The organism is Schaalia sp. ORNL0103, from assembly GCF_019429565.1.
Taxonomy (GTDB): domain Bacteria; phylum Actinomycetota; class Actinomycetes; order Actinomycetales; family Actinomycetaceae; genus Pauljensenia.
Map to the genome: position 1 here is coordinate 57672 of NZ_JAHXSA010000003.1, position 115343 is coordinate 173014.

The 115343-nt window shown below is 65.7% G+C and carries 100 protein-coding genes and 4 tRNA genes (2 of these 104 cut by a window edge); 63 read left to right on the forward strand and 41 right to left on the reverse strand.

Features of this window, described 5'->3' with window-relative positions; translation table 11 throughout:
- The 6 genes from JJJ16_RS08715 to eccCa all read right to left on the reverse strand — a co-directional run.
- A protein-coding gene (locus JJJ16_RS08715; RefSeq protein WP_219752284.1) for a S8 family peptidase crosses the window boundary here: on the reverse strand, positions 1-257 show its beginning. It extends 970 nt beyond the left edge of the window; the window shows 257 of its 1227 coding nt (coding positions 1-257); it begins with the start codon at positions 255-257; its stop codon lies beyond the left edge, outside the window.
- Positions 258-259: 2 nt separating this feature from the next.
- The gene (locus JJJ16_RS08720) at positions 260-1507 is read right to left on the reverse strand and encodes a S8 family peptidase (RefSeq protein ID WP_219752285.1); all 1248 of its coding nucleotides are present in this window, start codon (positions 1505-1507) and stop codon (positions 260-262) included.
- The gene (locus JJJ16_RS08725; RefSeq protein WP_219752287.1) at positions 1486-3201 is read right to left on the reverse strand and encodes a hypothetical protein; all 1716 of its coding nucleotides are present in this window, start codon (positions 3199-3201) and stop codon (positions 1486-1488) included. Before JJJ16_RS08725 ends, JJJ16_RS08720 begins: the two co-directional genes overlap by 22 nt.
- 25 nt (positions 3202-3226) lie before the next feature.
- Positions 3227-3805 (reverse strand): hypothetical protein, encoded by a 579-nt coding sequence (locus tag JJJ16_RS08730; protein ID WP_219752289.1) that lies wholly within the window; start codon positions 3803-3805, stop codon positions 3227-3229.
- A gap of 56 nt (positions 3806-3861) precedes the next feature.
- Complete coding sequence (locus tag JJJ16_RS08735; protein WP_219752291.1) at positions 3862-4404, reverse strand: hypothetical protein; 543 nt, start codon at positions 4402-4404, stop codon at positions 3862-3864.
- Between the two features lie 64 nt (positions 4405-4468).
- Positions 4469-8515, reverse strand: a complete 4047-nt coding sequence (gene eccCa / locus JJJ16_RS08740) for a type VII secretion protein EccCa (protein ID WP_219752293.1) — start codon at positions 8513-8515, stop codon at positions 4469-4471.
- 138 nt (positions 8516-8653) lie between these two features.
- Between eccCa and JJJ16_RS08745 the strand changes: the two genes are divergently transcribed.
- On the forward strand, positions 8654-10090 hold the full coding sequence (locus JJJ16_RS08745; RefSeq protein ID WP_219752295.1) for a hypothetical protein: 1437 nt from the start codon (positions 8654-8656) through the stop codon (positions 10088-10090).
- On the forward strand, positions 10090-11532 hold the full coding sequence (locus JJJ16_RS08750; RefSeq protein WP_219752297.1) for an FHA domain-containing protein: 1443 nt from the start codon (positions 10090-10092) through the stop codon (positions 11530-11532). Before JJJ16_RS08745 ends, JJJ16_RS08750 begins: the two co-directional genes overlap by 1 nt.
- 235 nt (positions 11533-11767) lie before the next feature.
- Here JJJ16_RS08750 and JJJ16_RS08755 read toward each other — a convergent pair whose 3' ends face one another.
- Positions 11768-12049: a WXG100 family type VII secretion target gene (locus tag JJJ16_RS08755; RefSeq protein WP_219752299.1), complete on the reverse strand. Its 282-nt coding sequence runs from the start codon at positions 12047-12049 to the stop codon at positions 11768-11770.
- A 22-nt stretch (positions 12050-12071) separates the two neighbouring features.
- Positions 12072-12377 carry a WXG100 family type VII secretion target gene (locus tag JJJ16_RS08760; protein ID WP_034465071.1) on the reverse strand — a complete coding sequence of 102 codons (306 nt, stop codon included), beginning with the start codon at positions 12375-12377 and terminating at the stop codon, positions 12072-12074.
- A gap of 195 nt (positions 12378-12572) precedes the next feature.
- On the opposite strand from JJJ16_RS08760, the gene JJJ16_RS08765 reads away from it, so the two are divergent.
- From JJJ16_RS08765 to JJJ16_RS08800, 8 genes are all read left to right on the forward strand, one after another.
- Entirely contained in the window at positions 12573-13934 is a 1362-nt protein-coding gene (locus JJJ16_RS08765; RefSeq protein ID WP_219752301.1) for an EsaB/YukD family protein, read from the forward strand.
- A 3-nt stretch (positions 13935-13937) separates the two neighbouring features.
- Positions 13938-15392 (forward strand): type VII secretion protein EccB, encoded by a 1455-nt coding sequence (locus tag JJJ16_RS08770; protein ID WP_219752302.1) that lies wholly within the window; start codon positions 13938-13940, stop codon positions 15390-15392.
- Positions 15389-16807, forward strand: coding sequence for a S8 family serine peptidase (locus tag JJJ16_RS08775; protein WP_318836545.1), 1419 nt, complete (start codon positions 15389-15391; stop codon positions 16805-16807). The genes JJJ16_RS08770 and JJJ16_RS08775 overlap by 4 nt, the downstream gene beginning before the upstream one ends.
- On the forward strand, positions 16804-17991 hold the full coding sequence (locus JJJ16_RS08780) for a S8/S53 family peptidase (protein ID WP_318836546.1): 1188 nt from the start codon (positions 16804-16806) through the stop codon (positions 17989-17991). Before JJJ16_RS08775 ends, JJJ16_RS08780 begins: the two co-directional genes overlap by 4 nt.
- Before the next feature lie 56 nt (positions 17992-18047).
- Positions 18048-19253, forward strand: a complete 1206-nt coding sequence (locus JJJ16_RS08785) for a S8 family peptidase (protein ID WP_219752304.1) — start codon at positions 18048-18050, stop codon at positions 19251-19253.
- Between the two features lie 134 nt (positions 19254-19387).
- Positions 19388-19783, forward strand: coding sequence for a YbaB/EbfC family nucleoid-associated protein (locus tag JJJ16_RS08790; RefSeq protein WP_219752305.1), 396 nt, complete (start codon positions 19388-19390; stop codon positions 19781-19783).
- On the forward strand, positions 19780-21123 hold the full coding sequence (locus tag JJJ16_RS08795) for a hemophore-related protein (RefSeq protein WP_219752307.1): 1344 nt from the start codon (positions 19780-19782) through the stop codon (positions 21121-21123). Before JJJ16_RS08790 ends, JJJ16_RS08795 begins: the two co-directional genes overlap by 4 nt.
- Positions 21120-22331, forward strand: coding sequence for a hypothetical protein (locus JJJ16_RS08800; protein ID WP_219752309.1), 1212 nt, complete (start codon positions 21120-21122; stop codon positions 22329-22331). The genes JJJ16_RS08795 and JJJ16_RS08800 overlap by 4 nt, the downstream gene beginning before the upstream one ends.
- 175 nt (positions 22332-22506) lie before the next feature.
- Here the strand turns inward: JJJ16_RS08800 and JJJ16_RS08805 are convergent, their stop codons facing one another.
- The 3 genes from JJJ16_RS08805 to JJJ16_RS08815 form a co-directional block, all read right to left on the reverse strand.
- Positions 22507-23184 carry a potassium channel family protein gene (locus JJJ16_RS08805; RefSeq protein WP_003792081.1) on the reverse strand — a complete coding sequence of 226 codons (678 nt, stop codon included), beginning with the start codon at positions 23182-23184 and terminating at the stop codon, positions 22507-22509.
- A gap of 263 nt (positions 23185-23447) precedes the next feature.
- Positions 23448-24506: a DUF559 domain-containing protein gene (locus JJJ16_RS10215; protein WP_225905278.1), complete on the reverse strand. Its 1059-nt coding sequence runs from the start codon at positions 24504-24506 to the stop codon at positions 23448-23450.
- 540 nt (positions 24507-25046) lie between these two features.
- Positions 25047-26609, reverse strand: coding sequence for a TrkH family potassium uptake protein (locus tag JJJ16_RS08815; RefSeq protein WP_219752311.1), 1563 nt, complete (start codon positions 26607-26609; stop codon positions 25047-25049).
- A gap of 142 nt (positions 26610-26751) precedes the next feature.
- Here JJJ16_RS08815 and JJJ16_RS08820 point away from each other — a divergent pair, with 142 nt between their 5' ends.
- From JJJ16_RS08820 to JJJ16_RS08830, 3 genes are all read left to right on the forward strand, one after another.
- Positions 26752-26970, forward strand: a complete 219-nt coding sequence (locus JJJ16_RS08820) for a helix-turn-helix domain-containing protein (protein ID WP_003792089.1) — start codon at positions 26752-26754, stop codon at positions 26968-26970.
- 84 nt (positions 26971-27054) lie between these two features.
- On the forward strand, positions 27055-27153 hold the full coding sequence (locus JJJ16_RS08825; RefSeq protein WP_003792170.1) for a 30S ribosomal protein bS22: 99 nt from the start codon (positions 27055-27057) through the stop codon (positions 27151-27153).
- Between the two features lie 64 nt (positions 27154-27217).
- Positions 27218-27886: a histidine phosphatase family protein gene (locus JJJ16_RS08830; RefSeq protein ID WP_048777163.1), complete on the forward strand. Its 669-nt coding sequence runs from the start codon at positions 27218-27220 to the stop codon at positions 27884-27886.
- Between the two features lie 106 nt (positions 27887-27992).
- On the opposite strand, the gene JJJ16_RS08835 is transcribed toward JJJ16_RS08830, so the two are convergent.
- Together JJJ16_RS08835 and JJJ16_RS08840 are read right to left on the reverse strand one after the other, a co-directional pair.
- Positions 27993-28385, reverse strand: coding sequence for a PLD nuclease N-terminal domain-containing protein (locus JJJ16_RS08835; RefSeq protein ID WP_219752313.1), 393 nt, complete (start codon positions 28383-28385; stop codon positions 27993-27995).
- A 76-nt stretch (positions 28386-28461) separates the two neighbouring features.
- Entirely contained in the window at positions 28462-29367 is a 906-nt protein-coding gene (locus tag JJJ16_RS08840) for a ribokinase (RefSeq protein ID WP_219752314.1), read from the reverse strand.
- Between the two features lie 184 nt (positions 29368-29551).
- Here JJJ16_RS08840 and JJJ16_RS08845 point away from each other — a divergent pair, with 184 nt between their 5' ends.
- Complete coding sequence (locus JJJ16_RS08845) at positions 29552-30985, forward strand: MFS transporter (protein WP_219752316.1); 1434 nt, start codon at positions 29552-29554, stop codon at positions 30983-30985.
- Positions 30986-31072: 87 nt separating this feature from the next.
- Here the strand turns inward: JJJ16_RS08845 and JJJ16_RS08850 are convergent, their stop codons facing one another.
- From JJJ16_RS08850 to JJJ16_RS08875, 6 genes are all read right to left on the reverse strand, one after another.
- Positions 31073-31693, reverse strand: a complete 621-nt coding sequence (locus JJJ16_RS08850; protein ID WP_225905280.1) for a DUF4853 domain-containing protein — start codon at positions 31691-31693, stop codon at positions 31073-31075.
- Complete coding sequence (locus JJJ16_RS08855) at positions 31693-32190, reverse strand: DUF4853 domain-containing protein (RefSeq protein WP_219752318.1); 498 nt, start codon at positions 32188-32190, stop codon at positions 31693-31695. The genes JJJ16_RS08850 and JJJ16_RS08855 overlap by 1 nt, the downstream gene beginning before the upstream one ends.
- A 104-nt stretch (positions 32191-32294) precedes the next feature.
- Positions 32295-32792: a DUF4853 domain-containing protein gene (locus JJJ16_RS08860; RefSeq protein ID WP_219752320.1), complete on the reverse strand. Its 498-nt coding sequence runs from the start codon at positions 32790-32792 to the stop codon at positions 32295-32297.
- A gap of 77 nt (positions 32793-32869) precedes the next feature.
- A complete protein-coding gene (locus tag JJJ16_RS08865; protein WP_219752322.1) occupies positions 32870-34474 on the reverse strand; it encodes an alpha/beta hydrolase in 1605 nt (534 codons plus the stop codon).
- 183 nt (positions 34475-34657) lie between these two features.
- Complete coding sequence (locus JJJ16_RS08870) at positions 34658-35551, reverse strand: 1,4-dihydroxy-2-naphthoate polyprenyltransferase (RefSeq protein ID WP_219752324.1); 894 nt, start codon at positions 35549-35551, stop codon at positions 34658-34660.
- A 43-nt stretch (positions 35552-35594) separates the two neighbouring features.
- Positions 35595-36917, reverse strand: coding sequence for an AMP-binding protein (locus JJJ16_RS08875; protein WP_219752326.1), 1323 nt, complete (start codon positions 36915-36917; stop codon positions 35595-35597).
- Between the two features lie 206 nt (positions 36918-37123).
- Here JJJ16_RS08875 and JJJ16_RS08880 point away from each other — a divergent pair, with 206 nt between their 5' ends.
- From JJJ16_RS08880 to JJJ16_RS08890, 3 genes are all read left to right on the forward strand, one after another.
- Entirely contained in the window at positions 37124-38566 is a 1443-nt protein-coding gene (locus JJJ16_RS08880) for a L,D-transpeptidase family protein (RefSeq protein ID WP_219752328.1), read from the forward strand.
- Between the two features lie 743 nt (positions 38567-39309).
- Positions 39310-40455 carry an IS30 family transposase gene (locus JJJ16_RS08885; protein ID WP_413243690.1) on the forward strand — a complete coding sequence of 382 codons (1146 nt, stop codon included), beginning with the start codon at positions 39310-39312 and terminating at the stop codon, positions 40453-40455.
- A gap of 731 nt (positions 40456-41186) precedes the next feature.
- Complete coding sequence (locus JJJ16_RS08890) at positions 41187-42920, forward strand: alpha-glucosidase (protein WP_219752332.1); 1734 nt, start codon at positions 41187-41189, stop codon at positions 42918-42920.
- A gap of 69 nt (positions 42921-42989) precedes the next feature.
- Here JJJ16_RS08890 and JJJ16_RS08895 read toward each other — a convergent pair whose 3' ends face one another.
- Positions 42990-43970 (reverse strand): 1,4-dihydroxy-2-naphthoyl-CoA synthase, encoded by a 981-nt coding sequence (locus tag JJJ16_RS08895; RefSeq protein WP_219752334.1) that lies wholly within the window; start codon positions 43968-43970, stop codon positions 42990-42992.
- Between the two features lie 374 nt (positions 43971-44344).
- Here JJJ16_RS08895 and JJJ16_RS08900 point away from each other — a divergent pair, with 374 nt between their 5' ends.
- The 3 genes from JJJ16_RS08900 (at position 44345) to JJJ16_RS08910 (ending at position 48669) form a co-directional block, all read left to right on the forward strand.
- Positions 44345-45376: an o-succinylbenzoate synthase gene (locus tag JJJ16_RS08900; protein WP_219752518.1), complete on the forward strand. Its 1032-nt coding sequence runs from the start codon at positions 44345-44347 to the stop codon at positions 45374-45376.
- 9 nt (positions 45377-45385) lie between these two features.
- Entirely contained in the window at positions 45386-47047 is a 1662-nt protein-coding gene (gene menD, locus JJJ16_RS08905) for a 2-succinyl-5-enolpyruvyl-6-hydroxy-3-cyclohexene-1-carboxylic-acid synthase (RefSeq protein WP_219752336.1), read from the forward strand.
- Positions 47048-47169: 122 nt separating this feature from the next.
- On the forward strand, positions 47170-48669 hold the full coding sequence (locus JJJ16_RS08910) for a S1C family serine protease (protein ID WP_219752338.1): 1500 nt from the start codon (positions 47170-47172) through the stop codon (positions 48667-48669).
- A 115-nt stretch (positions 48670-48784) separates the two neighbouring features.
- On the opposite strand, the gene JJJ16_RS08915 is transcribed toward JJJ16_RS08910, so the two are convergent.
- Positions 48785-50068: an isochorismate synthase MenF gene (locus JJJ16_RS08915; RefSeq protein ID WP_219752343.1), complete on the reverse strand. Its 1284-nt coding sequence runs from the start codon at positions 50066-50068 to the stop codon at positions 48785-48787.
- Between JJJ16_RS08915 and JJJ16_RS08920 the strand changes: the two genes are divergently transcribed.
- Complete coding sequence (locus tag JJJ16_RS08920) at positions 50067-50774, forward strand: class I SAM-dependent methyltransferase (protein WP_219752345.1); 708 nt, start codon at positions 50067-50069, stop codon at positions 50772-50774. The genes JJJ16_RS08915 and JJJ16_RS08920 overlap by 2 nt on opposite strands.
- Before the next feature lie 50 nt (positions 50775-50824).
- Here the strand turns inward: JJJ16_RS08920 and JJJ16_RS08925 are convergent, their stop codons facing one another.
- Together JJJ16_RS08925 and JJJ16_RS08930 are read right to left on the reverse strand one after the other, a co-directional pair.
- Positions 50825-52285 (reverse strand): DUF4832 domain-containing protein, encoded by a 1461-nt coding sequence (locus JJJ16_RS08925; protein WP_219752347.1) that lies wholly within the window; start codon positions 52283-52285, stop codon positions 50825-50827.
- A gap of 355 nt (positions 52286-52640) precedes the next feature.
- Complete coding sequence (locus JJJ16_RS08930; protein ID WP_219752349.1) at positions 52641-53381, reverse strand: hypothetical protein; 741 nt, start codon at positions 53379-53381, stop codon at positions 52641-52643.
- Positions 53382-53782: 401 nt separating this feature from the next.
- Here JJJ16_RS08930 and JJJ16_RS08935 point away from each other — a divergent pair, with 401 nt between their 5' ends.
- The 18 genes from JJJ16_RS08935 (at position 53783) to htpX (ending at position 75356) form a co-directional block, all read left to right on the forward strand.
- Positions 53783-55051, forward strand: coding sequence for a geranylgeranyl reductase family protein (locus JJJ16_RS08935; protein WP_219752520.1), 1269 nt, complete (start codon positions 53783-53785; stop codon positions 55049-55051).
- Positions 55052-55079: 28 nt separating this feature from the next.
- Positions 55080-55439 carry an NADH-quinone oxidoreductase subunit A gene (locus JJJ16_RS08940; RefSeq protein WP_003792234.1) on the forward strand — a complete coding sequence of 120 codons (360 nt, stop codon included), beginning with the start codon at positions 55080-55082 and terminating at the stop codon, positions 55437-55439.
- 22 nt (positions 55440-55461) lie between these two features.
- Positions 55462-56016 (forward strand): NADH-quinone oxidoreductase subunit B, encoded by a 555-nt coding sequence (locus tag JJJ16_RS08945; RefSeq protein WP_003792236.1) that lies wholly within the window; start codon positions 55462-55464, stop codon positions 56014-56016.
- Entirely contained in the window at positions 56013-56750 is a 738-nt protein-coding gene (locus JJJ16_RS08950; RefSeq protein ID WP_219752351.1) for an NADH-quinone oxidoreductase subunit C, read from the forward strand. Before JJJ16_RS08945 ends, JJJ16_RS08950 begins: the two co-directional genes overlap by 4 nt.
- Complete coding sequence (locus JJJ16_RS08955; RefSeq protein WP_219752353.1) at positions 56750-58096, forward strand: NADH-quinone oxidoreductase subunit D; 1347 nt, start codon at positions 56750-56752, stop codon at positions 58094-58096. The genes JJJ16_RS08950 and JJJ16_RS08955 overlap by 1 nt, the downstream gene beginning before the upstream one ends.
- A complete protein-coding gene (gene nuoE, locus JJJ16_RS08960) occupies positions 58093-58803 on the forward strand; it encodes an NADH-quinone oxidoreductase subunit NuoE (RefSeq protein ID WP_219752355.1) in 711 nt (236 codons plus the stop codon). The genes JJJ16_RS08955 and nuoE overlap by 4 nt, the downstream gene beginning before the upstream one ends.
- Positions 58800-60104 (forward strand): NADH-quinone oxidoreductase subunit NuoF, encoded by a 1305-nt coding sequence (gene nuoF, locus JJJ16_RS08965; protein ID WP_219752357.1) that lies wholly within the window; start codon positions 58800-58802, stop codon positions 60102-60104. Before nuoE ends, nuoF begins: the two co-directional genes overlap by 4 nt.
- Complete coding sequence (locus tag JJJ16_RS08970) at positions 60101-62662, forward strand: NADH-quinone oxidoreductase subunit G (RefSeq protein WP_219752358.1); 2562 nt, start codon at positions 60101-60103, stop codon at positions 62660-62662. Before nuoF ends, JJJ16_RS08970 begins: the two co-directional genes overlap by 4 nt.
- Positions 62659-63987 carry an NADH-quinone oxidoreductase subunit NuoH gene (gene nuoH, locus JJJ16_RS08975; protein WP_219752359.1) on the forward strand — a complete coding sequence of 443 codons (1329 nt, stop codon included), beginning with the start codon at positions 62659-62661 and terminating at the stop codon, positions 63985-63987. Before JJJ16_RS08970 ends, nuoH begins: the two co-directional genes overlap by 4 nt.
- Positions 63980-64630: an NADH-quinone oxidoreductase subunit NuoI gene (nuoI, locus tag JJJ16_RS08980; protein ID WP_219752360.1), complete on the forward strand. Its 651-nt coding sequence runs from the start codon at positions 63980-63982 to the stop codon at positions 64628-64630. Before nuoH ends, nuoI begins: the two co-directional genes overlap by 8 nt.
- Entirely contained in the window at positions 64630-65607 is a 978-nt protein-coding gene (locus JJJ16_RS08985; protein ID WP_219752361.1) for an NADH-quinone oxidoreductase subunit J, read from the forward strand. The genes nuoI and JJJ16_RS08985 overlap by 1 nt, the downstream gene beginning before the upstream one ends.
- Entirely contained in the window at positions 65604-65903 is a 300-nt protein-coding gene (gene nuoK / locus JJJ16_RS08990) for an NADH-quinone oxidoreductase subunit NuoK (RefSeq protein WP_003792247.1), read from the forward strand. Before JJJ16_RS08985 ends, nuoK begins: the two co-directional genes overlap by 4 nt.
- 15 nt (positions 65904-65918) lie before the next feature.
- On the forward strand, positions 65919-67895 hold the full coding sequence (gene nuoL / locus JJJ16_RS08995; protein ID WP_219752363.1) for an NADH-quinone oxidoreductase subunit L: 1977 nt from the start codon (positions 65919-65921) through the stop codon (positions 67893-67895).
- A gap of 25 nt (positions 67896-67920) precedes the next feature.
- The gene (locus tag JJJ16_RS09000; protein WP_219752365.1) at positions 67921-69468 is read left to right on the forward strand and encodes a complex I subunit 4 family protein; all 1548 of its coding nucleotides are present in this window, start codon (positions 67921-67923) and stop codon (positions 69466-69468) included.
- Between the two features lie 11 nt (positions 69469-69479).
- The gene (nuoN, locus tag JJJ16_RS09005) at positions 69480-71033 is read left to right on the forward strand and encodes an NADH-quinone oxidoreductase subunit NuoN (protein WP_219752522.1); all 1554 of its coding nucleotides are present in this window, start codon (positions 69480-69482) and stop codon (positions 71031-71033) included.
- Positions 71030-72043, forward strand: coding sequence for a polyprenyl synthetase family protein (locus tag JJJ16_RS09010; RefSeq protein WP_219752367.1), 1014 nt, complete (start codon positions 71030-71032; stop codon positions 72041-72043). The genes nuoN and JJJ16_RS09010 overlap by 4 nt, the downstream gene beginning before the upstream one ends.
- A 745-nt stretch (positions 72044-72788) precedes the next feature.
- Positions 72789-74300 (forward strand): FAD-dependent oxidoreductase, encoded by a 1512-nt coding sequence (locus tag JJJ16_RS09015; protein ID WP_219752369.1) that lies wholly within the window; start codon positions 72789-72791, stop codon positions 74298-74300.
- 180 nt (positions 74301-74480) lie between these two features.
- Positions 74481-75356: a zinc metalloprotease HtpX gene (gene htpX, locus JJJ16_RS09020; protein ID WP_219752371.1), complete on the forward strand. Its 876-nt coding sequence runs from the start codon at positions 74481-74483 to the stop codon at positions 75354-75356.
- A gap of 64 nt (positions 75357-75420) precedes the next feature.
- Here the strand turns inward: htpX and JJJ16_RS09025 are convergent, their stop codons facing one another.
- The gene (locus tag JJJ16_RS09025; RefSeq protein WP_003792254.1) at positions 75421-75924 is read right to left on the reverse strand and encodes a YajQ family cyclic di-GMP-binding protein; all 504 of its coding nucleotides are present in this window, start codon (positions 75922-75924) and stop codon (positions 75421-75423) included.
- Between the two features lie 98 nt (positions 75925-76022).
- Between JJJ16_RS09025 and JJJ16_RS09030 the strand changes: the two genes are divergently transcribed.
- The 5 genes from JJJ16_RS09030 to JJJ16_RS09050 all read left to right on the forward strand — a co-directional run bounded on the left by JJJ16_RS09030 (position 76023) and on the right by JJJ16_RS09050 (position 77702).
- A tRNA-Tyr gene (locus JJJ16_RS09030) sits at positions 76023-76107 on the forward strand.
- Positions 76108-76198: 91 nt separating this feature from the next.
- A tRNA-Thr gene (locus JJJ16_RS09035) sits at positions 76199-76271 on the forward strand.
- Between the two features lie 27 nt (positions 76272-76298).
- A tRNA-Met gene (locus tag JJJ16_RS09040) sits at positions 76299-76375 on the forward strand.
- A 54-nt stretch (positions 76376-76429) separates the two neighbouring features.
- Positions 76430-76600 (forward strand): 50S ribosomal protein L33, encoded by a 171-nt coding sequence (rpmG, locus tag JJJ16_RS09045; RefSeq protein ID WP_003792256.1) that lies wholly within the window; start codon positions 76430-76432, stop codon positions 76598-76600.
- 85 nt (positions 76601-76685) lie between these two features.
- Positions 76686-77702 (forward strand): sialidase family protein, encoded by a 1017-nt coding sequence (locus JJJ16_RS09050; RefSeq protein WP_219752373.1) that lies wholly within the window; start codon positions 76686-76688, stop codon positions 77700-77702.
- Between the two features lie 59 nt (positions 77703-77761).
- On the opposite strand, the gene JJJ16_RS09055 is transcribed toward JJJ16_RS09050, so the two are convergent.
- Positions 77762-78421, reverse strand: a complete 660-nt coding sequence (locus tag JJJ16_RS09055) for a FadR/GntR family transcriptional regulator (protein WP_081445499.1) — start codon at positions 78419-78421, stop codon at positions 77762-77764.
- Positions 78422-78593: 172 nt separating this feature from the next.
- Here JJJ16_RS09055 and JJJ16_RS09060 point away from each other — a divergent pair, with 172 nt between their 5' ends.
- The 10 genes from JJJ16_RS09060 (at position 78594) to JJJ16_RS09105 (ending at position 90379) form a co-directional block, all read left to right on the forward strand.
- Positions 78594-80168, forward strand: a complete 1575-nt coding sequence (locus JJJ16_RS09060) for an ABC transporter substrate-binding protein (protein WP_219752375.1) — start codon at positions 78594-78596, stop codon at positions 80166-80168.
- A 118-nt stretch (positions 80169-80286) separates the two neighbouring features.
- On the forward strand, positions 80287-81240 hold the full coding sequence (locus JJJ16_RS09065; RefSeq protein WP_219752377.1) for an ABC transporter permease: 954 nt from the start codon (positions 80287-80289) through the stop codon (positions 81238-81240).
- Between the two features lie 3 nt (positions 81241-81243).
- On the forward strand, positions 81244-83301 hold the full coding sequence (locus JJJ16_RS09070; protein WP_219752379.1) for a dipeptide/oligopeptide/nickel ABC transporter permease/ATP-binding protein: 2058 nt from the start codon (positions 81244-81246) through the stop codon (positions 83299-83301).
- Complete coding sequence (locus JJJ16_RS09075) at positions 83298-84158, forward strand: ABC transporter ATP-binding protein (RefSeq protein WP_219752381.1); 861 nt, start codon at positions 83298-83300, stop codon at positions 84156-84158. The genes JJJ16_RS09070 and JJJ16_RS09075 overlap by 4 nt, the downstream gene beginning before the upstream one ends.
- Positions 84159-84160: 2 nt before the next feature.
- Positions 84161-85078, forward strand: coding sequence for a dihydrodipicolinate synthase family protein (locus JJJ16_RS09080; protein ID WP_219752383.1), 918 nt, complete (start codon positions 84161-84163; stop codon positions 85076-85078).
- A gap of 107 nt (positions 85079-85185) precedes the next feature.
- On the forward strand, positions 85186-86106 hold the full coding sequence (locus tag JJJ16_RS09085) for an ROK family protein (RefSeq protein WP_007587549.1): 921 nt from the start codon (positions 85186-85188) through the stop codon (positions 86104-86106).
- A gap of 9 nt (positions 86107-86115) precedes the next feature.
- On the forward strand, positions 86116-86790 hold the full coding sequence (locus tag JJJ16_RS09090; protein ID WP_007587569.1) for an N-acetylmannosamine-6-phosphate 2-epimerase: 675 nt from the start codon (positions 86116-86118) through the stop codon (positions 86788-86790).
- Between the two features lie 92 nt (positions 86791-86882).
- Positions 86883-88124, forward strand: coding sequence for an MFS transporter (locus tag JJJ16_RS09095; protein WP_219752385.1), 1242 nt, complete (start codon positions 86883-86885; stop codon positions 88122-88124).
- Positions 88125-88244: 120 nt separating this feature from the next.
- A complete protein-coding gene (locus JJJ16_RS09100) occupies positions 88245-89234 on the forward strand; it encodes an NADP-dependent oxidoreductase (protein ID WP_219752387.1) in 990 nt (329 codons plus the stop codon).
- Positions 89231-90379, forward strand: a complete 1149-nt coding sequence (locus JJJ16_RS09105) for a UDP-N-acetylmuramate dehydrogenase (protein WP_264081532.1) — start codon at positions 89231-89233, stop codon at positions 90377-90379. The genes JJJ16_RS09100 and JJJ16_RS09105 overlap by 4 nt, the downstream gene beginning before the upstream one ends.
- 505 nt (positions 90380-90884) lie before the next feature.
- Here JJJ16_RS09105 and JJJ16_RS09110 read toward each other — a convergent pair.
- The 3 genes from JJJ16_RS09110 to JJJ16_RS09120 are packed head-to-tail and all read right to left on the reverse strand — an operon-like array spanning position 90885 to position 93982.
- Positions 90885-91964: an adenosine deaminase gene (locus tag JJJ16_RS09110; RefSeq protein WP_219752391.1), complete on the reverse strand. Its 1080-nt coding sequence runs from the start codon at positions 91962-91964 to the stop codon at positions 90885-90887.
- Between the two features lie 3 nt (positions 91965-91967).
- On the reverse strand, positions 91968-92777 hold the full coding sequence (locus JJJ16_RS09115; RefSeq protein ID WP_219752393.1) for an alpha/beta hydrolase: 810 nt from the start codon (positions 92775-92777) through the stop codon (positions 91968-91970).
- Positions 92777-93982, reverse strand: a complete 1206-nt coding sequence (locus JJJ16_RS09120; protein WP_219752395.1) for a pyridoxal phosphate-dependent aminotransferase — start codon at positions 93980-93982, stop codon at positions 92777-92779. The genes JJJ16_RS09115 and JJJ16_RS09120 overlap by 1 nt, the downstream gene beginning before the upstream one ends.
- 181 nt (positions 93983-94163) lie before the next feature.
- On the opposite strand from JJJ16_RS09120, the gene JJJ16_RS09125 reads away from it, so the two are divergent.
- The 7 genes from JJJ16_RS09125 (at position 94164) to rplL (ending at position 98186) form a co-directional block, all read left to right on the forward strand.
- A tRNA-Trp gene (locus JJJ16_RS09125) sits at positions 94164-94236 on the forward strand.
- A 35-nt stretch (positions 94237-94271) separates the two neighbouring features.
- Positions 94272-94568 carry a preprotein translocase subunit SecE gene (gene secE / locus JJJ16_RS09130; protein ID WP_003792279.1) on the forward strand — a complete coding sequence of 99 codons (297 nt, stop codon included), beginning with the start codon at positions 94272-94274 and terminating at the stop codon, positions 94566-94568.
- A gap of 77 nt (positions 94569-94645) precedes the next feature.
- Complete coding sequence (nusG, locus tag JJJ16_RS09135; protein ID WP_219752397.1) at positions 94646-95428, forward strand: transcription termination/antitermination protein NusG; 783 nt, start codon at positions 94646-94648, stop codon at positions 95426-95428.
- A gap of 161 nt (positions 95429-95589) precedes the next feature.
- Positions 95590-96021, forward strand: a complete 432-nt coding sequence (gene rplK / locus JJJ16_RS09140; protein WP_060566375.1) for a 50S ribosomal protein L11 — start codon at positions 95590-95592, stop codon at positions 96019-96021.
- 69 nt (positions 96022-96090) lie between these two features.
- Positions 96091-96798 carry a 50S ribosomal protein L1 gene (gene rplA, locus JJJ16_RS09145; protein WP_060566376.1) on the forward strand — a complete coding sequence of 236 codons (708 nt, stop codon included), beginning with the start codon at positions 96091-96093 and terminating at the stop codon, positions 96796-96798.
- A gap of 390 nt (positions 96799-97188) precedes the next feature.
- On the forward strand, positions 97189-97713 hold the full coding sequence (rplJ, locus tag JJJ16_RS09150) for a 50S ribosomal protein L10 (RefSeq protein WP_016461558.1): 525 nt from the start codon (positions 97189-97191) through the stop codon (positions 97711-97713).
- Positions 97714-97805: 92 nt separating this feature from the next.
- Complete coding sequence (rplL, locus tag JJJ16_RS09155) at positions 97806-98186, forward strand: 50S ribosomal protein L7/L12 (protein WP_003792291.1); 381 nt, start codon at positions 97806-97808, stop codon at positions 98184-98186.
- A 537-nt stretch (positions 98187-98723) separates the two neighbouring features.
- On the opposite strand, the gene JJJ16_RS09160 is transcribed toward rplL, so the two are convergent.
- From JJJ16_RS09160 to JJJ16_RS09220, 13 genes are all read right to left on the reverse strand, one after another.
- Complete coding sequence (locus JJJ16_RS09160; protein ID WP_219752399.1) at positions 98724-99491, reverse strand: CDP-alcohol phosphatidyltransferase family protein; 768 nt, start codon at positions 99489-99491, stop codon at positions 98724-98726.
- A gap of 1083 nt (positions 99492-100574) precedes the next feature.
- On the reverse strand, positions 100575-102932 hold the full coding sequence (purL, locus tag JJJ16_RS09165) for a phosphoribosylformylglycinamidine synthase subunit PurL (protein WP_219752401.1): 2358 nt from the start codon (positions 102930-102932) through the stop codon (positions 100575-100577).
- A gap of 69 nt (positions 102933-103001) precedes the next feature.
- Positions 103002-103709, reverse strand: coding sequence for a phosphoribosylformylglycinamidine synthase subunit PurQ (gene purQ / locus JJJ16_RS09170; RefSeq protein ID WP_219752403.1), 708 nt, complete (start codon positions 103707-103709; stop codon positions 103002-103004).
- Positions 103706-103987: a phosphoribosylformylglycinamidine synthase subunit PurS gene (locus JJJ16_RS09175; protein WP_009054370.1), complete on the reverse strand. Its 282-nt coding sequence runs from the start codon at positions 103985-103987 to the stop codon at positions 103706-103708. Before JJJ16_RS09175 ends, purQ begins: the two co-directional genes overlap by 4 nt.
- 64 nt (positions 103988-104051) lie before the next feature.
- Positions 104052-105053: a phosphoribosylaminoimidazolesuccinocarboxamide synthase gene (locus JJJ16_RS09180; RefSeq protein ID WP_219752405.1), complete on the reverse strand. Its 1002-nt coding sequence runs from the start codon at positions 105051-105053 to the stop codon at positions 104052-104054.
- Between the two features lie 19 nt (positions 105054-105072).
- Positions 105073-106407: a phosphoribosylamine--glycine ligase gene (gene purD / locus JJJ16_RS09185; RefSeq protein WP_219752407.1), complete on the reverse strand. Its 1335-nt coding sequence runs from the start codon at positions 106405-106407 to the stop codon at positions 105073-105075.
- Between the two features lie 92 nt (positions 106408-106499).
- Positions 106500-107534, reverse strand: a complete 1035-nt coding sequence (locus tag JJJ16_RS09190) for a hypothetical protein (protein WP_219752409.1) — start codon at positions 107532-107534, stop codon at positions 106500-106502.
- Complete coding sequence (locus JJJ16_RS09195) at positions 107524-108558, reverse strand: vWA domain-containing protein (RefSeq protein ID WP_219752411.1); 1035 nt, start codon at positions 108556-108558, stop codon at positions 107524-107526. Before JJJ16_RS09195 ends, JJJ16_RS09190 begins: the two co-directional genes overlap by 11 nt.
- Position 108559: 1 nt before the next feature.
- Positions 108560-109576, reverse strand: a complete 1017-nt coding sequence (locus tag JJJ16_RS09200; RefSeq protein WP_219752412.1) for a vWA domain-containing protein — start codon at positions 109574-109576, stop codon at positions 108560-108562.
- Positions 109573-110061, reverse strand: coding sequence for a hypothetical protein (locus tag JJJ16_RS09205; RefSeq protein ID WP_219752414.1), 489 nt, complete (start codon positions 110059-110061; stop codon positions 109573-109575). The genes JJJ16_RS09200 and JJJ16_RS09205 overlap by 4 nt, the downstream gene beginning before the upstream one ends.
- Positions 110051-110944 carry a DUF58 domain-containing protein gene (locus JJJ16_RS09210; protein WP_060565881.1) on the reverse strand — a complete coding sequence of 298 codons (894 nt, stop codon included), beginning with the start codon at positions 110942-110944 and terminating at the stop codon, positions 110051-110053. The genes JJJ16_RS09205 and JJJ16_RS09210 overlap by 11 nt, the downstream gene beginning before the upstream one ends.
- 39 nt (positions 110945-110983) lie before the next feature.
- Positions 110984-111973 carry an AAA family ATPase gene (locus JJJ16_RS09215; RefSeq protein WP_219752416.1) on the reverse strand — a complete coding sequence of 330 codons (990 nt, stop codon included), beginning with the start codon at positions 111971-111973 and terminating at the stop codon, positions 110984-110986.
- 210 nt (positions 111974-112183) lie between these two features.
- Positions 112184-114022, reverse strand: a complete 1839-nt coding sequence (locus JJJ16_RS09220; RefSeq protein ID WP_219752418.1) for a phosphoenolpyruvate carboxykinase (GTP) — start codon at positions 114020-114022, stop codon at positions 112184-112186.
- Positions 114023-114393: 371 nt separating this feature from the next.
- On the opposite strand from JJJ16_RS09220, the gene JJJ16_RS09225 reads away from it, so the two are divergent.
- Together JJJ16_RS09225 and JJJ16_RS09230 are read left to right on the forward strand one after the other, a co-directional pair.
- Entirely contained in the window at positions 114394-115026 is a 633-nt protein-coding gene (locus JJJ16_RS09225; RefSeq protein ID WP_219752420.1) for a DUF47 domain-containing protein, read from the forward strand.
- A 3-nt stretch (positions 115027-115029) separates the two neighbouring features.
- Positions 115030-115343 carry the 5' end (the start) of an inorganic phosphate transporter gene (locus tag JJJ16_RS09230; protein ID WP_318836547.1) on the forward strand. Its footprint extends 751 nt past the window's final position, so the window shows 314 of its 1065 coding nt (coding positions 1-314); it begins with the start codon at positions 115030-115032; the stop codon falls past the right edge of the window.

Sequence of the window (115343 nt, forward strand, 5' to 3'; positions counted from 1 at the left end):
CCAATAAGAGCAATGGTCACACCCTTGCCGGTGTATCCCTTCGCACGTGCGGAGTCTAGGTGGTAGTACGAGAAGTACTCCTGGGTGGTGATCGGGTCCGCAGCACGCGCGGGGGCCGGAGCCAGTGTGAGGGCCCCGGCTGCCAGTGCGAGAGCGGAGGCGGCGGTGGTCAGGGCGCGCGCGGCGCGCCCCGCCCTCCCCACAAAACCGAAGGGAGAACGGGGCGCGGGCTGCGCGCATGCTTGCGCGTGTGTCATGGTCACTTCCGGTGGTAGCGGGGGCTCGTTCCCAGGTGGATGTTCAAACCGTTGTCGAGGCCGAAACCGATGATCAGGTCTTCGTTGGTGCCGCGATAGACGTAGGACTTGGGCATCGTATTCATGACGGTGTTGGGCGTGATGGTACCGTCCGCGTAGTCCTGAAGTTCCTGCACAGTGGGGGAGGACCCGCCCGGCTTCTGCAGAAGCGGATTCTCGTCCGGGTACTGCGAAGGATCCGTGTTGACCAGTGCGCCACCGTCAATCGCTCCATATCCGGTGTATGGCGTCCACTCGTGGTTGGGGTTCAAGCTGGTGTGAACCAGGAGTTGCAGGATCTGGTTGGGGGTGGCGTCGGGCCACTTCTGGCGAGCCAGCGCTATCATGCCTGCGACCAGAGCCGTCGAATTCGAGGTGCCTTCTGTCTGTGCAGGCTCGCCTGTGTTGGCATCAAGTGAGTTGAAAGGCCCGCCGACAGCGGCGGTGACCACTCCGTTACCCCACGAGGAGTAGGACGCGAACGTGCCGTCGGTGTTGATGGCGGAGGTGCCAACGACACCGGACCACTGGCTCAGGTGCGCACTGTTCTCGTCGGTGCTCTTGTTTCCCGCTGAGGCAACGATGATAACCCCGTGGGAGACGGCGTTGGCGATAGCCCATTTCAATTCGTCAGACTGGTCTGATACGCCCTGAGAGACAGAAATGATCTGGGCGCCGTCCTCGACAGCTTGGTTGATGAGCTTGTCCCACGAATTCTGCTTTTCGCCCCCTAGGTCGCAGTTACCCGACGAGCGAGAGCTCGAGTTGGTCACCTGATAGCTGAGAAGGGTGGCATCGGGTGCGACACCCGTATAGGAAGAAACGAGGATCGTCGCCATGTCAGTGCCGTGACGTACCCCCTCCGGCGAGCCCTCGATAGTGCAGCGGCTCTTGTCGGTGATATCGGCCCCGGCCAGTTCTGGGGCATTGATGTCGACTGGGCTGTCGATGAGGGCGATGGTTACGCCCTTACCCGTGTACCCCTTCGCACGTGCAGCATCGAAGTGATAGTAAGAGAAATACTCCTGGGTGGTGATCGGGTCCGCAGCACGCGCGGGAGCCGGGGCCAGTGTCAAAACACCAACCGCCAGAGCGAGAGCGGAGAATGCGGTGGTCAGGGCGCGCGCGGCGCGCCCCGCCCTCCCCACAAAAGCGAAGGGAGAACGGGGCGCGACGTTGGAACGAATGCTCACCACTGGCGGGGGTCCCATCCGTCGTCCGCACGCTTTGCCGGCGTGATGTCCTTGTCGGTGCCGGAGGTCTGCGACAGGGGATTCACGTAGCCCGGAGGCAGCGCGTCCTCGTCATCGTCGAATTTGAATGCGACGTACTGGCGCTTGCGGCCCTTCTTGTCGTCCTTGCCAGCTCCACTACCAGCACCCGCTCCGGCACCCATGAAGCCACCGCTCGTCGTGCCGCCCTTGCCAGCCGCACCGGCTGCACCCGCAGCGCCGCCGTTTGCGCCCGTGGAGCCCGTGACGCCGGAGGAACCGGCGACACCGTTCGCGCCGCCAGCGCCGGCCGCGCCCGCAGATCCTGCGGGAGGCGTGTAGGAGCCGAAGCCGGAGCCGGAGTAAGAACCGACCTTCAGGCCAGCAGCGCTCGCGCCGCCAAGACCGTTGGTCGAGCCGGTGACGCCGCGCATGCCCGCGGCGCCCATGCGACCGGCACCGGACAGGCCGCCGGCCGAGCCGGACCCGCCGAGGCCGTTCGCACCCGCACCGGATCCGCCGAAGCGGCCAAGGGCACTGGAACCGGCGCCGCCGAAGCGCCCGAACATGCCGGAGCCGCCGAGGGAACCGGAGCCGCCGAAGCTGCCCGAACCCATGCGGGCTGTGCCGCGCAGGCCGAGGGCGCCCGCGCCGAGCACGCCCGCGCCACCGAGGCGGCCGGAGGTGGTCACGTCGGAAGCCCCGCCACCGTTGAGACGCCACAGCGGGTGATGAGCGTCCGCCGGCGGTGCCGGGGTGTGACCACCGACGACGCCGTTGCGGTAAGTGGTACCGTTCACGCTCTTGTGCAGCAGGTCGGTGCCCATGAGCTCCTGGGGATCCGTGATCGGGTTCGTGCGGGAACCGAGCTCACCGTAGGGCAGCTCGCGCGTCGGAACGGCGCCCGAGGCCACGATGCGGTTTTGTGCGGCGGCCGCGTCGGCTTCGCTCCACCACGGCTGGTTGAAGCCGTCGGGGTAGTTCGGCGAAGAAGGGCTGCGGTCGTCATTACGGCCGTAACCATTGCTACTCGTGCCGCCCCAGATCGGTGGTGTTCCACCGGTCCAGTTGTCCGGAGGCCTATACGAGCTGCTTTCATTACCATCCGGATCCGGAGTGGGAACTGGAGTGGGAACTTTCGGTCCGGCACCGATGCGCATGCCGCTGCTCATCCTGGCCGTGCCAGAATTCATCTGCTCGAGGATGCGCGCGGCAGCTGCCTCGCGCTGGGCGTTGGCCTGGGCCTCGACTGCTTCGACGTAGGCTGCGCCGGTCGTGTAGCGCCTGCCCATGAACTCGATACCGCCACCCGGATCCTTGTCGGAGACGGAGACCACCCAGTCGTCGCGCATAGCGGCAGTCTTCGCATCCAGCAGATCGTCGGAGATCGTCTCGGCCTCGGCCAGAGCAAACCGCATGACCTGGCGGCCCATTTCGTAGCTCTGGTACCCGCGCGCGTAGTTTGACTGGTACCACTTAATGCGCTCGATCGATGCGTCGACCCATCGGTCCATCGCATCGCCCGTTGCACCGGTGAAGCCATGGCTCTCGCGGTAGGCGTTAAGCTGTTGGACTGACTCTTCGAATCCCTTGAGGATCTGTTCGTGATCGGTGTCCCATGCATCAAGACCCTGATTAGCTTGAGCCGCCTTCATGAATTCCTTCAAGCGCTCATACATCGGAGATGAAACCATGGTGAAAATCCCTTCTAAAGCTAACTCAGTACGTGCTAGGTTTTGGAGCTGCAGTTTGCGTCGCCGACGATGCCTGCTGGGCATCTGCTGTGGTTGCTCCTCGTACACCACTGAGACCAACTGCTGCGCCCAACGCTGCACCTGCGGCAGTCTTGTTCGTGGCACCACCCAGGAATCCCTGGGCGATGTCCGCAGTCGATACCTTCATTCCCATACGCGCGTAAATTCCCTGCATGGTTGCCAATGCAGAGCTCTTTGCGATGAAGCCACCTACTGTGTCCGACATGATCTTCTTCATCGCAGTTGCGTTTGCATACTCAACACCTGTGAATTCCTTCATGGCCCGGTGCATGTATGCCTCGAACTCCTGAATCAGATCCCTCTCTGCAGTGAGGAGCTCTGAGATCGTGTCGAACATATCCGTAGCGCGGGTTCGCATTTGGACGGGGCCGGTCTCCTGTCCCCAGAAGGAAGACTGTTGAGCAGCGCTCAGGGCGTTCGCGCCGTTGCGTGAGCCGTCGACGGCGTCCCAGGTTTCGACCACTTTCGTAGCCGCTGCTGTCTGCCGATCGTTATCGTACTGAACTCCGGAGTGTCCGGTCATTGTTAACTCCTAATTGTCGATGGAAGATGAAAGAGGGCTGCGATGCGCCCAGTTGCTTACTTGGCGACCTTGAAGCGGCGGACCAGCGGCTGGTCGGGCTGGTCAGAGCCCTCAATCTTCAGGGTCCACACGTAGGTCAGATCAGAGCCCGAACCCTCCACGTCCACGGTCCAAGACGAGTAGTACTCACAGTTCTGCTCCACGCACAGGTCATAGGTGTCATTGCCCAGCCGCCAAAAATCAGTCGCCGACATCATCTGGTAGATCGTCTCATTCTTATTGACGACCGTCTGGCCCTTGGGATCCAGCTTGAACCTCTGCTGAGAGATCGTCACGGGGGCCTCGGCCACCAGCTGCGCGCCGACCATGTTGTTCAAGGCGACGGCCTTCGCGGCGATCTGCTTCTTCTGATCGCCCGACGCGGACTGCATCTGCTGCACCAGCTGCTGCTTCTGCCCCTGAGGAATGTTGGGCAGCTTGCTGATATCGGTGGCCTTAGAGCCACCCCCACCGAAGAGGGAGCAGCCCGACAGCGCGACGGCAGCGAGCAGCAGGGACGAGGTGGCCGCACATGCGCGACGGGACACGAGAGAGGACATATTTTCTCCTACTTTCAGACTGGTCAATCATATGCGACGAACGGGTCGCTGTGTCAACAAACGGTCAGATTGATGCGGGTGGGGTGTTCGCCAGCTGGGCAGCGACCACGCCGAGCTCACGGTGGACAACCTGCGCGCGGCCCGGAACGGCGCGCTTGGGCTTGACACCGTTGATGATCGCGCCCTCGCTGGGATTGCCCGACAGGAGAATGCCGGTGACCGCCAGGTCGTTCATCATCTGCAGGACCTTCTCGTAGGCCGCACGCGACGCGCCACCCATACGGCGGGTGATGATCACGTGCAGGCCGATGTCGGCGGCCTGCGGCAGCAGGTCGATGAGCTCCATGAGCGGGTTGCCCGACGTCGTCGCGACCAGGTCGTAGTCGTCGACCAGGATCCACACCTCGGGGCCCGACCACCAGCTGCGGTCGCGAATCTGCTCGGGAGTCACGTCCGAACCCGGCAGGCGCGTGCGCAGGAATGCTGCGAGCTCGCGCATCTGCTTCATGGCCTCGGAGTGGTTCGTCAGGTACCCCAGCTGGTAGTCCTTCGGAATCGCTCCCATGAGCGTGCGGCGCATGTCGATCGACATGATCTTTGCCTCACCCGGCGTGTACAGGCGCGTGACCTCGGAAATGATCGAGCGCAGGAACGTCGTCTTGCCCGTCTTGCCGTCGCCGAACAGGTACAGGTGCGACTCTGCGCGGGTGTTGAACAGAAGGGGACCGAGGCGGGACTCCTCCACGCCCAGGATCATGTCGCCACCGCCACGCGGCAGGACCAGCGGCTCGGGGATCTGCGCGAGGATCTCGGGAACCGTGACGTTTTCGGGCAGCAGGCGTAGCTTCGGGCCCTCGCCGTGGACCAGCGACTCGCGGATCTTCGCCACCGTGCGGGCAACGCCCTGTGACACGGTCGACGGATCCGGATCGTCGTCGGCGCGCGGCAGGCCGATCATCATCTCGTGGCCCACCATGTCGATGCCTCGACCCGGGCGTCCCTTCGGAATACGGGCGGCGCCCTCGCGGTTGACGATCGACTCCTTCGGGTTCGCCGTGTGCAGCTCCAGGCGCGAACCGAAGATGTCCTGCGCCTCCGAACGGATGTCCATCCAACGGGCGGCCGACACGATGAGGTGGACGCCCAGCGACAGGCCTCGGCTCATCATCGTCGTCACCGTGCGGTCCAGGCCGTCGAACTCGCTGCGCAGCGCGCCCCAGCCGTCGATGACCAGGAACACGTCGCCGTAGCCGTCGTCGTAGGTGCCTTCTAGGCGCCCGCGACGGTAGGTGTCCATCGAGTCGATGCCGTGCGCGCGGAAGTAACGCTCGCGGTCGTCCATGATCGCCGCGATCTCGGCGATCATACGAGTGCGCACTTCCTCGGTGTCGCGCGTCGCGATGCCCGCCACGTGCGGGGCGCCCGCAAAGCCGGCGAACGTACCGCCGCCGAAGTCCATGACGTAGAACTGGACTTCCTGCGGCGTGTAGGTCAGCGACAGGGCCTGCACGATCGTACGCAGCGCCGTCGACTTACCCGTCTGCGGGCCGCCGACCAGCGCGAAGTTACCGCCCGCGCCCGACAGGTCCAGGACGAGGGTCTCGCGACGCTGCTCGAGCGGCAGGTCGACCGTGCCCAGGGGCACGCGCAGGGGGCCGGACTCACGCCACGCGCGCGACACGAAGCCGAGCTCCGGGTCCGGGCGCAGGTCGGGCATGAGGGTCGCGAAGGTATCCGGGATCTCCAGCGGCGGCAGCCACACCTGGTGCGCCGGGTAGCCCTTGCCCTTCATCTTCTCCACGGCGATGTCCATCTCGGACATGTCCGCCCACACCTCGTCGCCGGCCAGAACGACTTCCTGGTTCTGGTCGATCTCTTCCTCCTCGCCCAGGTCCTCGCGCGTGATGACGGGAGCGACCGTGAACGGCAGGATCTCGATCGGCGCGGTCGGAGCGCCGGCCGTCGAGGCCTCGGAAATCGACGCGAGCGTACGCGCCGGCGGGGGAGCGGCCACGTAGGACGCGCGGAAACGAACGAGGCCGTCGCCGCCCGCCTTCAGGAAGCCCGAACCGGGCAGCGGGGGCAGCTTTGCGGCGTCGGGGATACCCAGGACCTCGCGGGAGTCGTTCTCCGTGAAGGTCTTCAGTGCAATGCGGTACGACAGGTGCGACTCCAGGCCGCGCGCCTTACCCAGGTCCATCTTCTGTGAGGCGAGCAGCAGGTGCACCGACAGGGATCGGCCCAGACGACCGATCATGATGAAGACCTCGCCGAACTCCGGCTTGGCCATGAGCATTTCCGTGAACTCGTCCAGGACGATGAACAGGGCAGGCAGGGGCGGGAACTCGTGCTTGCCCGCGAGACGATCCGCCTCGTAGTCGGACACGTTCGCGTAGTTGCCCGCCTGGCGCAGCATCTCCTGGCGGCGCACCATTTCACCCTGCAGGGCGTCCTGCATACGGTCGACGAGGGAGAGCTCCGACTCCAGGTTTGAGATCATGGCCGACACGTGCGGCAGGTCCGACATGCCGGCGAAGGTCGCGCCACCCTTGAAGTCGACGAGAACCAGGTTCAGCTGCTCCGGAGAGTGGGTGAGCGCCAGGGCGAGCACGAGGGTACGCAACACCTCGGACTTACCCGAACCGGTCGCGCCGATGAGCAGGCCGTGCGGACCCATACCCTGCTGGGCGGATTCCTTAATGTCCAGGACCACGGGGCGGCCCTCGGGCGTGACGGCGAAGGGGGCGGCGAGGCGTTCGCGGCCCTCGCGGCGCCGCCACTGCTTCTCCGGGTCGAAGTCGCGGATATCGCCGATGCCGACGAGCTCCATGAGGTCCATCTGGCGGGACTCGTCCGAACGGCCCACCGGCGTCTCCGCCTCTTCCAGGTTCTGCTGGGTGGCGAAGGGCGTCATGCGGCGGGCCACGGCCTCGGCCTGCACCGCGGTGAGGCGGTCGGCGAACGCCTGCTCGGGCAGGGAGTCCATGGTGACCACGTCGACGACGTCCGCGCCCTTGTGATCCGGGTTGGGGTGGATGACGAGGCGCAGCGCCGTGTGCGACTTCATGGGCGTCCACTCGCGGGCGCGGGACATGATCGTCACGCCGCGCACGCCCACCGCCGAACCGAAGGGGGAGTTGGGCGGGAACTCGGCCCCGTCCAACACGAGGAGGAGGTGGGGCCACTCGGGCATGTCGTCGCCCGGGCGGTACGCGCCGCGCATCGCGATGTCGGGGCCGATCATCTCGGCGAGTTCGCGCGGGTCCGTCGAGATCATGCGGCCCGGGCCCACCGCGTCGCGCACGATGGACGAGCGAGCCTGCGGCATCCACTTGACCCACTCCCAGTCGCCCAGTCGATCGGCCGAACACAGGACCGCGATCTTGAGCTTGGAGGGGTCGATGAAGCACGCCAGGTGCATCATGATGGCGCGCATTTCGTCGTAGGCGCTCTCGCCGTCGCCGACGACCTCGATGTGGCTAAAGTCACCCAGGTAGAGGAACTTGCCGACGTTGTCCGTGTGGTCGTGGACGCCGATGAAGCGGTCCATGGCGGACAGACACACGACATCCATCTCCGTCATCGGATCGATCGGGGGACGCTCGAAAATGAGGCCGAGGGGCTGGGTGCCCGAGCCGTAACGGAACGTCAGCAGGTCGTACGTGTTGCCCTCGCGCGACCACAGGCGCGAACCGTTGGCGGCCAGCGTCACGAGGGCGTCAGGGGAGGGGTAGACCCAGTTGTAGTAGGCGCGCTGCTTCTTCGCGACCTTGCGCACGGACTCGCGCGTCTCCGCCAGGTAGGAGAGGTATTCGCGGCGCTGCGTCTTGACCCGCGTGCGGTACTGGGAGAACTGACGGTAGATGTTGAAGCCGACCATGCCCAGCATGGCGACCAGCATGCCGCCGCCCATCATCAAGGAGCGCGTGTTGCCGTCGTTCTGCAAAGCCATGAAGACCATGACGCCCGTCGAACCGAGCATTGGGACGACCATCATCAGGACGTTACCGATCGATGCGGGCTCGGCCTTCTCCGGCGGCATCTGGATTGCCAGGGTGCCGGAGGGTTGCTCCGGAACCGCGACAGTCCGCCGTTTCTTGCGTGTAACCATCAGGTCTCCTCGCGCTGCGCGCGTACGTGTTCGATGCGACTGCACCCAGTGTAGCTGAGTGGACTTCCAAGTTTTAACCGACGGTTAGCCTCAGTGCATTACACTGGGCACTGTTGTTTCCCGAAGATCGGAGGTTTCATGAGCGCCACCATGGTGTCCGTGACCGTTATCGACTCCGATGGCGCCTCTGATTTCGCCGCTCCTGAAGGGACCACGGTCGCCGGATTGTGCGCGATGCTGGAGATCGACCTGTCCCTTCCCTCCGTGCGCGTCTCCTACGCCGACGGGCGTCCCCTCGATGGCGCCGCTGTCCTCGGTCGTGACCTGCCCGCAGGTTCGACGATCGCTCTGTCCAGCCGAGTCCTGTCCGCTCAGCAGGTCAACGAGGCCTCGGAACGTCAGGAGAACCAGTGGCTGTCCCCGGTCCTGGCCCTCCTCGGCTACTGCTTCATCGTGATCGGTGCGGTCAGCTCCCTGTGCCTCTTGCCGATGCTCGCAGATGCGGCACTCATCGGTTTCGCTCACCCCGAGGACGGCCCGAAGTGGGCCGTTGAAGTCACGAAGATCCCGATGTGGGCGCGAGGCGCGTGTGCCGCCGTGTGCTGCGCTGCTTCCATCCTCCCGCTTTTCGCTTCGCGCGCGGTCCGTTCGAGGCCTGCCCTGCTGCTCCTGATGCCCGCGCTGGCCGGATATAGCGCGATCGGCTTCGTGGCGATGTCCGGCATTCATGCGCTGTCGGTCGCCCCTGTGATCGGTGTGTGGGTTGCCCTCGCGGTTTCGCTGGCCGTCGTGTCGCTGACGACGACCCCCACCGCGTTCAGCGCGTTCTTCGCGTGGATCGGTGCCACGGCGCTCGTCACGATCGGCGCGTACCCGTTGTTGAGCCTCATCGACATCGCTCCGCTGGCTCTCCTCCTCGGGGTGTTCCTGTTCCTGATGGCGCCTCGTTTTGCGTTGCGCGTGCCCGACAGTCAGCTCATTGACTCCGCGTCAGTGCAGACGATTGCGTCGCGTATTCGTCAGCCTCCCGCGCAAAAGCCCAGCACGGTGACCGGCGGCCGGATGGCGGATGCCCTCGGGCACACGGACGCTCGGTACACGCTGCTGTTGGCCGCCTCAACGCTGTTTGTGCTGGTGGGCGGCATACCCCTGGCGTACACGGTGACTCCCGTGATCACGTTGGGACGCGGTCTCGCCGGCTTCATCTTCGTCATCATGTCCATCCTGATCCTGTTGACGGCCCCGCGAGGGGTACGCACGCGCGCCGGGCAGGTCCTGCCTCGCATCGCTGCGGCGGGCGTCGGGTGCGCCTTCCTGTTTGGTACCTGGTCACAGTCCTTGGTGGTGGGGAAAGGAAAAGACACGCAATCGTTGTTCCCCCTGCTCCCGCTGGCGATTCTGCTCATCATCGCGATCGCGATGGTCCTGTGGATGACGCTGCATGTTCCCAAGGGCCACGCCGCCCTCGCGGGCACGATCCTCGACTTCGTGCAGACCTTCTGTATCTTTACACTTCTCCCCGCGGCGGTCATCTCCTCGGGTCTCTTCGAGTTTGCTTGGAGGGCAGTCCTGTAATGGCTGATACTACGAAGACTCCTTTCGCCCATGCATCCGCTTCGCGGCTCGTCGGCGCGTATCTCATCGACCTGCTGATCCTCGGGGTCCTGCTTGGCGTGACGTGGTACGTGCACTTCACGGCGTGGACGATCGGAATGATCACCGCCGAGGCCGTGGTTGCCTCCGCGCTCATGCTCGGCGCGTCGGGCCGGACGCCGGGCATGGCCCTCATGCGCGTGTGCATGATCCGCGACGAGGAAGACGCACAGACTCCGTCGCTCGGCGCGGCGCTGGGCTACACGGCCCTCGCTGTGCTCCTCCAGGTCACCGTCGTGGGCCTGCTCGCCTCGTATGCGATGGTCCACGATGGGCGTACGTGGCTGAGCGGCCCCACCCGTACCCGCTTTGTCGACTTGCGCAAGCATGCAGCGCTCGCGGCGGGTCCCGGTGAGGTTGAGCGCTCCGAGCGTCCGCACATGGCCCCCAGTGGTTTTGAGAGCGTGCATGAGGGGGTTGACCAGTGGAGCGCTCCCGCTGCGCCGTTGACGCCCGTGCCCTCCTCGGCGCCTGACTATTCCGCGCCCGGTCAGCGTGCGAACGACCCCTTTGGGACGGGCTACAGTGCTCCTGCCACCCCGGCGGTCTCCCCGCTGCCTGCCGCCCCCGCCATGCCGGCGGCACCCAGTGCGCCAGCCGTGCCCAGCACGCCTGCTGCGCCTTCGACTCCCGCTGCGCCCGCCGCGCGCGAGCCCAACGAGTTCGAGGCGCTCCTCGCACCGCCCCAGGGAGCTCCGGACACTCACCGCCCTGCGCCCCAGCGCCCCGCGACACCCTCCGTGCCCGCGGTACCTCCGGTGCCCAGCGTGCCCGCCCCGTCGACGCCCGCCGCGCCCGCGCAGGTTCCCGCCCAGGCCAGCTGGGGAGCTCCCGCTCAGCAGGTGCCCCCTCAGCCCGCCCAGGCCTCGTACAACGCAGGAGGGCAGTACACGGCCCCCGCATCGGGTGTGCCCGGCCCCCCGCCGAGCCGCCGCGACGTGCTGGCTGTGCAGAGCTCCGGCACCTCCCAGTGGGGTGGGGCCGGCCAGTCCCAGTGGGGCGCGCCAGCGACGCCGCCGCGCACGCAGCTCCTGTGGCTCATCTTTGACTCCGGGCAGCGTGAGCTCATCGACATGCCCGTGACGCTTGGGCGTGCACCCGCAGCCGTCGAGGGCTCGCGTGCGGTCGTCGTTCCCGACGCAACGATGTCGCTCTCGCGCACGCACATGCGTCTGGGGCCCACGGCCACCGGCGCCTGGATCGAAGACTCCTTCTCCGCGAACGGCACGCAGATTCGCACGCCCGACGGCCGCGTCATGGAACTGACGGGCGGACAGGCGGTCGAGGTGCCCGCCGGTACCGAGGTCATCATGGGAGACCGGAGGGCCACGATCGTCTACGCCGACGCCGACTCGGTGCACTGATCTCCTCGCCTGGCCGATCCTTCGAAGAGTCACCGCCGCCGTCCCGATAGGGGCGGCGGCGGTTTTCTATGTGCTCAATTCCACCCCGATTTAACCGAATGGAAAATTGTTGTGGATGGAGGCGGGGCAAAGTGGCAGTCGGTCGATTGCGAGTGCAGAATCGATCGCTTGCGGGTACGGAAAAGGGCCGCCCCGATGGGACGACCCTTTTCCGTAGCGCTAGGCGCTCATGCTCTCAGAAGCGGGCAGCGTTGGACTGGTCCGTCGTCTGGTAGTTGGAGCGAGCCGAGTCAACGGCGGAGGAGGTGCGGCGCAGCACGTCCTTCAGGCCCTCGAGGCCCTGGTTCCACTGACGCTGAGCAACGTCGTAGGCTTCCTGCGTCTGGCCTTCCCACGACGAGCGCAGCTGGTTCAGCGTCTGCTCGAGATCGTCGAGGCAGTTCTGCAGGTTAGCGGCACCGGTGTTGATGTCAGCAGCAGCGGCGTCAAGAGCGCCGTAATTTACCTGGAAATCCATGTCAGTCTCCTAATCTAATCTCTCACAGGCCGCCGAGCAGCTGAGCGAACGAGTTCTCGGTCTCGGACTCGTTGGCTTCCATCGACGAATCGGTGGCGCGCAGGTTGTCAGCGAGATCCTGAAGAGCCTGGTTAACCTTTGCTGCGTTCTCCTGCCACTGAGCCATCAGCGAAGAGAACTGCACCGACGCAGCGCCCTGCCAGGAGCTGCCGATGGTCGACAGGTCGCCCTCAAGACGCTTGAGGTGGCTGTCGATGTCGGCCTTGGTGGACTCAACCGCCGCGAAACCCTGCTTAAGGGCGCCTTCTGCGGCCCTCTGGTCTGCCATGTGAACCTCCATTTGTATGAGTGGACTCTCTCGCCGGAATGCGTGAGAGCATGGGGACACATGAATACTAACCATGTTTTCATCATTTTTTTCGATGTTACGGAAAAATCATGACAAAACCTGACCGAGAATCTAGACTTACGGGGTTGTGTCGTGTAGCCAAAAACCCCATCACGCGGCATTCGGGAGGACCCAATGGCATCGAAAACATCACGAGGAGTGGCGCTGATTCCGCTCACGATCACGTACGGCGTTGACCGTAGTGACGTGACGCTTCCGCAGTCGATCCCCCTGGTGGAGCTGCTCCCTGGAATGGTTGAAACGGTGGGCGCTTTCACTGATCAGCCAACGAATGACGGCTTCGCGGTGCGTACGGCCTCGGGCCGTCTGCTCGACCAATCCAAGTCTCTGTCCGCGCAGGGGGTGCGCGCCGGTGCGGCGCTCACCCTCGAGCCTCTGGGTGAGGGCGCTGCCGATATGGTCTATGACGACCTCACCGAAGCGGTCGGTCAAGTCGTCGAAAGAGTGTCCACTCCTTGGACACGTGACGATGCTCGCACTCTTGCTGCGCTCTCCGCGGCGGGCCTCGTCTTCGTCGCAGCCCTCCTCCTGGCCACCACTCCTCCGGACGCCCTCACCGCCCTCGATTCTTATTCCGTCACGAGGTACAACGTTATTGCCGGCGCAATCGGCATCGTCGCGGCGCTGCTCGTGACTGCGACGTCCGCTGTGATGACCCGGAAGTACCCGCAGGCAAGCGGTATCGCGCTGGCACACACCGTCCCCTTCCTGACGGCCGCATCGGCTCTGCGCCTGAGCCAGAGCCACTGGGACACCGCCGGCTGGGGGTGGACCGGCCTCGGCCTCCTGATCGGCTCCCTCGCCGTTCTCGCGCTGCCCAAGCGGTACCGAATCTCTATCGCGGCCCCTCTCGTCGTCGGTACGGTTTTGGCCGCCACCGGCCTCCTGGTTCGGCTCGGTCAGCTCTCTCAGGCGGGCATCTCCGCCATCCTCTTCGCCCTCGTGATTGTGCTTCTCCAGGTCGCGCCCTGGATCGCGCTGGCCCACATCCCCGTGCGCATCCTGGATGCGGACACGACTGAGCAGATTCCCGCGAAGGGCATCACCGACCAGGTCAGCACCTCCTTCGTGTTCGTCGTCGCCCTGCGCGCCGGCGGGGCAATCGCCGCTCTCTTCCTGGCTGTCGCCCTGATGACGGCACCCGAAACGCGGTCGATCTCCCTGCCGCTGACCCTCATCGTGCTCGGTGCGGTCTCCCTCGTTCTCCAGACGCGTTCCATCCGTGCTCGCGTCGAGGTGCTTCTCGGTGCTCTCACCGGCCTCATTGTGATCCTCGTCGCCACCGTACTCGGCGCCTACGCGGACCCGAGGACCATGCCGTGGCTGACGCTGTCGGCGATCGCGACCGCCCTCGTCCTCGTCATCACGAACGTCGTCGGGCCTCGTGCACGCCCGCACCTGACGCGCATCGCCGACACGATCTCCGTGCTGTCGCTGTTTGTCCTGCTTCCCCTGGCCGTCTACCTGTGGAGCTGAACCATGCCGTCGAGTAAAGACATCCTCGAAGCCCAGCGCTTTAATCGAAACCGCCTGATCACGGCCTTCACCTCCGGCACACCCGACGGGCGCGAGGTCGACACGCCCTCGCCCGTGCGCCCCCTTATTTTCGGGCTCGTGGTCGCCGTTATTCTCAGCGTGGTGGGAATCGGCATGCGCGTTTTTGCGCCGAACCCGAAACTCGGGGAGGCGCAGTATCAGCTGATCGACGTCAAGGGGACGGGTGCCCGCTATTTCTGGGCAAACGGCGTCCTCCATCCCATCGCGAACGTGACCACCGCTAGGCTCCTCAGCCCCGAATCGAAGCTGACGACCATCCAGGCATCAGCGTCGTCACTCGAGAACATTCCGCGCGGCGCCCAGATCGGACTGCCCGACGTCCCCGATGACGTGCCAGTACCCGACATGCTGAGTAAGCAGTGGCTTTCCTGCGACATGGAGTCCGGCTACCATACGTGGATCGCCAAGGAACTGCCTGCGGCGAATTTTCCGGTGAAGCAGGCGACATCCGCGCTCGTTCAGGCGACCGGCAGCGGAGACAAGTACTTCGTCGATCGGGAAAAAGGCAAGAAGTACTACATTGACTCCAGCGTGAGCCGCCTGGGTGACTGGGCACTGTCCTTCCAGAACCTCACCAGCTACCCGATCACCGTCGAACCCGAGTGGCTTGACCTCTTCCCCTCGGGCACGCCTCTGCGCCCCTGGAGCTACAACGACATCGAAAACGCTGGGCAGCCGGCCGCGAACTTGCCCGGCGACCTGAAGAACGAGGGCATCACCATCGGAATGGTCCTCGACCAGGTCGACTCCACCGGTCAGGTCAAGAACTCCTACCTGGTGATCGACGACTCGAATCTGGTGGTCTTCAACTCGACTGCGGCGCGCCTGTATCAGGACGCCCCGCCCTCGAAGAAGTTCCCCACCGAGATGTTCAAGTACGTCGAGCCCGTCCGAGCCGTCTTCGTCGGTGACGATTGGCCTGACGTCAAGGACTTTGAATCGCCCGAGTGGTTTGATGAGAGCCGCGACGCGTCCAGCCGGACGGTCCTGTGCGCCGCGATGGACACCACTGATCGCGCTAATCCGACGTTCGACCTGGTCACCATGCCTGAGAAGCGCGCGATCGAAGCGTCCTACGACGCGGAATCTCTGCAGTCCCCGAAGGGGCCGTCCACGACGCGTAACGTCACTGTCGCGGGCGGATCTGGCGCCCTCCTCGCCCTCACGTCGGGCGGTGGCGGCGAGGCAGCGTCCTACGTCTTCATCTCCGATATGGGCTTCCGCCACTCCCTCGGCGATGTCCCCTCCGTCTCCATGAATGCCCTCGGGTGGCAGGCATCCGAGGCTGCGTCGGTCCCGCGCGCGTGGGGCGAGCTCATCCCGCCGGGTTCCGAGATGTCTCCGAAGGCCGCCGCCACCTCAGTGGGGCTCAAGTGAGCGCCCACCGCACGCGTTCCCGGTCCCTGGGCCGAGGCCTCGTCGGGGCCTCGCTGATCGCAGGACTCGTGCTCGCTCCTATCGCTGCGCCCGTCGTCGCGCCTGATGACTCCGGTGCGTTCGGTCCCGGCGTCGCCCACGCGGACCCGGTACCGACGCCGAGCGTGCGTCCGACTCCGACGGCGACTCCCTCGTCGTCGGCGACGACGCCCGCCAGCGATTCCGAGGGCGGCGAATGCTCGCAAAACTCGCCCTCGTACATCAAGCAAACACCCGCCATCTTCGACGCCGTCGGAGTGCGTCGCGCCTGGGAGGTCTCGCGAGGCCGTGGCGTCACGGTCGCGATCGTCGACTCGGGCGTCGCCGCAGGCAATCAGCACTTTCAGGGCCCGGACGGGCCCGTCGTGCTGCCCGGCATCGACCTGAGCGGTGAAAACACCGACGGGCGCGTCGACGTCGGCGAACACGGCACCGCCATCGCCGGTGCGATCGCCGCGCAGGAGCTGCCCAAGGAGATGGGATCTGGCCTCGTCGGCGTCGCCCCCGAGGCGAAGATCCTCCCGGTGCGCGTTGACAGCGGGCTTCAGGACAATCGCCCGCACAAGGAAGGCGAAGAGACCTTCATGTCGAAGGTGGGCCGCGGGATCCAGTGGGCCGCCGACCATGGCGCGCAGATCATCGTCGTCGCACAGTCTGCTCCCGAGGGGGACCCCCAGCTGGAGGCAGCCGTCAACGCCGTGCGAGGCAGGGCCCTCGTCGTGGCCTCGACCGGCAACGTGTACCAGGGGCAGGAAGCGAATCAGGTCGTCTACCCGGCCGCCTACCCGGGCGTGCTCGGCGTGACCGCCTCGAATGCCGACGGATCGGCCTCGGACCAGCAGGTGCACGGCGCGCACGTCAAGCTCGCCGTGCCCGCCGGCGTCATCCTCACGACCTGGTTCGATCAGGCCGACTGCCTCGTCGGCGGATACGAGGGGGACCAGCCTCTGCCGTCCTCGTCCTACGCGACCGCATACGCGGGCGGCTTCGCGGCCCTCGTGGCCTCGGCCTACCCCGATGAGGGGCCCGACATGTGGAAATACCGGCTCGAAGTGACCGCCCTGCGCGGTACCCCCGATCAACGCACCGACGCCCTCGGATGGGGTATCGTCGCTCCCTTCGACGCCCTCACCTTCACCGATATCGGCACCAGGTTCGGGCCCGAACACCCTAACGCCGCGGAGCATCCCGCTCCCGCCCGACCGGCCGTGGCCTCGGCGGACTTGACCTCGCGCGATAACAACCTGACGATCCGCGCCTACATCGTGTCCGCGATCGCCGTCCTCGGGGCGTCGCTGATCGGAGGCCTCGTGATCCTCTCCCACCTGCGCGGTAGGCCCGCCGTAGTCGAAGACTCAGAAGAGGACCTGTCGTGACCACCTGGGTGTCGCGGCGCTGGGCGAAGAGCGTGGGCGTCCTCGCCAGCGCCCTCGCGCTCAGCCTCGGTGTGAGCCTCACCGCCGTTGCGCCGGCTTACGCCGCCGACCCACCGGTGACCGCTGACAAGCAGGACTACTACAAGTACTACAAGCTCAAGTCCATCCACGATCAGGGAATCACGGGCAAAGGCGTCACCATCGCGGTCCTGGATGGCGCGGTCAACCCGAACATTCCCGAACTCAGGGGCGCGAACATTCAGGATCGGATGCCCTGCGTCAAGGACTCAGCCCCCGAGAATATGGCGCATGGCACCACGGTCGCGCAGATCCTGGTCTCGCCCGAGTTTGGTGTGGCGCCGGACGCGACGCTCTACACCTATACACTCCCCCTTCATGGTGATGCGTCGAACTGCACGCTCTCCGGCTGGACGGGTGAAGCAGAGAACGACACGCCTCTCCTCATTGAGCAAGCGATCAACGACGGCGCCGACATCATCACGATCTCCAGTAACTTTGACGATAATTCCATCGACCTTCGATGGGCGATGGCCAGAGCCATGGCCGCGGGCGTCATCGTCGTGGCCGCGATGGGCAACGAGACTACCGAGGACCCCGATGATGCGCTGGCTATCTGGACGGGAATCTGCGGCATCGGAGCGACGCTGCATGACGGCAGCCTGACGGAGTACACGAACTGGGGCAGCGGGTTGCTGACGACCGCCCTGGGAACAGTCCTGACGCGCGACACGTCCACCGGTCGTGTCGAGGAGGCTGACGGAACGTCCTTTGCGACCCCGATTATCGCCGGCTTTTTGGCGCTCGGCTGGCAGCACTTCGACGAGGACGTGAGCGCAGGGCAGATGCTTCAAGCGCTGGCTGCAACGGGGAGAAGCGGAAACGAGTGGAACAAGTTCACCGGCTACGGCCCTGCCGACCCGATCGCGTTCCTCCGGTCAGACCCGTCGCAGTATACGGACGAAAATCCGTGCGTACCGCAGGACAACAGGTCTTTGCCTACGAGGGATGATGTCATCGACTACATGGACGGCGTCGTCAACCCCATTCTGATTCGTAATGATGATGTCTACGTCTACCGCGGCGTGAACGAAGAGGCTGCACTCAGCCGCGAACACGGCTACCCGACCCACATCGGCACCAGCCCCCGGTACCACAGTCAGTGACGGGCCTCGGCTTGCCCGAGTGCCTGATTGCCCGAACGAAAGGAACAGACAAGACGATGCGATCGATCGGTCGGCCCCGAGGCCTGCGTGCCCTCTCCGTTCTGGCCTCGGCCTGCGCCCTGGCCCTGACGGCCGTGCTCTCGCCCGTCACCCCCGCTGCCCCTGCGGAGGCGGTGGATCGCAAGGTCACAGCGGCGGATGAGGCGTACTATTCGCGCTACAACCTTGCGTCCTTGCATGCGCAGGGGAAGAGGGGGGATGGAGTCATCATCGCGCTCATTGATGGTCGCGTCGATACGTCGATTCCGGAGCTGCAAGGGGCTGATATTCAAGACAAGACCCCGTGTCAGGTCACGCCCGATGCGGAGTCGAACGATCATGCGACATTTCTCGCTCAGCTTCTGGTCGCCCCGGACTTCGGAGTCGCTCCCGGTGCGACACTCTACAGCTACGCCCAGGCGGGTTCGACGAGAGAAGCGGGCGGAGACTGCAACCTAGGGGCGCGTTCAACAGCCTATGCAGATCAATCCGTGCTTATTGAACAGGCCTTGAATGACGGCGTGGACATCATCTCGATCTCTTCCAACTATGCGTCCAGGGACAGTGAATCATTGAAATGGGCAGTTGCACGCGCTGCCGTCGACGGCGTGCCAATTGTTGGTTCGATGGGTAATGACGGAGAGCGTAATCGCACGGATCGCGTGGGGGCGTGGGGTTCGGTTGTTGGTGTTGGGGCACTTGAAACTGATGGGCGCTATGCGGACTACTCAAACTACGGTGATGGGGTCTCCATCGCCGCAGTGGGAGAGATGGCTGCGCGTCAGGCCAGCACCAATAAAATCGTGACAACAGCGGGTACTTCGAACTCTGCACCTTTGGTTGCGGGAGTGCTAGCCCTGGCGTGGTCCGACTTTGATGACGGAGTGACGGGGTATCAGATTCTGCAGGCGCTGGTTGCGACCGCGAGCGGGTCGGGTGGCAAATGGAACGATCGGACCGGTTATGGTGAGGTCGATCCAGCGGCCCTGTTGGCGTCTGATCCGTCGCGGTATCCAGACGAGAACCCCTTCGAAGAGAAGCAAGGTGATTCCGTCGTGACTCCGGATGACATCGATGATTACTACGATGGGCTCGTGAACCCGAGCTCCGTTTATAACGACGACACGTATGTGTACCGGGGCCTCGATGAGCAGGTGGTGACTTCGGGCGCGTCCGGTTACCCGGCTCATCTCGGCACGAGCCCCCGGTACCACGCGCAGTGAATGATTCCCATGAGCGAGCAATCACTCGCAAATACTGAACGAATTGGCGACTTCCGGTCGCCACAGAGGCGGTCTTACCGTCTCGGTACATGAAGTGGTGCACGTGCGCCAAGGAACTCAGTTAGGATAACCGTATGGTAGAGACGATGGGGAGCACCCCCGAAGAAGTTAGGCAGACTATCCGGGCTCAGATGGAAGCCGCTGAAAAGCGTGCCGAGAATGCCCGTGAACTCGTTGAGATTCTCAAGACAGCGAAGACGCGTGGCGTCGACGCTCAGGGCGACGTTGAGGTCGAAATCGACTCGGACGGTCGCCTCGTGAAGCTGTCGATCGATGATGACGCGCTCCAGGGAAGTGCGCGTGAACTCGAGGACTCGATCATGGAGGCCTACGCCGACGCTGGTCGCAACATGCGTGACTACATTCGCATGCAGACCACCCAGCGATTTGGCGAGGACGGCGGCTCGCTCGGCGGTTACCTCGAGACCATCTCCTCGAACCTCAACTCTCTCGGTACGGGGCAGCGATGAGCGCGGATCTTGGCGTCAATACAGAAATAATCCGTGATCATGCGACCACGGTCAGTGACTGTGCGTCGACCCTCGACGAGAGCGTGGGCGTCGCCAACTCGACGCAGGGCCAGGTTAACGGCAACGCCTTCGGCCTGATCTGTTCCTTCTTCGTTCCCCCGGTCAACAAGCAGATCACGAACCTGACGAAGATGATCTCGGACTGCTCCGCAGCCGAGAAGCGTCTTGTCAACTGCCTGCTCCAGTGGGCGCAGGAGATGGACGATCTTGAGCAAGACATCGTTGGGGATCTGAACAAAATCCAAGACGGCGTGGGCACATTCACTAAGCCTATTGGCAACGGCGGCAACGGCGGAAATGGCGGTGACGGCGGTAACGGTGGAAATGGCGGTGACGGCGGTAACGGTGGTGCCGGTGGCGCCGGTGGTGCCGGTGGAGCTGGCGGTGCTGGTGGCGCTGGCGGCTACGGCGGCGGCGGAGGTGGCGGCGGCTACGGTGGTGGCGGCGGCTTCGGCGGCGGAGGCGGCACGGGTGGTGGCGGCGGCTTCGGCGGAGGTGGCGGCACCGGTGGTGGCGGCGGCTTCGGCGGAGGTGGCGGCCTGGGCGGCCTCAGCGGACAGTCCACAATGCCCTCCCTCTCAAACAACCCCGGCCTCGGCGATGACTCCGCAAAGGACGGTAAGGACGGGCACGACGGTAAGGACGGGCACGACGGCAAGGATGGTAAGGAAGGCAAGGATGGCCAGTCCGGTAACTCCTTCGACAGCCTCCTCGGCGGCCACGACAAGCTCAACGCCGACGACGACGAACTGCGTCGCTTCCTCGAGAAGCAGCGCGACGACGAAAACACCGATCTTGCCGAGTTCTACGAGCGCCAGAAGGAAGACCAGAACGAGGCGCTCGCGCGCTACGCTGACGCGCACCCCGGTGAGGACATCTCCGAGGTCAAGAGCCTCATCGAGTCCAACCAGCAGGAGCAGCAGGACGCGATGACGGACTTCCTGTCGCGCCAGCGCACCGAAGAAGAAACCCAGATCCGCCAGTACGTGAAGGACAACCCGCAGGCAACGTCCCGCGAGTTCGACGCCTTCATGTCGAAGCAGCGCAACGACCAGCAGGCCAGCTACCGCAGCTTCGTCGAGGAGCAGGAGAAGGCTCAGTCCTCCCGTATCGAAGAGTTCTCGAAGGCTCACCCCGATACGAAGACGGACGACGTGCGTTCGCTCTTCGACCGGCAGGATGACCACGGCGATAAGGACATCGAAACGTTCCTGTATCGTCAGCGCCAGGATGAAGAACGCACGCTGCGTCGCTTCCTGTTTGAAGGAGTTCAGAAGTGAGCGTCGAATCCCCCGAATTCACACCGAGTATCGACTACACCACCCCGACCGAGGGCCTGGGTATCGTCGACGAGCTGTACAACGTCGCCCAGGACCTGCGCGCCGGCGAGGTGAACAACCTCGTCAGCTCGGCCAAGGCAATCTACGAGGAAGCAGCCGGGCTCGCCGTTGACCCTATCGGTGGTCTCGTCGGTATGGGCGTCGAGTGGATCTTGCAGCACATCGATCCCCTCAAGACCTGGGTGAACCAGCTGACCGGCGACTCGGCTCAGGTGTACGGCATGAGCTCCAGCTGGGACTCCATCTCGAGCTCCCTCGCCTCCGTTGCTGAAGAGCTGCAGTCCACCGCACAGGCCGCGATGTCCGGCATGCACGGCGAAGCAGTGCGCGCGTACCTGGAGCGCCAGGCCGTCGTCTCCAGTGCGATCGACGGCGTCTCTGCCGCGTCTGGTGCCTTCGGCGAGGCGCTCACGAAGGTGGCAGACTCCGTCGACAGCATCCACGACGCCGTCGTGGGCGCCATCGGCGATATCGTCGGCAGCTGTGTTTCCGCAGCGGTCGAAGTCGTATGCACCTGGGGCCTTGCGGCTCCCGTCGCCGAAGCGCAGGTTGCCAGTAAGGTCGCCAAGTGGGTCGGACTCATCGGCCCTGTCCTGGATGTCCTCATGGAAGCCGTTCAGGCCATCATGGCGATCTACGCCGTCATGACCTCTGTCGGCGAGAACCTGACCCGCGGCGTCGAGCACATCGGCGAGCAGTGCCAGGCCCCCGGCGGCGGCTGCTGCGGCGAGGGACACAGCAAGGGCGGCGAGGGCTACGAGCTGCGCGACGGAAGAAACGTGTACGTCGACGGCGATAACAACGGCACCATCGTGAACGGTGACGTCAATATCGAGCAAGACAATCACACGGAAATCAACCCCAGTATCGAGTTCAGCCCCGAGATCAATATTGAGCACGAACACGAAGAGCACCACCACCACCACGGTAAGCACGACGGGGGCGACGACTCTTCGCACGACAAATCGCACGGTCGCAAGGCACCGCACGAGCAGCAGCACAACGGCGCTAATGAGCACGGAACTCGCCCGCGCAAGCAGCACGGAGGCAACCACGACAGCGGAAACGATGGGAATCACCATCGTCGCAAGGGTGGCAGCAGCCGCGGTGGCGGCTCTCACCATCACCGTCGCCGTCCTCATCACTGAGTGGATGACCCAGTCCTCTGGTGACCGACGGTGCCCTGCGCGCCGACGGCAACCAGAGACCAGGGACGCGCTCTGCCTCGCCGCATGAGCGTGAACGGCCCCGGCCTCGTCCTCACGTGACAATAGGAGGGCCCCGCACAGATCACCGTGCGGGGCCCTCCTGCGTACAGACCGCCTACGGCCTATTCGCGAAGTACTCCAGCAGATGCGAGTCACCCGACACGATGATCTCGTCGTCAGCGTTAATGCGCGTCGACGAGTCCGCGTACTCGAAGCGCTGCTTGGGACGGCGGATCGCCAGCACGTTCACGCCATAGCGGCCACGCAGGTCGAGCTCCTCAAGGGAGAAGCCGCGCACCTCCTGCGGTGGGCGCAACTTCATGATGGAAAAGCCGTCCTTCTCCATCTCGATGTAGTCGACCATGCGGCCACCCACCAGGTGCGCCGTACGCTTGCCTGCATCCAGGTCGGGGTAAACGACATGGTGGGCACCCACGCGGCGGAGGATGCGGCCATGCTGGGAAGACGTCGCCTTCACCCAGATCGAAGAAATACCCATGTCGACCAGGTTTGCGGTAATGAGCACCGCCGCCTCCAGCGAGGAACCCACGCCGACAACGGCGCTACGGAACTCCCGCGCCCCCAGCTGCTCGAGCGCATCCTTGGACGTCGCATCCGCCTCGACGAGCGGGAAACGACCCGCGAAAGCCTGCACGCGGGCGGGGTTCTTTTCGACGGCCAGGATCTCGTAGCCCAGCTGGTCCTGCGTCACCGCCACGGCGGAGCCGAAACGGCCCAGCCCGATGACGAGCGTTCCCGACTGGAGTTCCTTTGACTCGCGTTCATCTGCCATGCCCCCATTCTTCCCTGCGCACGCCCCCAACGCGAACGCTGCGGCCGTCAGCGTGGTTTAGTGAGCCGACGTGGATGCGTTGGTGAGCATGATGGTGCCTGCGACAGCTCAGGGGCGCATGATCCGTGGCGTGAGGATGTTTCCGTCGTGCGAGGGGATGGCGTTGAGCCGAGTCCAATGGGGCTGGCCAGGTTTGTCGCGGTACAGGTGTCGGTATCTGGTCGGTGCGCGTGAAACACGCGTGAAACATCACGGCTCGGTTGTTAACGTCCTACCTTCGCGCGGATGGCGACCAGAACCTGGGCGACGACCTCGTCGATGACGCGAAGATCCGACCATCGGACACGAATGACTGTCCACCCGTCGCGTTCAAGGTCTCGCTGTCGACGTTGCTCGGCCTCAATGCTGTCGTGTACTTGATCGACGGTGTCCCCGTATTTGATTCGCCCGTCGAACTCGATGGCAATCTTCAGGTCGGGCAGCGCAATATCGATGAAGTACGCATGGCCATCGATGTGGACTTCCTCCTGAGTGGTCATGCCGTTGATACCCGCGCGCAACAGTGCGAGCAAGACGAGGGCCTCGCCCGGAGACTCGCATCCAGCGTCAGCGCGGTCAATGATCCATCGGGCGCGCTCACGTCCGACGGTGTTGAGGGGAGTGTTAGCCAATGCCTCGTGGAACTCTTTGCGCGCCTCCTCCTGGCGGACACGTGACTCAGCCTGACGAAAACGGTCGAAGTGGCACGCGTGGGCCAACCCTGCGCAGGCGATGGAGAACCCGTGCTTGTCGGCCAATAGGCGGGCGCAGTCAACGACAACTCGCGCCGGTGTGGCGATGCGGAAGTCCAAGTAGTTGATTGAGGGAACTGGCGATCGGGGGCGAGAAACGGTCGTTGTCACTGCCGAAAAACGTTCATTCTTCTCAACTGTGATTGCTGGAAAATGAATCTGGCGTGGGCATTCTCGAGATGGCGCATACAGTGTGAGCTTCTCGATCTGGTCGTCGGTGGGGAGGTCGAGAAGGTAAGCGGCGACGCCGCCGCTGATGACGTAATCGGGATATCGCAGACTCAGAGCGCATAACCGGGCAACGAAAACCGCTGTTTTGCGCTGCCGTGAGTGCAGTCCAATCAAGCGCGCTGAAGGGATATAAATGCCGGTGAGAAGACGAATGAATTCTCCTTTCTGCACGCGCCTATGGATGCGTTCACTAGCTGCATGCGAGTCGGCAATGACTAGGGATGCGCGGATGGATGCCACCCGGTCGCGCAGCAAAGCAGCATCTTCGTTGTGCGCATGCGCGCCTCGTTGTTGGTCCATGTGTCCAACTGTGTGACGACTGGAGTGCGCCTTCAAGCTCTCTGTGTGAGCCTGTGGATAACGACAAGTCGAGAGTTAGCCTGTGGATAACAAGCGATGGTCCTGATGCGCTGAAAGTGAATGCCCGTCCACGCGAGCATGCGAAACGCTCGTTGGGAGTTGTCTGAGCGAGACGATATTCGCCCTGCGGTTCGAAGTGGGTTGAAAAGCGTGACATTTTTCGCCCTGCTCGGCAAAAATGGCTGGATTTTGGCGTTTTTGGGCTTGCTGGGCGAGTTTTGGCTCGGTTTGGTCGTGGGTGGGGTGTTGCCGGGCGAGTTTTGTCTCGGTTTGGCCGTGGGTGGGGTGTTGCTGGGCGAGTTTTGGCTCGGTTTGGCCGTGGGTGGGCTGTTGCTGGGCGAACTTTTTCGCGCTCTTGCGCTATCAGGCCGCCCGCTCTCGCGCCGCGACGACGCCACATGGCCTCACGCCGCGACGATGCCAGTCTGTTGCCCACCGAACCGGCCAGGCAGCTACCGAACCGCTCTGCAGCCCCCGCAACTAGCCGATGATTGGCCGTTCTTCCGGCATGCGGATGACACGGGAGCGCTCGCGCAGGGCGAGCGCCGCAGCCACCGTCATGGAGCCGGTACGGCCAGCGAACATGAGGAAAATCAGCACGTACTTGGCGCCGACGGGCAAGATCGGGGTGATGCCGGTGGACAGGCCTACGGTCGCGAACGCGGAGGCGGTCTCGAACAGGATGATGTCGAGAGAATAGTGCGTCATTGACAGCAGCAGGACGACGGACACGGCCACGAGCGCCAGGCCCAGCAGCGACACGGCAACCGCCAGTCGGACGGCGCTCGTGGGAATGCGTCGCCCGAAGGTCTCGATGTCGCGGTCGCCTCGCGCCTCAGCGATGACGGCCAAGACGAGAACGGCAAAAGTTGTGACCTTCACGCCGCCCGCCGTGGATGCGGAGCCGCCGCCAATCATCATGAGGATGTCCTGCACGAAGTGGGTCTGGGTCTGCATGGCGCCGACGTCCAGGGCCGACAGTCCGGACGAGCGGGAGTTCACGCCGGCGAGCATCGCGTTGAGGATCTTGGAGGGAGTGTCGATCGCGCCCAGGGTCGCGGGATTGTTCCACTCGGTGAGAGCCAGGGCGAGTGCCCCCACGAATGCGAGAATCAGGTAGGTCGACAGGGTGAGCTTGGTGTGGAGCCGCCAGCGCCGGGGTGTGCGCAGGTTCTTGGCGACGTCCATGATGACGGGGAAGCCGATGGCGCCCACGGTGGTGCCCAGGATGATGGGGATGAGCATCCACCAGTCGGTGACGTGGGGGGAGAGGCCTTCGGGGAGGATGACGAAGCCTGCGTTGTTGAACACGGAGATCGCCATGAAGACGGCGTCCCACACGGCGCGGACGGGGTCGATGCCCATCGACAGGAAGCGCGGGAGGAATACGGCGGCCAGGAGGGCCTGCATGGTCAGTGATGTCGCGATGACGGCCTTGAGCAGGAGGGAGATCTGGCCCATGGCGCCGGTGCCGGTTTCCTGCGTGGCGAGCATGCGCTGGGTGAGGCCGAGGTGGCGTGAGACAGCGAATCCGAGGATCGACGCGAGGGTCATGACGCCCAGGCCGCCGACGACGATGCCGGCGGCGATGACTGCCTGCCCGAAGGGGGACCAGTAGGTCGCGGTGTCGACGGTGGTCAGGCCGGTGACGCAGACGGCAGACACGGCGGTGAAGAGAACGTCGACGAAGGGGGCAGACGTGTCGGAAGAGGAGGAGATTGGCAACATCAGGAGCGCCGTGATGACGCCGATGATGAGTGCGAATGTGCCCAGAGCGAGGCGTGCGGGTGAATACCGGGCCTGCTTGGACAGCCACGCGCGCACGCGCTGCACGGTTGTGGTGGGTACCTCGCCGTGCGGGTTCTGGGGGCCTTCGGGGACCCGGCGTACGACTGGGGAGGGCTGTGGACTCAGCGGTTCCTCAGAGAGTATGGGGGCCGAGGCCGTGGCGCGTCCGCGCATCAGGGAGCGGGTGGCGCCGGGTTTGGGACGTAAGCGAGGGTGCTTGCCTCGCTGCTGACGACCCTTGTGTGCCGGTGCCATCGTTGCTCCTTAACGACTCTGCAACAAAAGTGGACAAAGTTGCAGTTTCCATGCGGTTGGGCAGTAGTATATTTCGTGAGGCTACGTAAGCGGTGAACGAATCGGGTTTAGCGCGCCTCGCGAGCATATCTGGGAGTCATTAATGGAACAGCAGTCGGCGCCGCGCTTTATGACTGTCACGGAAGTGGCGGACATCATGCGCGTCTCTAAGATGACTGTGTACCGCTTGATTCACAGTGGCGAAATGCCCGCGATTCGCGTCGGAAAGAGCTTCCGAGTCCCGGAGGCCGCGGTCGCCCAGATGATTCAGGCCGGTATGGCAGATCACTCTGGTGACCAGGCTCGCGTCATTGGCGGGTAGTATAGGCACGATGTGCCCGGCTCGGGCACCCATCATCCATCAGCGGTAGTACCTCTGCCGCACACACTACGAGGGAGGAACCCCATGGGCTCCGTCATCAAGAAGCGCCGCAAGCGCATGGCGAAGAAGAAGCACCGCAAGCTCCTGCGCAAGACGCGTCACCAGCGTCGCAACAAGAAGTGAGCGAGCGGAGGCCCGACCTTTTGGTCGGGCCTCTCGTGTATTCGGGGCCCTATACTTGGGTGTTATGGACCGCACCATTATTCACGTTATGCGCCACGGCGAGGTGGACAATCCCGACGGTGTTTTGTACGGGCGGCTGCCCGGTTTTGGGCTGACGGAGCTGGGGCATGCGATGGCTGCCCGCGCCGCTGAGTATCTGGTGGATTCGGGTGCGGATATTGCTCGCGTGATTTCGTCGCCGCTGCTGCGTGCGCAGTTGACGGCGGCTCCGACGGCGGCCGCGTACGACCTGAGTATCCAGTCTGATCCGCGCCTCATCGAGTCGGACAACGTCTTCGAGGGGCTGCCGGTGAACACCAACCGCGCGATGCTGGCGAACCCGAAGTACTACAAGTACTACTGCAACCCGCTGCGTCCCTCGTGGGGTGAGCCCTATCGGGATATTGCGTCACGCATGAGCGCGGCCCTCTCCTCGGCGCTGCGCGAGGCCCGGGGGCGTGAGGCGCTCGTCGTGTCCCATCAGAATCCGATCGTGACGCTGACGCGCTTCGTGAACGGCCAGCCGTTGGCGCACGCGCCGAAGTCGCGCCACTGTGCGCTCGCGTCGATCACGTCGTTTATTTTCTCGGGTGCGACGCTTGTGGGCACGTCCTACGCGGAGCCCGCGGCTGACCTGGTTGCGATGGCAAAGGACATGACGCCGGGGGACTCGCAGGCGGACCTGCGCCGCTGACAGAGCTGGTCGGGGCAGACCGCGTTGGCCGGGGCGCCTCGCGTCGTACCGCGACCGCATCGCGCCGCAGCAGGCTAGTGCCCGCGGCTGATGGTGTGAGCGTCGCTCAGTTGGCCTCGTCGCCGGAATCCTCGGCGGGGCCTGTTCCCTCTTCCTCGGAGTGCTTACGCTGTTCCTGCGCGCGGCGCTCGTCCTCGCGGCGCTTGCGCTGGATGTCGCGCTCGAGACGGAACAGGAACTCCGGGTCGTCGTCCGGGGCGGAGGGGCGCTTGGGGGCCTCGGGCGCTCGGGTCTGCTTCGTTTCCGCGCGCGATACCCACCGCAGGACGAGCCAGGCGATGGGGCCGATGGCGGCGATCGTCGCGGTGAAGAGGATGATCATCAGCCAGATGGGCTTGGCGATCTTTCCGGGCATCTCGTCTTCGGGCGTGCGGTGCCAGTCGGCGGCAGCGTAGATGGTGACTGCGAGCATTGCGACGACGAAGACGATCCTGGCCATGCCCCTAGCATAGGGGCGTGGGCCGTCTCACGCTGGCGCGTTCACTCCCGGAGCAATCGGAGGAGCCGCGCGGCGTTTAGGCGCGCGTGACGCGGGGGAGGTTCGCGTACGAGGGGGCGGCGCCCGGCGCGAGGACCGCCGTCGACCCGGCTCGGATTCCGTCGGCCACGGCCTCGGCGAAGGGCTTGCCGAGGGCCATAGCGGAGGCCAGCGCGCCCACGCACGCGTCCCCGGCTCCCGTGGTGTCCACGGCCTCGCCGAGGGTGAGGGCGGGGCAGTGCCCGGCCTCGCTGCCCGATGCCCACGCCGCGCCGTCCGCGCCGAGCGTCACCATGACGTGCTTGGGGCCGAGGCCTCGCAGTGCCCGCGCTACGCCGATCGCCTCGGTGGGGCCGGCGGGGGCAGGCATGCCCAGCGTCAGGCCTGCCTCCGTCTCGTTCACGACGAGAACGTCGACGCGCGCCATGAAAGCGGCGTCGGTGGGGCGCGCGGGGGCCAGGTTGAGCAGGACACGCGCACCGAAGGAGTGCGCCCACGCGAGGGCTTCGGCGTTGGCCTCGGCGGGGATCTCCGCCTGGAGGACGACGACGTCGGCGGGGGCGGGGAACAACGAGGCCTTGGCGGGCTCGACGGTCACGGTCGCGTTCGCCCCGGCGTCGAGGATGATCGTGTTCTCACCCGAGGAGGCGACAGTGATGAGCGCGGTCCCGGAGGGCCCGTCGACCTCGCGCAGGTGGGTGACGTCCACGCCGTGAGACGCCAGCTCCGCGCGCAGGCGCTGACCCGAGGGATCCGCGCCGACCGCGCCCACGAAGAAGACGGGGACCCCCGAATGTGCGGCCGCGGCAGCCTGGTTCGCGCCCTTGCCGCCGAGGCCGTAGGTGAGCGAGGTGCCCGAGAGCGTTTCGCCGGGGTTTGGGAAACGGTCGACGGTGACCGTGACGTCCTGGTTAATGGAACCGACAACGATGACGCGGGACATGGCACTCCTTTGTGAGGTGATGATTCATTGTGCCACGTCAGGGGTGCTGCGTTGTGGCTTTAGACACTTACGTGTTGGTATGTGCTCCGCGTCTGTTCGCCCCTCTTGAATTAAGTACAGCTTCATTCGAGCACTAGTTTCCTGTAATAGTACTAAATGTTTGATTTATGGTGAACTAAGCGCCGTGCGCACGCTCCGCTTCTTCATCTCATCGCGGGCGGCAGGTCCCACCTGCCGCGTCGCCACCGTTCCTTCACAGGTCATCCGAGGGAAGGCCTCGGCCACCGCGGTCAACTTGCGCACCCTTGCCACGGACGGCGAATACGCGGACGGACCCGCGCGCGTGCTCCTGCCGCTTCTGGGCATCTACGCTCTCGGAACCGTCTCCCTCCAGGGGTTCAACCTCGTCTACCTGCGGGTCGCCCAGGACATCGGCGCGGGGGATGCCTCCGGCCTCATCACCGCGATCCCCGGAATCGTCCTCGGCGTCGCCTGCTTCTTGTACGGAACCCTTGGTGACTTCATTCCGCTGCGCCGCATCGTCGACGTGGGCGTCGGCCTGATCGTCGCGGGGTCCCTGCTCGGCTTCGCCTTCTCCTCGTCCCTGGTCGGCATCATCGTCGCCCGAGCGCTCCAAACCCTCGGATACCAGGCCGCCGCCTCCGCGTACATGATCCTGGCGACCGCCATCCGCGACCCGAAGAAACGAGGCCTCTACGTCGGCCTCATGTGCGCGGCCTTCCAGGGCGGCACGGCGATCGGTATGCTGGCCGGCGGTATCCTTGCCGACATCAACTGGGCTCTGCTCCTCCTCATTCCCCTGGCTGGCCTCGCCTGCCTGCCGATCATGGGGCGCCGAGTCCCCGCGCGTGCCCGCGCCGGGCGCGTCGACGTTGTCGGCCTCGCGATCTTCTCCTCCCTGGCCCTGCTGCTCACCCTGGTCGCCGCGAACCCGCGCTGGTGGCTCATCGCGGGCCTCATCCTCGGCGGCGTCCTCTTCTGGCGCTACATCGGGCGTGCGCGCGCCCCCTTCATCACGCGTTCCTTCTTCACGAACGTACCGTGGGCGCGCTCGATCAGCCTCATCCTGATCGTCTACTGCATGAACTTCACGGTCGCGCCCCTCATGAACGGCATCGGCGCCGCCAACTACGGGCTCACGCCCGCGCAGGTCTCCGTGCGCCTCCTACCCGCCTACTGCGTGGCCCTGGCCGCCGCCATGACGTCGGGCGCGGTGATGTCCCGCATTGGGCGCGGCCGCACCGTGCGCGCGTGCGTGACCCTCATCCTCGTGGGCACCGCCCTCATCGCGCTGTGCATGAGCATGGGCCCGTGGGTCATCACCGCCGCCATGTGCTTCATCTACGCGGGCTTCGGCGCCCTGTTCACGCCCATCTACGACACCGTGTTCGCGACCGTCGCTCCGGGCCAGAACGGGCGTGCCGTCGCCATGAACGACCTCGCCATGCAGGGCAGCGCCGCGATCGGCATCGGCGTGTTCACGCCGATGCTCGCCTCGGGTGCCTTCCGGGCCATCGCCCTCATCTGCGTTGTCGCAGCAGCGACCGGCATCGCGGGCGACTGGCTGCACGAATACCTGTACCGCCGCGGGCGCTGACAGTGAGGGAGCGCAGAGCAGCACCGGCCTCGTTGCTAGGACAGGAGCAGCGCGAGCACGAGTGGTCGTGTGTATCGCATATGCGCGTCAGGTGGTGGGGGTAGGGATGAGCCAGTCGGGCCGGCGGCCCGGGATGTCAGCGAGCTGCTGAGGGTCGTCCGTTGATCCATCGGAGCTGAGCAATTCGGTCCCGTAGTCGAAGGAAGAACGCTTGGAGTCACGGATGTAGGCGCTGGCGCTAATCCCGTAGGTAGGGTTCCGTGCGATGATCCAAGTTAATTTTCCTTCGTTGTCTGTCATTTGTTCGTCCACCGTGACGGTGAAGCCGAGAGGGATCAGATGACTTTCAAACGCCGTCCGTACCTTGTCGACATTGTCTTCAAGAAAATAAATGGTTGGGGAATTGAGGATGTAGAGTGTTTGATCTCCCGTTGGTTGGCTGGAAATCCCATCTTCTCCATGGCGCAGCTCAAAGTTGTTCTCGTTGATGAGCTCGTTGCGTACCTGGATCAGGGTCGGCTCGATATCGCGTCCAAAGTCCTCGATGGAGTGCATCTGTCCTGCCTGCTGAAGCTGCTCAGCATGCCATGGATTCATCCCCGGAGTACCACCGAAGTACTCCGCGCACGAGGCCGTGCACAGCGCCAGGAGGGCACAGACGAGGAGCACGAGTGGTTGTGCTCCCCGGCGTTCGGTTGCTTGTGGCATCATCCCTGTCCTGAGGGCGGAAGGTTGGGGTCGAACCAGTCGGGGATGCGTCCTGGCTGGTCGATCAGCTGCGGCGGGTTGCCAGTGGACCCGTCCGTTGGAGTGCCCTGCGTGTAGTAGTAGGTGGAGGTTTGCTCGCCCAGTCGTGTCGTCGCGGAGACCGCGGCGTGGTATTCCTCGTTAGTCCACACGTAGTCAACGATCTCAACACCGCCGGAGGACCAGCGATCTTCGGAGAGCTCGAATCCGAGGGGCAGCAAGTGCCTGTTGTAGGTGTCGCGGATGAGGTCCGTGTTCAGCTCGGTAAAGAAGAACATGCGCGACTGGAACGAGCAGATGGTCTTGCCATCTTCGTCATAAGTGCCGATCGAATAGCTGTCCTTGTATGCCATGAAGTTTTCGGCGGTGACGAGCTTGTTGCGCGCGGCAATGATGGCGGGCTCGATGTCGCGCTGGAAAGCCTCGACGGACTTCACCTGGGGGCTAAACGGGTTCATGGATCCTCCGAAAAACGGTGCGCACGAGGCCGTGCACAGCGCCAGGAGGGCGCACGTGAGGAGCGCAAGTGGTCGCGCTCGTCGGTGTGTGGGTGCTTGTTGTGTCATTTCTTGTCTGCTGGTGGAAGGTTGGGGTCAAACCAGTCGGGGATGCGCCCGGGCTGGTCGATCATCTGCGGCGGGTTACCAGTGGACCCGTCCGTTGGAGTGCCCTGCGTGTAGTAGTAGGTGGAGGTTTGCTCCCCCAGTCGTGTCGTCGCGGAGACCGCGGCGTGGTATTCCTCGTTAGTCCACACGTAGTCAACGATCTCGACCCCGTTGGAGGTCCAGCGATCTTCGGAGAGCTCGAATCCGAGGGGTAGGAGGCGCCTGTTGTAGGTGTCGCGGATGTGGTCGGTGTCCAGCTCGGTAAAGAAGAACATGCGCGAATGGAACGAGCAGATGGTCTTGCCATCTTTGTCATAAGTGTCGATCGAATAGCTGTTCTTGTACGCCATGAAGTTCTCGGCGGTGACAAGCTCGTTGCGCGCGGCAATGATGGCGGGCTCGAGGTCGCGCTGGAAAGCCTCGACGGACTTAACCTGGGGGCTAAACGGGTTCATGGATCCTCCGAAAAACGGTGCGCACGCGGCACATGCAATAACTGAAAATAGTGTGAGAAGGGCAGCGAGGTGTTTTCTCATGAGGGTGGATTACCTCCGATGACGCGCGCGATATCGCGGTTTGCGTGGGTGCCTTCTTTGAAGTAGGAGCTGTGTTTGAATCCGATGGTGGGGAATGGCAAAAACCAGCCGACGTTTCCGGAGAGGTGTTTGTAGCCTTCCATCTTGTCGGGATTTTTGCCGAACGAGGAGTCCGGTCCGAGTCCTTGGACCATGTCGTCTTTGTACGAGGCCGCACTCACGTACATGTGCCCCTCGGGAATATGTAGCTCACTCACGTCCTGGACGCCCGAGCCGGGCGAGCCGAATTGTACGAGGTCGTCGATGACGCCGTCGGCGACCAACGTTGCGGCGATGCCTGCTGTGGTCGAGCCGTACGAGTGGGCGGCTACAGTGATGTGGGCGTCGCCGGCTCCGTGCTCGCGTGCCGCGTCGATGCCGGTCAGGAAGCTGGAGAGCTTCTTGGCGCCAGCCTGAGCCATGTCGGTGTTTGATGCCTCGAGGATGCCGGGAGGCGCGTCGTATCCGAAGAAGGAGACCATCGCGACCTTTTCTCCGGGGCCTGCCGACTTTTGTGCAGCTTCCCGCATGACTTTAGCGTGATCGTCGTACCCCAGGACAGAGTCCGCGACGTTCGTCGTCATGCCGGGAACGATGACACCGATGTGATCGGCGTCGTCCGGATTATTCTGCGAGACCGCCGCGAGGATGTTCGGCCCGCTCGGGTCAAGCTGCATCAGGAAGCGATCAACTCCATCGGAGTCCGCTTTCTTGAGAGTCTTGTCAATTTCATCCAGAGCCTTGACGCGAGCTGATAGGCGAAGAAATTCCTCCAGTTGTTGGCCGCTCATGTGGGAGGGTAACGTCGCGACGTACGCGTCCAGCTCTTCCTTTGCTTGCTGCTGGAGCCGTGGCAGCATGATCCGGTTCGCCTGGTTACGCGACGTGTAGTCGACGCCCTCAAGGTTGCCGATGACGTCAGGATGCTGATTGATCATCCACTGCTTGTCGTCGTCGGACAGGGAGCTCCACCAGGATGCGACTTCCTGCGCAGAGGCTCCGTCGGGCGGTAACGTGGGGCGACTCTTGACTGTCGCGGAGTAGTGCACGTGGTTATCGAAAGTTCCCGCCTCAAGGGCCGCTAGCTTTTGCGAGAGAGAGTCGACGAGTTCCTGGGCTCGTTTGAGGGCTGTGTTGACGCGTTTTTGTGCGATGTCGACCATGTGCCTGATCTCGAGGATATTCTTTCCGACCATTTTGAGCCTCTTCACCTGTGCTGCGTCTATTGACACGTTTCCACTTGAGTCAATAGTCATATTCCAGGAATGTGCCAGTTGCTTCGCGTCGTCAACATTCGCGCGGATTTCGTTGATGCCCTGAGCGCCCTCAGAGGCGATCTCGGCAGAGCTGATGAGGAAGTTAACCTCTTTCTCGATTACAAAAATCTGCTTGCGCAGCGCAGCCTTGGCAGCCTTGACTGTTTGGCCCGAACCAAGGAGGCTGTCCAACCGTTGTCCGAGGGCATCGCCAGCGGCCTGCAGCTTGCGCTGCTTATTTTCACACTCCACTGCGTACGCCTGCAGCGGCGCCGACTCCCATTGCTGAATGTCTGTCCATTTCACGGCTTCATCACCGGACCCAGGGCGACCTCGCCCATCGGGGCGTGCATGCCCGGCGTGTAGGAATCGTTGCTCATCGTGGCCTCCGCGAAACGGTGAGTAGTGCTATAGGTCATCCTATCTGACAGATGGTCGTTTTTCGCCACTCGGGGAGGACTTGTGAACGGAGGGACCCCGGCCTCGTTCCTAGGAGAGGATCAGCGCGAGTGCAGCCAACAGCGCCCACGCCAGGGTGAAGAACCCCGTGTTGCGTAGCACCGTGATCAGTTCGCGGCCCGAGGCGCCGGTGAGGACCGGGAGGCTCACTCCGGCAGCCCACGCTCCCGCGCCCACACCCAGCGCGCCCGTCGCGAAGGGGTGTAGCCCAACCGCGACGCCCAGCGCGATGATGAGGGCGACTGGAAGCCACGCGCACGCCGCAAACACCCAGCGAGACGGGCGATCGCCCAGGCGCACGGCGGCCGTCATCTTGCCCGACTCGCGGTCCGTCGGAATATCTCGGATGTTATTGGCCATCAGGAGTGCCACCGACAGGAGGCCCAGCGCCGACGCGCTCATCCACAGCCACCACGGAGCCGACTGCACCTGCGTCCATGCCGTGCCCACGCACGCCAGCAGGCCGAAGAACACGAAGACCATCAGCTCGGACAGGCCGATGCCCATGTACGCATACGGGTGCTTACCGCCCGTGTAGAACCACGCGGCCACGACCGCCGCGGCGCCCGCAGCGATCAGCCACCAGGTGCCCGACACTGCAACCAGGGCGAGGCCCGCCACGCCGGCCACCGCGAACGAACCGAGCGCGGCCGCCAGGACCGTCTTTGGCTTGGCGAGGCCGCCGCCCGTTAGGCGCGCAGGCCCCTTGCGGTTATCATCCGTCCCGCGAATGCCGTCCGAATAGTCGTTCGCGTAATTGACCCCCACCTGCAGGGTCAGCGCCACCAGCAGCGCCAGGGCAGCGCGCACCGCGCTGAAACCCCCCAGGTAGTGTGCGGCCGCAGAGCCCACAATCACGGGCGCGGCGGCGGCAGGGAGGGTGCGCAGGCGAGCGCCTTCAATCCAGTCAGAAACGGAAGCCATGCCCACCAGTGTAGTTGGAGCGGGCGCGGGTCCGGGCAGCGGGTTAGCGCACCCACTCCCGCTCGGTGCCCGAGGCCTCGGCCGCGGCCTGCGCGGCGGCGGCGCGGTCGATCTTGTCGAAGCCCAGGTAGGGGAGGGCCTCGACGGCCACAATCCGGCGAGGAGCCTGCGCGCGCCCGATGTGCGCCGCCGCGTGCTCGCGAATCGCCGAGCCGAGCTCCGCCATCTCCAGCGAATCCGACGGCATCTGATCAACAACCACGAGCGCGGTCACCACGTGGCCCCACTTCTCATCCGGAGTGCCCAGAATCCACGCGTCCGACACGCCCTCGAAGGAACGCACCGCGCGGCGCACCGGACCCGGCGCGATCGAAAGACCACCCGAGACGATCACGTCGTCCGCGCGACCGCGCACCTCCACCGTCCCGGAAGCCCGGATAATGCCCAGGTCCCCGGTGAGCAGCCAACGGTGGCCGCCCTCGTCGAAGAAGGGGCTCTCCGCGTCCAGGTAGCGGGTCATCAGCGTCGGGCCGTGGATCGCCAGGCGCGTGCGCCCGTCCCAATCCACCGCGCGCACCGACGTGCCCGGCAGGGGCTTGCCGTCGTAGACACAGCCGCCCGCCGTCTCCGTCATGCCGTAGGTGAGGCACACCTTCAGGCCCGCCTCGGTCGCGCGGGCGAGCAGCTGCTGGTTCGTCGCCGCCCCACCCACGAGGATCGCTGCCAGCGAGCGCATCGGTCCCACGACCTCCTCGCCAGCGTCGAGGCACTGGGCGAGCTGGGTGGGCACGAGCGACAGGTAGCCGGGCATCTCGTCTTGCGTGGCGCCCTGAATCGCGGGCAGCAGAGCATGGGGGTCGAAGCCTTCCGAGGTGTCGACGATCTGCGGGTTCGTCTCCGCAACCGCCGCGCGCAGCAGGATCATCGCGCCCGCGATGTGGTGCGCCGGCATCGCCAGGATCCAACGGCCCGGGCCCTCCAGGGCCAGCTCGGTCGCCTTCGCCGAGGCCATGAGCGCCTCGATCGACAGGCCAACGAGGCGCGGGCTGCCCGCACTCGACCCCGACGTCGGGACAACCAGGTCAATACCGTCGAAGAAATTCGGGTCCGCATTGATCGCCTCGGCGAGGCCGGGGTAGCGGTCCTGAGGGAAAGCCTCCTCGGGCGTCACCGCGGAGCCGCGCAGCGTCGCCGGGGGCACATCCTCCGGAGCGCGCAGGACGACAACCGTGTGCGGCGCCGGATGATTCGGATCCGCCTGGCGCTCCTCGTACAGCTCAACGAGCTTATGAATCGACGCATTCGCCAGGGCGACAGCGCCAATAGCGGTGCCTCCCGGCACAACAAGAAGTCGCGGCGCAGCCATGATGAGCCTCCCAAAGTCGACGGCGAACGCATATACAACCAGGATAAGCTCTTGCGTTCTCGCAGGTAGCAAGGGGCCTCGCGGCAAAAATCACGTTTGTCGGTTGAAACGGCTAGAATGCGCCCAATTCCTTGTGGCAGATAACGCAGCTGAAAATTCAACGGAATTTCCGCGCGGGCATGCATGAGGTTATACGATAGGAGACGATGCTCAAAAAACTATCCCTGAAAACCAGATGGGCGATCGGCGTCGTGAGCGCCCTCGTCCTCCTCGTCGTCTGCGCCGGCATCGTGTATGCGGCCAACTACTCCGGGCGCGCCCTGCCGGGCACGACCGTCGCCGGCACACCCGTCGCGGGCATGACCCGCGACCAGGTGATCGCCGCCGTCAACGAGCGCGCCGACGCCGCGACCGTCACGCTCACCGTCGAAGGCAAGACCACCGAGGCCTCGCTCAACGAAGCAGGTATCACGGTCGAGGCCGATGAGACCGCCGACGCCGCCATGAAGGGCTCCACGTCCCTTCCCGCGTTCGTCAGCGCCCTCTTCTCCAAGCGCGACATCGAGCCCGTCGTCACCGTCAGCGAAGAGTCCATCAAGAAGCTCGCTGCGACCGTGAACTCGACCCTCACCTCGGAAATGAAGGACGCTGCGGTCGTTGTTGCCGAGGACGGCGAATCCTTCACCTTCACCCCCGCGCAGAACGGAAACGGCGTGTCCACCGAGGACGTCGCCTCCGCCGTCAAGCAGGCGGGCGCCACCCTCAACTCCGTCACCCAGGACGTGAGTGTGAGTGAGAAGGAACCCTCCATCACCACCGAGAACGCCGAGGTCGTCGCCGAGAAGGCCAACGCCCTCCTCGAGACAAACATCGAAATCTCCGACGGCATCGACACCTTCTCCGCCGAGCGCTCCGACAAGGTCAAGTGGGTCGAATTCCTCACCAAGGATGACGGCAGCCTCGAGGACCCGTCCATCAACTCCGTCAAGGTCGCCGACTGGGTCAACGCGCTGGCCGCAAAGACCGACGTCAAGCCCGAGAACCGCGTCGACAACGTCGACTCCTCCGGCAACGTCCTAACCGTTGCCCGCGAAGGCAAGAAGGGCCTCAAGACCAACAACACCGAGCAGATCACCAAGGACGTCGTCGCCGCCATGACCGACGGCAAGGCGTACGAGGGCCTGTTCCACTACGACGACGTCGAGCCCGGCTCCGAGACCAAGCAGGTCGCCGAAGGCACCGAAAACCTGGTCTACCAGGCAGCCGAAGGCGAGAAGTGGGTCGACGTTAATCTCACCGACAACTCCGTCACCGCCTACGTCGGCGGCAAGGTTGCCGGCGGCCCCTTCTACATGGTTCCCGGCGCTCCCGAGACCCCCACCATTGTCGGTACCTTCCACGTGTACCTCAAGTACGACGTGCAGACCATGCGCGGCGAGAACGCCGACGGCACCAAGTATGAGACCGAAGGCGTCCCGTGGGTCACCTACTTCAGCGGTGGCTACGCGATGCACGGCGCCCCCTGGCGTTCCTCCTTCGGCTGGAGTGGCTACGGCGGCTCCCACGGCTGCGTGAACATGCCCGTCGACGCCGCGAAGTTCATCTACGACTGGACCGACATGGGCGACACGGTGGTCGTGCACTACTGACACGCCTTATGCGGTGCTGATTAGCTGTCGCGCAGCGCCGACAACCACTGAGCATCGAGGGCGGGCCGGAACCGAAGGGTTCCGGCCCGCTTTGTTGTGTTTGTGTTTGTGGTCCCGCTGGTGTTCCGAGCGCCGTCTGATCCTGCAGTGGGGCCGGGCTGCTTGGTGAGCCCGTGGGCGGCGGCCCGCCCGCGAGATCGCCACACGCGAGCCTGATGGCTCGGAGTGGTCGATCTCGAAGCCCGGCCAGGCCTTGCCGCCGCCCACGGCCGCCGCAGCCAGGCCTTGCCGTCGCCCACGGCCGCCGCAGCCAGGCCTCCGGTCCCTCCGGCGCCCTCCACACCGGCGGTGCCTGTCGTTCTGGTGTGCCAGGGCCCCGCCGCCGCCCACGGGTGCCGCAGCCAGGCCCTGCGGCTCGCGGGCACCGCAGCATACACAGCCGTCGATGCTCACCAATTCCGCACGTAATTCTCCTGCGACTGTTTCAAATCTTTAATGCGCCTCGTTGGAATTGCAACGTTTTCAGCGTTTGTTGAAACTTCTTTCAATCGAATTACGTGCGAGTTTTCCGGGGCCTGCTGCGTGCCAGGACCTCTAGGTTCTAGTGGTGGTTGCAACGGATCTTGGTGAAGGAGTTCGTTGTGGCTGGTGTTGGTCGTGTTTTTCAGGGGGTTGAGTACCCCTCCCGTCGGGAGGCGTGTCAGGCTCGGCATCGGGAGTATGTCCGGGCTCTTGCTGATGGTTTGAACTTCACGCAGGCAGCTCATGCTGTTGGGGTCTCGAAGCGGACGGGCAAGGTCTGGCGTAATGGCCGGACTCGCTCAAGTGGACGGTGTGAGCGAGCCAGTATCGCTCCTCAGGCCCATTGGTACCGTCTGTACATGAAATGCCAACCGCATCGGATCAGTCAACGGTTCTTGTCGCTCAAGGAACGCATGCTCATCTTCGGATGGCGCGTCGAGGGATTCTCGATTCGGGACATTGCCCGCCGGTTGGGGCGTTCACCCTCGACTGTGAGCCGGGAGCTGAAGCGCAATGGGATTACCTCCACGTGCTACAACCCCTACATCGCTCACATGCGAGCAGGCAAGCGCCTCAAACGTCCTAAAGCGCGCAAATGCGCCAATCCTGGCTTGTGGGGCATCATCTGGGACAAGCTTGAGCTTAGATGGAGCCCAGAACAGATTTGCGCATACTTGCGCATGCGTTTCCCGCATAATCAGAGCATGAACCCGTGCGTGGAGACGATCTACCAGTCCATCTTCGTCCAAGCCAAAGGCACACTCCGCAAAGAGATCGCTTCCCTCATGCGCCAAGGACGCACTCGCAGGCGCCCAGCCGCATACTCTCGTCAGGTACGGCCACGATTCAAGGACCCCATGGTGATGATCAGCGAACGGCCCGCCAGTGTGGAAGACCGGGCGCTCCCTGGCCACTGGGAAGGCGACTTGATCATCGGAGCCAAAGGACAATCCGCGGTCGGCACGCTCGTGGAACGCTCGACCCGGTACACGATCTTGCTCTACTTGCCCAATGGACACACAGCCGTTGAAGTTCAAGATGCCATTATCGACAAGCTCGCAGACGTGCCCCATTCCTTACGTCTGTCACTGACCTGGGACCAGGGAAGCGAGCTGGCCCAACACCGCAAGATCGCCTCCGAGCTAGGCCTTGACGTGTACTTCTGTGACCCACACTCACCCTGGCAACGCGGCACCAACGAGAACACAAACGGGTTGTTGCGCCAATACATGCCCAAGGGAAGCGATCTGTCACTCCTGACCGAAGCAGACCTGGATGTCATCGCCGACCAGCTCAACGACCGTCCACGCAAAACGCTAAACTGGGACACACCCAAGCAGCGACTTGAGCTGCTGCTCAGGGCGTAACACGTGTTGCAACCACCCCTAGAATCTGCCACCTACGACAACCGGTGCGGGGGGGTGATCGTTCGTCCACCGTTGCTGCGTGCGAAGATTCGCCCAGCAACCCAGCGTCTGACTTCGGGGCGAGACAAAACTCGCCCTGCAGGGCCAAAATCCCGAAAAATGGGCCATTTTTGGGGAGCAGGGCGAATTTTGTCTCGGAAGTGCTGCTGAGGGGGGTCTGTTGGGCGAATTTTGTCTCGGAAGTGCTGCTGAGGGGGGTCTGTTGGGCGAATTTTGTCTCGGAAGTGCTGCTGAGGGGGGTCTGTTGGGCGAATTTTGTACCGGTGAGATCGCCAAGAAAGCATGCAGGGAGAGTTTTGTCCCGGAGGCGCTGCTGAAAGCAGTTACGGTCAGTGTGTCTATGTGTGGACGCAGTCCTTGTGGCGGCCGCTCATTAGCGGGGACCAATTTCGCATGCAATTCCCCTCAAGGCATTTCAAGTTTTGAACTCGAACCGTTGAAATTCTGCTGTTTTCGCGCTGTCGTGCATGTGGCCTCCGCGGGAATTGCATGCGACTTTTTGAGGGCGGGTGAGGTTTGCTCTGATCGCTGGCCTCGTGACGGTATGTGGCCGGAAGGGGCGGCATTGACGCACGCCGCGACTTACGGTGGGGAGAGGCGTGTCAGACACGGTAGTCTGCGCATAACGGCAGCGGGCCGCGTGCCCGACCTCAACGTATGGCAGGTGCTCCATGTTCTTCTGTAACGATGCGCTGAACCCCGCAGGCAACGGCCTGGGCCCCGACGAGTGGTGGAAGGGCGCGGTCGTCTACCAGATCTACCCGCGCTCCTTCAAAGACTCCAACGGCGACGGCTTTGGCGACCTCGAGGGCATCCGCTCCAAGCTCGACTACCTGAAGTCCCTGGGCGTGGATGTCCTGTGGCTCTCGCCGATTTACGCCTCCCCGCAGGCAGACAACGGCTACGACATCGCCGACTACTACGACATCGACCCGATGTTCGGTACTCTGTCGGACTTCGATCGCCTGCTGGGGGGTGTCCACGAGCGGGGCATGCGCCTCGTCATGGACCTGGTCGTCAACCACTCCTCGGACGAGCACCCGTGGTTCGTCGAGTCGCGCTCCTCGCGGGATAACCCGAAGCGCGACTGGTACATCTGGCGCGATCCGCGCCCCGGGTTCGTGGGTGGCGAGGCCGGGGCGGAGCCCACCAACTGGGGGTCCTTCTTCTCCGGCTCGGCCTGGGCCTGGGACGAGGCCACCGGCCAGTATTACCTGCACCTGTTCCACAGGAAGCAGCCCGACCTGAACTGGGACAACCCCGACGTGCGCTCCGCCGTCTACGAGATGATGAACTGGTGGCTTGACCGTGGCGTCGACGGTTTCCGCATGGATGTCATCAACCTGATCTCGAAGGACCCGGGCATGCCCGACGGCATCGTCTACCCCGGGCGTGTGTGGGGTGAGGGCTTCCCGCACTTTTCCGAAGGCCCGCACCTGCACGAATACCTCGCCGAGATGCGCCGCGAGGTGTTCGAGGGCCGCAGCGGCACCATGACGGTTGGCGAGTGCCCCGGCGTGCGACGCGACAACGTCCTGCTGTTCACGGACCCTGCCCGGCGTGAGCTCGACATGGTCTTCCAATTCGACCACGTCGACCTTGGCCTCGAAGCGGGGAAGTTCCACCCCCGCCCGCTGCGGCCCGGCGAGCTCGCCGACTGCCTGAGCACCTGGCAGGAGGCCCAGGGCGAGGTCGGCTGGAACAGCCTCTACCTGGACAATCACGACCAGCCGCGCGCCGTCAGCCGCTTCGGCGACGAGGAATATCGCTACGAGTCGGCAACGGCTCTGGCCACCGCCCTGCACATGCTGCGTGGCACGCCCTACGTGTATCAGGGCGAGGAACTCGGCATGACCAACAGCGTCTTCGGGGGCATCGACGACTACCGAGACGTCGAGGCCCTGCGCTACTACAGCGAGGCCGTGGAGTCGGGGGAGAACCCCGAGGACGTCCTCGCAGGTATGCGCCTCATCGGCCGCGACAACGCGCGCACACCCGTCCAGTGGGACGCGAGTGAAAACGCAGGCTTCACGCAGGGCATCCCGTGGATTGGGGTCACCCCGAACTATCGCGACATCAACGCGGCCTCCCAGGTCGACGACCCGTCCTCCGTGTACGCCTACTACCGCGCGCTCGCGGACATCCGCCACGGGCTGCCCGTCATCGCGGCCGGCTCGTTTGAGCGCATCGAGACTCCCTCGCCCGAGATCTTCGCCTACCGCCGCACCCTTGGCGAGGCCGCGGCGACCGTCCTCGTCAACCTCTCCTCCCAGCCCGCCTCCCTCGGCGAGGCCGTGCGCGGGGTGAGCGGGGACCTCCTCCTGGCCAACCGCGACCTGCCCGAGGGGGACCGGGGAGTCCCGGAAACCCTCGGAGAATGGGAGGCGCGCGTCTATCTCGCGTGAGCGATGAAGGCCCGGGATCGAGGAGATCTCGGGCCTGTGAGTCGCTGAGTGTCGGTGAGGAAACCGACCTCAGTAGTAGTAGGGGTAATCCTCCCAGCGGGGGGCGCGGTGCTCGAGGAAGGCGTCGCGCCCCTCCTGGGCCTCGGCCGTCATGTAGGCCATGCGCGTGGCCTCGCCCGCGAAGACCTGCTGGCCGGCCAGGCCGTCGTCGGCCAGGTTGAAGGCGAACTTGAGCATGCGGATGGCCTGCGGGGACTTTGTCGCGATGGTCGCGGCCCACTCCAGGGCGGTCTCCTCGAGCTGGGCGTGAGGGACGGCGCGGTTGATGAGGCCCCAGCGTTCGGCAGTTTCGGCGTCGTAGCGCTCGGCGAGGAAGAAGATCTCGCGTGCCCGCTTATCCCCGGCCTGGCGGGCCAGGAGTGCCGAGCCGTAGCCTGCGTCGAAGGAGCCGACGTTCGCGTCCGTCTGCATGAAGGCCGCGTGCTCAATGGAGGCGACCGACAGGTCCGCGACCACGTTGAGGGAGTGACCGCCGCCGGCAGCCCATCCGGGGACGGCCGCGATGACGACCTTCGGCATCGTGCGGATGAGGCGCTGAACCTCGAGGATGTGCAGGCGCCCGGCGCGCGCGGGATCGATCTGCTCGCGGCGCTGGGCGGTGGCAGCCTCGGGGTCGGCACCCTCGACTTCGTAACGGTAGCCGTCGCGGCCTCGCACCCTCTGGTCGCCGCCGGAGCAGAAGGAGTATCCGCCGTCGCGCGCCGAGGGACCGTTGCCCGTCAGGATGACGGCCGCGACCGAGGAGGTCTGGCGCGCGTGGTCGAGCGCGCGGTACAGCTCGTCGACGGTGCCGGGGCGGAAGGCGTTGCGAATGTCGGGGCGATCAAAGGCGATGCGCACGACCGGCATGTCGGTGCCCTCGGGACGGCCGTCGGCCTCGGGGCCGCGCGAGATACCGCGGTGGTAGGTGATGTCGGCGAAGTCGAATCCCTCGACCTCGCGCCAGCGAGTCGGGTCGAAGGTGTCGGACACGAAGGGGAGAGCACTCATGTGTCGGATTCTAATCGACGAGGCAGTGGCAGGTGTCGGGGTGTGCGTGCTCGAGAGGGGTGGCGGCGTTGCCGACCAGCCTAGGACGAAGGACATGCGTGGGGCTATAGGGTGCGCAACCTAACCAATCGGAACAAAGGCTACTTTCTTGTAACCGTTTTATATGGCATCTAGACACTTGAGGGTGTGTCCCATTAGACGCGCCTACTTGCCACGTGTTCAGTCGTTCCAAAGAGTCTGTCACTTTGCCGCACTTACTGCGCAATTGGTTACAAGTTGATGTGTGCAGGATTTGTCGATAGTGCGAGGTTGCGCGATAATATTACCGGTAAGTAAGGAGGGTTCGTGTGAACGCAGCGCAGCAACCGACGCTGATGCGCATCCCGATGCGCACGCTCAGCCGTCAAACGCGTTACGCCCTCGAAGGCGTCGACGACATCCTTGTGTACAAGGTAGCGATGACGACGCGCTTCCGTGGCGTGACTCGCCGCGAGGGGCTCCTCCTACACGGACACGCCGGTTGGGGAGAGGCCGCGCCCTTCTGGAACTACGACGATCTGGAGTCCTCGCGCTGGCTGGCCGCAGCCCTCGAGTCTGCTCGCCGTTTCCCGCCGGTGCCTCGTCGCAAGTTCGTGCCCGTCAACGTCACGATCCCCGTCATTTCGCCCGAGGAAGCCTACGAGCGCGTGAAGGCCTCGGGTGGGTGCGCGACCGCGAAGATCAAGGTTGCGGAGCCCGGTGTCAGCGTTGGGCGCGACTGTGCGCGCATCGCCGCCGTCGCCGACGCCCTGCGTGAGACCGTGGGCGGGCAGGCGATGATCCGCCTCGACGCCAACGGCGCGTGGGAGGTCGATGAGGCTCGCGAGGCCATCCCGGCAATGGCCGCGGCCGCCGGCGTCGTTCCCATCGAATATGTCGAGCAGCCCTGCCTGACGGTGGACGAGCTGGCCCAGGTGCGCCGATCCGTGGACGTGCCGATCGCCGCCGATGAGTCGATCCGCCGTGCTGAGGACCCCCTGGAGGTGGCCCGCAAGGAGGCCGCCGACGTCGTCATCATCAAGGTTGCTCCACTCGGAGGCGTGCGCGCCGCACTCAAGGTCGCCCGCAAGAGCGGCCTCGGCGTCGTCGTGTCCTCCGCCCTCGAGACGTCCGTCGGCCTGTCGGTCGGCGTCGCCGCCGCTGCCGCCGTGCCCGGTCTGCCCCGGGCCGCCGGACTGGCCACCGCCTCGTTGCTGGTGGGCGACGTGACCCAGCCCCTGATTCCCGAGCGCGGCCGCCTGCCCGTGCGGCGCCTCGAGCCGGACCGGGAGCTCATTGACCGCACCCCGGTCGACGGCGACCTCGTCTCCCGCTGGGGCATGCGCCTCGAAGGCATGGCCGAGCACCTGAGGGTGGGCTCCCGGTAGGCTGGGCGTATGCCCTCCGTCGATACCGCCAGCGCTATCCTTGAGTCCCTGGATGCCCTGGGCGTCACGCACGTCCTGTACTGCCCGGGTTCGCGCTCTGCGCCCTTCGCCTACGCCCTTGAGGCGGGCTCTTTCGGCGGGGATGCGCGCCCGATCCTGGATGAGCGCGGCGCCGGTTTCACGGCCGTCGGCCTGGCACGCACCGGAGCGCTGCCCGCCATCGTCGTCACCTCCGGCACCGCCGTCGCCGAGCTGGCCCCCGCCGTCCTCGAGGCCTCGCACGCGCGCCTGCCCCTCCTGGTCCTGAGCGCCGACCGCCCCGGCGAACTGCGCGGCGTTGGAGCCTCCCAGGCGACCGATCAGGCAGGCTTCTTCGGCACGCACGTGCGCGCGAGCATTGATCTGGAGCCGCAGGAGGCCTCGCCCTCCCTCGTCGGCCACCTCGCCCGCGCGGTCGCGGCCGCCTGCGGGGCGCCGAGCGGCACGCCCGGACCCGTGCAGATCAACGTCGCCTTCCGCGACCCGTTGACCCCCGTCCGTCTCGCCTCCGACTCAGGGGACGAGGCCGTGGCCCCCTTCGTTCCCCGCCCGACCCGGGTGATGGGTGCGCATGCCGTGCCCGCGCGCTGGGAGGACGTGGTTGGTCCTGCCGACGCCGGGCTGATTGTCGCGGGTGAGGGCGCCTCGTCCCGCGCCCGCGAGTGGTCGGAGGCCTCGGGCTTCCCGCTGCTCGCCGAACCGGCGTCGGGCGCGTGGTGCGGCGGGGGAGTGACCCCCTTCGAGCAGTCCCTCGTCAGCTCGCCGCTGGGGCGTGAGGTCGACGCGGTCGTTGTGACCGGGCGTCCGACGCTGTCCCGCCCGATTCAGGCCCTGCTCGCGCGCCCCGACGTGCGTGTCGTCGTTGTCGATGCGCACGCCCCTTGGGTAGACATCTCGGGCAACGCGTCGGTCGTCGTCGCCGACCTCGAGCCAGCACGCGAGCCGATCCGCGCCGCTCAGGCCGAGTGGGCCGCCCGCGTGCGCGAAGCCGCTTGCGACGCTGGCGAGCGCATCGAATCCCTGCTCGCCTCCGGCTCCGGGCGCACGATGCTCGACCTCGCGCGAAGCGTCGCTGCCTCGACGAGCGGCCCCCTCGTGCTGGGAGCCTCCAACCCCGTGCGCGCCTTCGACCTCGCCGTCCCCACGCTGGAGGGGCGCATCGTCCACTCCAACCGGGGACAGGCCGGCATCGACGGCACCATCGCGACCGCCGTCGGCATCTGCCTGGGCTCCGGATACGCGGGCGAGACCTCGGCCCCCGTGGGCACGCGCGTCACCGCCGTCATGGGCGACCTCACGGCCTGCCATGACGCCTCCTCCCTCGCCCTGGCGGCGAGCATGGGCGCTCACCTGGATATCGTCGTCGCGGACGATGGGGGCGGCGGCATCTTCGCCACCCTCGAACACGGGCGCGCCACCAGCCCTGAGGCCTACGACCGGTGGTTCGGCCTCGCTCAATCGGTGGAGTACGAGGCGCTCGCGGCCGCGTACGGCGTGGCCTTCGCGCGCGCCGACGTGCCTTGGGAACTGGAGTCGTTGCTCGCCCGACCCGCCAGCGGACCGCGGTTGATTCACGCGCCCGTCGAGCGCGCTGCGCACCTGTACCCAGCAGTCCATGACGTGCTCTCCTGACGGGACGCGTGTTCGCTGTGAGGTTCAACGGTTTACAGGAAACTTCCAGGACGCTTTCAGTGGCCCTTTGAGGAAACGGCCCATACTGGTGGGCAGATAACGAACTGACACCAGAGGAAACCATGACTCAGCCTCATATTCCGGCCCACGATGCCGACTCGGCGCGCGACGCTGAGACGGCCTCGGCCCCCAGCTACCCGCAGCGCTCGACGGCTCAGGACCACTCGGCCACTCAGGAGCTTCCGGTCGCGCAGGATGCCACGCGCGAGATGCCCTCCGCCACGACGATACCCGCGCCGCCCGTTGGCGCGGTTCCGCCCGCCTCGGCGCAGGCTGCCCCCGCTGCACCGGCGGCCCCCGCCGTGCCTGCCCAGGAAGCCCCCGTGCCTGCCCAGGAAGCCCCCGCGTCCGGCGGCGCATACTCCGCCCCATCCGGCCAGCCCTACGGTGGATACGCGGCCCCGGCCTCGCCGGATGCCTTCGCGTCGCCCACCGTCATCGTGACGAAGAAGGGCCCGGGCTGGGTCGCCCTCCTTGGAGCGATGCTCCTGACGATCGGCCTGACCCTCGGCGCTGTCTTCTACGCGCGCCCCGCGATGCTGCGCGCGTCCACGCCCACGAACCTCAACGGGGGAACGGTGGCCACCGTGCCCGCCTCGAACAGCTCCGGGACGGATTGGACGGACGTTGCCGCCGCCGTGTCGCCCGCCGTCGTGACCATTCAGGCGCAGGGCGCATCCTCGGGCGGCACCGGCTCCGGCGTCGTCTACGACGCGCAGGGCGACATCGTCACCAACTACCACGTCATCGCGTCCGCCCTCGGCGGCGGACAGATTCAGGTGACCCTCGCCGATGGGCGCCTTTACGGCGCCGTGGTCGTCGGCCACGACAAGACCACCGACCTGGCCGTCATCCGACTGGAGAACCCGCCCTCGGACCTCACCGTCGCGCGCTTTGCCTCCTCCGCGAACCTCGAGGTCGGCGCCCCCGTCATGGCGATCGGCGCGCCCCTGGGCCTGTCGAACACGGTGACGACCGGCATCGTTTCAGCGCTCAACCGCCCCGTCGAGGTCTCGGTGGACGAATCCGCGACCTCGGAGGACGGCACGCAGGCTTCCTCGGATCTCGTGGTGACGAACGCGATCCAGATCGACGCGTCGATCAACCCCGGTAACTCGGGCGGCCCGCTCTTCGACGCGAGTGGCGCGGTCATCGGCATTAACTCGTCGATCAAGTCGCTCTCCTCGTCTTCAGATGGGCAGGCGGGTTCGATCGGCCTGGGCTTCGCGATCCCCTCCGACCTGGTCGTGTCCATCGCGGACCAGCTCATCGCCTCGGGCAGTGCCTCGCACGGCATGCTCGGCGTGACCGTCAAGGCTGCGACCACGACCGTCGGCTCCGACACCTACGTGGGTGCCGAGGTCCAGGACGTCTCCGCAGGTTCCGGCGCCTCCGCGGCGGGCATCCGCGCCGGCGACGTCATCGTCAAGGTCGAGGGCCAGGAAGTGACCAGCCCCAAGCAGCTGATCGGCTACGTGCGCCGCTACAAGGCCGGCGACACCGTCACCATGACGATCGTGCGCGACGGCGCCACGCAGGACGTGTCCGTGCGGATTCAGTGAGCTGAGCGCGTGCGCTGAGCGCGTGCGTGCGCGCCGAGTGGCTCCAGTGCCGTGCGCTGACGAGGCCCGCTGCCCCTGTGAAGGGGCGGCGGGCCTTTGTGCGTCGATGAGTCGGTCAGACGCCGAGGGCGTCCAGGAGCGGGCGCATCTTCGCTTCGGTCTCGGCCAGTTCGGCGTCCGGGTCGGAGTCCGGCATGATGCCGGCCCCCGCAAAGAGGCGCAGACGCGTGCCCGACGTGAGCCCGCAGCGCAACGCGATCGCAAACTCGCCGTTCCCCGCCGTATCGACCCAACCCACGGGCCCCGAGTAGCGGCCGCGCGCGGTGTCTTCCAGCTCCTCGATGAGGCGCATCGCCGCGTCGCGCGGGGTTCCGCACACGGCGGCCGTCGGATGTAGGGCGGCCACCAGATCCAGGAGGTGGGCAGACCCCAGGCGCGCGTGAACGTCCGTCGCCAGGTGAACAACGTTGGGCAGCGACAACAGGAATGGCCCCTGAGTCGTCACCGAGGAGCACAGCTGCGTCAGGATCGAGGACACCGACTCGGAGGCTAGGTCGTGCTCGCGCAGATCCTTCGCGCTTGATGCGAGTGCCTCGCCCTCGCCGGGCTTGCACGTGCCCGCCAGGACGCGAGAGTTCGCCGTGCCGTCCGAGGCCGCGATCAGCATCTCCGGGGACGCACCCACCAGCGAATCCACGCAGAAGCGCCACGTCGACGGGTAGAGGTCGCTCAGGCGTTCAAGCAGGAAACGCTCGTCGAAGCCATGGGCGCAGCGCACCGTCATATCGCGCGCCATGACGGCCTTGTCGGCGGCGCCATCGCGCAGGCGCTGCGCCATCGCTCGCACCGAGTCGCGCCACTGGCCGCGCGACATCGACCCGTGCCCAAACGTCAGGGATTCCGGCACGCGCGGGGCGGGCCTCGCCTCGGCCAGGGCCTCGTTAACAGCCGCCAGCGGATCGGGGGCGTCCCCGATGCCAGCGGTGATCGCCCAGCGGGCCCCGGCCTCGTCGATGAGAGTCAGCGCGGGCACGAAGGCAGCCGAGCGGGCGGGGGATCGGAACGCGAAGGACGCGAAGAGAACGGGGGAGGGTGCATCATCGGCGGACGAGGCAGGGGTGGCCTCCCACGCGCGGCGCACGTCGGCGATCGCGCTCGAGGTCGCGGACTCGATCGTGAGTGCCCGTCCCAGGCCGATCATCTGGCGGCGCTCACCCAGCCAAGCGGCGCCCCCGGAGTCGGGAAGCAGAGACGTCAGTGAGCAAGTAGACCCCGGGTGCTGCGGGGGTAGGACCAACGCCCGAAAGGCGAGGCGCGAGCATCCGAAGTCGTTGTGCATGGGTTCCATGGTAGGAGCAGGGGCGGCGGCGCGCTGGAAGACGTGCGAGTATTGACGCATGACTGAATCCCCGCGCGCGGACCTGAACAAGGATCCCAAAGAGATCGCCTCGATGTTTGACTCCCTCGCCTCGCGATACGACGTGATGGATGCGCTGATGACGGGCGGTTTGGACAGGGTGTGGATGACCGCCCTGCGTAAGGCTGTCGCCCCGCACCCCGGCGAACGCATCCTCGACCTGGCGGCCGGCACCGGCGCGTCGTCGGCCGCGCTGGCCAAGGGCGGCGCCGAGGTCGTCGCCTGCGACCTGTCCGAAGGCATGATCGAGGTGGGCCGCGTGCGCCACCCCGAGATCGAGTTTGTGCACGGCAACGCCATGGACCTGGACTTTGAGGACGGCTCCTTCGACGCGGTCACCATCTCATGGGGCCTGCGCAACATCCCGGACCCGCAGCTCGCGCTGCGCGAGATGGCGCGCGTCGTGCGCCCGCGCGGCCGCCTCGTGGTCCTGGAGTTCTCCACGCCGCCCTCGCGCGTCTTCCGCGGCATGTACAACGTCTACCAGTCGACCGTCATGCCGGCGATCGCCCGCCTGGCCTCCACGAACGACGGCGCCTACGACTACCTGGTCGAGTCGATTCGCGCGTGGCCGGCCCAGGAGGAACTCGGCCGCATGATCGCCGCCAACGGCTGGAGCGAAGTCGAGTACCGCAACCTCACCGGCGGCATCGCCTGCATGCACCGCGCGGTCAAGCCGCTGCCGTAAAGCGTGAACGGCGAGGCCGGGGCCCCTTGAGTGGGGTCCCGGCCTCGTTGTTAGTTCTTCGGCGCGCGGCCCCGGGCCAGCTTCCCCAGTTCCAGGTAGCCGGGCAGCGGCTTGTTCATGGCCTCGTTCGCGAAGGCGACGGGCACACCATTGGGCAGCGGGTTGACGACGCGGATCGCGGCGGTCAGCTTCTGCGCAGAGTTGTTCGCGCGGTACTCCGCGGGCAGCGGCAGGCGTGCGGTCATCCTCCCCGTCTGGCCCGGGAGGATCGAGGGCAGGGTGGACTCGATGGTCTGGCTGGCCACTATCGCGCCCTTCGAGTCGACGAGGACGACCTCGAGCGGCCACGTCGCGTAGAACGGGGCGGTGCCGGTGTTCTTGATCTCCACGGCCACGGCGGCCTTCGCGCCGTGGTAGGTCGCCGACGTGCGGGTGGCCTGCAACGTGTAGCCCATGGTGGCGCTCGCTGCCTTGGCGCGCGTCAGCTCAGCGCCGGTGTAGCCAGTCGAGAACGCGTGCTGGTTGATGAGCCACGTCGCGTGAGCCTTCTGGATCGACTCGAGGGCCTTGTAATCGCGCCCAGCCTCCATGCTCGGGCAACGCAGCGGCTGAGAGAATGCGCATTCCTGGAAGGAGGGGTAGAGCTCGCCGCCGATGGGGGAGTGGTGCCAGGCATCCCCCTCACCCTGGTCCTTGAGCTTGGGGATGAAATGCCAGTCGGTCCCCTCCAGGGTCGCGTAGCCGAGGGAGTCATCGAAGTACCCCATGCCGTGAGCCTTCGTGGCCTCGGTGGGGTAGCGGTTCTGGATGAAGGTCTCGTCGAAGGCGTCGTCCCAGGCCTCGACGAGTTGTGCGCGGAACTCGTCCGACGGCATCCAGTTGATGGCCTTCGGGTTTTGGTTGTTGGCGTAGCCGTTGTAGGGGTAGGTGTGCTCCTCGCCCCAGAATCCGTACAGGCCCGCGGTGATGAAGCCGATGCGCGGATCCCCGTCGTACTTGTCTCCGAGGGCCGCGACGAAGTGCAGGAGCATCTCCTGAACCTTCGGGTCGTTGTAGTTGGGGGAGAAAGAGATACTCTTGTTGTCGTAGAAGTCGTACGTGCGGCTCGTGTCCGTGCCTGCGTCGATCAGGTATTGGGGCATGCCGGTCTTTTTCCCGGGGGTGTCCAGGGAGAAGCGGATGACAGCCTGGTGTCCGCGCGACGCGATCGCGTCCAAGAGGGTGTCGACCTTTGTGAAGTCGTAGGTGTCGCGTCCGGTGACGACGGTGTTCACGGGGAAGGGCGCCCACTCGAGCGTGTAGGGCAGGGCGTTTGCGACCGTTCCGGGTGCGCTCCCGTCCTCGGGCGCCCACGGCATGAAGCCCTTCATCGGGTTCGACACCGGGGTGGGGGCTTCCTTGAGGATGGTCCACTGGGCGGTGGCGGCCGACGAGGCCGTGACTGGCAGGGTGGCACCGGCCAATCCTGCGGTCGCCGCGAGAGCGATGGCGATGGGAGTAAATGTTCTCATCGCGAGGTCCTTTCAGTCTGTACTGCGGCTGGGGACGTTGCGGCGTGGGCGCGTCGCGTGGAGTCTGCGTGTGCGACGGTGCAGTGACGTGCGAGCTAGGGCTCCACGGCTGTCAAGTGAACCACATTGTTATCAATGCGTGCAATATTACGGAAAAATGTGTCAGTAAGTGATTGTGTGACAAGTCTGCGGTGGGTTGTGTGTTTGCCTGCGCTCGGGCAGTGCTGTGACGCAATTGTTCATGTGGGGTGTTGGCGTGTGTCGGGTGGGTGGTGTGGGGATCTGTCCAACGTGAACGAGGCCGGATCCCTGGGTGGGTTCCGGCCTCGTGCGTGGTGTGCCTGCGCTGGTTCTTTTAGTACGGTCCGCTGTCGACGACCGCCCACGTGCCATCGTCCTGCAGTCGCAGGAAGACGACCTCGCGCCCCTTCACGGGCTCCAACGAGTCGTCGGAGTAGTTGCGCAAGTAGTAGACGTTTCCGTACCAGCGCGTCGGGTCAGTGTTCGGCTGCTGCCCATGGTTGTTGCTGCCCGTGATGGTGACGGTCGTGTGGGCACGGTTGGCCAGGAGCGGTAGGAATTCACCCTGACCGTGCTCCAGGTCGGGCGTCTTCGTGTGGCTGCTCGCTCGTTCCGGTACTTCGTACACGCTCGCGCGGATGAATGCATAGGCGTTGGATTTATCGCGCGATGCATCCCACGTGTTACGCGTGATGGTGTAGGCGATGGCGACCTGCTCGGGATCGGTGCGGTCCACCTCGCGCGGGTCGGGGAGGAGGTCGGGGAGCCACTGGACCGATGCGGGATATAGGCACGTACCGAGCGGCGTGGGGGAACCGTCCTCGCACGCAGGCGTGGTCGGTGTTGCTTTGGTCGGTGTTGGGGTGGCTGCGGAGGCTCCAGATTCTTGGGTTGGGGCCAGGTTCGAGGAGGATTGCGCGGGCGATTGTGCGGACTGTGTCTGGCTATCTGCGCTGGGCTGGCGCGAGCCACAGGCTGTACCCGTGATCGTGAGGGTAAGGACCGCTACTGAAGCGATGCCGATGAGGGTGCGTCGTGGATGCCTGCGGGTATGAGTCTGTTCTTCTGAGCCCATGCATGCTCCCCTTCGGTGTGTATGTGTCGAGGTTCGTCGCGCGTGTTCTGTGTTGGATGCGTGAGTATTCTCCGCCATTGCTGTTCGCTGCGGCGCTGGTCATCGTATCGGATTGTGTGAGGGTGTCGCGCGGGCTCGTCTCAGCGCATGTAACACCTGGTGCGACGAGGCCAGGGCGCCATTTACGACAGAGTAACCTTGCGCAAATGGGTGCTAGGAGCGAGCCTATCCCCGGCCTCGCTCGTTGAAACGGCGGGAAAAAGTGCGCTCGGTCGCCGAGGTGAGGGTGACCTAGCTAGGGTTGTTTGCGGAATGAAGTGATGTGCACACTTCATCCACCTTGCACACTCGCGCGGATGCACCCGCGCACCACATGACGGAGGAATGCCGTGGCATCCACCATGCCTAGCGACATGAGCGCTGACGTTGTCGTCGTCGGCGCAGGCCCTGGCGGGTCCTCCACCGCCTACCACCTGGCCAGAGCAGGCCTCGATGTCATCCTCCTGGAGAAAAGCCCGTTCCCGCGCGACAAAATCTGCGGCGATGGGCTCACCCCGGCCGCCGTCCACGAGCTCATTGCGATGGGCGTGGACACCACCGGCTGGATGCGAAACCGCGGCCTGACCGTCATCGGCGGCGGACACACCGTCCACATGGATTGGCCCGATCAGAAGTCCCTGCCCGGCTACGGCATGACCCGCGCCCGCATGGACCTCGACCACGCGCTCGCCCAGCGCGCCGTCGAGGCCGGAGCCCGCCTCTACGAGGGCGTCACCGTCATCGGCGCCATCCAGGATGGCTCCGGACGCGTCGTCGGCGTGACGGCTAAGAGCGGGCGTGGCAAGAACGCGACCACCACCTCGGTGCGCGCCTCCATCGTCGTCGACGCCGGGGGAGTGGCCGCCCGACTGGCTACCAGCCTCGGCCTCGAAAAGAAGATGAACCGCCCCATGGGCGTGGCCGCACGCGCCTACTTCCACAGCCCCCGCGGCGACGAGGAATGGATGGAATCCCACCTCGAACTGTGGAGCGGCACCCCCGGCGCCTCCGACCTGCTGCCCGGCTACGGCTGGATCTTCCCCATGGGCGACGGCATCGTCAACGTCGGCCTCGGCTCCGTCGCCTCGCGCGCCGGCGCTACCAACCTGCCCTACCGTGAGGTCTTCAAGAGCTGGACCGCGAACCTGCCCGAGGAATGGGGCTTCACCCCCGAGAACCAGATCGGTCAGCTTCGCTCCGCCGCTCTGCCCATGAGCTTCAACCGCAAGCCTCACTACACCCAGGGCCTCGTCCTCGTGGGCGACGCCGGCGGCATGGTCTCGCCCTACAACGGCGAAGGCATCGCCCCGGCCATGAAGGCCGGACGCTACGCGGCCTCGTGCATCGCGCAGGCCCTGTCCCGCTCCCATCGCGCCGGCATCGACCGCGCCATGAGCGAATACCCCCACATGCTTCGCGACGAATACGGCGGCTACTACCAGCTGGGCCGCATCTTCGTCGCGCTCATCGAAAACCCGACGATCATGCGCACCTGCACGAACGTCGGGCTGCCCATTCCGCGCCTCATGACGCTCGTCCACAAACTCCTGTCGGACGGGTACGAGAGGACCGGGGGCGACTTCGACGACCAACTCATCACAATGCTGACCAAGGTGGTGCGCCCCGCATGACCACCATCACCGATAACCGGGAGGAACGATGACGAATCCCTACGTGCCGCTGCTCATCATGTCGGCAGCTGCCCTCGTACTAGCCTTCGGAGGCCTGGTCGCCTCCGCGATCCTGGGCCCCACCAAGAAGTCCAAGACCAAGGCCGACAACTACGAGTGCGGTATCCAGCCGACCAGCGCTCACCTCACCGAGGGTCGCTTCCCGGTGCGCTACTACCTGGTCGCCATGACGTTCATCATCTTCGACATCGAAGTTGTGTTCATGTACCCGTGGGCCGTCAGCTTCAACCAGCTGGGCCTGTTCGGACTGGTCGTCATGATGAGCTTCCTGGTCACCCTCTGCGTCCCCTACGCCTACGAATGGCGACGCGGCGGCCTGGACTACTGAGATATAAGTAAGGAAAAGACAAGTGGGACTTGAAGAATCCTTGCCCGCGGGTATCGCGCTCACCAGCGTCGAAAAAGTCCTCGGGCTTGCACGCAAGTACAGCCAGTGGCCCGTCACCATGGGTCTGGCGTGCTGCGCCATCGAGATGATGGCTGCCGGCACCCCCCGTTTCGACATGGCGCGCTTCGGCCTCGAGGTCTTCCGTGCCTCGCCGCGTCACGCCGACATGATGATCGTGTCGGGCCGTGTCTCGCACAAGATGGCGCCCATTATCCGCCGCGTGTACGACTCGATGCCCGAACCCAAGTGGGTCATCTCCATGGGTGCGTGCGCGTCCTCGGGCGGCGTCTTCAACAACTACGCCGTCGTCCAGGGCTGCGACCACATCGTCCCCGTCGACGTCTACCTGCCCGGCTGCCCGCCCCGCCCCGAGGCCCTCATCCACGCGGTCCTCGTCCTGCGTGAGCAGATCGGCAAGGAACCCCTCGGCGTCCACCGTCGCGAGATCGCGCGCCGCGCCGAGCAGGCGGCCCTCGAGGCGACCCCCACCCACCAGATGAAGGGACTCCTCGCATGAGCGACCTTTCCATCCCCGAGGACAACGCGTCCGCCGAGGTCGCCCAGGCCTCGTCGCAGCGCGGTTTCGCCCTCCCCGAACCCATCGCCCACCGCGAGGGCCTCTTCGGCGCGGGCACCGACTCCTCCACCTCCGGCTTCTCCGGCCTGGTCTCCGACTCCTTCCTGCCCGGCGAGGCCTCCCGCCCCTACGGCGGCTGGTTCGACCATGTCGTTGACGTCCTCGAAGAGCTCATCGCCGCCGATGGCCTGAAGGTCGCCGACGTCATCGAAAAGGTGACCGTCGACCGCGGACAGCTCGGCATCTTCATCGCCCGCGAGCACATCGCGCGCGTCGCCAAGTACCTGCGTGACGACGCGGACCTGCGCTTCGAAATGTGCCTGGGGACCAACGGCGCGCACTACCCCCTCGACAAGGGGCGCGAGCTCCACGCCATCTACCCCCTGTACTCGATCACGCACAACCGCATGATCCGCCTCGAGGTCACGTGCCCCGACGAGGACCCCCGCATCCCCTCCATCGTCTCCGTCTACCCCGGAAACGACTGGCAGGAGCGCGAGACCTGGGACCTCATCGGCATCGTCTTCACCGGGCACCCCTCGCTCACGCGCACCGCGATGCCCGACGACTGGGTCGGACACCCCCAGCGCAAGGACTACCCGCTGGGCGGCATCCCCGTCGAATTCAAGGGAGCCGTCACTGCCTCCGCCGACGTTCGTAGGAGTGTGAACTGATGACCACCGCCTTCCACGCGCCCGCCGGCGCGACCGACCTGCCCATCGAGGACATCCCCGAGGTCCTCACCCAGGGCGGCGACTGGGACGACGTCCTGCACGAGATCGAGGCCATCACCTCCGAGCGCATCGTCGTCAACCTGGGTCCCGTCCACCCCGCGACCCACGGCGTTCTGCGTCTGATCCTCGAGCTCGACGGCGAAAAGGTCCGCGAGACCCGCGTCGACACCGGCTACCTGCACACCGGCATCGAGAAGAACATGGAGTACCGCACGTGGGCCCAGGGCGTCGCATACTGCACGCGCATGGACTACGTCGCTCCCTTCTTCCAGGAGGCCGCGTACTGCCTCGGCGTCGAGAAGCTCCTCGGCATCGAAGAGGACATCCCCGAGCGCGCCTCCCTCATCCGCATCCTCATGATGGAGCTGTGCCGCATCGCCTCGCACCTGGTCGCCATCGGCTCGACCGGTAACGAGATGGGCGCCACCACGATCATGACGATCGGCTTCCGTGCCCGCGAGGAAATCCTGCGCATCTTCGAGCGCATCACCGGCCTGCGCATGAACCACGAGTACATCCGCCCCGGCGGCGTCGTGCAGGACATAGGCGAGGGCACCACGGACTACATCCGTGACCGCCTGCGCCGCGCCCGTAAGGACATCGGCGAGCTCCAGGACATCCTCGTGGAGAACCCGATCTTCAAGAAGCGCCTGTGCGACGTGGCCGTCATGCCGCTGAGCGGCCTCATGGCCCTCGGCACCACCGGCCCCGGCGTTCGCGCCGCCGGCCTGCCCCTGGACCTGCGCAAGAGCCAGCCCTACTGCGGCTACGAGAACTTCGAGTTCGACGTTCCCACCCGCGACAAGTCGGACGTCTACAACCGTACGATGGTCCGATTCGACGAGTGCTACGAGTCGATGCGCATCATCTGGCAGGTCCTCGCCAAGCTGGACCAGTGTGAGGGCGCGCCCACCATGGTCGACGACCCCGAAATCGCCTGGCCCGCGCGCCTGGCGGTCGGCACCGACGGCCAGGGCAACTCGGCCGAGCACGTCCGCGAAATCATGGGGGAGTCCATGGAGTCCCTCATCCACCACTTCAAGCTCGTCACGGAGGGCTTCCACGTGCCCGCCGGCCAGGTCTACCAGACCGTCGAGCACGCGAAGGGCATCCTGGGCGTTCACCTCGTCTCCGACGGTGGCACGCGCCCGTTCCGCGCGCACTTCCGCGACCCCTCCTACGCCAACCTGCAAGCGCTGGCCATGATGACCGAAGGCGGCCAGCTGGCCGACGTGGTCGTCGCCCTGGCCGCTATCGACCCCGTTCTCGGAGGCGTTGACCGATGAGCTACACACCCGACACCCTGGCACGCCTGCAGGCGGACGCCGAGCAGATCATCGCCCGCTACCCGGACGGTCACTCGCGCTCCGCGCTGCTGCCGATGCTGCACCTGATCCAGTCCGTCGACGGCTACGTCAGCCCGGACGGCATCGACTTCATCTCGGCCACGCTGGACCTGCCCCGCGCAGAGATCAGCGCTGTCGCGACCTTCTACACGCAGTACAAGCGTCACCCCACCGGCGAGTACCTGGTGGGCGTGTGCACGAACGCGCTGTGCGCCGTCATGGGCGGCGACGAGATCTGGGAAAAGGTCTCCAAGAAGGTTGGCGTCGGAAGCGACGAGACCAGCGAAGACGGCAAGATCACGCTCGAGCGCATCGAGTGCAACGCGGCGTGCGACTACGCGCCCGTCGTCATGGTCAACTGGGAATTCTTCGACAACCAGAGCCCCGAGTCGGCGCTGGCCATGATCGATGACATCCAGGCCGGCCGCGACATCCACCCGACGCGCGGCCCCATCGTGGCCCCCACGTTCAAGGAGAACGAGCGCGTCCTGGCCGGCTTCCTGGACGGCCATGAGAACGAAGGCCCGTCCGCGGGCCGCGCCACCCTGCTGGGCCGCGAGATCGCCGCAGCGAACGGCTGGACTGAGCCGGTTGCCGTTGAGGTTGCCGACGAGGCCACTGACACGAAGGGAGAAGAGGCGAAGTGAGCACCGCATACGTTGCGCCTGGACCGCTGACCCCGATCCTCACCAACGGGTGGGGAGAGGAGCGTTCCTGGACGCTGGACTCCTACCGGAGCCGCGGAGGCTACCAGGGCCTCGAAAAGGCCCGCACCATGGAGCCCGCCGACATCGTGCAGGCCGTCAAGGACTCCGGTCTGCGAGGCCGTGGTGGCGCAGGCTTCCCGTCCGGCCTCAAGTGGTCCTTCCTGCCCCCCGCCGACGGAGACCCCCGCTACCTCGTGGTGAACGCCGACGAGTCGGAGCCGGGTACCTGCAAGGACATCCCGCTCATCATGGGCAACCCGCACGTCCTCATTGAGGGCATCGCGATCACGTCGCGCGCCATCGGCTGCGACCACGCGTTCGTCTACCTGCGCGGCGAGGTCACCCACGTGTACCGCCGCCTTCTGGAGGCCGTGCGCGAGGCGACCGAGGCCGGCGTGCTCGGCGACCTGCGCATCACCGCTCACGCGGGCGCCGGCGCCTACATCTGCGGTGAGGAGACGGCTCTGCTGGACTCCCTCGAGGGACGCCGAGGCCACCCGCGCCTCAAGCCCCCGTTCCCCGCAGTTGCCGGTCTGTACGCCCGTCCCACGGTCGTCAACAACGTCGAGACCATCGCTCAGGTGGCGGGTATCTTCCGCAACTCGCCCGAGTGGTTCGCCTCGATGGGCACCGAAAAGTCCAAGGGCCACGGCATCTTCTCCGTGTCGGGTCACGTGAACAACCCCGGCCAGTTTGAGGCCCCCTTCGGCATCACGATGCGCGAGCTCATCGAGATGGCGGGCGGCATCCGCGACGGCCACAAGCTGAAGTTCTGGACCCCCGGTGGTTCCTCCACCCCGATCTTCACCGAAGACGAGCTGGACACGCCCCTCGACTACGAGTCCGTGGGTGCGGCCGGTTCGATGCTGGGTACGCGTGCCCTGCAGGTGTTCGACGAGACCGTCTCGGTGGTCCGCGTCATCACCCGCTGGTCCGAGTTCTACCAGCACGAGTCCTGCGGTAAGTGCACGCCCTGTCGCGAAGGCACCTACTGGATGAAGCAAATCATGCTGCGTCTCGAGCGAGGCGAGGGTCGCCCCGGCGACGTTGACCTGCTCGACGAGATCGCACACAACATTGCGGGCCGTAGCTTCTGCCCGCTCGGCGACGCCGCAGCAACCCCGATCATGTCGGGCATCAAGCGCTTCCGCGACGAGTTCGAGGCCGGCCTCACCACGCCCGCCCGCAAGCTTTTCCCCTACGAGGCGTCCGCTAACTACGCGCGAGGAGGTGGCCGATGAGCGACGCACCCAACATGATCGACGTCACCATCGACGACGTTCAGGTTTCTGTCCCCCAGGGGACGCTCGTGATCCGCGCGGCCGAGCAGGCCGGCATCCGGATCCCGCGTTTCTGTGACCACCCGCTGCTGGCCCCGGTGGCCGCATGCCGTCAGTGCCTCGTGGAGGTCGGCATGCCCGACCGCAACACGGGCGAGCTGCGCTTCATGCCCAAGCCCCAGCCCTCGTGTGCGCAGACCGTCACCCCGGGTATGGTCGTCAAGACCCAGCACACCTCCGAGGTTGTCGACCGCGCCCAGCGCGGCGTCATGGAGTTCCTGCTCATCAACCACCCGCTCGACTGCCCGGTCTGCGACAAGGGCGGCGAGTGCCCCCTGCAGAACCAGGCGCTGACGGAGGGGCGCGGCAAGTCCCGCTTCACCGACGCCAAGCGTACGTTCAAGAAGCCGCTGCGCCTGACCTCCCAGATCCTGCTGGATCGCGAGCGCTGCATCCTGTGCCAGCGCTGCGTGCGCTTCGGCAAGGAGATCTCGGGCGACGTGTTCATGGACCTGCAGGGTCGTGGCGGCGGCACCGCCCCCACGGAGCATCACTACTTCATGGGCGAGCAGGTCGGCGGCTTCGACTCGACCACGCTCGACTTCTTCGATCCGAAGGCCAAGGAGGCCTCGACCTCGTCCCTGTCGTCCCCGTACGGCACGGACGCGATCGTCGGCTCGATCAACGAGGGTGAGCTTTCCGTCGCCGAGCGCGACGTGTCGGGCCGAGCCTTCGCGTCCTACTTCTCGGGCAACATCATCCAGATCTGCCCGGTCGGCGCCCTGACGGCCGCGTCCTACCGCTTCCGCGCGCGTCCCTTCGACCTCGTGTCGACGGCGTCCGTGACCGAGCACGACGCGTCGGGCTCCGCGATCCGCCAGGACGTGCGCCGCGGCGAGGTCGTGCGTCGCATGAGCGGCAACGACCCCGAGGTCAACGAAGAGTGGATCACCGACAAGGACCGCTTCGCCTTCGAATGGGACAAGATCGATCGCCTGACCACCCCGCTCGTTCGCGAGGACGGCGAGCTGGTTCCCACCTCGTGGTCCGACGCGCTCGACCGCGTCCGCGAGGGCCTCGAGCAGGCGGGTTCGTCCGTGGGCTTCCTGCCCGGCGGCCACCTCACCTTCGAGGACGCCTGGGCATGGTCGAAGTTCGCGCGCACCGTCGTCGGCTCCGACTCGATCGACTTCCGTGCGCGTCGCTCGAGCGAGGAAGAGCGTTCGTTCCTGGCCTCCTACGTGGCGGGCTCCGGCCTCGAGACCACGTACGCGGACCTGGAGAGCGCCGGCCAGGTGCTGCTGGTCGCCCTCGAGCCCGAGGACGAGTGCGGCGCCATGTTCCTGCGCCTGCGTAAGGCCACCCGTAAGTCGGGCCTGAAGGTCGCCACCGTCGCGCCCTTCACCTCCGCGGGCTCGCGCAAGATGAAGGCTCGCCTCCTGCACGCTGCCCCCGGCTCCGAGCCGGGTGTCGTGGACGCGATCGCGGCAGGCGGCGCCTACGCCGACGTGGCCGAGGCGCTGTCCGGCGGCATCATCCTTGTGGGTGAGCGCGCCGCGCAGACCCCCGGCCTGCTCTCCGCCGTCGTCGCTCTGGCCGAGCGCACGGGCGCCCGCCTCACGTGGGTCCCGCGCCGCGCCGGTGACCGCGCCGCCATCGAGGCCGGCCTCCTCCCGGGCCTGCTTCCCTTCGGTCGCGGTCTCGACGAGGCCGGTGCGCAGTCCCTGGGTTGGGGCGAGCTTCCCGCCCGTGGCCTCGACGCCGAGCAGATGATCGAGGCTGCTGCTTCCGGTGAGCTTGCGGCTCTCGTCGTCGGCGGCGTTGACGTCCGCGACTTCGACGAGCCCGCCGCCGTGCGCGAAGCCCTCGAAAAGGTTCCCTTCCTCGTGTCCCTCGAGGTTCGAGCCTCGGAGATCACCGATCGCGCGGATGTCGTCCTGCCGGTCGCTCCCGCAGTCGAGAAGAACGGCACCTACATCAACTGGGAAGGCCGCCTGCGCCCCTTCGGCCAGGCCCGCTCGGCGACGTCCCTCACGGACCGCGACGTGCTCGTGCGCCTCACCGAGGAGTTCGACCTCGACCTGGGCATCACCGCCCTGGCCGACCTCTACGAGGAAGTCAACCCCCTCATGGAGTGGGACGGCGCCCCGCAGGAGTTCGCCCCGGTGCCCGCGCAGGCTCCCGCCTCTGCCGGCAAGGGCGAGGTCGTTGTGGCCTCCCATAAGCCGATGATCGACGCCGGTCGTCTCCAGGATGGCGCCCCGTGGCTGGCCGGTTCGGCCCGTCGCCCCGTCCTTCTGGCCTCGGCCGCGACGCTGACTGCCGCGGGTATTGCCCCCGGAGCGGACGCGACGCTCGAAACCGAGCGTGGCACGATCACCCTCCCGGCCGCCATCGCGGACCTGCCCGACTCCGTCGCGTGGGTGCCCGAGTGCTCGACCGGCTCCGTTATTCACGAAAACCTCGGCGGTGCCGGCACCGTCGCGACCCTGCGCGCCACGCAGGAGGTGGCACGATGACACTCGCTCCCTTCGCAGTCCCGGAGTACACCGCCGCGGACTTCAGCCAGGAAACCTGGTGGCTCAGCCTCATCAAGGCCGTGTTCATCATCGTGTTCCTGATCGCCAACGTGCTCCTCGCCCTGTGGGTCGAGCGCCGAGGCCTGGGCCGCATGCAGACGCGTCCCGGCCCGAACGTCGCGGGCCCCCTCGGTCTGTTCCAGGCGTTCGCGGACGCCGGCAAGCTCCTCTTCAAGGAGGACATGTGGACCCGCCGGGCCGAGAGGTTCCTGTACTTCCTGGCCCCCGCGATCGCCGCGTTCGCAGCGTTCAGCGTCTACGCGGTTATCCCGATGGGCCCGAACGTGAAGATCGGTGACATCTCGACGCCGCTGCAGCTGGCTGACATGCCCGTCGCCTCCCTGTACATCCTGGCGATCGCCTCGCTGGGTCTGTACGGCATCGTCCTGGGTGGCTGGTCGACTCGCTCGACCCTGCCGCTGTACGGCGCCGTGCGTTCCTCCGCGCAGGTCATCTCCTACGAACTGGCCATGGGCCTGTCCCTCGTGAGCGTGTTCCTCATGTCGGGCTCCATGTCCACCTCGCAGATCGTCGCAGCCCAGGGACAGTTCTGGTGGGCATTCACCCTGTTCCCGGCATTCGTCATCTACTGCATCAGCGCCGTCGGTGAAGTCAACCGTCTTCCCTTCGACCTCCCCGAGGCCGAAGGCGAGATCGTCGCCGGTCACATGACCGAGTACTCGTCGATGAAGTTCGGCTGGTACTACCTGTCCGAGTACGTCAACATGCTCAACGTCTCGGCCGTCGCCACCACGATGTTCGCCGGCGGATGGCACGCCCCCTGGCCGCTGTCCCACGTCGAGTTCCTCAACTCCGGCTGGTGGGGCCTGCTGTGGTTCTTCCTGAAGATCTGGTTCTTCATGTTCCTGATGATCTGGACGCGCGCCACGCTGCTGCGCTTCCGCTACGACCAGTTCATGAACCTCGGCTGGAAGCGCCTCATGCCCATCGCCCTGGGCTGGCTCGTGCTCGTCGCCCTGGTGCGCGGCATCACCCAGTTCGTGCAGCTGCCCAACCACGTCCTCTTCGGTGGTGTCGGCGTCCTCTTCCTGATCGCCCTGGCGATCATCTGGCTCACCGACAAGTCCGAGCCCGAGGAAATCCCTGCTGCCGAGCGCGAATACACCGGCTTCGAGGACGGCTTCCCCGTTCCGCCGCTGCCCGGACAGACCCCCGTTGCCTCGCCGCGCGGCCTCGCCACCATTGAGGGCGAACTGGCCCCGGCCGCGGCAATCGACAGCCCGAAGGAGTCCACCGATGAGTGAGAAGACCACCGACGAGGAAATGCTCTTCGAGCATGACCCCAAGGGTGCGTTCGCCCAGTTCGTCGCGCCCATGGCCGGCTACGGAGTCACCATGGCTTCCTTCTTCCGGCCCACCGTCACTGAGCAGTACCCGCGCGAACCCGCGCGCGTCATGCCCCGCTTCCACGGTCGTCACCAGCTCAACCGCTACGACGACGGCCTGGAAAAGTGCGTCGGCTGCGAGCTGTGCGCCTGGGCGTGCCCCGCTGACGCGATCTTCGTCGAGGCCGCCTCGAACACGCCCGAGGAGCAGTACTCTGCGGGTGAGCGTTACGGTCGCGTCTACCAGATCAACTACCTGCGCTGCATCTTCTGCGGTATGTGCATCGAGGCGTGCCCCACGCGCGCCCTGACGATGACGAACGACTTCGAAATCGCCAAGTACACCCGCGAGGACGACATCTACGAGAAGGAAGACCTCCTGGTCCCGCTCTCCGATGGCATGCTCGCAGCGCCCCACCCCATGGTCGAGGGTAAGAACGACATCGACTACTACCGCGGGGAAGTCACCGGCCCCACCGCCGCCCAGGTTGACTGGGTGGCGAGCCGCCGCCCCGACGACCCCTCCCTCATGACGGTACGAGTCGCCGAGGAGGCACACTGATGAACCTGTCCAACGGTTGGCCCATGATGGGGTCAACGGGGGAGATCATCCTCTTCGCATGCACGGCCATTGTCATGGTCGCCTGCGCTCTGGGTGTCCTCTTCTTCAAGAAGGCCGCGCACTCGGTCATCTGCATGGTCGGTGTCATGCTCGGCCTGGCAGTCCTGTACATCGCGAACAGCGCCCCCTTCCTGGGTGTCGCGCAGATCGTCGTGTACACCGGCGCGATCATGATGCTGTTCCTCTTCGTCATCATGCTGATCGGCATCGGCACCTCCGACGACTACGCCCGCCAGAGCCGCGGCGCGATCGTCGCGGCGGTGCTCGGTGGCCTCGGCCTGATCGTCATCATTACGACGGCGATCCTCAAGGCCGTGCCCGCCGCGCACAAGCCCGTTGAGGTTGACCCCTACTCCAACCAGCCGATCACCGACTTGGCGATCACGCTGTTCCAGGAGCACTGGCTGAGCATGGAGCTCGCCGGCGGCCTGCTAATCACGGCCGCTGTCGGTGCGATGCTGCTGACCCACTCTGATCGCCTCACCCCGAAGGCCGACCAGTTTGAGACGGCCCGCAACAAGATGCGCGCGTTCGCCGAGAAGGGCGCTCGTATCGGCCAGCTGCCCGCCCCCGGTGTCTACGCCCAGTCGAACGCGGCCGACGTGCCCGCCGTCTCCGGCGAGACCCTCGGCCCGGTCGAGGAGTCGGTGCCCCGAGTCCTGCGCGTGCGTGGCCTCGCCCGCACGATTGGCGAGGTCACCCCCGAGGTTTCCGAGCAGCTCGCCCTCGCGCGCACCGAGACTGTGGCGACCGACGCGATCGACGAGTCGCCCTACACCATCGGGCGCACGCCCGACGTCCCCCGCTCCGGCGCCTTCGGCATGCCCGGTGCGGACGCGCCCACCGGTCTGGCCCAGCCCCGGGCCCGCAAGGCGCGCACCACCACCCCCATTGAGAAGAAGGAGGAGAGCAAGTGAGCCTCGCCTGGTACCTCATCCTTGCGGGTGTGCTGTTCGCCATCGGTGCGACCACGGTCCTCGTGCGCCGCAGCGCGGTCATCGCGCTCATGGGCGTCGAAATGATGCTCAACGCCGCGAACCTCGTCCTCGTGACGTTTGCGCGCATTAACTCCAACGTTGACGGCGAGATCATGGCGTTCTTCGTCATGGTCGTCGCGGCCGCCGAAGTTGTCGTCGGCCTGTCGATCATCGTGTCCATCTATCGTTCGCGCTCGACCACGAGCATGGACGATCTGAACCTGCTGAAGAACTGAGGGAGGACGTAACTCATGACCACCTTCATTTCCCCGCAGGCTCTCTCCGTCTATGAGACGGTCGCGCCCACTGGAGTCGCCGCCTACGCGTGGCTGCTCATCCTCATCCCGCTGGCCAGCGCAGGCCTGCTCCTGCTGCTGGGCCGCGCCTCGGACAAGTGGGGCCACCTGCTGGCGACCCTCGCGTCCTGGTCGACCTTCGTGGTCGGCGCTCTGATCGCCGCCCAGATGTGGAACGCTCCTGTGGACGCGCAGCGCTTCGGCCAGACGCTGTTCACCTGGATCCCCGCCGGTGACTTCACCGTCGATTTCGGTCTCCTCGTGGACCCGCTGTCGATCACGTTCGTCATCCTGGTGACCTTCGTCGGTTCGCTCATCCACGTGTACGCGATCGCCTACATGGAGCACGATGCGGCCCGCCGCCGCTTCTTCGCCTACCTGAACTTCTTCATCGCGGCGATGCTGACCCTGGTCCTCGCGGACTCCTACGCCGGCCTGTTCGCCGGTTGGGAAGGCGTGGGCCTGGCGTCCTACCTGCTGATCGGCTTCTGGAACCACGTGCCCGCCTACGCGGTCGCCGCCAAGAAGGCGTTCGTCATGAACCGTGTCGGCGACATGGGCATGCTGATCGCCATGATGGCGATGGTCGCCTCCTTCCACTCGGTGTCCTTCTCCGTCGTCTCTACCCAGGTCGAGTCGATCCCCACGGCGTCCGCGACGGTCATCGGATTCTTCCTGCTGGTGGCCGCCTGCGGTAAGTCCGCACAGTTCCCGCTGCAGGCGTGGCTGGGCGACGCCATGGCCGGCCCGACTCCCGTCTCCGCGCTCATTCACGCGGCCACGATGGTCACCGCCGGCGTCTACCTGATCGTCCGTTCCGGCGACGTCTTCTGGGCCGCCCCCATCGCGGCGACCGCCGTCGCCATCATCGGTGCGATCACGCTCCTCTTCGGCGCGATCGTCGGTTGCGCGAAGGACGACATGAAGAAGGTCCTCGCTGCCTCCACCATGAGCCAGATCGGCTACATGATGCTGGGCGCGGGCCTGGGCCCCATCGGCTGGGCGTTCTCGATCTTCCACCTCTTCACCCACGGCTTCTTCAAGGCCCTCATGTTCCTCGGAGCCGGTTCCGTCATGCACGGCATGGGCGACCAGGTGAACATGCGTCGCTTCGGCGCCCTGCGCGGCGCCATGAAGGTTACGTGGCTGACGTTCATGATGGGCTGGCTTGCCATCCTCGGCGTTCCGCCGTTCTCCGGCTACTGGTCGAAGGACAAGATCATCGAAGCCGCCTTCAGTGCCGATAGCTTCGGCGGCAACATTGCTCTGTGGGCTGGCTGGGTTTACGGCCCGGTCGCGATGATCGGTGCGGGCGTGACCGCGTTCTACATGTCGCGTCTCTTCTTCATGACGTTCCACGGCAAGGCCCGCTGGACCACCGAGGCCGAGGGCGCGCCCGTGCACCCGCACGAGTCCGGACCGCTCATGACGATCCCGATGATCATCCTCGCGATCGGTGCGGTCGTCCTCGGTGGCGCCCTGTCCGTGGGGAACACCTTCACCGAGTGGCTCGTCCCCTCGATCGGTCACGTCATGCACGGTGACCCCGTCCTCAACGAGTACGTCATTCAGGGAGCCACCCTCGCCCTCGTCATCCTTGGCGCGGTCATCGCGTGGATGAAGTACGGGCGCGACGAGGTTCCCACCTCCGTCCCCGCAGGCAACGCCCTGACCGAGGCCGCACGCCGCGACCTCTACCAGGACACCGTCAACGAGACCCTGTTCATGATGCCCGCCAAGGGCCTCGTCACCGTCGCGACCGTCGGCGATGCGAGCGCCATCGACGGTGCGCTGAACGGCCTCGGCGCCGGCTCTCAGCTGCTCGGACGCATCGTCGGCATCACCCAGAACGGCCTCGTGCGCACGTACGCCGCCTACATCCTGGGTGGCGTCATCCTCGCCCTGGCCATCGTCCTCGGATTCGGGCTGTAAGGGGTACACGACAATGGAAAGTGCAATGATTGCTGCTAACTTCCCGTGGCTGTCCGTCCTCGTGGCCATTCCGGCTGCGGGCGCGGCCCTCCTCGGCTTCGTCTCGCCCCTGAGGCGCGCCGCCGGGCGCGTTATCGCCCTGGTGGTCTCCCTCGTTGAGCTCGCGCTCGGCGTGTACGTGGCCGCCTCCGTGTTCGACTGGTCTGCCCCGGCCTCGTATCAGGTGTACGAGTCCCACCTGTGGATCCCGCAGATCGGCATCACCTGGTCCCTCTCCGTCACGTCCCTGGGCCTCGTCATGATCCTCCTGGCGATCGCCCTCGTGCCGCTCGTGCTGATTGCGGGTTGGGACGAGGACGACGCCGCGGACCGCGGCGCCTACCCGGCGCTTGTCCTGGCCCTCCAGGCGTTCATGGTCGTCATCTTCGCGGCCTACGATCTGACGGTCTTCTACTTCGCCTTCGAGGCGATGCTCGTGCCGCTCTACCTCATGATCGGACGCTACGGCGTCGGTGACGAGGCCGCGCGTCACAAGGCCGCCATGAAGTTCCTGCTGTACTCGCTGTTCGGTGGACTGGTGATGCTCGGTGGCATCCTCTATGTGTGGGCCATCGCCTATCAGGCGTACCCCGATGCCTCGACCTTCTTCCGCATGGACATGCTTGCCCAGCTCCTGCCGACCGCCCCGGACACGGTTCAGATGGTCGTCTTCGTGACCTTCATGGTTGCCTTTGCGATCAAGGCCCCCATGGTCCCGGTTCACACCTGGCTGCCCGACACGGCCGCCGTTGCACGCCCCGGCACCTCGGTGCTGCTCGTCGGCGTCCTGGACAAGATCGGCACCTTCGGCATGATCACCCTGTGCCTGCAGCTCACCCCCGGTGCGGCCGTCTCCGCGAAGTGGGTCATGTGCGTGCTCGCCGTCATTTCCATCCTGTGGGGTGGCCTGTCGGCGAACGGCCAGAACGACATCATGCGTCTGGTGTCCTACACCTCGGTGTCGCACTTTGGCTTCATGGTTCTGGGCATCTTCATCGGCTCGCAGATCGCCCTCGTCGGTGCCATGTTCTACATGGTCGCCCACGGCGTCTCGATCGCCGCAATGTTCCTGCTCTCCGGCTGGCTGTCGCGCCGCGGTGGCACGCAGGACATGCGCGAGTACGTCGGCATGCAGCGCGTGACGCCGGTCCTCGCTGGCCTGTGGCTCGTGTCCGGCCTCGCTTCGATCGCGCTGCCCGGTCTGTCCGGCTTCGTCCCCGAGTACCTCGTGCTGATGGGTACGTGGACGGTCAGCGGTCCGCTGGCGCTATTCGCGGTCCTGGGCGTCGTCATCGCCGCCCTCTACGTGCTCATGCCCTACCAGCGCGTCTTCACCGGTGCGCCCGGCAAGGGTAAGGAAGAGCTGGCGGACCTGAACGGCCGTGAGCGCGGCGTCATGGTGCCGCTCGTGGCCGCGATGCTCATCCTTGGTATCTGGTCGGCGCCTCTCGTGAGCGCCCTGACCCCGGTTGCTTCAGACCTCGGCCTGCCCACCACGCAGGTCGGCGCCACCGCTGAAGGGAGCGCACAGTGAACGTTCTACCCATGGATAACTTCCAGGCCCCCGAGGTTCACTGGGTGAGCCTCGCGCCTATCCTCATCGTGCTGGGCGGAGCGGTCCTCGGCGTCCTCGTCGAGGCCTTCGCCCCGGCCAAGGCACGCCGTCCCCTCGTGATCGCGCTGTCGATCCTGGCGACCGCCGGCGCGTGCGTCATGCTCGCCCTGCGCTGGATCCCCGTCCTGGAGACCCCGGTGACGCTGGGGGAGTACATGGAGGATCCGCTGACGGTCGCCGCTCAGTCGGCACTCGCCATCATCGGCTTCTTCGCCGTCCTCGTGATGGCCGACCGCACCTCCGTCGGTGACGGCGCGTTCGCCGGCCAGCCCTCGGATCGTCCGGACTCTGCCGCCGAGGAGCTGTCGGAGCGCAAGGGCTACCAGCGCTCCGAGATCTTCCCGCTGACCCTGTTCTCCCTGGGCGGGATGATGATCTTCCCCGCGGCGGACAACTTCGTGACCCTGTTCGTGGCCCTCGAGGTCATGTCGCTGCCCCTGTACATCATGGCTGCCACGGCCCGCCGTCGTCGCCAGCTGTCCTACGAGTCGGCCCTCAAGTACTTCGTGCTCGGTGCCTTCTCCTCGGGCTTCCTGCTCATGGGCTCCGCCTTCCTCTTCGGCTTCTCCAACTCGCTGCGCATCTCTGCGCTGGCCGAGGCCATCTCCGCCCACACCAACATGGAGTGGATGGTCCTCGTGGGCGTGTTCTGCGTGATGGTGGGCCTGCTGTTCAAGGTGGGTGCTGCCCCCTTCCACGCGTGGACCCCCGACGTCTACACGGGCGCCCCGACCCCGGTGACGGGCTTCATGGCTGCCGCCGTGAAGATCGCGGCCTTCGCTGCGATGATCCGCTTCTACACGGTCGCCGCCGCCTACCTGCAGTGGGACTTCCTGTACATCTTCGCGGCCGTGGCGGTCCTGACGATCCTCGTCGGTACCTTCGCCGGCCTCGTACAGGATGACGTCAAGCGACTGCTGGCCTACTCCTCGATCGCCCACGCGGGCTTCATCCTGATGGGGATTCTCGCGATGGAAAAGGGCGGCACGGGCCATGTGTTGTTCTACACGCTCGGTTACGGTCTGGCGACGGTCGGTGCCTTTGGCGTGGTCACGCTCGTGCGCGGCCGCGACGCGGACGGTAATGTCCTGGGCGAGGCGACGAGCCTGCGCAAGTGGGCGGGCATCGGCCGCACCAACCCGTGGCTCGCGGGCGCGATGCTGATCTTCCTGCTGTCGTTTGCGGGCATCCCGCTGACGGGCGGTTTCATTGGTAAGTTCGTGATTTTCTCCGACGCGATCAAGGGCGGCGTGGGCTGGCTCGCGATCGTCGGCCTCGTGGCCTCGGCGATTACCGCGTTCTACTACTTCCGCCTCGTGCGCCTGATGTTCTTCACTGAGCCCAGTGACGAGTCCGTCGTGGTGAAGTCGGAGGGTCTGTCCGCTCTGGCGATCGCCGTGTGCGCGATTGGGACGCTCGCCCTGGGCGTCTTCCCCGGTCCCGTGTTGAGTCTGCTCGAAAAGATCGTCATACTGATTCCGTGAGCGCTCAAACACCCGATCTTCATGTTCCCGACCTCGAGTCCCGTATTACCCCGGGGCTCGAGGTCGTCGAGCGTCGTCTCCTCGACGCTGTCTCCTCGTCTCGCGACCTGACGGACGAGCTGACTCGTCACCTCGCGGTCGCGGGCGGCAAGCGGATGCGTCCGCTGCTCACCCTCGTGTGTGCGCAGCTGGGCGAGCCCGAGCGCGCGCTCGACAAGCAGGTCATCACGGCCGCGACGGCGGTTGAGCTCACGCACCTGGCGTCCCTGTACCACGACGATGTCATGGACTCGGCGCCCACGCGTCGCGGTGTTCCCTCGGCTCAGCACCTGTGGGGCAACAACCGCGCGATTCTGGCCGGCGACATTCTGTTCGCCCGCGCGTCGCTGCTGGTGGCCTCGCTGGGCCCGGAGATGGTCGCGCACCATGCACGCACGTTTGAGCGTCTGTGCGAGGGCCAGCTCAACGAGACCTTCGGTCCGACGGACGGTGCCGATCGCGTGGACTTCTACCTGCAGGTCCTGGCGGATAAGACGGGTTCGCTCGTGTCCACCGCCGCGTCCTTCGGTGCGCTCCTGTCGGGCGCCGGCCAGCTGATGGCGGACGTGGTGAGCGACTTTGGTGAGAAGGTGGGCGTGGCCTTCCAGATCGCCGACGACGTGCTCGACCTGGCGTCTTCGGGCGAGCAATCGGGTAAGACGCCCGGCACCGATCTGCGCGAGGGCGTGGAGACTCTGCCCGTCCTCCTCCTGCGTCGCCGAGAGGCGGCTGGCACGATCGACGAGGCCGGCGCGCGCATCCTGCGCGAGCTGACGGGCGACCTGTCCTCGGACGAGGCCCTGGCGTCGGTCGTCGAGCAGCTGCGCAACCACGATGTGCTGGAGGAGACCCGTGAGCTTGCGCGCACCTGGGCGAACGACGCGGTCGCCGCGCTGGCGCCGCTGCCCAAGGGGGAGGCGAAGACCGCGCTGGAGGCGTTCGCGAACCTCATGGTGGATCGCCTGGTCTGATTGTCGATAACGAGGCCGGGGCTCGGCTGCGCGGGATTGCGTGGCTGGCCCCGGCCTCGTCGTATGTGTATCCCGCGCCCGGGCTCGATGCCGCGCGATTGACGCGCCGCGAGTTGCCCGCTCGGCGGTCCGCCCGCTGTCAGTGCTGCGAGTTGCCCGCTCGGCGGGGCGTCTCGATGGCCCGCCTGGCCCTGCCGTCCCTGTGCCCGGCACCTGTCGGGTCCGTCGACCTCCATTCGGGATGTCCGCATGTGAGCTTGTTACGGATGGTGCTGTGCACCCGATCCGTAGGCATTGCACCCTTTCTGATCGGGTGCACTGCCCCTTAACGGGTGCATAGTCTCACGACCAGTCCTGGTCTTGGTCGGATCTTGTATGGGGCGTGGTCTTGGTTTCCCAACAATGTCGCATGCAATTTCCCGATCAACCTTTTGGGTATTGAAATAGTCTCGTTGTGATTCCAATGTTTCTGGGTGATAAGAAAAATATGGTCAGTCGAATTGCATGCGACTTTTGGGTGGGCAGCGCAGAGGTTGCCTCTGAACCGAACATGGCAAGGCCTTGTACGTGGGGGGAGACTCCCCGGCCCCATGCGTGGGGGAGAGACCGCGCCCCGGCCTCGTCGTATGCCCGGGGCCTTGAGGTGTGTGAGGGGTCTCAGCTAAGGTTGCCCTTGGCAACGGCGCGCTAGACTTAGTGCCCAGGTGCGCGCACACGCGCGCGGTCACGAAGAAGGAGAAATCGGTTGGCACCGCTCAACGTCGCCGTCATCGGCGCTGGTCCCGCTGGCATTTACGCGTCGGACATCCTGTCCAAGTCGGGGCTCGAGGTGAATATCGACCTGTTTGAGCGTCTTCCCGCGCCCTACGGTCTCGTGCGCTACGGCGTCGCTCCGGATCACCCGCGTATCAAGCAGATCATTGTGGCGCTGTACAAGATCCTGCAGCGTGGCGACATCCGCCTGCTCGGCAACGTCGAGGTCGGCCGTGACGTGACGATCGACGACCTGCGTGACCACTACGACGCGATCATCATTGCGACGGGCGCGGACCGTGATCACCCGCTCGACATTCCGGGCGTGGATCTGCCCGAGTCCTACGGCGCCGCCGACTTCGTGTCCTGGTATGACGGCAACCCGGACTACCCGCGCACGTGGCCGCTGAAGGCCCGCGAGGTCGCGGTCCTGGGCGTCGGAAACGTGGCGCTGGACGTGGCTCGCGTCCTGGCTAAGCATGCCGAGGACATGCTCAAGACCGAGGTCCCGGCCAACGTGGCCGAGACCCTGGCCGAGAACCCCATCACCGACGTGCACGTGTTCGGTCGTCGTGGCCCGGCCCAGGTGAAGTTCACGCCGCTGGAGTTGCGCGAGCTGGGCAAGGTGCCGGATGTGGACGTCATCGTCTCGGAAGAGGACTTCGATTTCGACGAGGGCTCGGAGGAGGCGCTGCGCGCGTCGAACCAGCAGCGTCAGGTCGTCAAGACCCTGACGAGCTACGCGATGGCGGATCCGGAGGAGCACACGGCCTCGCGTCGCATTCACATTCACCTGTTCCAGACTCCGGTCGAGGTCGTCGCGGACGAGAACGGCCATGTGAAGGCTCTGCGTACGGAGCGCACCGCCCTGAACGGCGATGGCAGCGTGTCGGGCACGGGCGTCATCACGACGTGGCCCGTGCAGGCCGTGTACCGCGCGGTGGGTTACTACTCCTCGCCGATTCCGGGTCTGCCCTTCGACGAGCGCGCCGGCGTCGTGCCGAACGTTGAGGGCCGCGTCATCGAGGGTGACACCACGAAGGACGAGTCCGCCCCCGTTATCCCGGGCGTGTACGCAACGGGCTGGATCAAGCGCGGCCCTGTCGGCCTCATCGGCTCGACGAAGTCGGACGCCCAGCAGACGATCTCTCACCTCGTCGAGGATGCCTCCGAGGGCCGCCTGCACGCGAACACCGCCGAGGTGGGCCACGAGGCCATGGTGGCGCTCCTGGAGTCCCGTGGCGTCGAGTTCACGACGTGGGAGGGCTGGGAGCTTCTGGACGCCTACGAGCAGGCTCTGGGCGAGGCCTACGGCGAGCTTCCGGGCGGCCGCGGCACGCGCGAGCGCATCAAGGTTGTGTCGCGTCGCGCGATGACGGACATTTCGCGTGGTGCGCAGGTGGATCCGCAGGCGACGGATCTTATCGGCGAGATGGGCGAAATGGGTGTGCCGAGCGCCCCTGAGCGCTTCGATGACTACACGGGTCCGGGCCGCCGTCACTGAGCGTCCCTGATCGTTGCGAGGCCGTGGCCGGGTTTTCCGGTCGCGGCCTCGTTATGTGGGGGAGCGGGGCTGTGGCGGATCTTGGTGCGCCTGGTGGCTGGGGGCGCAGATGGTTGTTTCCCATTGGAGCTTCGGCTGATTCTCAGCAGCTTCCCAGGTAACCCCCATAGGATCGCCGATATGGTGCACCGCAACTATCACAACGGTCTGAAGACGACGCTCCTGCTGGGAGGCATGTGGGCGCTGCTGCTTGCCATTGGCGCGTTGGTTGCTTCGGGAACGGGGCGCATGGTGTGGATTGTTGTGTTTGCGGGCATTGGGCTCGTCCAGACCGCGTACTCGTACTGGAACTCAGCGACGATTGCACTGCGGTCCATGGGTGCGTACCGGGTGACTGAGGCGCAGTACCCGCAGCTGTACGCGATTGTCCGTGAGCTGTCGGCGCGCGCGCAGCAGCCGATGCCGTCGATCTGGGTGGCGCCCTCCTTGACGCCGAATGCCTTTGCGACGGGGCGTAACCCGAACAATGCGGCGGTGTGCTGCACGGAGGGCATCCTGGCTATTCTGAATGAGCGGGAGCTGCGCGGAGTGCTGGGTCATGAGCTGATGCATGTCTACAACCGCGACATCCTGACGACGTCTGTCGCTGCGGCGATGGGCGGTCTGATCACGTCGATCGCGCAGGGACTGCTCTTCTTCGGAGGAGGGAACCGTCGAGAGGGTGGGGGAGTGGGCTTCCTTGGGCTCCTTGCGATGAGCATCATGGCGCCTATTGTGTCGATGCTTATCCAGTTCTCGCTGTCGCGTACGCGTGAGTTCGATGCTGACGAGGATGGCGCGATGTTGACGCAGGACCCGCTGGCTTTGGCCTCGGCTCTGCGCAAGCTGGAGATCGCGACGGATCGCCGTCCGATGGAAGACACCCCGCGCACTCGCAATGTGGCGGCGATGATGATTGCGAACCCGTTCCGCGGCCAGTCCCTCATGCGCATGTTTTCGACGCATCCGCCGATGGAGCAGCGCATTGCGAGACTGGAGAAAATCGCGGGTTATTGAGCCTTGTTCATACGGGGGCGGGCGGCCGGAGTGAACCGGCCGCCCGCCCCCGCACACGCGTTGATCAGCGGTAGTTCACGAACTGGAGGGCGACGTCGAGCTCTTCGCCCTTGGGGCCCTTCAAGAGGGCGATGACAGCCTGCAGGTCGTCACGGGACTTCGAAGAAACGCGAAGTTCGTCACCCTGAATCTGGGCCTTGACGCCCTTGGGGCCTTCCTCACGGATGAGCTTGGAGATCTTCTTGGCGGTGTCCTGGGGGATGCCTTCCTTGAGGGGGCAGGCGAGCTTGAAGAGCTTGCCGGAGGCCTTGGGTTCGCGGTCCTTGTAGTCAAGAACCTTCAGTGACAGGCCGCGGCGGATCAGCTTGGACTGCAGCACGTCGAGGATTGCCATGACGCGGGAGGCGGAGTTCGCCTCCATCGCAATCGTGTCGCCGCTGAGGGTGATGGCGGCGTCGACGCCGCGGAAGTCGTAGCGGTTGGCGATCTCCTTGGCGGTCTGGTTGACGGCGTTGTCGACCTCCTGGCGGTCGAGCTTGGAGACAACGTCGAAGGAGGAGTCTGCCATGGGTGCACCTTTCGTTGGAATTCAGCCAATCATCGTTCCGATTGGCGCTCGGGATCATTTTAATGCTATTCTTTCACGGCACCGCGCGAGCGGCGCATGGCAGGTTACCAAAGCGGCCAAATGGATCTGACTGTAAATCAGACGCTTCGTGCTTCGGGGGTTCGAATCCCTCACCTGCCACCACTCGCTGGTTCCAGTGAGTAACGCCTGTGATGTCATTCTCAGGCTCCGGGATTGCTTCGGCAGTCGGAGATGAGATAGGCTTTCCGGCGTTGCCCCGATAGCTCAGTAGGCAGAGCGTCTCCATGGTAAGGAGAAGGTCAAGGGTTCGATTCCCTTTCGGGGCTCCGGTCGCGGATTTATCCGCTTCCGGCGGCGGGGTAGCTCAGCTGGTCAGAGCGCACGACTCATAATCGTGAGGTCGCGGGTTCGAGCCCCGCCCCCGCTACCAATTCTTTGATCCGACAGGTCGCGTGAGCGACGAAACTAAGCGAGGGAAACAACCGTGGCAAGCAAGTCCCAGGACGTTCGCCCCAAGATCACTCTGGCCTGCTCGGAGTGCAAGGAGCGCAACTACATCACCAAGAAGAACCGTCGTAACACGCCGGATCGTCTCGAGCTGGCGAAGTACTGCCCGCGCTGCCACAAGTCGACGGCGCACCGCGAGACCCGCTGACGGCTTCCGTCTCAAAGCCCCGAGGAACACTGGTTCCCCGGGGTTCTTTGTATCTGGGCAGGAGCCCCTCTGTTATCCTGGGCACATGACTGACTTCGTTGATTTTCGCTGCATCGTCGCCCCGAAGGGCGCGGGCGAGGCGCGTATCCCCGGTCTTGTGACGCTCGCGGACGAGCGCACCGTCCTGTTCTTTGACGAGCGGCCGGCCCCGGCCTCGGGCACGGGATCTGACTTCAACGGGCTGACGATGGCCTCGGATCTGCCGAATCCGAACCGCATCCTGTGGGTGGAGCGCGAGGGGGCGGGACGATGGAGTGAGTCGCGTCCGCTGTCTGCCGGCGGCCCGCCGGTCTCTTCGGATGCGTGTGTCGGCGTGGACGGCGACGGGCTCATGCATCTGGCGTTCGCGTCGACGGATGGGCGCGTGGGCTACATGGACTCTTGCGCGGATGGTGAGCGACTGCGAGCCTGGTGGGCGTGGGGGAGCGGTCCCGATGACCTCGCCTATGTGGACATGACGGACGAGCTCTATGAGCTCACGGGTGCCGACGCGCTGTTTGCGACGTCTGGCGGCACGGTCGCGCTTGATGGGGATGTGGCTCTGCCCTACGTCGTGCGCGCGGGGGATGAGACGCACGTGCGCGTCGTCTACGCCCGCGCGGGTCGCCTCGTCGGTGCGGCGGACCCGCTTGTTGGCAACGGGGGAGTGCTCCTCGACGAGACGACGCTCGGCGTGTGGGACGGGCGCCTCGTTGCGAACTGTCGTATTCAGGGCTTTGAAGGGCGAGGCTCGGGTGCGCGCTACCTCGCGTGGGGAGACGGCCGCACCTGGGAGGGTGGGCGTCTATGGGAGCTCGATGACCCGGGCTGCAACGCGCGCATGATTGGTTCGCTCTTCGTGCACCCCGGGAGGATGGATGCGCGTGCCTGCGGTGAGATCGTGCGCCTGACGCCCCCGTGGGAGGGTGAGGTGCGCGCCGAGGTGGTCGCCTCCTATGGGGAAGGCGCCTTCGGGTATAGCGACGCGACGGTTGACGGGGACGAGGTCGTGGTGGTCTTTGAGCGTGACCGCGGCCTGTGGGAGGCTGCGATTCGTCGCTAAGTGGATACAGAAAACCCGGTGCGCGTGCCCCCACAACGCCCCGGGTTTTTCTGTGTGCTCTAGCGACCTTCGATGATCGCGAGGAGTGGGGCGTAGTGTGCCTCAACGGCGGCGGTGTATGCCTCGAGGTCGCCGGCCTCGCAGGCTCGTAGGATAGCCGCGTGGGCCTCGGCGGTGTCTTCCATCTCCTGGCGCGACGCTGCGGCCAGCTGAGGAGTCACGCTCTGATGGACGAGCCACATGGCGGCCACCAGCTGGTGCATGAGTTCGTTCTCGACGTAGGCGAGGAGGCCGGAGTGGAACGCGATGTCCTGCTCCAAGTAGGTCGAACCTGAGTGCGCGTATTCGGTCATCGCCTCGACGAGCTCCCACAGGTGCGGGTTCGTCGTGCCCTTCATGGCTCGGGTGAGCGGGACCGCGATCCCGAGGTCGAGGGCCCGGCGCGTGTCGATGATTGCGTGCAGGGACTGTGCGCCGTTGATCTCGTCGAGGGCGGCGCGCAGGACGAGGGTCTCGACGAGCGGCTGCATCGACATTTCGCCGACGTAGGATCCAGAACCCTGACGGACGGTTACGATGTCGAGTGCCTGGAGGCGTCGGAGAGCTTCTCGCACGGACGAGCGCGAAACGCCAAGGTCGGCGCATAGTGCCGATTCTGTCGGGAGGCGATCGCCCGGATGTAATCCATGTCGCAAAATGTAGGACTTGATTGCATCCATCGTTACCGAGGATCTTGAGTCAATCTGTGTCGGTACGGGTCGGTTTTGGCTGGTTCCTGGGGGCGATTGTGGTGATATCGCTTGCACTAATTTGTCAGACAACATAGAATTAGTATAGCGAGCGGAACAACAGAACCGCACGTCCCAATTCTCGAAGATGAGGAGCGAGAACATGCGAATGCGCAAACACTTCGCAACTGGCGCTGCACTGACCGCAGCTGCCGCCATGATCCTGACCGCGTGCGGCGGCGGATCGTCCACCAGCACCACGTCGACCGACGGTGGCTCGAAGGCCTCCGAAGGACCGAAGGGTACGATCACCGCCGGTGTCGCCTACGAGACCACCGATTACGGCCCGATCACCACCTCGGCTCTCGGCATGGGTGCGAACTGGCAGGTCCTCGAGGGCCTGTACCGTTTCAACATGGCCGACTACTCCGTCAGCCCCGCGCTGGCCGCCGGTGACCCGGAGAAGATCTCCGACACCGAGTACGAGGTGAAGCTGCGCGACGGCGCGAAGTTCTCCGACGGCACCCCCGTGACCGCCGCCGACTTCGTGGCCTCCTACGAGCGCGCGACCTCCGAGAAGTCGATCTACCGTCAGTTCTTCACCTTCGTCGACTCTGTCGAAGCCAAGGACGACAACACCATTACGATCAAGCTCAAGTACCCCTTCGCCAACCTGAAGGAGCGTTTCGTTAACGTCCGCGTTGTCCCCGCGTCGATGGACGAAGACTCGCTCAAGGCGAAGCCGATCGGTACCGGCCCCTACAAGTACGAGAACATCACGGCGACCGAGATCACCGCTGTTCCGAACGAGAACTACACCGGCAACGAGCCCGCGAAGGTCGCCACCCTCAAGTGGCAGTCCCTCAAGGATGACTCCGCCCGCCTCGCCGCCGCCATCGGTGGCACGGTTGACATCATGGAAGCTGTTCCCGCCTCCGCGCAGGATCAGCTCAAGGGCGCTGGCTGGAACGTTGAGTCCAAGCCCGGCTACGGCAACCCCTTCCTGATGTTCAACACGCAGAAGGCTCCCTTCGACAAGCCCGAGGTTCGCCGCGCGATCCTCAAGGCCGTCGACAAGCAGAAGCTGATCAGCTCCTCGCTTGAGGGTCAGGCCGTTGAGGCGACCTCCTTCCTGCCCGAGGCGAACCCCGCCTACAAGAAGCCCTCCACCGATCTGTCCTACGACAAGGATGCCGCTGCCAAGCTCCTGAGCGACGCTGGCGTCTCCGGCCTCGAGATCAACCTGGTGTCGACGGACCACCCGTGGGTCCTCTCCCTGGTTCCGCAGATCAAGTCCGACCTGGAGGCCCTGGGCCTGAAGGTCAACCACACGCAGATGGCTTCGTCTGACCTCTACGCCAACGTCACCGACGTTGACAACCCCACCTACGACATCGTCCTGGCCCCCGGCGACCCCTCGGTCTTCGGCACCGACCCCGGCATCATCATCTCCTGGTGGAACGGTGACAACGTCTGGACCAAGAAGCGTGACGGCTGGCAGGCCTCGGACCCCGAGTCCTTCAACAAGCTGCAGTCCATCATGGACGAGGCCGTTCAGCTTGACGGTGACGCCGCCAAGGCCAAGTGGGGCGAGGCTCAGGATCTGCTCGCCGAGAAGACCGTGATCTTCCCGCTCGTGTTCCGCAACATGATCACCGGCTCCAACCCCCAGAAGGTGGAAGGATTCCAGGCGATCTCCTCCACCGGCCTGCAGCTGCTGGGTGTGAGCGCTAAGTAAGTCCCCTAGAGGGACCACAAGAGAGGAGGGGTGGAGCCCCGCCCTGAGGCAGACGCCACAGTCGGGCGCCACCCCTCCTTTCTTATTGCCAAAATCCGTTGAAAATGGAGGTCTAGCAGTGAATAACCTTCTGCGACTCATCGGACGACGTTTGGTGGCTCTGCCGATCATGGTGGTCGGCGTGTCCTTCCTCGTCTTCTTCATCATGTCGCTGTCTCCGATCGACCCCGCCTACTCGGCACTGGGCGAGACCGCGACCCCCGAAGCTCTCGAAGAGTACCGTGTGCAGCACGGTCTCAACGATCCCTTCTTCGTTCAGTACGGTCACTACCTGTGGAATATGCTCCACGGTGACCTCGGCACCTACGGCGTTGGCACGTCCAACCACGTGACCGATCTAGTTGCTCAGGCTCTTCCGATTACCCTGCAGCTCACCTTCCTCGGCCTGTTCTTCGCCGTCATCATCGCTTTCCCCCTCGGTGTTCTCGCCGCTCTGTACCGCGACCGCTGGCCCGACCAGGTCATCCGCGTGTTCTCGGTCATCGGCATCGGCACCCCGTCCTTCTGGCTGGCAGCGCTGCTGGTCCTGGGATTTGTTCAGAAGCTTCCGGTCTCCGGCCCGCTGCCTGCGTTCAGCGAAGATCCGAGCGGCTGGTTCCTGCGGATGCTCCTTCCGGCTATCGCCCTGGCGGTTCCCGTCATCGGTCAGATGACGCGAGTCGTGCGTACCTCAATGGTTGAGGAACTGGACCGCGACTACGTCCGCACTGCGGTCGGCGCCGGCATCCCCAAGGGCATCGTCGTGGCCCGCAACGTGCTGCGTAACGCGCTCATCACGCCCGTGACCGTCCTCGGCCTGCGCATCGGCTACCTGATGGGTGGCGCGGTCGTCATCGAAATTATCTTCTCCATCGATGGAATGGGTAAGGCGGTCCTGCTCAAGGGCATCCAGGAAAACTGGGTCACCCTGGTGCAGGGTGGCGCGCTCGTCGTTGCGATCGCGTTCATCGTCGTCAACATCATCGTTGACATGCTCTACCTGCTCATCAATCCGCGTATTAGGTCGGTGTGAGGCATGAATCAGAAAGAAAAGCTCGGCAAGGTCACCGCGAAGGGCGCGCGTTTCTCGCGTATCGGTGCGATGTCCACCGGATCGAAGATCGCGATGGGCATCCTTGCCCTCATCGTCCTCGTCTCGATCCTGGCGCCCTACGTTTCTCCCTACGGTCCCGATGAAATCTTCGACAAGTGGAGCGCCCCGTCCGGCGAGCACCTGTTCGGAACCGACCACGTCGGCCGTGACATCTTCGCTCGCGTCCTGTACGGCGGACGTTTCTCGCTGATGATCGGTCTGTGCTCGACCCTGATCGCCCTCTTCTTCGGCGCGATCATCGGCTCGATCGCAGCGGTCGTGCGCAAGTCCTTCTCCGAAGCGATCATGCGCGTCATGGACATCGTGATGGCGGTGCCCGGTATCGCCATGGCGGCTGTCTCTGTCCTGGTCTTCGGGCGCACGCTGTCCAAGTCCGGCAACACCTTCGGCCTGGTCGTCGTCATCATCTGCTCGATCGCTTTTGTCTACATCCCGCAGCTGTCGCGCATCGTTCGCGCGAACGTGATGGCCGCCTACGGTGAAGACTACGTCCGCGCGGTGATCGTCTCCGGCGCCCGCGCCCCCTGGATCCTTACCAAGCACGTCATGCGCAACACGGCCGCCCCGGTCCTCGTGTTCGCGACCGTGCTCGTGGCCGACGCGATCATCCTCGAGGCCTCCCTGACCTTCATCGGTTCGGGCCTCCAGGCGACCACCGTGGCCACGTGGGGCAACGTCCTGTCCGAGGCCTCGTCGAACCTGTCGGTTCTGCTGGGCAAGTGGTGGACCGCGTTCTTCCCGGGCCTGTTCATCATGATCACGGTCCTGTGCCTCAACATTCTGTCTGAGGGCATCACCGACGCCATGGTGGCGGCTCCCGCTTCTGCGGCCGTCGCTCAGGTCGACGAGGACACCGACCGCGAGGCCGACCAGCTTCTGCTCGACCCGCGTCGCGCCTACGCTGAGCAGGCCGAGTCCCTGCAGGTCCGCCTCGACGACCTCAAGTCCGTCGAGGAGAAGCGCACCGACCGCTTCGAGGCTTCGTTCGAGAAGACACCGCTGCTTGAGGTCAACGACCTGTGCATCAAGTTCGAGCGTCACGGCAACGTCAACGTCGTCGACCACGTCTCCTTCAAGGTCCGCCCCGGCGAGACCATGGGCCTCGTGGGCGAGTCCGGCTGCGGTAAGTCGATCACGGCCCTGACCATCATGGGCCTCATCGACCCCAAGGCTGAGATCACGGGTGAAATCCTCTACCAGGGTGAGAACCTGCTCGAGAAGTCGGCCGAGGAACGCCGCGCGCTGCTCGGTCACGAGATGGCCATGATCTACCAGGACGCCCTGTCGTCCCTGAACCCCGCCATGCTGATCAGGGATCAGATGAAGCAGCTGACCAGGCGCGGTGGTACCCGCAGCGCCGAGGAACTCCTCTGGCTCGTGGGCCTGGATCCCAAGCGCACCCTCGAGTCCTACCCGCACGAGCTCTCGGGCGGCCAGCGTCAGCGCGTTCTCATCGCCATGGCCCTGACCCGCGACCCGAAGCTCATCATCGCGGACGAGCCGACCACCGCCCTGGACGTCACCGTCCAGAAGCAGGTCATCGCACTGCTCAACGAGCTGCGCGAGAAGCTCGGCTTCGCCATGATCTTCGTGTCCCACGACCTGGCGCTCGTCGCCGAGGTGGCACACCACATCACCGTCATGTACGCCGGCCAGGTCATCGAGCAGGCCCCCACCAAGGAACTGCTCACGCACCCGACCCACGAGTACACGCGCGGCCTGCTGGGCGCCGTCCTCTCGATCGAGTCCGGCTCCGGCCGACTCCACCAGGTCCCTGGCACGGTGCCCTCGCCTCGCGACTTCCCCGTGGGCGACCGCTTCGCCCCCAGGTCTTCGCACCCCGATTACGGACTGGACATCCGCCCGGTCCTCACCGAGGTCGGTCCCGAGCACGTGTACGCGGCTCTCCCGCCCCGCGAGGAGGTTCTCGTGGCGAGCGAGACCGTCATCATCGAAGAAGGTCAGGAGGACGCGCGATGAGCCCCGAAACTCTGATTGTTGAAACCGAGACGGTGATCGAGACACCCGAACCCCCGATCATCGAACTGAAGAACGTCGAGGTGACCTTCACCTCGCGTACCGGCTCCCTGTTCAAGCCCAACAAGGTCTACGCGGTGCGTGGCGTCAACATGCGCATCGAGCGCGGACAGACGCTCGGCATCGTCGGCGAGTCCGGCTGTGGCAAGTCCACGACCGCGAACGTCATGTGTGGCCTGCAGATGCCGACGAAGGGACAGGTGTTCTTCAACGGCAAGGAGGTCACGAAGCGTAGCGCCGCCGCCCGCCGGGAGATCGGTCGCGTCGTCTCCGTGGTCTTCCAGGACCCCGCGACGGCCCTGAACCCCCGTATGCACGTCCAGGATCAGCTCGCTGACCCGCTGCGTGTGCACGGCATCGGCAACGAGGTCTCGCGAGCTAAGCGTGTGCGCGAACTGATCTCGCTCGTCGGCTTGCCGTCGAGCGCGCTCGACGCGCTTCCCGGACAGCTCTCGGGTGGCCAGCGCCAGCGCGTGGCCATCGCCCGAGCCCTGTCCATCGGCCCTGATGCGATCATCGCAGACGAGCCCACCTCCGCACTCGACGTGTCGGTGCGAGCACAGATCCTGAACCTGCTCACGGACCTCAAGAAGGAACTGGGCCTGGCGATGGTCTTTATCTCGCACGATATTCAGACCGTGCGCTACGTGTCTGACCGGATCGCCGTCATGAACGGCGGCAAGGTCGTCGAAGAAGGGCCGGCCGCACAGCTGCTCGCCGACCCGGAGGACCCCTACACCCGCAAGCTCCTGGGCGCTGCGCCCTCGCTGCTGCACCCCAACCTCGAAGGAGAGATGTAATTATGTCTTCGAAGATCCGCGGCGTCGTGCCGCCCCTGGCCATTCCGCTCAAGGACGGCGAGCTCGACGTCCCCTCGCTCGAGCGTCACATCAACCGCCTGATCGAGGCCGGCCTCGACGGCCTGTTCGTGTCCGGCTCCACCGGTGAGGTCGCCTTCTCGACCGCCGAGCGTCGCGCCCAGATCCAGCGCGAAGCCGTGCGCATCGTCGACGGCCGCATCCCGCTCCTGGTCGGCGTCATTGACACCGAGACCGAGCGCGTCATCGAGAACATCAAGGCCGTGGAAGAGATCGGCGGCGCCACCGGCGTCGTCGCGACCGCCCCGTTCTACGCCCTCGGCGGCGAGACCGAGGTCGAGCGCCACTTCCGCCTCCTCAAGGAGAACACCAGCCTCGAGCTGTGGGCCTACGACATCCCCGTGTGCGTGCACACGAAGCTGTCGCCCGACCTGCTCATGCGCCTGGGCCGCGATGGCATCATCGATGGCGTCAAGGACTCCTCCGGCGACGACGTCGCGTTCCGCTGGCTGTGCCTGGCGAACAAGGCCGCCGGCCACCCGATGCAGCTGCTCACCGGCCACGAGGTTGTCGTTGACGGCGCCTACATGTCCGGCGCGGACGGCTCCGTGCCCGGCCTGGCCAACGTGGACCCCGAGGGCTACGTGCGCCAGTGGCAGGCCTACGAGCGCCGCGACTGGGAGGCCGTGCGCACCGAGCAGGACCGCCTCGCGGAGCTCATGCGCATCGTCCAGGTGAAGGGCGTGCAGGGCTTCGGTGCGGGCGTCGGCGCCTTCAAGGCTGCCCTGCACCTGCTCGGCGTCTTCGATTCGCCTGAGATGCCGCGCCCCGTTGCCGCCATCGAGGGCGACAACATGGAGCATGTCGCGTCCGTGCTGCGCGCGGTCGACCTGCTCTCCTGATACGTCGACGAGGCCGGGGCAGTTCCGTTCCGCATATTGCGCGCCTTCGGGCGCGCGCCCCGGCCTCGTCGATTTTCTTATACCCCTGACTTTTCGTAAGGATCCTCATGACTACGCTCCTTGCCCTCGACATCGGTGGCACCAAGGTCGGGTGGGGCATCGTCGAGGCCGGTGACACCTACGAGGTCACCGAGCGCGGATCGATCCCCACCGACGCGATGCGCGGCGGAGCGGACGTGGCGGCTCGCATCTGTGACCTCGCTTCGTCCCTGGTCGCTTCTCACCCGCAGGTCGCGGGTGTCGCCGTCGCCAGCGCCGGCGTCGTCGACCCGTCGACCGGCGACATCGTCTCCGCCACGGGCACGATGCCCGGCTGGGGAGGCACGCCCCTGGGCGCTCTGCTGCAGGAGGCAACCGGCCTGAAGGTGCGCGTCCTCAACGACGTGCACGCGCACGGCCTGGGCGAGGCCACGCTCGGCGCCGGCCAGCCCTACCGCACCGTCCTGTCGATCGCCGTCGGTACCGGCATCGGCGGCGCCCTCGTCGAAGACCGCCAGGTCTCCTTCGGGTCGCGCGGCATCGCCGGACACGTGGGCCACATCCACCACCACTTCGCCCCCGACATGACGTGCTCGTGCGGCCGCAAGGGACACATCGAGTCCTTCTGCTCCGGCTCGGGCATCACGGCCTGGTACGACTCGCTGCGCGGCGAGTCCGACCCTGAGGTCGACGGTGGGCGCGCCCTGCAGGAGCTTGCCGAATCCGGCAACGCCCTAGCTGCCGCCTGCTTCTCCCGCTCCGCGTTCGCGCTCGGCGAGGCCACGGCCTCGTTGGTCAACTGCGTGGACCCGGCCGTCGTCATCCTATCCGGGTCCATGACCCGCTCCGGGGACATCTGGTGGGACGCCCTGCGCGAAGGCTTCGCGGCCTCCGCGATGACGCCCGTCGCCGACACCCCCATCCTCGTTGGTTCCCTGGGCGGCGACGCGCCGCTGCTCGGAGCCGTTTCCTTCTTCCTGCACGCATAGGAGTTCACCATGCACCCGCTCATTGCAAACCTGAAGGGCAAGCTCATCGTCTCCGTCCAGGCGTACCCGGGCGAGCCCATGCGCCACCCCGAGACCATGGCGCAGATTGCCCGCGCCGCCGAGATCGGTGGCGCCGCCGCCATCCGCTGCCAGGGCCTGTCCGACATTTCCGCGATCAAGGGCCGCGTCGACGTGCCTGTGATCGGCCTGTGGAAGGAAGGCCACGAGGGCGTGTACATCACCCCCTCGCTGCGCCATGCCCGCGCCTGCGTTATGGCCGGCTCCGACATCGTCGCCCTGGATGCGACGGGCCGCCCGCGCCTGGATGGTCTGAGCTTCGCCGAGACCGTTGCGGCTCTGCGCGAGGACGGCACCCTCGTCATGGCTGACTGCGGCTCTTTTGAGGACGCCCAGCGTGCCGTCGACGCCGGCGTGGACATCGTGTCCACGACCCTGGCCGGCTACACGGGCGACCGCGTCAAGACCGATGGCCCCGACCTGGAGCTGCTGCGAGAGGTTGTCGCCGCGTTCCCGGATGTCCCCGTGATCTGCGAGGGCCGCGTTCACACGCCCGAGCAGGCCGCTGCCGCCATCGAGGCCGGTGCGTTCGCCGTCATCGTCGGCACCGCCATCACGCACCCCACGTCGATCACGACGTGGTTCAAGGCTGCCGTGGAAGGCTGATCCTTTCGCTGATGCTACAGTGCGCGGGCGGGTGATCAACACCCGCCCGCGCACTGCGTTTTTCACCCGGGAATGCGCGTATATTACCCACCATGTCTGTCCCGTACTCTCGCGCTCACGCCGCCCTTCGCGCTACCGGTATCGTCTACGTGTGCCTCGGTTTCGGTACCTCCGCGTGGCTCTCGCGCCTGCCCGACGTGCGCGATGACCTCGGGCTGACTCCTGCGACGATCGGCACGATGCTGCTCATCGCCTCCCTCGGCTCCTTGCTGACCCTGCCGACCTCCGGTCCGATCGTGACCAAGATCGGCGCGCGGGCCTCGGGCCGCATCGGCGTGCTCATCTGGGCTCTCGGCATCGTCTGCGCGGGTATCGGTGCACTCAACGTGTCGATCCCCCTGGCTACTCTTGGCCTCGTGCTGCTTGCCGCGGGCAACGGCCTGTGGGGCGCCACCATGAACATCGAGGCGGGTCTCGTGCAGGCGGCCGTGCGCCGCACCGTCGTGCCCATCATCCAGGCGATGTACGCGGTCGGCATGCTGGGAGGCGCGCTCCTCGGTGCGCTCGCCGCCCAGATGGGGCTGCCCCTCGGAGCCCACCTCTTCGGCCTGGCGGCCCTCGAGCTCCTCGCCTGCGGCACTGCCGTCGGCTTCTACCTGACGAAGGGGGAGGTCGCGGCCCTCGCGCCCGCTCAGGACAAGGGCGAGGGGGACAAGGCCTCGTCGAACAAGGCGAAGGGCCTCACCCGGGTTGCTTGGCGCGAGAAGCAGACCGTGCTCATCGCCCTCATGGTCATGAGCGCGGGCCTCATGGAGGGCGCGGCGAACGACTGGCTCAACCTGTCGATGGTTGACGGCTACGGATACTCGACGGCGGCGGCGTCCGCGGCCTTCGCGTTCTTCCTGCTCATGATGACGATCGTGCGTTTCGCCTCCCCGCGTCTCGAGGCCCGCCTGGGCTCGCCCATGCTGCTGCGCATCACCTTTACCGGCGCGGTCGTGGGCCTGCTGCTCGTGGCATTCGCGCCGCACCACCTGTTCGCGGTCGCGGGCATCGCCCTGTGGGGCATCGGATCGGCCCTCGGCTTCCCCCTGGGCATTTCGGCGCTCTCCGTCGACCCCGTGATGACGCCCGCGCGCGTCTCGGTGCTCTCGACCGTCAACTACGGCGCTGCCCTCATCGGCCCGCCGCTCCTCGGCCTCATCGCCGACCACATCGGTTACCACCGAGCGCTCGCCTTCGTGGCCCTGCCGGTCCTCCTCGCGATCGTGCTCGCCGGGCAGGTGCCCGACCGCCGCGGGACGAAGCGCACGGACCTCGCCTTCGGCGACTAGGCAGGCCGCGTATCCGGCTTGTCCTTGTGCCTTTCGTCGTCGACTTGGTCGGCGTATCCTGGTGGGCAGGAACGCCTGTGACGTGGCGCTCCATGTCGCTTTGACGAGAGAAGAAGAATCATGGCGCGAATCATCGGATACCGCCGTTTCGGAGGCGTCGAGGTCCTCGAGGAAGGCTCGGTGTCACTCCCCGTGCCTGGAGAGGGACAGGTGCTCGTCACCGTGCGAGCCGCCGGCATCAACCCCGTTGACTACAAGCTCTTCGGCGGATTGACGAGGCCCCTTGAGGTCCTCCGCACGATCGTTCACCCCGGCCGTTGGTTCGCTCGCGGGGCGGAACGGCCGCTACGGGGCGTGGGACAGGATTTTGCCGGCGTCGTGACGGCCGTTGGCCCGGGCGTGACCAACGTAGGGGTGGGCGACGAGGTCATCGGTCTCCTGCGCGCCGCCCCCTGGCAGGTGCGCGAATACGGTTCGCTCGCGACCCAACTCGTTATTTCCGCCGACAACGTCGTATCCAAGCCCGCCTCCATGAGCTTCGACGTCGCCGGAGGGCTGGGCGTGGCCGCGCAGACCGCGATGGGTGCCATGCGCAGTGTGAAGGCCGACGCGGGTGACGTCATCGTGGTCGCTGCGGCCGCCGGAGGAGTGGGAGGCCTCGTCACGCAGCTGGCTGTCACCCGCGGTGCGACCGTCATCGGTGTCGCCGGTCCCTCGAACGCCGACTACCTGCGTTCTCTCGGCGCGATTCCCGTCTCCTACGGCGAAGGCATCGAGCAACGCATCAAGGACGCGGTGCCCTCACCCGTCACTGCCTTCATCGACTGCTTTGGCGGCTACGCGTCACTCGCCCACAGCCTCGGCGTTCCGGGTGAGCGCGTGGGAACGCTCGTCCCGACGCCCGCAATCGCCCTGCGTCGCGCGCGCTTTACCGGTGGGCGGGACGGGAAGATCGCCGACATCGCGACGGTTGCTGGCCTTATTGACCGTGGGACAGTGAGCCTGACCATCGCGGGTACCTACCCGTTCGAGCTGGAGCAGGTGCGCGCCGCCTACAGCGAGCTGATGAGCGGCCACGTGCGTGGCAAGATCGTCATCATGATGGACTGAGTCCGTCGCGCCCCGGGGTTAGGCCGAACGCGCGCCGTGCGACTAGGCTTAGGGGCATGACGACCCTTGCTGATCTGACGACCCTGCGCGTGGGCGGCCCCATCGCCACCTACGTGCGCGTTTCTACGACTGACGCCCTCGTTGAGGCTGTCGCAGCAGCCGATGCCGCTGGCGGCCCGCTCCTCGTCGTGGGCGGAGGGTCGAACCTGCTGGCCTCCGACGCCCCCTTCGAGGGCACGGTCGTCGACGTGCAACCCTTCGATGAGGTTGCCTCCATCATCCACGAGGACCCCGCCGGATCCGTCGTCGTGCGCGCCGGCGCGGGCACGGTCTGGGACGCTTTCGTCTCCTGGACGCTGTCTGAGGGCCTGTCCGGCCTCGAGGCGCTCTCCGGCATCCCCGGCACCGTCGGCGCATCCCCAGTGCAGAACGTGGGCGCCTACGGCCACGAGGTCTCCGAGACCATCGAGAGCGTCGAGGCCTACGATCGCCTGACGGGCATCGTTGTGCGCCTGCTGCCCTCCGACCTTGGCTTCGCCTACCGCTCCTCGGCGATCAAGCGCAGCGTCGGCGAGCCCGGCCTGGGCGACCGTCCCTGGGGCCCCACCGGCCGCTGGGTGGTCCTCTCCGTCGACTTCCGCCTCGAGCGCTCGGCCCTCAGCGCCCCCGTCATGTACGCCGAGCTGGCGCGCCGCCTCGGCGTCGAGGCCGGGGAGCGCGCCGACGCGTCCCTGGTCCGCTCCACCGTCCTGGATCTACGCAGCGGCAAGGGCATGGTCCTGGATGCGGACGATCACGACACGTGGAGTGCCGGTTCCTTCTTCACGAACCCGATCCTGCCCGAGGCCGTGGCCGCCTCCCTGCCCGAGGACACGCCTCGCTTTAGTGCGGGGGAGGGCCTCGTCAAGACGAGCGCGGCCTGGCTCATCGACCACGCGGGCTGTGGCAAGGGCTTCCACCTGCCCGAGGCCGGGGATCCGCCGCGTGCGTCCCTGTCCACCAAGCACGTGCTGGCCCTGACGAACCGCGGCGGTGCGACGGGTGCCGACATCGAGGCCCTGGCCCGAGCCGTGTGCGAGCGAGTCTTTGAGGGATTTGGCGTGCCCCTGGTGCCTGAGCCGGTCACGGTCGGCATCGCCTGGTAGGGGGTTGCCTGATCCGGTCACGGTCGGCAGCGCCTCGTAGCGAATCGCCCGATCCTCTCCTCGCCTGTCGTTGGCCGGGTAGCGGCGCGGCCGGTCCGACGCCGGCTGCGTTCGCTCTCTGAAGCGTCACGATCTGGATAGGTTGTCACGATCCGGATAGGTTATGCGCATCTGGATAGGTTAATAACCTATCCGGATCTTCGTAACCTATCCGGATCTTCGTAACCTATCCAGATCTTCGTAACCTATCCAGATCTTCGTAACCTATCCGCATGCGAGCCGTCGGTCGCCAAGGCTTGTGCCTCCCCAAATTTCGCACGTAATTCCCCGGAGCGTGTTTTGAAGCATGCCCTGAAAACCGCGGAATATCAACGATCTGATTTCAAAGTTTAAAAAGTTGATATGGGAATTACGTGCGACATTTTGGGGTAAACGTGCCGAATCGTGAGAATCGTGAGGGCGGTGAGCAACAGCTGCTGCGCGGGCGTAGCCTCGCGCCGCAGCGCTACACCGCAGGCGCCGCGAGCCACGCGTCAATATCAGCCTTCCAGGCCGCCTTGCGCGAGGGCGAGGCCAGTGATGCCTCGATAGAGGACCGCGCCAGGTCGGCCAGGGCCTCGTCGGACAGCCCGAACACGTCGCGCGCGACCTCGTACTGGGCGACCAAGCGTGAGCGGAACAGCAGCGGGTCATCGGCAGCCAGCGCGATACGAGCCCCCGCCGAGAGCAGCGTCGGCAGCGGCACTTGCGAAAAGTCCGTGTAGACCCCCAGGTGCACGTTTGACGTCGGGCACACCTCCAGGGCGATACCCGCATCCACGACGGCCTTCAGCAGATCCGGGTCCTCGCTGGTGCGCACCCCGTGCCCGAGGCGGGCGGGTGCCAGAGCGGACACAACCTCGCGTACGGAGGATGGGCCCAGGAGCTCACCGCCGTGCGGAACACCCACGAGCCCCGCGCGGCGCGCGATGCGGAACGCCGGAGCAAACGACGCCGTGGAGCCCACGCGCTCGTCGTTCGACAGGCCAAAACCAACGACCTCGCCGGGACCATCTCCAGCAAACGAGGCGGCCAGGCGCGCGAGTGTGCGCGCGTCCAGCGGGTGTTTCATGCGTGACGCCGCGACGATCACCCCGATGTCGACGCCGGTATCGCGCGAGGCCAGGCGGGCCTCGTCGATGATGATTTCCAGGGCCGGGGTGATACCCCCGACGTAGGGTGCGTAGGACGTGGGGTCGGCCTGAATCTCCATGCGCACCGAGCCCTCGGCGGCGTCGTCCTCGGCGGCCTCGCGGATGAGGCGGCGCATCGCGGCCTCGGAGCGCACGAGGTGACGCGCGGAGTCGTAGGCGCGTTGGAAACGGAACCACCCGCGCCCGTCGGCCGGCATGGAGGCCGCGTCGATGTGCAGCAGGTGAGGAGGCAGGCGCACGCCCTGCGTGCGCGCCATCTCGACCATGGTCGTAGGCCGCATGGCACCCGTGAAATGCAGGTGCAGGTGAGCCTTGGGGAGGGCGGCGAGGTCACGCCTGCCCGGTGGGGTGGGGCGCGGAGCCGTCAGGTTAGGGACAGCGGGCGCTTCCACGGCCTAGTGCTCCCCGAGCCAGATGATGATGTCGCGGATCAGGCCGGGACCCTCGGGTTCGTTGAGGAGCTCGTGGTAGGCACCGTCGACGATGCGCAGGTGGATGTCGGCATCCGGGTGCGCCGCGCGCGCACCGCGCACGAGCTCGCGCGAACCGCGCAGGTCCGCCATCAGGTCGCTCGAGCCGTGCATGACGAGTGTCGGTGAGGCCAGGCGGCCGGCGCGCGCGATGACCTCGTCGCCCTGAATGATCATGGTCGCGCCCGTCAGGATCGGCACGCCGCCCTTGTAGGTCAGCGGGTCCGCGTCGAAGTCGCGCTGGACCTGCGGGTCGCGCGATAGGGGAGAGACCTCCATGTCGGACGCGCCCTTCGCCACGACGAGGCCGGGGCGTAGCCGGGCGATCGGCAGCAGCCTGCGCGCCTGGGACGGGGAGACGTGGGGGAGGGGGCGCAGCGCGGGCGCGGACAGGACCGTGCCGCGCAGCCGCGTCGGGTCGAGGATCGTGGAGGCGGCCGCGATGATGCCGCCCATCGAGTGTCCGAACAGGAACAGGTCCGGCGTGCGCGCGTGTGCGAGGGCCGCCCGGCGCGCGTCACCGAAGTCGCGGATCAGCGCGCCCACGTCCACGCGGGCGCGGGGACCCTCGGAGGTCCCGTGGCCCGCGTGGTCGTAGTAGGCGACATCGTAACCGGCGCGGGTGAGCGCGGAGCGCAGGTGGGCGTAGCGCCCGCAGTGTTCCGCGTACCCGTGGGCGATGAGGACCGTCCCGAGGGGGGCCTCCCGCGCTGTCCGTTCGAACGAGACGTGCATCAGGCGAAGAGCTCCTGCACGCGGGTGATGCCCTCGACGAGATCATCGTCGGCCAGGGCGTAGGAGAAGCGCAGGAAGCCGGAGGGGCCGAAGGCCTCGCCCGGGACCGCCGCGACCTCGACCTCGTCGAGGATCAGGTCGGCGAGCTCACCCGACGTATTGGCCACGCGGCCGCGGATCTCGCGACCCAGCAGACGCTCGACGGAGGGGTAGACGTAGAACGCGCCCTTGGGGGTGGGAACGTCGAAGCCGTCGATCTGGCGCAGCATGTCAACGATGAGGCGGCGGCGACGGTCGAAGGCGACGCGCATCTCGTCCACAGCGTCCAGGGAACCCGAGACAGCGGCGCGCGCGGCCTCCTGGGCGATGTTGTTGACGTTGGAGGTCAGGTGCGACTGGAAGGACAGCGCGGCCTTGATGACGTCGGAGGGGCCGATCATCCAGCCCACTCGCCAGCCGGTCATCGCGTAGGTCTTGGCCACGCCGTTGAGGATAACGGCCTGGTCGGCCAGCTCGGGCACCAGCTTGACGATGTGCGCGCTCTGCGCGTCCTCGTACAGCAGGTGCTCGTAGATCTCATCCGAGATGACCCAGATGCCGTGCTCGAGGGCCCACTGGCCGATCGCGGTCAGCTCCTCGGGCGTGTAGACGCTGCCCGTCGGGTTGGACGGCGAGCACATGAGGAGCACCTTCGTGCGTTCGGTGCGCGCGGCCTCGAGCTGCTCGACGGTCACCTTGTAGTCCTGGTCGGCGCCCGCGAACACCTCGACGGGGGTCGCGCCGGCGAGCTTGACGACCTCGGGGTACGTGGTCCAGTACGGGGTCGGCAGGATCGCCTCGTCGCCGGGGCCCAGCAGCGCGGCGAAAGCCTGGAAGACGGCCTGCTTGCCGCCGTTGGTGACGACGATGTCGGCGGGGGAGACCTCGTAGCCGGAGTCGCGCAGGGTCTTTTCTGCGATGGCCTCGCGCAGCGCGGGCAGGCCGGCAGCGGGCGTGTAGCGGTGCATCGCGGGGTTGCGCGCGGCCTTGACGGCGGCCTCGACAATGTAGTCGGGCGTGGCGAAGTCGGGTTCGCCGGCGCCGAAGCCGATCACCGGACGGCCGGCGGCCTTGAGGGCCTTGGCCTTCGCGTCCACGGCCAGGGTCGCGGACGGGGTGATGGCGTTGAAACGATCAGAGACACGGGTGCGAGGAGTATTGGTCACCCCTCCATGGTCCCACGTCGCGCGCGCGTGTGGCGGAGAGCGCACACGATACGTGCGTGGGCTACCTCTCATTTGCGAGGTCGGGGCTGGTATTACGCGGCATGCGACCCGCCGACGCGCATCTCGGTTGGACAAAGCGCCGCCTTATCCACTAATGTTCGTCAGGCAGGTTTTCCTGCGTAGGGCAGTGGCGCAATTGGTAGCGCACCGGTCTCCAAAACCGGCGGTTGTGGGTTCGAGTCCCGCCTGCCCTGCGGATTAGGCTGATCATTTTCGTAGGAGGATTCCCATGGCCGATCGTGTTGCCTCGGATGCTGAATCCTCGCGCCGAGATCGCACTAAGAACGAAGCTACCCGCAAGCGTAGCGCCGCCACCAAGGAGCAGACGAAGCGTCCTGGTTTCTTCGGTGGCATCTGGCTCTTCTTCAAGCAGGTCATTGACGAAATGAAGAAGGTCACCTACCCTACGGGATCCGAGACCTGGACCTACTTCCTCGTCGTCGTTGTGTTTGTCGCCGCAATCATGCTTTTCGCTGGCCTACTCGACTTCGGATTCGGTAAACTAAGTGCATTGATCTTCGGCTGAGACCGACGAACCCGCCCGCAGGACACTGCAGGCGGGTTTCTTCTACGGTCCGGCCCCATTCGCAGGAGGGAAACGTCGTGAGCGACGAAAACTACACCGAGGAACAGGCCTTCGAGGCGCACCAGGAAGAGGTGCAGCAGGAGAGTGCCGAGGCGCTGGCCGACGGAGCCGCCCAGGAAATCGTTGACGAGGTGGCCGAGGAGGTCGCCGAGAAGGAGACCGAATCGGATGACGAGGCCCCGGCCTCGGTCGAAGAGGAGGCGATCGCCAAGCTGCGCCGCAAGCTCTACATGTCCCCCGGTGACTGGTACGTCATCCACACCTACTCCGGCCACGAGCGCAAGGTGAAGGCCAACCTCGAGCAGCGCATCACCACGCAGAACATGGAAGACTACATCTTCGCCGTCGAGGTTCCGGACGAGTACGTCATGGAGTACCGCGGCAACGCGAAGAAGCGCGTGCGCCACGTGCGCATCCCCGGCTACGCGATCGTCTGCATGGACTTCAACGAGGCCTCGTACCGTGTCGTCAAGGAAACCCCCGCCGTCACCGGCTTCGTGGGCGACCAGCACAACCCCGTGCCGCTCTCGATCGACGAGGTCGTCATGCTCCTGACGCCCAACGTCCTCGAGGAGGCCGCCGAGGCCGCCAAGGATCAGCCCGCACCTGTCCAGGTCGTCCAGACCCAGTTCGAGGTCGGCGAGATCGTCACCGTCACCGACGGACCTTTCGAGACCATGTCGGCCACGATCTCCGAGATCATGCCCGAGACTCAGAAGCTCAAGGTCCTCGTCACCATCTTCGAGCGCGAGACGCCGCTCGAGCTCGGCTTCGACCAGGTGGAGAAGCTCGAGCAGTGACATCACGCACCCGGACTTGGGATCAAGCCCGGAATCGCGTTATGATTCACTTTTGTGTGCGTAGGGCGCACTATGCCCACTGAAACCCAGTGAGCTGACGCCAAACGCTCCGCCCTGACCGACACCCGTCGGCCAGAACTTCAGAAGAAAGACCCGCATTCATGGCACCGAAGAAGAAGGTCACCGGCCTGATCAAGCTTCAGATCGCAGCCGGCGCCGCTACCCCCGCACCGCCCGTCGGCCCCGCTCTGGGCCAGCACGGCGTGAACATCGTTGAGTTCACCAAGGCTTACAACGCGGCCACCGAGTCGCAGCGTGGAAACATCATCCCCGTTGAGATCACCGTCTACGAGGATCGTTCCTTCACGTTCGTCCTCAAGACGCCGCCCGCCGCTGAGCTCATCAAGAAGGCTGCTGGCATCCAGAAGGGTTCCGGCACCCCCAACACCGTCAAGGTTGGTTCGATCACGATGGATCAGGCTCGCGAAATCGGCCAGTCCAAGATGGCTGACCTCAACGCCAACGACATCGAGGCCGCGGCCAAGATCATCGCCGGCACCGCCCGCTCCATGGGCATCAACGTCGAGGGCTGACCTCAACCAACCCCCCCGTGGTAGGGCAGGCGCTGCCCGACACCCACGACTGCAAGGAGAAGAAGCAGAATGACCAAGCGCTCCAAGAGCTACCGCGCAGCGGCCGAGAAGGTCCACGCGGATGTGCTGTACACCCCCTTCGAGGCCATGAAGCTGGCCAAGGAGACCACCGTCACCAAGTTCGACTCGACCGTTGAGGTCGTCTTCCGACTGGGTGTCGACCCCCGCCAGGCGGACCAGATGGTCCGTGGCACCGTTTCCCTGCCGCACGGCACCGGCAAGACCGCCCGGGTCTTGGTCTTCGCCGTTGGTCCGCGCGCTCAGGAAGCGATCGACGCAGGCGCCGACGAGGTCGGCGGCGACGAGCTCATCGAGAAGGTTGCCAAGGGCTACACCGACTTCGATGTTGCCGTTGCTACCCCCGACCTCATGGGCAAGGTTGGCCGCCTCGGCCGCGTCCTCGGCCCCCGTGGCCTCATGCCGAACCCCAAGACGGGCACCGTGACCATGGATGTCGCGAAGGCCGTCAAGGAGATCAAGGGTGGTCGTATCGAGTTCCGCGTCGACAAGCACGCCAACCTGGCGTTCATCGTCGGCAAGGCCTCCTTCACCGCCGAGCAGCTGACCGAGAACTACGCCGCCGTCCTGGACGAGGTGCTGCGTCTCAAGCCGACCTCTTCGAAGGGCCGCTACCTGATCAAGGGCGCCGTCGCCACGACGATGGGCCCCGGCATCCCGCTGGATGTCACCAAGGTCAAGGACCTCATCGAGAAGTGAGCCTCGCTCGCTGATCAAGCATCCGGGCCCCGCGCAGCACTGCTGCGCGGGGCCCCGCTTTATTCGTTGTGCGCCGTTACGTGTGCACGCACGTGCCGACGCAGCCACGAGAGCCGTGGCGGGGACCTCGCAGCTGTGCGAGTGCGGTGTGAGCGGCGCTCGTTGACGGGCGCAACCCCGGCCTCGTCTGTGATGCTCGCCCCGTTGCTTGCGCGCCATTGCCTGCCCTGTTAAACTGATCCGTGCCGAAGACCGTTGGTGTCCACGCTAGTGGAGGAAAATCCAACGCAGGTGAGTGAGCAGCCCTGTGCTGCAATCGAGCGTATGCCCGACACGATCCTGCGTGTCGGGTTTTTTCTTACCTACGGTCACGTATCTGGAAGGAGGACCATGGCGAAGTCCGACAAGGTGGCAGCAGTTGCCGAGCTCGTGGAGCGTTTCCGCGCAGCCGACGCTGTCCTGCTGACCGAGTACCGCGGCCTGACCGTCGGCCAGCTCAAGCAGCTGCGTCGCGGCCTGGGCGAGAACGCGACCTACGCCGTGGCAAAGAACACGCTGGCGCGCCTGGCGGCCAAGGAGGTCGGTCTCGACTTCCTGGCTGAGGACCTCAAGGGTCCCACGGCCATCGCTTTCGTCTCCGGCGAGCCCGTTGAGGCCGCCAAGACCCTGCGTGATTTTGCTAAGGACAACCCCGCCCTCGTGCTGAAGTCTGGCGCGATGGACGGTGCTCAGCTGAGCGCCGAGGGTGTCAAGAAGCTTGCCGATCTCGAGTCCCGCGAGGTCCTGCTGGCCAAGGCCGCAGGCGTCCTCAAGGCCAAGATTGGTCAGGCGGCGTTCGCATTCAACGCTCTGCCCGTCAAGGCAGTGCGCACCATCGATGCTCTGCGCGAAAAGCAGCAGGGCGAGGCGGCCTGACGAGACAGGCCATGTTCCACGCCGCCACCCCGGCTGCGTGAAACTACCCAACAATCTGCACTCGTGCAGGCCAATTAGGAAGGATGCCACTCATGGCTAAGCTCTCCAATGACGAGCTCATCGCAGCTTTCAAGGAAATGACCCTCATCGAGCTCTCCGACTTCGTGAAGCTCTTCGAGGAGACCTTCGACGTTGAGGCCGCTGCCCCCGCAGCCGTCGCCGTTGCCGCCCCGGCCGCCGACGCCCCCGCCGCCGAAGAGAAGGACGAGTTCGAGGTCGTCCTCGAGTCCGCCGGTGACAAGAAGATCGCCGTCGTCAAGGTCGTCAAGAACCTGGCCGGCCTGGGCCTCAAGGAAGCCAAGGACCTGGTTGACTCCGCGCCCTCCACCATCTTCCCCGCCGCGAAGAAGGAAGACGCCGAGAAGGCCAAGGCTGAGATCGAAGAGGCCGGCGGCAAGGTCACCCTTAAGTGACTTTCCCCGTCTGAATCGTTCAGACTTCTCCACCCGACTGGGTGAGCGAAACCCCGTCCCGCATCCGCGGGGCGGGGTTTCCGCATGTCTGGGTGTGCGGTGTTGCTTGTGGCGCCGCTGGTGTTCCGGGCGCCGCGTGGTCTGTTTGGGCCGGGCTGCTGGTTGTGCCCGTGGGCGGCGGCCCGCCCGCGAGACGTCCGCGCCGCGAGCTTCGCTCGGCGCGTCGTCTCGAAGCCCGGCCAGGCCCCGCCACCGCCCACGGGCACCGCAGCCAGGCCCTGCCACCGCCCACGGGCGCCGCAGCCAGGCCCTCCGGTCCCTCCGGCGCCCTCCACACCGGCAACACCCTCCGCACCAGTGGGGCCAGCATCCACATACTGTATGTTCACAGCGCGCCTTGCCCCGACCTCGTTCCTCTGAGGCTCGCCAGCCCTCACGCAACGTGACGTGACCGCGAATGTGTTTATCGGGCTCGCATAACGACGTCCCCCGAGCGCAGTGCCCGGGGGACGTTCGTAATCGTTCGTGGCGGGAAGCTTACTTGTCCTCGCCGGTTGCCGTGCGGATAAAGCCGGCGATCATGAACCAGCCACCGCCAACCCAGAACAGGATCAGAGTCCACAGGGGCTGGACCGGGTAAAAGACCACCAGGTACGCGCACGCGACGATCCACGCGGCCGCACCGATGATGTTCGGGATCTGGAAACGCTTCACACGCGCCGGGTGCGTGTAGTGCAGCGGGACCAGCGTCATGATCGCCAGGAAGATCGTCGCGGCGATATTGACCCACGCGGGAGTCTGAAGCACATACATGACAATCGCAACGCAATTCCACGCCGCCGGGAAGCCCACGAAGTAGTTGTCGTTCGACTTCTCTCCGTCGTTCGCATAGCAGAACACAGAAGAGACGATGATGACGACCATCATGATGACCGGGATGGGCTTGGGCCCAAACGGCAGGTACATCGCCATGAAGAGCGCCGGCAGGAACGTCCACGTCAGGTAGTCAACGAGGTTGTCGACGACGCCGCCATCGAACCAGGGAATGACCTGACGGACTCCGACCTTGCGGGCCAGCGTGCCGTCGACACCGTCAACAATCAGGGCGATGACGAACCACAGCCACATCATGGGGATGTTGTTGTCGAGCATCGCGAACAGAGCGAGTGTCGCCCACGCGAGCCCGGAGATCGTGAATGCGTGCACTGCCCAGGCGGCGATCACGCGGCCCAGGCTCGGTTTGCTAGCAGTCTCAGACGAGGCCTGGGCCTGCTCAGTTGTAGTGGGGACGTTTTGCTCAGGCACGGACGGCTCCTGTGATGGCGGATGATTTCCGCCCCTCAGTATGCCAAAGATGGGTGGGCTTTTGGTAGTACTTCGACCAAATGGCACGCGTTCGGGGCGTTCTCACAGAACACGTTTGGCATTGGCCCTGTTGACCGTGGCATTGCTTCATGACGCTTCGTACCTGTACCCGTTGGTGGCTGGAGTGCCTGGGCCTATGCGCGGGGGCTCAGGTCCAGCAGTCGCCATTCTGGACCCTTTGATGCGCACGCGGGCCCGCTCATGCGCACGTGGACCCGACAGGTGGCGACCTTAACCCAGCAGGTGGCCGCCTGGGCGGGCTGCCCACCATGCCACCAATAGGGTTTAGCTGCGCATTGAAGGGTTAACACTGCCAGTAGAGCGGCCCGGCTGCCGGGACCGAGGCGAGCATGACACCGTGCAGCGCCGCATCAATCAGCCAACGCACTGGCACCCGATGATTCCGCCAAAGTGCAGACCCATTGCGCCAAAACAGCCTGTTTTCAGCGTTTTTCACTTAATGGGTCTGCAGTTTGGCGGCCACACCGCCACCAATCGGGGGAATTGCAGCACTAGAGGCGCGACACGCTGCCAGGGGGCTTCATGTCGTGCAAAACCCCCACTGCCACACAGCAAGAAAGCCGCCGGGCTGACACACACCACCAAACTGAATAGGAAACAAAAATCTGGATAGGTTACTGCGTTCTGGATAGGTTAATAAGCTATCCAGAAGCGCCATTCCTATCCAGAACAGAGCTTCCTATCCAGAACACGCACACCATGAACCACTGGTGTGGAGGGCGCCGGAGGGTCCGGAGGGCACGGGCGGGCTTCGAGATCGACCACTCCGAGCCGTCAGGCTCGCGTGTGGCGATCTCGCGGGCGGCCGGGCCCGACGGCGCCCGGAACACCAGCGGAGCCACAAGCAACACAAGCAGGAAGGCCGCCGCCCACCGGCACACACAGCGGCCGGAACCGACGGCGCCCGGAACACCCGTGGGGCCACAGATCAAGCACCAACACAGCACAGGGGCGCGGGCCCGCAGGCCCGCGCCCCTAGCGCTACAACTCAGACGCGAACGCTCAGAAGTACTTGCGTCCGGTCTCGCTCAGCTCGCGCAGCTCGTCAATCGAGGCGATCCAGCCGCAGCCCTCGCCTTCGGCGGCGAGCAGGTCCACGCCGCTGATCGCGAGCATGTCGCCTCCCGTGGTGCCGATGCGTACGGCGTCCACGCCCTCGGCCTCGGCGGCCGCGAACACGGCCTTGACGGCCGCCTCGGGCACCGCGACGAAGGCGCGGGCCTGGGACTCGGACAGGAGCATCTCGTGGTCGCCGACGCAGTCGCGGCGGGCGGCCCCGGCCACGTCGAAGACGCCGCCGATGCCGAAGCGCAGCGCGGAGTCCACGAGGGACTGCACGAGGCCGCCGTTGGACAGGTCGTGCGCGGCGCGCACGAGGGGGCGTCCGTCCGGGCCGTCGGCGGCGCTCAGCGCGCGCACGACGTTACCGAGGGCAACCTCGGCCTTCAGGTCGACCTCGGGCGGCAGGCCACCGAGGTGCGAGCGGGCGATGCGCGCCCACGCGGACCCGTCGAACTCCTCGCGGGTGGTGCCCAGGAGGATGACGGCGAGGCCCTCTTCGGTGAAGCCGGAGGGGTTGGCTCGCGTGACGTCGGGGAGGATGCCAAGCATGCCAATGACGGGCGTCGGATTAATCGACGAGTTCGGCAGGCCCTTCTCGGTGCCGGACGAGTTGTACAGCGACACGTTGCCGCCGGTCACGGGGATCTCGAGCTCGATGCAACCGTCCGCGAGCGCGGTCATGGCGGTCACCAGCTGCCACATGGCGTCCGTGTCTTCGGGGTTGCCGAAGTTCAGGCAGTCCGTGATGGCGACGGGCTCGGCGCCGACGACGGCGACGTTACGGTAGGACTCGGCGAGGGCCTGGCGGGCTCCCGCTGCCGGGTCGAGCTTGGTGTACCAGCCGTTCGCGTCGGTCGCCAGGGCCACACCGAGGCCGCTTTCCTCGTCGATGCGGATGACACCCGCGTCGTCGGGCTGGGCGAGGGCGGTGTTGCCCTGCACGTAGCGGTCGTACTGGTCGGTGACCCACGCCTTGGAGGCCTGGTTGACGTCGGAGAGCACGGCGCGCACGTCGGCGATCAGTTCCTCGCGCGTGGCGGGGCGCGAGAGGTCCTCGGAGGTGGCGGCCTGCAGTTCGTCCTGCCACGCGGGGCGCGCGTAGGGGCGGTCGTAGACGGGTCCCTCGTGGGCGACGGTCTTCGGGTCTACGTCGACGATGCGGTGGCCGTGGTGGTCGATCGTGAGGCGTCCGTCGCCGGTCAGGTGGCCGATGACCGCTGCCTCGACGTCCCACTTGTCGATGATCTCGAAGAAGCGCTCGCGATCCTCGGGGGTCACGATCGCCATCATGCGTTCCTGGGACTCGCTCATGAGGATCTCGCCCGCGGTGAGCGTGGGGTCGCGCAGGAGCACGTTCTCGAGGTCGACGTGCATGCCGGAGTCGCCGTTGGAAGCCAGCTCGGAGGTCGCGCACGAGATGCCCGCGGCACCGAGGTCTTGGATGCCCTGGACGACGCCGGCCTCGAACAGGTCGAGGCAGCACTCGATGAGGACCTTCTCCATGAAGGGGTCGCCCACCTGGACGGAGGGGCGCTTGGCGGGCATGCCGTCTTCGAAGGTCTCGGAGGCGAGGATGGAGGCGCCGCCGATGCCGTCGCCGCCGGTGCGCGCACCGAAGAGGACGACGAGGTTGCCTTCGCCGGTCGCGTTGGCCAGGTGGATGTCGTCGTGGCGCAGCTTGCCGATGCACAGCGCGTTGACGAGGGGGTTGCCCTGGTAGGAGGGGTCAAACTCGGTTTCGCCGCCGATGTTGGGCAGGCCCAGGCAGTTGCCGTAGCCGCCGACGCCGGAGACGACGCCGTGGACGACGCGCGCCGTGTCGGGGTGGTCGACGGCGCCGAAGCGCAGCTGGTCCATGACGGCGATCGGGCGGGCGCCCATGGAGATGATGTCGCGGACGATACCGCCCACGCCGGTGGCCGCGCCCTGGTAGGGCTCGACGAAGGACGGGTGGTTGTGGGACTCGACCTTGAAGGTGACGGCCCAGCCGCCGCCGATGTCGACGACGCCGGCGTTCTGGCCCATGCCGACGAGGAGGTTCTTCCTCATGGCGTCGGTCGTGCGCGCGCCGAACTGTTCGGCGAGGTGCTTCTTGGAGGACTTGTAGGAGCAGTGCTCGGACCACATGACGGAGTACATGGCGAGCTCGGCGTTGGTGGGTCGGCGCCCGAGGATGTCGCAGATGCGCTGGTATTCGTCCTCTTTGAGGCCGAGTTCCTTCCAGGGCATGTCCTGGCCGGGGGTCGCGGCGGCGTTCTCGACGGTGTCGGGCAGCTCGCGGGTGTTTTCGGAGGTCATTCGTGTTTCCATTCGAAAGGTCTGGGACGAGGCCGGGGCTCCCTCACGGGTGAGGGCGCGGTGGCGTCGTCAGCCGACGAGGGATGCGAGGACGGAACGGAAGATGCCCAGGCCGTCGGTGCCGCCGTGGTGGCTGGCGCCGTCGGGTCCGAGGGAGAGCGGGCCGAAGCCGGCCTCGGTCGCGTGCTCGGGGTGGGGCATGAGGCCAACGACGTTGCCCGCGGCGTTGGTGACGCCCGCGATGTCATTGGCGGAGCCGTTGGGGTTGAAGTCGACGTAGCGGAACACGACGCGGCCTTCGCCCTCGAGCCGTTCGAGCTCGGCGGGGGACGCCTGGAAGTTGCCTTCACCGTTCTTGAGGGGGACGGTGATGGTGTCGCCGACGCTGTAGGCGCGCGTCCACTCGGTGTCCGCGTTTTCGATGCGCAGCACCTGGTCGCGGCATAGGAACTTCTGGTGGTCGTTGCGGATGAGCGCGCCGGGCAGCAGGTGCGACTCGCACAGGATCTGGAAGCCGTTGCAGATGCCCAGGACGGGCAGGCCTCGTCCGGCTTCGCGCACGATCTCGCTCATGACGGGAGCGGTCGCCGCGATCGCGCCGCAGCGCAGGTAGTCGCCGTAGGAGAAGCCGCCGGGGATGACGACCGCGTCGACGCCGTGCAGGTCGGCGTCCTTGTGCCACAGGGACACGGCCTCGGCACCGGAGATTTCAACCGCGCGGGCGGCGTCGCGGTCGTCGAGGGTGCCGGGGAAGGTGACGACTCCGACGCGGGTCACTGCACGCCTCCCGCGTAACGAGCGTCGGCCTCGTCGATGGCCTCGACGCGCACGACGTCCTCGATGATCGGGTTGGACAGGACCTCTTCGGCGGCCTTGCGGGCCTGGTCCAGGAGCTCGTCGGTGACGGGACCGTCCACGCTCAGGTGGAAGCACTTACCCTGGCGCACGGCCTCAAAGCTCGTGATTCCGAGCCTGGGCAGCGCCGAACCGACAGCCTTACCCTGGGGATCCAGGATCTCCGGCTTCGGCATCACTTCCACGATGATTCGCCCCACGGCGTTCCTCCTTGTGTTGTTGGTGAGGATCCCGCCGTGCATCTTGCCCGGCGGGCAAGTCTAATTACAGGATGGGGTCCGACCCGGTGAGTCGGCGGTATGCCTCGACGTAGCGCGCGGCGGTCGCGGCGGCCACGGATTCGGGCAGCGCGGGCGGGTTGGCGCCCGAGGAGCGGTCCCAGCCGGACTGCTCGGAGACCAGCCAGTCGCGCACGTACTGCTTGTCGAAGCTGGGTGCGACCTGGCCCTCCACCCACTGGTCGGCGGGCCAGAATCGCGAGGAGTCCGGCGTGAGGATCTCGTCCGCGAGCACGAGCGCGCCCGTGGTCACGTCGATGCCGAACTCAAACTTGGTGTCCGCGATGATGATGCCGCGCTCGGCGGCGATGTCGCGGGCCGCCCGGTACAGAGCGATCGACAGGTCACGGATCGCAACCGCGAGCTCCTCGCCGATGCGCTCGACGGTCTGCTCGAAGGTGATGTTTTCATCGTGCTCGCCCAGCTCAGCCTTCGCGGCGGGCGTGAAGATCGGCTCCTCGAGGCGCGAGGCCTCGGTCAGGCCCTCGGGCAGCTTGATGCCGCACACGGATCCGGACTCGCGGTACTCGGCCAGGCCGGAGCCCGTCAGGTAGCCGCGCACGACGCACTCGATCGGGATCATGAGCAGGCTGCGGCACACGACCGCGCGCCCATCGACCTCGGCGGGCACCGTGAAGCGCGTGGGCTGGGCGCCCTCCAGGGCGCGCGAGGCCTCGGCCGGCGCCTTCGTGCCGACGGCCAGCAGGTGGTTTTCCACGAGGGGACGCAGCTGGCCCATCCACCAGATGGCAAGCTGGTTGAGGACCGCGCCCTTGCCGGGGATCAGCGTGGGCAGCACGTAGTCGTAGGCGCTGATGCGGTCCGAGGTCACCATGAGGAGCGCCTCCGGGCCAGCCTTCGCGTGGCGCGGCCGGCCCGCCGGGGTGGCGGCCTGCGGCGCGGGGCCAACCACGGCCTCGTCGGGAGCGTAGATGTCGCGAACCTTGCCCGCGCTCAGCGGGGTCCAGCCGTGGAGGGTGGCGGTCATGATGCTCCTCAGTGGGTTCTCAGTCGAGGGTGACGACCAGGTCGGCGGGCCACGTCGCAATGTCGCTGCGGTGGTGCTCCCCGTCGAAGTGGATGAGGTCGACGCCGCGGTAGGCGAGCGCCCGGGCCTCGTCGAGCGTGGCCGCGCGGGCGACGACGTCGAGGACTCGGCCGCCGGAGTTCACCAGTGCGTAGGTCGGTTCGAAGCCGCAGCATCCCGCCGCGACGTCGGTCGGGTCGTCGGTGATCTCCTCGGAGGTGCCGGCGTGGATGACGTGGACCCCGTCGAGTTCCTCGGCCGCTTCGATACCGGTGATCTCATGCCCGGTATCCGTGGGGCCCGGGTAGCCGCCCGAGGCCATGACGACCGTGACGGCCGCATCCTCGCTCCACACGGGGGCGGGGACCTTGGCGAGAGTGCCGGTCGCGGCCGCGTACAGGATGGGGGCCAACGGGGAGTCGAGGCGCTCGAGGACCGCCTGGGTCTCCGGGTCGCCGAAACGCACGTTGAACTCGACGACGCGGATGCCCTTCGAGGTCATCGCGAGGCCGCAGTACAGGAGGCCACGGAAGGGGGTGCCGCGACGCGCCATCTCGGTGATGACGGGCTGAGCGACCTCGTCGACGATGCGCTGCGTGGCCTCTTCGGGGAGCCACGGGAGGGGGCTGTAGGCGCCCATGCCGCCCGTGTTCGGGCCCTCGTTGCCGTCGCCCACGCGCTTGAAGTCCTGCGCGGGCTGCAGCGGCACGACGGTAGCACCGTCGGCGAAGCAGAAGAGAGAGACCTCGGGGCCATCGAGGTAGTCCTCGATGACGACCGCTCCCCCGTCGCGCGACAGGCAGGCGCGCGCATGCTCCGAGGCCTGGGCGCGGTCGGTGGTCACGACAACACCCTTGCCGGCGGCAAGCGCGTCGTCCTTCACGACGTAGGGGGCACCCAGGTCGTCGAACGCGGCCTCGACCTCGTCCATCGTGGTGCACGTGAAGGCGCGAGCCGTGGCCACGCCGGCATCAGCCATGACCTGCTTCGCGAAAGACTTGGAAGCCTCGAGGCGCGCCGCGTCCTTCGTCGGGCCGAAAACGGGGATTCCGTAGTCCAGGACCGCATCCGCGACACCCGCAACGAGCGGGGCCTCGGGGCCGACGACCACGAGGTCGACGTTCTCAGACGTGGCGCGACGGACGACGTCCTTCGGATCCAGGGGATCCATGGTCAGGGAGCGGCCCAGCTGCTCCAGCGCGGGGTTACCCGCCTGGACGACGAGCTCAACAGGATGCTCGGGGGTGGACGTTCGTACAAGCGCACGGGCGATCGCGTGTTCGCGACCCCCGTTACCAACGAGAAGAACCTTCACGATTTAAGCCTATCGGTGTTTGGTGGCCTTCCGGGCCACCGTGGTGTTTTATGGGTGCACGTCACAGCGAAAGTGAGACGGGCTTGCGGCCCTCACCAGGCGCCGTTCGGGTTGCCGCTGCGGCGGTCATCCTTCTTGTCGCGCTGATCCTTGTTGCGCTGATCGTTCTTGTGCTCCAGCTCCTCACGGCGCTGCTTCTCTCCCGGGGTCTCGCCCTCGTAGGGATTCTGCGAGGGGCTCGGGCTGGGACTCGGGTTCGTCTGCTGATCCTTCGATCCCTTGTCCTGCTGGTCCTTCTGCTGGTCCTGCTGCTGGTCCTGCTGCTGGTCGCCCTGCTCCTGGGACTGCTCCTCAGCCTTCTGCTTCTTGTCCTCGACGCGTTCCTTGTTCTGGTCGGCGGGGTTGTCGGACTGCTTGCCAGACTGCTGCTGGTCACCGGACTGGTTCTGGTTACTCGACTGGTCCTTGTTATCGGACTGGTTTTGGTCGTCAGACTGGTTCTGGTCGGACTGGTTCTGGCTGGAGTTGGAGGCGGTCTGACAGGGGGCGACAGTCTCTTCCGCTTCCTGGTAGGTGGTCGCGGCGTTTCCGTAGGCGCCGGCAGCAGCCTGCGCGTCACCCTGAATCTCGATGCCGATCGCGAGGTTGACGCGAACGCGGCATTCGTAGGAGAAGGGCTCGAGTCGGCCAGGCTGAACCTCGGTGGCCTTGGGGACGAGGTCGAAGGCGGTACGCAGCTCCGTCACCCCCTCGTCGGTCTGTCCCTGACGCACGAGAGTGGTGCCGCGGTTGTAGTGCGCGACCCAGCGCTCGATGCCGATCTTCGTCCACGCCATCTGGCCTTCGTAGCCCGTCTGGGCGACGTCGTATTCCTTCGCCTTCCAGTGGTTCAGGGACGAGCGCGACCAGAGTGAGAGCCCGATCAGGTACGCGGCGACGCTCAGCACGATGACGAGGATCGGGATGGAGTACCACAGAGGGCGCAGCGCACGGGGGTTGCGCTGGATCTTCTGTTTGCCCGACGAGGCCTTGGTGAGCTTCGCGCGAACGGACGCATCGACGGGATCGACCTGCGGTGCGCCAAAGGGGAGGAGGTCTGCTTCGGGCTGCGAGTTCTCAGATGGCATGGGAGTTCCTCAACTGTTGGGCGCGCAGCGCCAGCGTGGCACCCTCCCACGCGAGGAGAGCCCCAAGAAGGAGCGCGAAAGGCCAGATGATGTAGCGATACGTGTCTTTCAGGTTGCGTGACTCGGCCATCGTCGTCGCCTTATCGAGCACGGAACGAGCGTGCGATTCGATCGCTGACTTGTCGGGCGAATGCACGTAGTCGACGCCCACGCGTGAGGCGACATCCTTCAGGGCGGCCTCGTCGATCTTCGAAATGGCGATCGGGTTGTCGGGCTTCGAGGAGTCGTGGATGTACTCGGGTTCACCGCCGCTCTGGGAGCCGCTGTCGCCCAGGCGCAGCACCCTCATGGGGCCGCCTTCCTCGGTGCCGTAGCCGAGGACGAGGCCGCCGTCAATGTACTCCTTGACGGCATCCCAGTCGCTGGCATTGCCGGAGGGGGCGCTGCTCCAGTGGTCCTGGTTAGAGGTCTCGCCGTCGGACAAGACGAAGAGCGCGCGCACGTTCTGGGGGTGGCGTTCCTTGTTTTTCTTCAGGAGCTTGGCGAGGTCTTGGGCGGGTCGGTTCACCGACGATCCCTGGGAGGAACTGGAGAGCTCGCGGTCGAAGGAATCCATGTACGAGACGACCGCGGAGGCGTCGGAGGTCAGCGGCAGGTCCGTGTGGACCCTTGAGTCCCAGGACATGATGGAGAAGCGCGATCCGGTGAGGATGTTCATCATGATCGAGATGTCGTTGCGCACACCGTCGATGCGGGGCTTACTGCCGTCCCAGTCCTCGGCGGCCATGGAGCCGGTGCGGTCAATGACGAAGTAGACCTCGAGGGTCGAGGTCACTTCCTGGGCCTCGCCGGGGATCGACGGGCCTGCGCCCATGATGATGACGGTGACGACGATGAGGAAGCGACGCAGGACGTCCATGACGTGGCGGCGGGTGGCGCGCTTGGCCGACAGGAACACGAAGAGCGCGCCGAGCGCGGCAATGATGCCCAGGAGGGCCAGGTGAAAAACGGGGCGAAAAATCATGTCAGAGCCTCCCGAACGCCAGCAGACCGAGCAGGGACACGACGCCGACGAGTGTCCACCCCAAGGCGGCGCCGGGGCGGTCCGTCTCCATCATCTTTCCAGCGGAGTCGAGTTCTTCTTTCTGTTCGGCCTCGATCTGCTTCACCACGCTATCCACGGCCGACGGGGAGGAGGCATCGTAGAAGTCGCCGCCGGTCTTACGGACCTCGTCACGCAGCTGCAGGGCCGCGGAGCTCAGGCTGATATCCGATCCCGGGTACAGGGCGGTGACCGTCACGCCCTGGCTCTTCGCGAATTCGATCGCCTCGCTCAGGTCGTAGACGCCGGCGCCGTACACCTCGTTGTCGGTGGCCAGCAGGATGGTACGAGACCGCTGCTTGTCGTTATGGTCGAAGCCCATGACGCACGAGGCCAGACCGTCGCCGACGAGCGAGGAGACTTCCTGATTCTCGTCCAAGACGGGCTCCAAGTACTCGAAGAGTTCCCTTGTTCCAGACACCTTTCCACCAATTTGGATGAGGCCGGTGTCGATCGTGTCCGACATGTCCTGGAGAACGTCGGTGGCCATGTCGTAGTCGTCGGTGAGCGGGAACATCGTCATCGAGTAGGCGTCCCACAGCTGGAGCGAGATTCTCTCGCCCTCGAAGTGGGAGATGATTTGCCGGAAGGCCCCGCCGATCTTTGAGTCGTAGGGCAGCATCGATCCGGACGAGTCCAGGCACAGGACGATGTCGCGGCTCGCAGACTTGTCGTGCTTGACGTAGCGGTCGACGGGCGCGCCCGCCGACACGGAGGTCGCGATGACGGCGATCAGGAAGCAGACGAAGGCTATGGCCAGCGAGGCGCGAGTGCGACGCACGAGCGCCTGGTACTTCGGCAGACCCCGCAGGTAGCCGGTGTTAGCAACCCAGCCCTTCTTGCCCGAACGCACGCCGGCGCGACGCGCGAGCAGCCACCCGACGACCGTCGCGATTGCGACAACCGCCAGGACGATGGGAATCAACCACCAGAACCTCATACGTTCACCGCCTCCACGGCCATGGTCAAGACGTTGGTGACGGCCTCATGAGAAGGCTGCCCCTGCGGGATCTCATCGCCCGAGAAACTGGGGATTTCGCAGGCCTGCAGGATGTCGGCCAGGCCCGGCCACACGGGGACAAGCTCGCGCACCTCGGACACGGTCGCGACCTCGAGGTCTCGGCCCGTTCGCTCAGTGCCCAGGGCACGCATGAGGCCCGCGAGCGCCAGGTGAACGCCGCGCGCATCCAGGTCACCGTCGGCGTAGCGGTCGGCAATCTGATCGATGTAGGTGAGGTACTTCTTGCGGCGAGCATCCGTGATCGTCTGAAGTTCCATGACCTCGCCGATACGCGACGTCCACCAGCGCCAGATGCTGTAGACAATCCACCCGAGGACGGCCACGACGAGTACCGTCCCCAGGATCCACATCCAGTTCGGGTAGAGCGCGGGATCGTTCAGGCCGTTGGTAAGATCACCGGACATGTGCTCCCCTTTCGAGGGCTCGCATGAGTGCGCGCGGGACGTCCTGACTGGAGCCCACGTCCACGCGGATCACCCCACGTTTATCGAGCATTTGGGCGACCGCGTGTCGGCGCATCGCCACGAGATTGGCGGCTTCCCCGGCTAGCTGCGAGTCGCGCAGCAGGAAGTCCGGGAGGGGCCCTTCGGTCACGTCGACCACGTTCGTTCCCTCCTCAAGGGAGGTCGGGTCGATGTCCTCGACGCTCACGAGGATGACCTGGTGGCGCACGGACAGGGACTTGATGAGGTCATCGGACAGGCGGGTTGGCTCCGGCTGGGTTGCGTCGGTGACGATGACGATGAGGCTGCGGCGTCGGGTCACCGTCCGCGCGCGCGCTAAGAGCTTGGGCACGTCCGAGTGCGGGGAGGACAGCGTGATGTCCTCCTCGATGCGACGCATGATGGTTTCGGCGTGGGCGTTGCCGGATCGGGCGGGCATGAAGCGCACGCGCTCGGCGTCACCGGCGACGAGGCCGATCTGGTCTCCGCGCGCGACGCTCAGCCATGCGATCGCCTCGCATGCGGCGAGGGCAACCTCTTCCTTCGTCTCACCCGACGGGGCGAGAGCACCCATTTCGCGGCCCGTGTCGACGACGAGCATAACCTGCAGGTTCGCCGTGGCCTCGTGCCTCTTGATGACCGGCGAACCGGTGCGAGCCGTCGCCGCCCAGTCGATTTCGCGCACGTCGTCGCCCGGCTGATAGGGAGCCAGGTCCATGAACTCCCAGCCGCGTCCCTGCCGCAGCGCGGAGTGCTGTCCATCCATGATGGACAGCAGCTTGCGCATGACGGGCAGCTGGATGCGCGTGGAGAGCGCGTGGATTTCGCGCGAGCGTACAGGCATTGCGTTCCTCGAGGGCGTTGGCGGCGGGCGGGAGAATCGTTACGGCACGGGCACCGCGTTGAACACGGCGTCGATCAGGCCCTCGATGGAGACGTTGTCCGCCAGTGCGTCAAAGGTACGGATGATGCGGTGGCGCAGGATGCCGTAGCGCATTTCCTTGATGTCGTCGGGCATGACGTGGTTTCGTCCCGCCATGAGGGCGATCGCCTGCGCGATCTGCATGAGGGCGATGCCACCACGGGGCGAGGCGCCCACGCGCACGTGCTTGTTCCAGCCCGGCAGCGGGTTCGGGCCGGCGCCGCGGGTGGTGTTGACGATGTCGACGATGTAGGCCTTGAGGGTATCGTGCACGAACACGCGTCGGCGCGCTTCCTGCAGGGCTCGCACGTCGTCGAGGGTGATGGGTGCGACCGAGGCCTGCGAGCTCATCTGGCCGGAGTCGATGCGGGTGAGAACCTCGAGCTCCTCGACGGGCGTCGGGTAGGTGATGACCTCCTTGAGGAGGAATCGGTCCATCTGCGCCTCGGGCAGCACGTAGGTGCCCTCTTCTTCGATGGGGTTCTGGGTGGCCATGACCATGAAGGGGCTGGGCAGCTTGTGGTTGACGCCGCCGATCGTGGTCTGGCGTTCCTGCATGGCCTCGAGCATGGCGGACTGGGTCTTCGCCGAAGAACGGTTGATCTCGTCGAGGAGGACCATGTTCGCGTGGACGGGGCCCAGCTGGGTGACCATCTCGCCGCGCTCCTGGTTCCAGATCTGGGAGCCGACGATGTCATTGGGCATGAGGTCGGGCGTGCACTGGATACGGTGGAAGGTCCCGGACACTGCGGACGCGAGGGTCTGCGCGGCCGTCGTCTTCGCCAGGCCGGGCACGGACTCGACCAACACGTGGCCGCCGGCGAGGAGCGAGGCGGTCAGCGCGCGGCGCAGGCCTTCCTGCCCCACGACGGTGTGCTGGTAGATGGTGGTCATGCGATCGAGCAGGCTCTTCGCGTGGGCCAGCTCGTCGTTCGTCAAGTAGTTGGGCACGGGCTCTCCTTGCGTGCGCGGTCGGATGCTGTCCCAGTGTAGCCCCTCCGGCTCCTCGTTGACACAACCCGGTCAGTTTTCGCTTCGTTATCGACGAGGCTGGGGCTGGCCGCGCTCGAGATCTTTCCTCTGTGTTTCAGCACTCCACCGGTGAGAAAAAGGGGCGAGCCCCGGAGTTTCCTCCGGGGCTCGCCCTCAGGTCCGCTTTGATCAGGCCTGCTTCGCGGCGGCGATACGCGCGCGGAACTTGGCCAGCTGCTCGGTGATGGCGGCGGGAACCTTGTCGCCGAACTGCGAGAAGTATTCCTCGGTGTCGTCCATCTCGGCGGCCCAAGCGTCGGGGTCGATCGCGAAGAGCTTCGCCCAAACGGCCTCGTCGATGTCCAGACCGTCGAGGTTGAAGTCCTCGAACTTCGGGTAGCGGCCGGTCACGCCGTCGATGGCCTCGACCTCGCCGGCGGCGCGGCGAACGATCCAGTCCAGGACGCGGGAGTTGTCGCCGTAGCCGGGCCACATGAAGTTGCCGTCTTCGTCCTTGCGGAACCAGTTGACCTGGTAAACCTTCGGGAACTTCTCGCCCAGCTTGTCCTGCATCTCCAGCCAGTGGCCCCAGTAGTCGGCCATGTTGTAGCCGCAGAAGGGCAGCATGGCGAAGGGGTCGTGGCGCAGCGAGCCGGCCTTGACGTCGGTCGCAGCAGCGGTGACCTCGGAGGCCACGGAGGCGCCGATGAACACGCCGTGGGCGGGCTCGTACTGCTCGGCAACCAGCGGGACGTTGGTGGCGCGGCGGCCACCGAAGAGGATGGCGTCAACGGCGACACCCTCGGGGGCTTCCCAGTCGGGGCAGATGATGGGGCACTGCGCGGCGGGGACGGTGAAGCGGCTGTTCGGGTGAGCAGCCTTCTCGCCGGACTCGGGGGTCCAGTCGTTGCCATGCCAGTCGATCAGGTGCGCCGGAACGTCGCCGTCGATGCCTTCCCACCACACGTCGCCATCGTCGGTCAGGGCGACGTTCGTGAAGATGGAGTTGGCCTTGGCGGTCTCCATGGCCATGGGGTTGGTCTTGTAGGAGGTGCCGGGGGCAACGCCGAAGAAGCCAGCCTCGGGGTTGATGGCGCGCAGGCGGCCATCCTCACCGGGACGCATCCACGCGATGTCGTCGCCGACGGTCTCGACCTTGTAGCCGGGGATCGTGGGCTGGAGCATGGCGAGGTTGGTCTTGCCACAGGCGCTCGGGAAGGCGGCGGTGACGTGGAACTGCTGGCCGGTGGACTCGCGGGTCAGGCGCAGGACGAGCATGTGCTCGGCCATCCAGCCGTCACGCTTTGCCATGGTCGAGGCGATACGCAGGGCGAAGCACTTCTTGCCGAGCAGGGCGTTGCCGCCGTAGCCCGAACCGAAGGACCAGATCTCGTTGGTCTCGGGGAAGTGGGTGATGTACTTCTCGTCGTTGCAGGGCCAGTTGTCGTCTTCCTGACCGGGCTCGAGGGGAGCGCCGACGGAGTGAACGGCGGGAACCCACACGCGACCCTCGTTGATGAGGTCCATGGCAGCAGCACCCATGCGGGTCATGATGCGCATGTTGACGACAACGTAGGGGGAGTCGGTGATCTCAATACCGAGCTGGGAGATGGGGCCGCCCAGGGGACCCATGGAGAAGGGCACCACGTACATGGTGCGGCCCTTCATGGAGCCCGTGAACTTCTCACGCAGGGTGGCCTTCATTTCCTTGGGGTCGGCCCAGTGGTTCGTCGGGCCGGCGTCCTCTTCCTTCTCACAGCAGATGAAGGTACGGGACTCAACACGCGCAACGTCGGACGGCTTGGAGCGAGCCAGGAACGAGTTGGGGCGCTTCTCCTCGTTGAGCTTGGTGAACATGCCGCTCTCGACCATCTGAGAGGTCAGGCGATCCCACTCCTCCTGGGAGCCGTCGGAGAACTCGATGGCGTCAGGCGTGGTCAGCTCAGCAATTTCAGCAACCCACTTGATGACATCTTCGGGAGCGTTCGCCGGAGCGGCTGCACGCACGTCCTGTTCGGTCACGGACATTTTGCCTCCTGAGGCATTTCGGATTGTCGAGGCCGCAGTTGCGTCCTCGATTGACAGAATCAATCATGCCGGACCTCTCACCCGCGCTTGCGGGAGCTTGGTCCCGGTCACACCTCAATCGTAGTCGAACAAGTCACACACCGCCCGGCCGATAGGGACCTTTAACCCATCTACAAGGCCCATTCTCGGCGCCCTACCCCGCCCCGACCTCGTGAATGCGACGGAAGTCGTCCATTCACCCATCGCCGTGAGATAGAACACCCAATATGGGGTCACAATTCCATCTCTGAACTTGAAGTCTCACCATCCCATGACCGACGATTACACGTAGCACAACAGTGCTGTTCACCATTGGAAGGACCGAATACACCATGGGATTCCGAAACAAGACCCAAGGCCCTGACTTTTTTGAAGACTTCACATCCCAGGCCCGCCAGCTCGTGCAGGCCGTCGAGTTCCTGACGCACATCTACGCCGCCTCCCCCGAGGAGCGCATCGCCCTGCGCGATCAGCTCCACGAGGTCGAGCACCGCGGTGACGAACTGAACCACGCGATCGTTCAGCGCATCAACTCCTCGTTCATCACGCCTTTCGACCGCGAAGACCTGCAGTCCCTGGCTTCCCACCTGGACGACTGCCTCGACTTCATCGACGAGGCCGGCGACCTCCTGGTCGTCTACGGCATTGCCGACATCCCCACTTCCCTGGTTTCCCTGCTCAACGAGCAGATCGCCGTCATCAAGCACTGCGCGGACCTGACCGCCGAGAACATGCCCAAGCTCAAGTCGCCCGTGGATATGCGCGACTACTGGATCGAGATCAACCGTCTCGAAAACGAGGGCGACCTGGCCTACCGCCGCACGCTGACGGCCCTGTTCGACTCCGGCCTCGACGCGATCACGATCATCAAGCTCAAGGACATCGTCCAGGGCCTCGAGTCCTGCACCGACGCCTTCGAGGAGCTGGCCAACGTCATCGAGTCCCTCGCACTGAAGGAATCCTGAGCCGTGGATCTGAATCTGATCCTCGTCTGCGTCGTCATCGCCGTCGCGCTGTTCTTCAGCTACACGAACGGCTTCCACGACGCGGCGAACGCGATCGCGACCTCCGTGTCGACGCGCGCGTGGACTCCTCGCGCGGCGCTCCTCATGGCCGCAACGATGAACGTCATCGGCGCCATGATGGGCACGGCCGTCGCAAAGACGGTCGGCAAAGGCATCATTTCGATCAGCGACTATGCCGAGTCTCCCCTGCCGGAGATGCAGCAAAAGGGCCTGGTCATCATCCTGGCCGCCCTGCTGGGCGCCTGCATCTGGAACCT

Bases quoted from the DNA above. Each gene is read 5' to 3' on its own strand.
- JJJ16_RS08720 (WP_219752285.1), bottom strand. From the start codon at position 1,507: ATGGGACCCCCGCCAGTGGTGAGCATTCGTTCCAACGTCGCGCCCCGT.
- JJJ16_RS08725 (WP_219752287.1), bottom strand. From the start codon at position 3,201: ATGGTTTCATCTCCGATGTATGAGCGCTTGAAGGAATTCATGAAGGCG.
- JJJ16_RS08730 (WP_219752289.1), bottom strand. From the start codon at position 3,805: ATGACCGGACACTCCGGAGTTCAGTACGATAACGATCGGCAGACAGCA.
- JJJ16_RS08735 (WP_219752291.1), bottom strand. From the start codon at position 4,404: ATGTCCTCTCTCGTGTCCCGTCGCGCATGTGCGGCCACCTCGTCCCTG.
- eccCa (WP_219752293.1), bottom strand. From the start codon at position 8,515: ATGGTTACACGCAAGAAACGGCGGACTGTCGCGGTTCCGGAGCAACCC.
- JJJ16_RS08745 (WP_219752295.1), top strand. From the start codon at position 8,654: ATGAGCGCCACCATGGTGTCCGTGACCGTTATCGACTCCGATGGCGCC.
- JJJ16_RS08750 (WP_219752297.1), top strand. From the start codon at position 10,090: ATGGCTGATACTACGAAGACTCCTTTCGCCCATGCATCCGCTTCGCGG.
- JJJ16_RS08755 (WP_219752299.1), bottom strand. From the start codon at position 12,049: ATGGATTTCCAGGTAAATTACGGCGCTCTTGACGCCGCTGCTGCTGAC.
- JJJ16_RS08760 (WP_034465071.1), bottom strand. From the start codon at position 12,377: ATGGCAGACCAGAGGGCCGCAGAAGGCGCCCTTAAGCAGGGTTTCGCG.
- JJJ16_RS08765 (WP_219752301.1), top strand. From the start codon at position 12,573: ATGGCATCGAAAACATCACGAGGAGTGGCGCTGATTCCGCTCACGATC.
- JJJ16_RS08770 (WP_219752302.1), top strand. From the start codon at position 13,938: ATGCCGTCGAGTAAAGACATCCTCGAAGCCCAGCGCTTTAATCGAAAC.
- JJJ16_RS08785 (WP_219752304.1), top strand. From the start codon at position 18,048: ATGCGATCGATCGGTCGGCCCCGAGGCCTGCGTGCCCTCTCCGTTCTG.
- JJJ16_RS08790 (WP_219752305.1), top strand. From the start codon at position 19,388: ATGGTAGAGACGATGGGGAGCACCCCCGAAGAAGTTAGGCAGACTATC.
- JJJ16_RS08795 (WP_219752307.1), top strand. From the start codon at position 19,780: ATGAGCGCGGATCTTGGCGTCAATACAGAAATAATCCGTGATCATGCG.
- JJJ16_RS08805 (WP_003792081.1), bottom strand. From the start codon at position 23,184: ATGGCAGATGAACGCGAGTCAAAGGAACTCCAGTCGGGAACGCTCGTC.
- JJJ16_RS10215 (WP_225905278.1), bottom strand. From the start codon at position 24,506: ATGGACCAACAACGAGGCGCGCATGCGCACAACGAAGATGCTGCTTTG.
- JJJ16_RS08815 (WP_219752311.1), bottom strand. From the start codon at position 26,609: ATGGCACCGGCACACAAGGGTCGTCAGCAGCGAGGCAAGCACCCTCGC.
- JJJ16_RS08820 (WP_003792089.1), top strand. From the start codon at position 26,752: ATGGAACAGCAGTCGGCGCCGCGCTTTATGACTGTCACGGAAGTGGCG.
- JJJ16_RS08825 (WP_003792170.1), top strand. From the start codon at position 27,055: ATGGGCTCCGTCATCAAGAAGCGCCGCAAGCGCATGGCGAAGAAGAAG.
- JJJ16_RS08830 (WP_048777163.1), top strand. From the start codon at position 27,218: ATGGACCGCACCATTATTCACGTTATGCGCCACGGCGAGGTGGACAAT.
- JJJ16_RS08835 (WP_219752313.1), bottom strand. From the start codon at position 28,385: ATGGCCAGGATCGTCTTCGTCGTCGCAATGCTCGCAGTCACCATCTAC.
- JJJ16_RS08840 (WP_219752314.1), bottom strand. From the start codon at position 29,367: ATGTCCCGCGTCATCGTTGTCGGTTCCATTAACCAGGACGTCACGGTC.
- JJJ16_RS08850 (WP_225905280.1), bottom strand. From the start codon at position 31,693: ATGCCACAAGCAACCGAACGCCGGGGAGCACAACCACTCGTGCTCCTC.
- JJJ16_RS08855 (WP_219752318.1), bottom strand. From the start codon at position 32,190: ATGAACCCGTTTAGCCCCCAGGTGAAGTCCGTCGAGGCTTTCCAGCGC.
- JJJ16_RS08860 (WP_219752320.1), bottom strand. From the start codon at position 32,792: ATGAACCCGTTTAGCCCCCAGGTTAAGTCCGTCGAGGCTTTCCAGCGC.
- JJJ16_RS08870 (WP_219752324.1), bottom strand. From the start codon at position 35,551: ATGGCTTCCGTTTCTGACTGGATTGAAGGCGCTCGCCTGCGCACCCTC.
- JJJ16_RS08875 (WP_219752326.1), bottom strand. From the start codon at position 36,917: ATGGCTGCGCCGCGACTTCTTGTTGTGCCGGGAGGCACCGCTATTGGC.
- JJJ16_RS08880 (WP_219752328.1), top strand. From the start codon at position 37,124: ATGCTCAAAAAACTATCCCTGAAAACCAGATGGGCGATCGGCGTCGTG.
- JJJ16_RS08890 (WP_219752332.1), top strand. From the start codon at position 41,187: ATGTTCTTCTGTAACGATGCGCTGAACCCCGCAGGCAACGGCCTGGGC.
- JJJ16_RS08895 (WP_219752334.1), bottom strand. From the start codon at position 43,970: ATGAGTGCTCTCCCCTTCGTGTCCGACACCTTCGACCCGACTCGCTGG.
- JJJ16_RS08900 (WP_219752518.1), top strand. From the start codon at position 44,345: ATGCGCATCCCGATGCGCACGCTCAGCCGTCAAACGCGTTACGCCCTC.
- menD (WP_219752336.1), top strand. From the start codon at position 45,386: ATGCCCTCCGTCGATACCGCCAGCGCTATCCTTGAGTCCCTGGATGCC.
- JJJ16_RS08910 (WP_219752338.1), top strand. From the start codon at position 47,170: ATGACTCAGCCTCATATTCCGGCCCACGATGCCGACTCGGCGCGCGAC.
- JJJ16_RS08920 (WP_219752345.1), top strand. From the start codon at position 50,067: ATGACTGAATCCCCGCGCGCGGACCTGAACAAGGATCCCAAAGAGATC.
- JJJ16_RS08915 (WP_219752343.1), bottom strand. From the start codon at position 50,068: ATGCGTCAATACTCGCACGTCTTCCAGCGCGCCGCCGCCCCTGCTCCT.
- JJJ16_RS08925 (WP_219752347.1), bottom strand. From the start codon at position 52,285: ATGAGAACATTTACTCCCATCGCCATCGCTCTCGCGGCGACCGCAGGA.
- JJJ16_RS08930 (WP_219752349.1), bottom strand. From the start codon at position 53,381: ATGGGCTCAGAAGAACAGACTCATACCCGCAGGCATCCACGACGCACC.
- JJJ16_RS08935 (WP_219752520.1), top strand. From the start codon at position 53,783: ATGCCTAGCGACATGAGCGCTGACGTTGTCGTCGTCGGCGCAGGCCCT.
- JJJ16_RS08940 (WP_003792234.1), top strand. From the start codon at position 55,080: ATGACGAATCCCTACGTGCCGCTGCTCATCATGTCGGCAGCTGCCCTC.
- JJJ16_RS08950 (WP_219752351.1), top strand. From the start codon at position 56,013: ATGAGCGACCTTTCCATCCCCGAGGACAACGCGTCCGCCGAGGTCGCC.
- JJJ16_RS08955 (WP_219752353.1), top strand. From the start codon at position 56,750: ATGACCACCGCCTTCCACGCGCCCGCCGGCGCGACCGACCTGCCCATC.
- nuoE (WP_219752355.1), top strand. From the start codon at position 58,093: ATGAGCTACACACCCGACACCCTGGCACGCCTGCAGGCGGACGCCGAG.
- JJJ16_RS08970 (WP_219752358.1), top strand. From the start codon at position 60,101: ATGAGCGACGCACCCAACATGATCGACGTCACCATCGACGACGTTCAG.
- nuoH (WP_219752359.1), top strand. From the start codon at position 62,659: ATGACACTCGCTCCCTTCGCAGTCCCGGAGTACACCGCCGCGGACTTC.
- nuoI (WP_219752360.1), top strand. From the start codon at position 63,980: ATGAGTGAGAAGACCACCGACGAGGAAATGCTCTTCGAGCATGACCCC.
- JJJ16_RS08985 (WP_219752361.1), top strand. From the start codon at position 64,630: ATGAACCTGTCCAACGGTTGGCCCATGATGGGGTCAACGGGGGAGATC.
- nuoL (WP_219752363.1), top strand. From the start codon at position 65,919: ATGACCACCTTCATTTCCCCGCAGGCTCTCTCCGTCTATGAGACGGTC.
- JJJ16_RS09000 (WP_219752365.1), top strand. From the start codon at position 67,921: ATGATTGCTGCTAACTTCCCGTGGCTGTCCGTCCTCGTGGCCATTCCG.
- nuoN (WP_219752522.1), top strand. From the start codon at position 69,480: ATGGATAACTTCCAGGCCCCCGAGGTTCACTGGGTGAGCCTCGCGCCT.
- htpX (WP_219752371.1), top strand. From the start codon at position 74,481: ATGGTGCACCGCAACTATCACAACGGTCTGAAGACGACGCTCCTGCTG.
- JJJ16_RS09025 (WP_003792254.1), bottom strand. From the start codon at position 75,924: ATGGCAGACTCCTCCTTCGACGTTGTCTCCAAGCTCGACCGCCAGGAG.
- JJJ16_RS09050 (WP_219752373.1), top strand. From the start codon at position 76,686: ATGACTGACTTCGTTGATTTTCGCTGCATCGTCGCCCCGAAGGGCGCG.
- JJJ16_RS09055 (WP_081445499.1), bottom strand. From the start codon at position 78,421: ATGGATGCAATCAAGTCCTACATTTTGCGACATGGATTACATCCGGGC.
- JJJ16_RS09060 (WP_219752375.1), top strand. From the start codon at position 78,594: ATGCGAATGCGCAAACACTTCGCAACTGGCGCTGCACTGACCGCAGCT.
- JJJ16_RS09070 (WP_219752379.1), top strand. From the start codon at position 81,244: ATGAATCAGAAAGAAAAGCTCGGCAAGGTCACCGCGAAGGGCGCGCGT.
- JJJ16_RS09075 (WP_219752381.1), top strand. From the start codon at position 83,298: ATGAGCCCCGAAACTCTGATTGTTGAAACCGAGACGGTGATCGAGACA.
- JJJ16_RS09080 (WP_219752383.1), top strand. From the start codon at position 84,161: ATGTCTTCGAAGATCCGCGGCGTCGTGCCGCCCCTGGCCATTCCGCTC.
- JJJ16_RS09085 (WP_007587549.1), top strand. From the start codon at position 85,186: ATGACTACGCTCCTTGCCCTCGACATCGGTGGCACCAAGGTCGGGTGG.
- JJJ16_RS09090 (WP_007587569.1), top strand. From the start codon at position 86,116: ATGCACCCGCTCATTGCAAACCTGAAGGGCAAGCTCATCGTCTCCGTC.
- JJJ16_RS09095 (WP_219752385.1), top strand. From the start codon at position 86,883: ATGTCTGTCCCGTACTCTCGCGCTCACGCCGCCCTTCGCGCTACCGGT.
- JJJ16_RS09100 (WP_219752387.1), top strand. From the start codon at position 88,245: ATGGCGCGAATCATCGGATACCGCCGTTTCGGAGGCGTCGAGGTCCTC.
- JJJ16_RS09115 (WP_219752393.1), bottom strand. From the start codon at position 92,777: ATGCACGTCTCGTTCGAACGGACAGCGCGGGAGGCCCCCCTCGGGACG.
- secE (WP_003792279.1), top strand. From the start codon at position 94,272: ATGGCCGATCGTGTTGCCTCGGATGCTGAATCCTCGCGCCGAGATCGC.
- rplK (WP_060566375.1), top strand. From the start codon at position 95,590: ATGGCACCGAAGAAGAAGGTCACCGGCCTGATCAAGCTTCAGATCGCA.
- rplA (WP_060566376.1), top strand. From the start codon at position 96,091: ATGACCAAGCGCTCCAAGAGCTACCGCGCAGCGGCCGAGAAGGTCCAC.
- rplJ (WP_016461558.1), top strand. From the start codon at position 97,189: ATGGCGAAGTCCGACAAGGTGGCAGCAGTTGCCGAGCTCGTGGAGCGT.
- rplL (WP_003792291.1), top strand. From the start codon at position 97,806: ATGGCTAAGCTCTCCAATGACGAGCTCATCGCAGCTTTCAAGGAAATG.
- purL (WP_219752401.1), bottom strand. From the start codon at position 102,932: ATGACCTCCGAAAACACCCGCGAGCTGCCCGACACCGTCGAGAACGCC.
- JJJ16_RS09180 (WP_219752405.1), bottom strand. From the start codon at position 105,053: ATGACCGCCACCCTCCACGGCTGGACCCCGCTGAGCGCGGGCAAGGTT.
- JJJ16_RS09190 (WP_219752409.1), bottom strand. From the start codon at position 107,534: ATGCCATCTGAGAACTCGCAGCCCGAAGCAGACCTCCTCCCCTTTGGC.
- JJJ16_RS09195 (WP_219752411.1), bottom strand. From the start codon at position 108,558: ATGATTTTTCGCCCCGTTTTTCACCTGGCCCTCCTGGGCATCATTGCC.
- JJJ16_RS09200 (WP_219752412.1), bottom strand. From the start codon at position 109,576: ATGAGGTTCTGGTGGTTGATTCCCATCGTCCTGGCGGTTGTCGCAATC.
- JJJ16_RS09205 (WP_219752414.1), bottom strand. From the start codon at position 110,061: ATGTCCGGTGATCTTACCAACGGCCTGAACGATCCCGCGCTCTACCCG.
- JJJ16_RS09210 (WP_060565881.1), bottom strand. From the start codon at position 110,944: ATGCCTGTACGCTCGCGCGAAATCCACGCGCTCTCCACGCGCATCCAG.
- JJJ16_RS09220 (WP_219752418.1), bottom strand. From the start codon at position 114,022: ATGTCCGTGACCGAACAGGACGTGCGTGCAGCCGCTCCGGCGAACGCT.
- JJJ16_RS09225 (WP_219752420.1), top strand. From the start codon at position 114,394: ATGGGATTCCGAAACAAGACCCAAGGCCCTGACTTTTTTGAAGACTTC.